Annotated in this window: 101 protein-coding genes and 1 pseudogene (1 of these 102 only partly in view); 50 read left to right on the top strand and 52 right to left on the bottom strand. The window is 71.0% G+C overall.

Translation table 11 applies throughout. The annotated features are described in order from the left end of the window. From AMA02S_RS14860 to mug, 4 genes are all read left to right on the top strand, one after another. Positions 1–828, top strand: partial view of an aconitate hydratase gene (locus AMA02S_RS14860; RefSeq protein WP_174550959.1) — the end only. The gene continues 2001 nt to the left of window position 1, outside the view; only the last 828 of its 2829 coding nucleotides appear in the window; its start codon lies off the left edge, out of view; its stop codon occupies positions 826–828. Between the two features lie 101 nt (positions 829–929). Next, positions 930–1871: an aldo/keto reductase gene (locus tag AMA02S_RS14855; RefSeq protein ID WP_067457996.1), complete on the top strand. Its 942-nt coding sequence runs from the start codon at positions 930–932 to the stop codon at positions 1869–1871. A 27-nt stretch (positions 1872–1898) separates the two neighbouring features. After that, positions 1899–2075 carry a hypothetical protein gene (locus tag AMA02S_RS42870; RefSeq protein WP_169806828.1) on the top strand — a complete coding sequence of 59 codons (177 nt, stop codon included), beginning with the start codon at positions 1899–1901 and terminating at the stop codon, positions 2073–2075. A gap of 9 nt (positions 2076–2084) precedes the next feature. After that, on the top strand, positions 2085–2651 hold the full coding sequence (gene mug, locus AMA02S_RS14850) for a G/U mismatch-specific DNA glycosylase (RefSeq protein WP_067457993.1): 567 nt from the start codon (positions 2085–2087) through the stop codon (positions 2649–2651). Between the two features lie 4 nt (positions 2652–2655). On the opposite strand, the gene AMA02S_RS14845 is transcribed toward mug, so the two are convergent. The 5 genes from AMA02S_RS14845 to idi all read right to left on the bottom strand — a co-directional run bounded on the left by AMA02S_RS14845 (position 2656) and on the right by idi (position 7056). Then, complete coding sequence (locus AMA02S_RS14845; protein WP_067457990.1) at positions 2656–3096, bottom strand: ASCH domain-containing protein; 441 nt, start codon at positions 3094–3096, stop codon at positions 2656–2658. 182 nt (positions 3097–3278) lie between these two features. Continuing rightward, positions 3279–4118, bottom strand: coding sequence for a carbohydrate ABC transporter permease (locus AMA02S_RS14840; RefSeq protein WP_067457987.1), 840 nt, complete (start codon positions 4116–4118; stop codon positions 3279–3281). After that, positions 4115–5005, bottom strand: a complete 891-nt coding sequence (locus AMA02S_RS14835; protein WP_067457985.1) for a carbohydrate ABC transporter permease — start codon at positions 5003–5005, stop codon at positions 4115–4117. Before AMA02S_RS14835 ends, AMA02S_RS14840 begins: the two co-directional genes overlap by 4 nt. Next, positions 5002–6306: an ABC transporter substrate-binding protein gene (locus AMA02S_RS14830; RefSeq protein ID WP_067457983.1), complete on the bottom strand. Its 1305-nt coding sequence runs from the start codon at positions 6304–6306 to the stop codon at positions 5002–5004. Before AMA02S_RS14830 ends, AMA02S_RS14835 begins: the two co-directional genes overlap by 4 nt. Positions 6307–6468: 162 nt before the next feature. Beyond that, complete coding sequence (idi, locus tag AMA02S_RS14825; RefSeq protein ID WP_067457975.1) at positions 6469–7056, bottom strand: isopentenyl-diphosphate Delta-isomerase; 588 nt, start codon at positions 7054–7056, stop codon at positions 6469–6471. Between the two features lie 165 nt (positions 7057–7221). Between idi and dxs the strand changes: the two genes are divergently transcribed. Continuing rightward, positions 7222–9138 (top strand): 1-deoxy-D-xylulose-5-phosphate synthase, encoded by a 1917-nt coding sequence (dxs, locus tag AMA02S_RS14820; protein ID WP_067458977.1) that lies wholly within the window; start codon positions 7222–7224, stop codon positions 9136–9138. A 38-nt stretch (positions 9139–9176) separates the two neighbouring features. On the opposite strand, the gene AMA02S_RS14815 is transcribed toward dxs, so the two are convergent. The 3 genes from AMA02S_RS14815 to AMA02S_RS14805 all read right to left on the bottom strand — a co-directional run bounded on the left by AMA02S_RS14815 (position 9177) and on the right by AMA02S_RS14805 (position 12536). After that, the gene (locus AMA02S_RS14815) at positions 9177–9542 is read right to left on the bottom strand and encodes a hypothetical protein (protein WP_067457974.1); all 366 of its coding nucleotides are present in this window, start codon (positions 9540–9542) and stop codon (positions 9177–9179) included. A 115-nt stretch (positions 9543–9657) separates the two neighbouring features. Beyond that, complete coding sequence (locus AMA02S_RS14810) at positions 9658–11001, bottom strand: FAD-dependent oxidoreductase (RefSeq protein ID WP_439951597.1); 1344 nt, start codon at positions 10999–11001, stop codon at positions 9658–9660. A 14-nt stretch (positions 11002–11015) separates the two neighbouring features. Then, positions 11016–12536: an amino acid permease gene (locus AMA02S_RS14805; RefSeq protein WP_067457970.1), complete on the bottom strand. Its 1521-nt coding sequence runs from the start codon at positions 12534–12536 to the stop codon at positions 11016–11018. A gap of 145 nt (positions 12537–12681) precedes the next feature. On the opposite strand from AMA02S_RS14805, the gene AMA02S_RS41725 reads away from it, so the two are divergent. Both AMA02S_RS41725 and AMA02S_RS14800 read left to right on the top strand, forming a co-directional pair. Then, positions 12682–12855, top strand: a complete 174-nt coding sequence (locus AMA02S_RS41725) for an ABC transporter permease (RefSeq protein WP_157430582.1) — start codon at positions 12682–12684, stop codon at positions 12853–12855. Positions 12856–12970: 115 nt separating this feature from the next. Further along, the gene (locus AMA02S_RS14800; protein ID WP_084265162.1) at positions 12971–14728 is read left to right on the top strand and encodes an AMP-binding protein; all 1758 of its coding nucleotides are present in this window, start codon (positions 12971–12973) and stop codon (positions 14726–14728) included. Here the strand turns inward: AMA02S_RS14800 and AMA02S_RS14795 are convergent. From AMA02S_RS14795 to AMA02S_RS14785, 3 genes are all read right to left on the bottom strand, one after another. Then, positions 14682–15896: a sensor histidine kinase gene (locus tag AMA02S_RS14795; protein WP_245667545.1), complete on the bottom strand. Its 1215-nt coding sequence runs from the start codon at positions 15894–15896 to the stop codon at positions 14682–14684. The genes AMA02S_RS14800 and AMA02S_RS14795 overlap by 47 nt on opposite strands. Beyond that, entirely contained in the window at positions 15893–16555 is a 663-nt protein-coding gene (locus AMA02S_RS14790; protein WP_067458970.1) for a response regulator transcription factor, read from the bottom strand. Before AMA02S_RS14790 ends, AMA02S_RS14795 begins: the two co-directional genes overlap by 4 nt. Positions 16556–16618: 63 nt before the next feature. Beyond that, a complete protein-coding gene (locus tag AMA02S_RS14785; RefSeq protein WP_084265161.1) occupies positions 16619–17542 on the bottom strand; it encodes an SMP-30/gluconolactonase/LRE family protein in 924 nt (307 codons plus the stop codon). Positions 17543–17974: 432 nt separating this feature from the next. On the opposite strand from AMA02S_RS14785, the gene AMA02S_RS43265 reads away from it, so the two are divergent. After that, positions 17975–18148: a glycosyltransferase family protein gene (locus AMA02S_RS43265; RefSeq protein ID WP_174550958.1), complete on the top strand. Its 174-nt coding sequence runs from the start codon at positions 17975–17977 to the stop codon at positions 18146–18148. Positions 18149–19505: 1357 nt separating this feature from the next. On the opposite strand, the gene AMA02S_RS41715 is transcribed toward AMA02S_RS43265, so the two are convergent. Further along, on the bottom strand, positions 19506–20105 hold the full coding sequence (locus tag AMA02S_RS41715; protein ID WP_157430581.1) for a hypothetical protein: 600 nt from the start codon (positions 20103–20105) through the stop codon (positions 19506–19508). 837 nt (positions 20106–20942) lie between these two features. Between AMA02S_RS41715 and AMA02S_RS14780 the strand changes: the two genes are divergently transcribed. From AMA02S_RS14780 to AMA02S_RS14760, 5 genes are all read left to right on the top strand, one after another. Then, complete coding sequence (locus AMA02S_RS14780) at positions 20943–21254, top strand: hypothetical protein (RefSeq protein WP_157430580.1); 312 nt, start codon at positions 20943–20945, stop codon at positions 21252–21254. After that, positions 21251–22282 (top strand): peptidoglycan-binding protein, encoded by a 1032-nt coding sequence (locus AMA02S_RS14775; protein WP_067458967.1) that lies wholly within the window; start codon positions 21251–21253, stop codon positions 22280–22282. The genes AMA02S_RS14780 and AMA02S_RS14775 overlap by 4 nt, the downstream gene beginning before the upstream one ends. Positions 22283–22287: 5 nt before the next feature. After that, positions 22288–22986, top strand: a complete 699-nt coding sequence (locus AMA02S_RS14770) for an ABC transporter ATP-binding protein (protein ID WP_439951598.1) — start codon at positions 22288–22290, stop codon at positions 22984–22986. Beyond that, a complete protein-coding gene (locus tag AMA02S_RS14765) occupies positions 22983–24170 on the top strand; it encodes an ABC transporter permease (RefSeq protein WP_067457962.1) in 1188 nt (395 codons plus the stop codon). Before AMA02S_RS14770 ends, AMA02S_RS14765 begins: the two co-directional genes overlap by 4 nt. A gap of 62 nt (positions 24171–24232) precedes the next feature. Continuing rightward, entirely contained in the window at positions 24233–24595 is a 363-nt protein-coding gene (locus tag AMA02S_RS14760; RefSeq protein ID WP_067457955.1) for a hypothetical protein, read from the top strand. Here the strand turns inward: AMA02S_RS14760 and efeU are convergent. The 4 genes from efeU to AMA02S_RS14740 all read right to left on the bottom strand — a co-directional run bounded on the left by efeU (position 24592) and on the right by AMA02S_RS14740 (position 27831). Next, positions 24592–25452 (bottom strand): iron uptake transporter permease EfeU, encoded by an 861-nt coding sequence (gene efeU / locus AMA02S_RS14755; RefSeq protein ID WP_084265159.1) that lies wholly within the window; start codon positions 25450–25452, stop codon positions 24592–24594. The genes AMA02S_RS14760 and efeU overlap by 4 nt on opposite strands. 112 nt (positions 25453–25564) lie before the next feature. Beyond that, positions 25565–26821, bottom strand: a complete 1257-nt coding sequence (locus AMA02S_RS14750; RefSeq protein ID WP_067458959.1) for a ribonuclease D — start codon at positions 26819–26821, stop codon at positions 25565–25567. A 133-nt stretch (positions 26822–26954) separates the two neighbouring features. Continuing rightward, a complete protein-coding gene (locus AMA02S_RS14745; protein ID WP_067457952.1) occupies positions 26955–27521 on the bottom strand; it encodes a DUF3000 domain-containing protein in 567 nt (188 codons plus the stop codon). Positions 27522–27654: 133 nt separating this feature from the next. Next, entirely contained in the window at positions 27655–27831 is a 177-nt protein-coding gene (locus tag AMA02S_RS14740; protein WP_169806820.1) for a hypothetical protein, read from the bottom strand. Between the two features lie 257 nt (positions 27832–28088). On the opposite strand from AMA02S_RS14740, the gene hemE reads away from it, so the two are divergent. After that, the gene (hemE, locus tag AMA02S_RS14735; protein WP_281181891.1) at positions 28089–29117 is read left to right on the top strand and encodes a uroporphyrinogen decarboxylase; all 1029 of its coding nucleotides are present in this window, start codon (positions 28089–28091) and stop codon (positions 29115–29117) included. A gap of 3 nt (positions 29118–29120) precedes the next feature. Here the strand turns inward: hemE and AMA02S_RS14730 are convergent, their stop codons facing one another. Continuing rightward, a complete protein-coding gene (locus AMA02S_RS14730; protein ID WP_067457945.1) occupies positions 29121–30161 on the bottom strand; it encodes a DUF4349 domain-containing protein in 1041 nt (346 codons plus the stop codon). Positions 30162–30289: 128 nt separating this feature from the next. On the opposite strand from AMA02S_RS14730, the gene hemG reads away from it, so the two are divergent. Genes hemG through AMA02S_RS14715 form a run of 3 tightly spaced genes read left to right on the top strand, consistent with a single transcriptional unit; the run spans position 30290 to position 33105 of the window. Next, complete coding sequence (gene hemG / locus AMA02S_RS14725; protein WP_067457943.1) at positions 30290–31789, top strand: protoporphyrinogen oxidase; 1500 nt, start codon at positions 30290–30292, stop codon at positions 31787–31789. Further along, positions 31740–32444 (top strand): hydrogen peroxide-dependent heme synthase, encoded by a 705-nt coding sequence (gene hemQ, locus AMA02S_RS14720; RefSeq protein WP_067457940.1) that lies wholly within the window; start codon positions 31740–31742, stop codon positions 32442–32444. Before hemG ends, hemQ begins: the two co-directional genes overlap by 50 nt. 31 nt (positions 32445–32475) lie before the next feature. Further along, a complete protein-coding gene (locus AMA02S_RS14715) occupies positions 32476–33105 on the top strand; it encodes a hypothetical protein (protein ID WP_067457938.1) in 630 nt (209 codons plus the stop codon). Here AMA02S_RS14715 and AMA02S_RS14710 read toward each other — a convergent pair. After that, positions 33102–33701 (bottom strand): TIGR04222 domain-containing membrane protein, encoded by a 600-nt coding sequence (locus AMA02S_RS14710; RefSeq protein WP_169806827.1) that lies wholly within the window; start codon positions 33699–33701, stop codon positions 33102–33104. The two genes, AMA02S_RS14715 and AMA02S_RS14710, sit on opposite strands and share 4 nt — an antisense overlap. 28 nt (positions 33702–33729) lie before the next feature. Beyond that, positions 33730–34131 carry a peptide-methionine (R)-S-oxide reductase MsrB gene (msrB, locus tag AMA02S_RS14705; protein WP_067457932.1) on the bottom strand — a complete coding sequence of 134 codons (402 nt, stop codon included), beginning with the start codon at positions 34129–34131 and terminating at the stop codon, positions 33730–33732. A gap of 53 nt (positions 34132–34184) precedes the next feature. On the opposite strand from msrB, the gene AMA02S_RS14700 reads away from it, so the two are divergent. Continuing rightward, positions 34185–35267 (top strand): DNA polymerase domain-containing protein, encoded by a 1083-nt coding sequence (locus AMA02S_RS14700; protein WP_067457929.1) that lies wholly within the window; start codon positions 34185–34187, stop codon positions 35265–35267. A gap of 79 nt (positions 35268–35346) precedes the next feature. Here AMA02S_RS14700 and AMA02S_RS14695 read toward each other — a convergent pair whose 3' ends face one another. Both AMA02S_RS14695 and leuA read right to left on the bottom strand, forming a co-directional pair. Further along, the gene (locus tag AMA02S_RS14695) at positions 35347–37269 is read right to left on the bottom strand and encodes a Xaa-Pro dipeptidyl-peptidase (RefSeq protein WP_067457926.1); all 1923 of its coding nucleotides are present in this window, start codon (positions 37267–37269) and stop codon (positions 35347–35349) included. Between the two features lie 205 nt (positions 37270–37474). Next, positions 37475–39157: a 2-isopropylmalate synthase gene (gene leuA, locus AMA02S_RS14690; protein WP_174550966.1), complete on the bottom strand. Its 1683-nt coding sequence runs from the start codon at positions 39155–39157 to the stop codon at positions 37475–37477. Positions 39158–39432: 275 nt separating this feature from the next. Here leuA and AMA02S_RS14685 point away from each other — a divergent pair, with 275 nt between their 5' ends. Together AMA02S_RS14685 and AMA02S_RS14680 are read left to right on the top strand one after the other, a co-directional pair. After that, the gene (locus AMA02S_RS14685) at positions 39433–40221 is read left to right on the top strand and encodes a FadR/GntR family transcriptional regulator (RefSeq protein ID WP_245667541.1); all 789 of its coding nucleotides are present in this window, start codon (positions 39433–39435) and stop codon (positions 40219–40221) included. A 118-nt stretch (positions 40222–40339) separates the two neighbouring features. Next, positions 40340–41779: a sulfatase family protein gene (locus AMA02S_RS14680; protein ID WP_084265156.1), complete on the top strand. Its 1440-nt coding sequence runs from the start codon at positions 40340–40342 to the stop codon at positions 41777–41779. A gap of 21 nt (positions 41780–41800) precedes the next feature. Here the strand turns inward: AMA02S_RS14680 and AMA02S_RS14675 are convergent, their stop codons facing one another. Continuing rightward, positions 41801–44131 carry a HelD family protein gene (locus tag AMA02S_RS14675; RefSeq protein WP_067458947.1) on the bottom strand — a complete coding sequence of 777 codons (2331 nt, stop codon included), beginning with the start codon at positions 44129–44131 and terminating at the stop codon, positions 41801–41803. A gap of 330 nt (positions 44132–44461) precedes the next feature. Here AMA02S_RS14675 and AMA02S_RS14670 point away from each other — a divergent pair, with 330 nt between their 5' ends. Further along, complete coding sequence (locus AMA02S_RS14670) at positions 44462–46162, top strand: alkaline phosphatase D family protein (RefSeq protein WP_084265154.1); 1701 nt, start codon at positions 44462–44464, stop codon at positions 46160–46162. Positions 46163–46263: 101 nt separating this feature from the next. Here the strand turns inward: AMA02S_RS14670 and AMA02S_RS14665 are convergent, their stop codons facing one another. Beyond that, positions 46264–47355: an ATP-dependent DNA ligase gene (locus AMA02S_RS14665; protein ID WP_067457915.1), complete on the bottom strand. Its 1092-nt coding sequence runs from the start codon at positions 47353–47355 to the stop codon at positions 46264–46266. A 77-nt stretch (positions 47356–47432) separates the two neighbouring features. On the opposite strand from AMA02S_RS14665, the gene AMA02S_RS14660 reads away from it, so the two are divergent. Next, positions 47433–48170 carry a dihydrofolate reductase family protein gene (locus AMA02S_RS14660; protein WP_067457912.1) on the top strand — a complete coding sequence of 246 codons (738 nt, stop codon included), beginning with the start codon at positions 47433–47435 and terminating at the stop codon, positions 48168–48170. On the opposite strand, the gene AMA02S_RS14655 is transcribed toward AMA02S_RS14660, so the two are convergent. Further along, positions 48131–48871, bottom strand: coding sequence for a pyrimidine reductase family protein (locus tag AMA02S_RS14655; RefSeq protein ID WP_067457910.1), 741 nt, complete (start codon positions 48869–48871; stop codon positions 48131–48133). The two genes, AMA02S_RS14660 and AMA02S_RS14655, sit on opposite strands and share 40 nt — an antisense overlap. A 139-nt stretch (positions 48872–49010) precedes the next feature. Here AMA02S_RS14655 and AMA02S_RS14650 point away from each other — a divergent pair, with 139 nt between their 5' ends. Further along, complete coding sequence (locus AMA02S_RS14650; RefSeq protein WP_067457907.1) at positions 49011–49406, top strand: hypothetical protein; 396 nt, start codon at positions 49011–49013, stop codon at positions 49404–49406. A gap of 60 nt (positions 49407–49466) precedes the next feature. On the opposite strand, the gene glgX is transcribed toward AMA02S_RS14650, so the two are convergent. The 6 genes from glgX to AMA02S_RS14620 all read right to left on the bottom strand — a co-directional run bounded on the left by glgX (position 49467) and on the right by AMA02S_RS14620 (position 55643). After that, positions 49467–51560 carry a glycogen debranching protein GlgX gene (glgX, locus tag AMA02S_RS14645; protein ID WP_067457905.1) on the bottom strand — a complete coding sequence of 698 codons (2094 nt, stop codon included), beginning with the start codon at positions 51558–51560 and terminating at the stop codon, positions 49467–49469. A gap of 89 nt (positions 51561–51649) precedes the next feature. Continuing rightward, positions 51650–52231 (bottom strand): GNAT family N-acetyltransferase, encoded by a 582-nt coding sequence (locus AMA02S_RS14640; RefSeq protein ID WP_067457902.1) that lies wholly within the window; start codon positions 52229–52231, stop codon positions 51650–51652. A 48-nt stretch (positions 52232–52279) separates the two neighbouring features. After that, a complete protein-coding gene (locus tag AMA02S_RS14635; RefSeq protein WP_067457899.1) occupies positions 52280–52843 on the bottom strand; it encodes a DUF4262 domain-containing protein in 564 nt (187 codons plus the stop codon). Positions 52844–53009: 166 nt separating this feature from the next. Continuing rightward, positions 53010–53933 carry a hypothetical protein gene (locus tag AMA02S_RS14630; protein ID WP_067457897.1) on the bottom strand — a complete coding sequence of 308 codons (924 nt, stop codon included), beginning with the start codon at positions 53931–53933 and terminating at the stop codon, positions 53010–53012. Positions 53934–54104: 171 nt separating this feature from the next. Continuing rightward, a complete protein-coding gene (locus AMA02S_RS14625) occupies positions 54105–55172 on the bottom strand; it encodes a PP2C family protein-serine/threonine phosphatase (RefSeq protein ID WP_067457896.1) in 1068 nt (355 codons plus the stop codon). Positions 55173–55340: 168 nt separating this feature from the next. Next, on the bottom strand, positions 55341–55643 hold the full coding sequence (locus tag AMA02S_RS14620) for a hypothetical protein (protein WP_067457894.1): 303 nt from the start codon (positions 55641–55643) through the stop codon (positions 55341–55343). 491 nt (positions 55644–56134) lie between these two features. Between AMA02S_RS14620 and AMA02S_RS14615 the strand changes: the two genes are divergently transcribed. After that, positions 56135–56461 carry a histone-like nucleoid-structuring protein Lsr2 gene (locus tag AMA02S_RS14615; RefSeq protein ID WP_067457890.1) on the top strand — a complete coding sequence of 109 codons (327 nt, stop codon included), beginning with the start codon at positions 56135–56137 and terminating at the stop codon, positions 56459–56461. A gap of 45 nt (positions 56462–56506) precedes the next feature. On the opposite strand, the pseudogene AMA02S_RS43490 reads toward AMA02S_RS14615, so the two are convergent. The 3 genes and pseudogenes from AMA02S_RS43490 to AMA02S_RS14605 form a co-directional block, all read right to left on the bottom strand. After that, a pseudogene (locus AMA02S_RS43490) lies at positions 56507–56659 on the bottom strand (response regulator transcription factor); the annotation flags it as partial. Positions 56660–56677: 18 nt separating this feature from the next. Further along, positions 56678–59371 carry an ATP-binding protein gene (locus AMA02S_RS14610; protein WP_218004967.1) on the bottom strand — a complete coding sequence of 898 codons (2694 nt, stop codon included), beginning with the start codon at positions 59369–59371 and terminating at the stop codon, positions 56678–56680. A gap of 261 nt (positions 59372–59632) precedes the next feature. Then, positions 59633–62290 carry a cation-translocating P-type ATPase gene (locus AMA02S_RS14605; RefSeq protein WP_067457888.1) on the bottom strand — a complete coding sequence of 886 codons (2658 nt, stop codon included), beginning with the start codon at positions 62288–62290 and terminating at the stop codon, positions 59633–59635. A gap of 167 nt (positions 62291–62457) precedes the next feature. Between AMA02S_RS14605 and AMA02S_RS14600 the strand changes: the two genes are divergently transcribed. The 5 genes from AMA02S_RS14600 (at position 62458) to AMA02S_RS14580 (ending at position 70214) form a co-directional block, all read left to right on the top strand. Continuing rightward, entirely contained in the window at positions 62458–66168 is a 3711-nt protein-coding gene (locus AMA02S_RS14600; protein WP_218004966.1) for a nitrate reductase subunit alpha, read from the top strand. A 1-nt stretch (position 66169) separates the two neighbouring features. After that, the gene (gene narH / locus AMA02S_RS14595; RefSeq protein WP_067457885.1) at positions 66170–67894 is read left to right on the top strand and encodes a nitrate reductase subunit beta; all 1725 of its coding nucleotides are present in this window, start codon (positions 66170–66172) and stop codon (positions 67892–67894) included. After that, entirely contained in the window at positions 67891–68592 is a 702-nt protein-coding gene (narJ, locus tag AMA02S_RS14590; RefSeq protein ID WP_067457882.1) for a nitrate reductase molybdenum cofactor assembly chaperone, read from the top strand. Before narH ends, narJ begins: the two co-directional genes overlap by 4 nt. Then, positions 68589–69311, top strand: a complete 723-nt coding sequence (narI, locus tag AMA02S_RS14585) for a respiratory nitrate reductase subunit gamma (RefSeq protein WP_067457878.1) — start codon at positions 68589–68591, stop codon at positions 69309–69311. Before narJ ends, narI begins: the two co-directional genes overlap by 4 nt. Positions 69312–69503: 192 nt before the next feature. After that, positions 69504–70214, top strand: coding sequence for a DUF1707 SHOCT-like domain-containing protein (locus tag AMA02S_RS14580; RefSeq protein WP_084265153.1), 711 nt, complete (start codon positions 69504–69506; stop codon positions 70212–70214). A gap of 37 nt (positions 70215–70251) precedes the next feature. Here the strand turns inward: AMA02S_RS14580 and AMA02S_RS14575 are convergent, their stop codons facing one another. Genes AMA02S_RS14575 through AMA02S_RS14565 form a run of 4 tightly spaced genes read right to left on the bottom strand, consistent with a single transcriptional unit; the run spans position 70252 to position 73555 of the window. Beyond that, a complete protein-coding gene (locus tag AMA02S_RS14575) occupies positions 70252–70986 on the bottom strand; it encodes a sirohydrochlorin chelatase (protein WP_067457875.1) in 735 nt (244 codons plus the stop codon). Between the two features lie 11 nt (positions 70987–70997). Then, positions 70998–71708 (bottom strand): phosphoadenylyl-sulfate reductase, encoded by a 711-nt coding sequence (locus AMA02S_RS14570; RefSeq protein ID WP_067457872.1) that lies wholly within the window; start codon positions 71706–71708, stop codon positions 70998–71000. Then, complete coding sequence (locus AMA02S_RS44140) at positions 71705–71869, bottom strand: Insertion element protein (RefSeq protein ID WP_084265152.1); 165 nt, start codon at positions 71867–71869, stop codon at positions 71705–71707. The genes AMA02S_RS14570 and AMA02S_RS44140 overlap by 4 nt, the downstream gene beginning before the upstream one ends. Before the next feature lie 15 nt (positions 71870–71884). Continuing rightward, positions 71885–73555, bottom strand: coding sequence for a nitrite/sulfite reductase (locus tag AMA02S_RS14565; protein WP_174550957.1), 1671 nt, complete (start codon positions 73553–73555; stop codon positions 71885–71887). 707 nt (positions 73556–74262) lie between these two features. Here AMA02S_RS14565 and AMA02S_RS14560 point away from each other — a divergent pair. The 3 genes from AMA02S_RS14560 (at position 74263) to AMA02S_RS14550 (ending at position 77193) form a co-directional block, all read left to right on the top strand. Continuing rightward, entirely contained in the window at positions 74263–75360 is a 1098-nt protein-coding gene (locus AMA02S_RS14560) for a YihY/virulence factor BrkB family protein (RefSeq protein ID WP_084265151.1), read from the top strand. A gap of 57 nt (positions 75361–75417) precedes the next feature. Then, positions 75418–76404, top strand: a complete 987-nt coding sequence (locus AMA02S_RS14555; protein ID WP_067457865.1) for a phosphotriesterase family protein — start codon at positions 75418–75420, stop codon at positions 76402–76404. 93 nt (positions 76405–76497) lie between these two features. After that, positions 76498–77193, top strand: a complete 696-nt coding sequence (locus tag AMA02S_RS14550) for a phosphoribosyltransferase (RefSeq protein ID WP_067457862.1) — start codon at positions 76498–76500, stop codon at positions 77191–77193. Positions 77194–77433: 240 nt separating this feature from the next. On the opposite strand, the gene AMA02S_RS40270 is transcribed toward AMA02S_RS14550, so the two are convergent. The 4 genes from AMA02S_RS40270 to AMA02S_RS14530 all read right to left on the bottom strand — a co-directional run bounded on the left by AMA02S_RS40270 (position 77434) and on the right by AMA02S_RS14530 (position 81097). Continuing rightward, entirely contained in the window at positions 77434–77730 is a 297-nt protein-coding gene (locus AMA02S_RS40270; RefSeq protein ID WP_021600082.1) for a WhiB family transcriptional regulator, read from the bottom strand. Positions 77731–77913: 183 nt separating this feature from the next. Next, positions 77914–78819 (bottom strand): ferredoxin family protein, encoded by a 906-nt coding sequence (locus tag AMA02S_RS14540; RefSeq protein ID WP_067457859.1) that lies wholly within the window; start codon positions 78817–78819, stop codon positions 77914–77916. 113 nt (positions 78820–78932) lie between these two features. After that, the gene (locus AMA02S_RS14535; RefSeq protein WP_067457857.1) at positions 78933–80504 is read right to left on the bottom strand and encodes a glycerol-3-phosphate dehydrogenase/oxidase; all 1572 of its coding nucleotides are present in this window, start codon (positions 80502–80504) and stop codon (positions 78933–78935) included. Beyond that, positions 80501–81097 carry a TetR/AcrR family transcriptional regulator gene (locus tag AMA02S_RS14530; protein ID WP_067457850.1) on the bottom strand — a complete coding sequence of 199 codons (597 nt, stop codon included), beginning with the start codon at positions 81095–81097 and terminating at the stop codon, positions 80501–80503. The genes AMA02S_RS14535 and AMA02S_RS14530 overlap by 4 nt, the downstream gene beginning before the upstream one ends. A 59-nt stretch (positions 81098–81156) precedes the next feature. On the opposite strand from AMA02S_RS14530, the gene AMA02S_RS14525 reads away from it, so the two are divergent. From AMA02S_RS14525 to AMA02S_RS14490, 8 genes are all read left to right on the top strand, one after another. Next, the gene (locus AMA02S_RS14525; protein ID WP_084265215.1) at positions 81157–82755 is read left to right on the top strand and encodes an FAD-binding oxidoreductase; all 1599 of its coding nucleotides are present in this window, start codon (positions 81157–81159) and stop codon (positions 82753–82755) included. Positions 82756–82757: 2 nt separating this feature from the next. After that, the gene (locus AMA02S_RS14520; protein ID WP_067457845.1) at positions 82758–83669 is read left to right on the top strand and encodes a diacylglycerol/lipid kinase family protein; all 912 of its coding nucleotides are present in this window, start codon (positions 82758–82760) and stop codon (positions 83667–83669) included. 154 nt (positions 83670–83823) lie between these two features. Continuing rightward, positions 83824–84057: a hypothetical protein gene (locus AMA02S_RS14515; protein WP_067457835.1), complete on the top strand. Its 234-nt coding sequence runs from the start codon at positions 83824–83826 to the stop codon at positions 84055–84057. Positions 84058–84310: 253 nt separating this feature from the next. Then, positions 84311–84727, top strand: a complete 417-nt coding sequence (locus AMA02S_RS45280) for a DUF485 domain-containing protein (RefSeq protein WP_439951596.1) — start codon at positions 84311–84313, stop codon at positions 84725–84727. Continuing rightward, positions 84724–86382, top strand: a complete 1659-nt coding sequence (locus AMA02S_RS14505; RefSeq protein ID WP_084265150.1) for a monocarboxylic acid transporter — start codon at positions 84724–84726, stop codon at positions 86380–86382. Before AMA02S_RS45280 ends, AMA02S_RS14505 begins: the two co-directional genes overlap by 4 nt. A gap of 89 nt (positions 86383–86471) precedes the next feature. Beyond that, positions 86472–87998 carry a metallophosphoesterase family protein gene (locus AMA02S_RS14500; RefSeq protein WP_067457832.1) on the top strand — a complete coding sequence of 509 codons (1527 nt, stop codon included), beginning with the start codon at positions 86472–86474 and terminating at the stop codon, positions 87996–87998. A 156-nt stretch (positions 87999–88154) separates the two neighbouring features. Further along, the gene (locus tag AMA02S_RS14495) at positions 88155–88661 is read left to right on the top strand and encodes a DUF4234 domain-containing protein (RefSeq protein ID WP_067457830.1); all 507 of its coding nucleotides are present in this window, start codon (positions 88155–88157) and stop codon (positions 88659–88661) included. Between the two features lie 391 nt (positions 88662–89052). Beyond that, positions 89053–90774, top strand: a complete 1722-nt coding sequence (locus tag AMA02S_RS14490) for a bifunctional 3'-5' exonuclease/DNA polymerase (protein ID WP_067457828.1) — start codon at positions 89053–89055, stop codon at positions 90772–90774. A 63-nt stretch (positions 90775–90837) separates the two neighbouring features. Here the strand turns inward: AMA02S_RS14490 and AMA02S_RS14485 are convergent, their stop codons facing one another. The 5 genes from AMA02S_RS14485 to AMA02S_RS14465 form a co-directional block, all read right to left on the bottom strand. After that, positions 90838–91596 (bottom strand): ABC transporter ATP-binding protein, encoded by a 759-nt coding sequence (locus AMA02S_RS14485; RefSeq protein ID WP_067457827.1) that lies wholly within the window; start codon positions 91594–91596, stop codon positions 90838–90840. A gap of 5 nt (positions 91597–91601) precedes the next feature. After that, on the bottom strand, positions 91602–93206 hold the full coding sequence (mdlC, locus tag AMA02S_RS14480) for a benzoylformate decarboxylase (RefSeq protein WP_067457825.1): 1605 nt from the start codon (positions 93204–93206) through the stop codon (positions 91602–91604). Beyond that, positions 93203–94054, bottom strand: coding sequence for an ABC transporter permease (locus AMA02S_RS14475; protein ID WP_245667537.1), 852 nt, complete (start codon positions 94052–94054; stop codon positions 93203–93205). The genes mdlC and AMA02S_RS14475 overlap by 4 nt, the downstream gene beginning before the upstream one ends. Beyond that, positions 94051–94791, bottom strand: coding sequence for an ABC transporter permease (locus AMA02S_RS14470; RefSeq protein WP_245667535.1), 741 nt, complete (start codon positions 94789–94791; stop codon positions 94051–94053). Before AMA02S_RS14470 ends, AMA02S_RS14475 begins: the two co-directional genes overlap by 4 nt. 90 nt (positions 94792–94881) lie before the next feature. Further along, a complete protein-coding gene (locus tag AMA02S_RS14465) occupies positions 94882–95862 on the bottom strand; it encodes an ABC transporter substrate-binding protein (RefSeq protein ID WP_067457821.1) in 981 nt (326 codons plus the stop codon). An 884-nt stretch (positions 95863–96746) separates the two neighbouring features. Here AMA02S_RS14465 and AMA02S_RS14460 point away from each other — a divergent pair. The 6 genes from AMA02S_RS14460 to AMA02S_RS44695 all read left to right on the top strand — a co-directional run bounded on the left by AMA02S_RS14460 (position 96747) and on the right by AMA02S_RS44695 (position 106482). Next, the gene (locus tag AMA02S_RS14460) at positions 96747–100091 is read left to right on the top strand and encodes a nitrate- and nitrite sensing domain-containing protein (RefSeq protein ID WP_169806826.1); all 3345 of its coding nucleotides are present in this window, start codon (positions 96747–96749) and stop codon (positions 100089–100091) included. Next, entirely contained in the window at positions 100088–100540 is a 453-nt protein-coding gene (locus tag AMA02S_RS14455; protein WP_067457820.1) for a roadblock/LC7 domain-containing protein, read from the top strand. Before AMA02S_RS14460 ends, AMA02S_RS14455 begins: the two co-directional genes overlap by 4 nt. Before the next feature lie 30 nt (positions 100541–100570). Continuing rightward, positions 100571–101023 carry a DUF742 domain-containing protein gene (locus AMA02S_RS14450; protein WP_157430576.1) on the top strand — a complete coding sequence of 151 codons (453 nt, stop codon included), beginning with the start codon at positions 100571–100573 and terminating at the stop codon, positions 101021–101023. A 40-nt stretch (positions 101024–101063) separates the two neighbouring features. Then, complete coding sequence (locus AMA02S_RS14445) at positions 101064–101678, top strand: GTP-binding protein (RefSeq protein WP_067458930.1); 615 nt, start codon at positions 101064–101066, stop codon at positions 101676–101678. Between the two features lie 121 nt (positions 101679–101799). Then, on the top strand, positions 101800–102573 hold the full coding sequence (locus AMA02S_RS14440; RefSeq protein ID WP_067457818.1) for an SGNH/GDSL hydrolase family protein: 774 nt from the start codon (positions 101800–101802) through the stop codon (positions 102571–102573). A 264-nt stretch (positions 102574–102837) separates the two neighbouring features. Further along, entirely contained in the window at positions 102838–106482 is a 3645-nt protein-coding gene (locus AMA02S_RS44695; protein WP_067457815.1) for an AAA family ATPase, read from the top strand. Here the strand turns inward: AMA02S_RS44695 and AMA02S_RS14430 are convergent. From AMA02S_RS14430 to AMA02S_RS14410, 6 genes are all read right to left on the bottom strand, one after another. Further along, positions 106473–107378, bottom strand: coding sequence for a JmjC domain-containing protein (locus tag AMA02S_RS14430; protein ID WP_067457811.1), 906 nt, complete (start codon positions 107376–107378; stop codon positions 106473–106475). The two genes, AMA02S_RS44695 and AMA02S_RS14430, sit on opposite strands and share 10 nt — an antisense overlap. After that, positions 107371–108612 (bottom strand): MFS transporter, encoded by a 1242-nt coding sequence (locus AMA02S_RS14425; RefSeq protein WP_067457807.1) that lies wholly within the window; start codon positions 108610–108612, stop codon positions 107371–107373. The genes AMA02S_RS14430 and AMA02S_RS14425 overlap by 8 nt, the downstream gene beginning before the upstream one ends. A 54-nt stretch (positions 108613–108666) precedes the next feature. After that, entirely contained in the window at positions 108667–110328 is a 1662-nt protein-coding gene (locus AMA02S_RS14420; protein ID WP_067457805.1) for a B12-binding domain-containing radical SAM protein, read from the bottom strand. After that, a complete protein-coding gene (locus tag AMA02S_RS14415) occupies positions 110328–110567 on the bottom strand; it encodes a hypothetical protein (protein WP_157430575.1) in 240 nt (79 codons plus the stop codon). The genes AMA02S_RS14420 and AMA02S_RS14415 overlap by 1 nt, the downstream gene beginning before the upstream one ends. A gap of 66 nt (positions 110568–110633) precedes the next feature. Beyond that, positions 110634–110768, bottom strand: coding sequence for a hypothetical protein (locus AMA02S_RS44690; protein WP_281181881.1), 135 nt, complete (start codon positions 110766–110768; stop codon positions 110634–110636). 210 nt (positions 110769–110978) lie between these two features. Then, on the bottom strand, positions 110979–112871 hold the full coding sequence (locus AMA02S_RS14410) for an ABC transporter ATP-binding protein (protein WP_245667534.1): 1893 nt from the start codon (positions 112869–112871) through the stop codon (positions 110979–110981). Positions 112872–113199: 328 nt separating this feature from the next. On the opposite strand from AMA02S_RS14410, the gene AMA02S_RS14405 reads away from it, so the two are divergent. The 4 genes from AMA02S_RS14405 to AMA02S_RS42855 all read left to right on the top strand — a co-directional run bounded on the left by AMA02S_RS14405 (position 113200) and on the right by AMA02S_RS42855 (position 115295). Continuing rightward, complete coding sequence (locus tag AMA02S_RS14405) at positions 113200–114327, top strand: LCP family protein (protein ID WP_084265147.1); 1128 nt, start codon at positions 113200–113202, stop codon at positions 114325–114327. Positions 114328–114355: 28 nt separating this feature from the next. Continuing rightward, positions 114356–114646, top strand: a complete 291-nt coding sequence (locus AMA02S_RS14400; RefSeq protein WP_067457802.1) for a hypothetical protein — start codon at positions 114356–114358, stop codon at positions 114644–114646. 165 nt (positions 114647–114811) lie between these two features. Continuing rightward, positions 114812–114970: a hypothetical protein gene (locus tag AMA02S_RS42860; RefSeq protein WP_169806825.1), complete on the top strand. Its 159-nt coding sequence runs from the start codon at positions 114812–114814 to the stop codon at positions 114968–114970. Positions 114971–115139: 169 nt separating this feature from the next. Continuing rightward, entirely contained in the window at positions 115140–115295 is a 156-nt protein-coding gene (locus AMA02S_RS42855; RefSeq protein WP_169806824.1) for a hypothetical protein, read from the top strand. Positions 115296–115343: the final 48 nt, after the last annotated feature.

The following is a 115343-nucleotide window of genomic DNA, read 5'->3' as shown; positions in this document are numbered from 1 at the left end:
ATCCCGACCGGTGACCTGTTCGAGTGGGACCCCTCGTCCACCTACGTGCGCAAGGCCCCCTACTTCGACGGGATGGGCGCCGAGCCGGAGCCGGTCACCGACATCCACGGCGCCCGCGTCCTGGCGAAGCTCGGCGACTCGGTCACCACCGACCACATCTCCCCGGCCGGGTCGATCAAGGTCGGCACGCCCGCCGCGCAGTACCTCCAGGACCACGGTGTCGCGGTCAAGGACTTCAACTCCTACGGCTCGCGGCGCGGCAACCACGAGGTGATGATCCGCGGGACGTTCGCCAACATCCGGCTCCGCAACCAGCTGCTGGACGACGTCGAGGGCGGCTTCACCCGCGACTTCACCCAGGACGGCGCGCCGCAGTCCTACATCTACGACGCCGCGCAGAACTACGCCGCGCAGGACACGCCGCTCGTGGTCATCGCGGGCAAGGAGTACGGCTCCGGCTCGTCCCGCGACTGGGCCGCCAAGGGCACCGCGCTGCTCGGCGTCCGCGCGGTCATCGCCGAGTCCTACGAGCGCATCCACCGCTCGAACCTCATCGGCATGGGCGTGCTGCCGCTGCAGTTCAAGGACGGCGAGTCCGCCGCGTCCCACGGCCTCACCGGCACCGAGACCTTCGACATCACCGGGGTCACGGCGCTGAACGAGGGCGGCATCCCGGAGGAGCTGACGGTGACGGCCACGGATCCCGCCGGGCACGGAGCCGGCAAGGAGTTCACCGCCGTCGTCCGCATCGACACCCCCGGCGAGGCGGACTACTACCGCAACGGCGGCATCATGCAGTACGTCCTGAGGAACCTCATCGGCAAGTAACGCGCGACGCCGAGCGGGCCGCCCTCCGATCGGGGGGCGGCCCGTGAATGTTCCGGTCCCGGTCGGGAATGGCCGCCGCGCCCCGGGGATTGCATCAGTACATGGCTGACATCACCAAGAAGATCGGCGACCTGGACGTCTTCCCGCTGGCGCTCGGCGGCAACGTCTTCGGCTGGACCGCGGACCGGGACGCCTCGTTCGCGATCCTGGACGCCTACACGGGGGGCGGTGGCAATCTGATCGACACCGCCGACGCGTACTCGTCCTGGGTGGAGGGCAACGGCGGCGGCGAGTCCGAGACGATCATCGGCGAGTGGACGGCGTCGCGGGGCAACCGCGGGGACATCGTCATCGCGACCAAGGGCGGCCGCCACCCCGAGCGCCAGGGACTGGCCGCTTCGACGATCAGAGCGGCCGTGGAGGATTCGCTCCGGCGGCTGCGCACCGACTACATCGACCTGTACTACACCCACTTCGACGACCCGTCGGTGCCCGTCGAGGAGATCCTCGGCGCGCTGGACGCGTTGGTCGCCGCGGGCAAGCTCCGGCAGATCGCCGTGTCGAACATCGGGCTCGACCGGTTGGAGGCGTCGTTGGCCTTCAGCGAACGCGAGGGGACGGCCCGCTATGTCGCGATCCAGCCGGAGTACAACCTGGTGGCCCGCGACGGCTACGAGGGAGCGCGGCGCGACCTCGCCGAAAGGTACGGCCTGGTCGCCTTGCCGTACTACGGTCTCGCCTCGGGTTTCCTGACCGGGAAGTACCGTCCGGGATCCACGGTGGACAGCGCGCGCGCCGGAAAGGCGGCCGCTTACCTGGAGACCGAGCGCGGGCCTAAGGTTCTCGCCGCTCTCGACGCAGTCGCCGACGAACAAGGTGTCCCGATCGCAACCGTGGCCCTGGCCTGGCTGGCCGCCCAGCCGACCGTGGTGGCCCCGATCGCCAGCGCCAGCACCCTCGATCAGATCCAGCCCCTTCTGCAAGTGCCCGGGACGGAACTGACCCGCGACCAGTTGAAGGCCCTCACCGACGCGTCCGTCTGACCTTGGGGGACGGTAAGGTCCGGCTTTGTGCCGGATATTGACTTCATCCTCGTCCGGGGTCTGGCCGCGCTGCTCGGCGCGATCGTGCAGGGCAGCGTCGGCCTCGGCTGGGCGTTCGGCGGCGTCTCGCCGGGACGCCGTTCGGCTGCGGGCGGCCCTGCTGGTGGTCGTGGGCATGTCGGCGGTCGTCCTGATCGTCCGTAGTCTGGTCTGATGCGACCCGCCGAGCGCCCCACCAAGGCCGACCTGGAGGCCGCCCGCGACCGCGTCATCCCGGACGTCCTGCCTCCCGACGGCGGAACGCTCCGTGTGCTGTTCTGCGGCATCAACCCCGGCCTCTACTCCGGCGCGACGGGCCATCATTTCGCGCGTCCCGGCAACCGGTTCTGGCCCGCGCTGCACCGTTCCGGCTTCACCGACCGCCTCCTGGACCCCTCCGAGCAGCATCTGCTGCCGGGTTACGGTCTTGGCATCACCAACCTGGCGCAGCGCACCACCGCCCGCGCGGACGAGCTGACCGGCGCCGAGCTCCGCGAGGGAGGCCGCCGCCTCACCGCGCTCGTCGAGCGCTGCCGTCCCGCCTACCTTGCCGTCGCCGGGGTCACCGCCTACCGCACCGCCTTCGGCCGTCCCCGCACCGCGATCGGCCCGCAGGAGGAGACGTTCGGTCCCGCGGGGCTCTGGGTGCTGCCCAACCCGAGCGGCCTGAACGCGAGCTGGACCCTCGACAGGATCGCCGCCGAGCTCACCCGCCTCCGCCACGCCGCGGACGGGGCGTGAACCCTCAGCGGGTGTGGTGCAGGGAGGTCGCGGCGGCGAACATCGCGTCCACCGCGGTGACGAGGGAGGGCTTCGGTTCCCAGAGTCCGGGCCGGCCCAGCGCGACGATGGGACGGGGCAGGGCGCGGACCGCCGTCAGGTGGTAGTGGTGGGCGCCGCGGTCCGCCCAGGGGCCGCACTCGCAGGCGGCCCCCGTGACGGCGGCCGAGCAGACGTGGGAGAGGTCGGCGACGGCGATGACGGCGCCGATGGTGGCGAGCGGGTCGCGCGGATCCCAGCCGGCGGCCTGGATCAGCGGGGAGTCGCACGCCTTCAGGTCGACACGCATCGAGGCGTGGACCAGGAGCGAGCCGCGGTAGGCGGTCGGCAGCGCCTGGTTCCAGACGGTCTTGCCACCTCGCGCGATGGCGAACGCCCAGGGCTGCTGAACACTGATCGCCTGCACGCGGTCACCTCCAGTGCTCGACCCTGCCTCCGCTGCGCGGGACGATGCCGTGAGAGTAGGCGCATCTTGGCCGATATGCCAACGGAGTGGGCGAGTATGTGTCGACATTGATCAGTTATGGGACGCGCGAAATTCTCACGTGGTTGTCGCGATCACTACGCGTACCAGGGTCCATGTGGCCGTCAGCCCTTCAGCGCGCCCGCCATGAGCCCGCGCATGAAGAAGCGGCCCAGGAGCAGGTAGACGAGGAGAGTCGGAAGCGAGGCGAGCAGCGCCGCGGCCATTTGCTGGTTGTACTGGACGGCGACCGCACCCGAGCCCGCGGTGTTGTTCAGCATGACGGTGACCGGCCAGCTGTCGGGCGCGCCGAGGAACACCGCGAACAGGAAGTCGTTCCACATCGAGGTGAACTGCCAGATAAGGGTCACCGCGAACGCCGGCGCCGATACGGGCAGGACGATCGACCAGTACGTCCGGAGCATCCCGGCACCGTCCACCCGGGCGGCCTCAATCAGTTCGTCCGGAATGGTCACGTAATAGTTGCGGAAGATGAGCGTGCAGATCGGGATGCCGTACACGACGTGGGCGAGGACGAGCCCGCGGATCGTCCCGACCAGCTCCATGTCGGTCAGCAGGCCCGCGAGGGGGATCATGACGGCCTGGTACGGGATGAACATCCCGAACAGGAACAGCGTGAACACGGCGTCCGCGCCGGGAAAGCGCCACTTGGCCAGGACGTAGCCGTTCAGCGAGCCGAGCACCGCCGAGATCAGCGACCCGGACACCGCGATCTTGACGCTGTTCTCCAGGCCGGGCCGCAGCGTCTCCCAGGCGGCGCTCCAGCCGGACGTGCTCCAGTGGCTCGGCAGGTTCCACGCGCTGCCCGGGTCGGCCTCCTGGAGCGGCTTGAAGCTGGTGACCAGCAGGACGTACACCGGCATCAGGAAGAGCAGGACGAACAGCAGCAGGATCGCGGGCCGCACGATCCGTACCGTCCTGCCGGAGGTGGTCGCCGCCGTCATCGCGTGCGCTCCGCCCGCACTGACCAGACCAGATAGGGGACCACCAGCAGCGCCACGGCGAGCAGCAGATAGGTGGCGATGGTGGCGCCGTTGGCCGGGTCGTGCCGGTCGAACACCTCGACGTACGTCGCGATGGCCGGGACGTAGGTGATGATCTGCTTGCCCGCGATGGCCATGATGAGGTCGAACACCTTCAGCGAGATATGGCCAAGGATGATCAGTGCGGACAGCGTCACCGGGCGGAGCTGCGGGAACACCACGTAGCGATAGACCTTCCACTCGGACGCGCCGTCCACCCGGGCGGCCTCGCGCAGTTCCTCGGGGACGCTCCGGAACCCGGCGAGATACAAAGCCATGACATAACCGGACATCTGCCAGATGGCCGGGAGTGCCATCGCCGCCATGCCCCAGTCCGGGTCCTGCCACCAGTCGTTGGCCAGCGCTCCGAGGTGCAACTCACCGAACAGCTGGTTGAGGCCGACGGCCCGCTCGGGCGGCGCCGGGTTCATCAGCCAGCGCCACACCACCCCGCTGGCGATGAACGAGATCGCCATCGGGAACAGGTAGACCACCCGGAACGACGCCTCGCCCCGGATGCCCTTGTCCATCAGGAACGCCAGGAACGCGCCGAGCAGCAGCGCGCCGAGCACGAACACGGCGGTGAACAGCAGCGCGTGCTTCACCGCGCCCGGCCAGCTCGGCTGGTCCCACAGATCGACGAAATTCTTCCCCTTGTCGAACTTGTAGGGGGAGACCTCGTCATGCCTGCCGCTCAGCGCGACCCGCGTGTTCCAGAAGATCAGCCCGTAGACGAACAGGCCGATCGCCACGATGGACGGGGAGACCAGGAGTAGACCGGGCAGCCAACTGCGGGCCCGGCGGGTCATTGACCGCTGTTCTTCGCCGCGCTCACCAGGGACGCCTGCAGCTTGCCCACGTCCTTGTTCTGCAGGAACAGGCCCACCGCCGTGTCGATGTCGGTGTGCTGCTTCTTGCTGGCGTTCACCCCGTGCCAGAACGAGCCGGCCAGCTTGACGCCGGGCCTGTTCCACTCGTTGAACGCATACTCCAGGTAGCCCTTGTAGAGCGTCTTGTCGGCGTCCTTACGGGCGGGGATGGAACCCTTCTTCGGGTTGAAGAGATCCTGCCCCTCCTTGCTGGACGCCTCCTTCAGCCACGCGAGCGCACCGCCGCGGTGGGGTGCGCCCTTGGGCAGGGTGAAGGAGTCCGACAGCCACATGTAGGTGCCGTCGGTGCCGGGGGACGGGGCGTACCCGAAGTCGGTATCGACCTTCTTGGCGAGGCCGTTGGGCGCGCTCCCGGTGAAGTACCCGTAGGCCCAGTCGCCCATGATGTTGAACGCGGCCTTGCCGTCCACGACTGCCTTCGCCGCGCCCTGCCAGTCGGTGGACGCCGCCTCCAGCGTCGTGTACTTCATGATCTCGGCGAAGTCGGCCAGGGCCTTGCCGACGGCCGGGGAGCCCCAGTCGGCGCCCGGCTTCCACAGCGCGTTGTAGGCGTCCGTGCCGAGGTCGCCGAGCAGGACGCTCTCCAGCAGGTGGTCGGCCGTCCACTGCGCGCCGAGCGACAGCGGGACCTTCTTCGTCTTCTCCTTGACGGCCTTCAGGCCGGTGATGAACTCGGCGATCGACTTGGGCGGCGCGGAGATCCCGGCGTCCTTGAGGATGCCCGGGTTGTACCAGAGCATGTTGGACCGGTGGATGTTCACCGGCACCGAGTAGATCTTGCCCTGGTAGGTGATCTGCTGGAGGAGCTGCTCGGGGTAGGCGGCCTTGAGGTTGTTGTCGTCATAGAAGGAGTCCAGCGGCTCGATCTGCCCGGCCTTGATGTAGTCCAGCAGTTCGGCGCCCGCGTGGCCCTGGAACGAATCCGGCGGCTTGCGGTTCTGTAGGCGGCTGGCCAGCACCGCTTGGGCCTGCGTGCCCGAGCCGCCCGCGATGGCGGCGTTGGTGAACTTGGTGCCGGGGTTCTTCTTCTCGAAGTCGGCCTTCATCGCCGCGAGACCGTCGGCCTCGCCGGGGCCGGTCCACCACGAGAAGACCTCGACCTCGGACGTGTCGTTGGACCCCTTGGAGTCGTTCCCGCCGCAACCCGACATGGCCAGCGCGCCGGTCATCGCCACGGCCGCGACGGCCGTCCAGCGCCGGCTGGGTGCCTGTCCTCGCATCGCCCGTCCTTTCGTTGCCCCGGAAAACAAAGCCTCCGATCGGTCGGGTCAGCGGGTCAACAGCGCACATCGAAAAGTGATCTCGCGGTTATCGAGCGTCGCCCCCGCCGGGCCGAGGGCACGACGGGGGCGACACGGGTCAGAGCGCGGGACGTTGGCGGGTCACCAGCCGAGGGCGGGCGGGAGCGGGGCGGTCCCCGCGTCGGGCCAGTCCCGCGGTTCTCCCAGCGGGGCCAACTCGGCCAGTTGCAGCCGGTACCAGGGCGAGGACTCGGGACGGTCGACCAGGTCGAGGCACTCCTTCCACGTCCACCACTCGGCGGCCTCGACCTCCGCGCGGTTGGCCCGGACGGACGTGCCGGCCGGCACCGTGGCGCGCACGACGGGGCAGCGTTCGTGCTCGACCGTCCCGTCGTCGGCGACGGCGCGGTAGTGGAAGCCCGGCAGGACGGGCGTCAGGGATTCGAGTGATTCATCCAGTAGGCCCAGTTCGTCACGCAATCGCCGGATCACCGCACCGCGCAGTCCCTCGCCGGGGCCCGGATGCCCGCAGCAGCTCCCCGTCCAGACGCCGGGGAAGGTCCGCTTCCCGAGCGCGCGTTGGGTGATCAGAACACGACCCTCCGTATCCACCACATAGCAGGAAAAAGCCAGGTGATACGGGGTGTCTCTATGGTGACTCTCTGCTTTCGGAGCGGTACCGACGGCTTCGTCTTCCGCGTTGAGCAGCACGATCTCTTCGACGCCCATGCTCTGTTCCTACCCCATCGCGGTCCCGTGGGTCAGTTGTTTCACACCCGTGGGGGAGGCGGGGTGCGGCGCGTCGTGGGCGAACCGGGATTAAACTCGGAACGGCCCGAGACCAGGGGAGCCCCGGGAGTGGGGGCGATGTCCCCGACGGAGGAGTTGACACGCGTGAGCCTGCTGGAGTCGATCACGGGTCCCGAGGACCTCAAGCGACTGGACGCCGGGCAGTTGCCTCGCCTCGCAGGGGAGATCCGCGAATTCCTCGTCGAGGCGGTGTCCAAGACCGGCGGGCACCTCGGCCCGAACCTCGGCGCGGTGGAGCTGACGATCGCCCTGCACCGGGTCTTCGACTCGCCGCACGACAAGATCCTCTTCGACACCGGGCACCAGGCGTACGTCCACAAGATGCTCACCGGACGGCAGGACTTCGACCTGCTGCGCCGCCGCGGCGGCCTGTCGGGCTACCCGAGCCGCGCCGAGTCCGAGCACGACATCATCGAGAACTCGCACGCCTCCACCGCCCTGTCGTACGCCGACGGGCTCGCCAAGGCGTTCCAGCTGCGCGGCGAGGACGACCGGGCCGTGGTCGCGGTCGTCGGCGACGGCGCGCTGACCGGCGGCATGTGCTGGGAGGCGCTGAACAACATCGCGGCGGGCGTCGACCGGCCGGTCATCATCGTCGTCAACGACAACGGCCGGTCCTACTCGCCGACGATCGGCGGGCTCGCGAGCCACCTCGCCGACCTGCGCGTCACCCAGGGCTACGAGCACGCGCTCGACCTCATCAAGAAGACCGTCCCCCGCGCACCGGTGGTCGGCAACGTCGCCTACGAGGCGCTGCACGGCATCAAGAAGGGCCTCAAGGACGTCCTACAGCCGCAGGCGATGTTCGAGGACCTCGGCATGAAGTACGTCGGCCCGATCGACGGCCACGACGAGGACGCCGTGGAACGTGCCCTGCGCCGCGCCCGCGGGTTCGGCCGCCCGGTGATCGTGCACTGCATCACCACCAAGGGACGCGGCTACGCGCCCGCCGAGAACGACACCGAGGACTGCATGCACGGCGGTGGCGCGTTCGACCCCGTCACCGGGAAGTTCCTGCCCAAGAAGGGCGGCACCCCCTGGACGAGCGTGTTCGGCGAGGAGATGGTCGCGATCGGCCGCGAGCGCCGCGACGTCGTCGGCATCACCGCCGCCATGCTCTACCCGGTCGGGCTCGCCCCGTTCGCCGAGGCGTTCCCGGACCGCAGCTATGACGTCGGCATCGCCGAGCAGCACGCCGTCACCTCCGCCACCGGCCTCGCCCTCGGCGGCCTGCACCCGGTCGTCGCGCTCTACGCGACGTTCCTCAACCGCGCGTTCGACCAGGTCCTCATGGACACCGCCCTGCACCGCCAGCCCGTGACGTTCGCGCTCGACCGCGCCGGTGTCACCGGTGACGACGGCGCCAGCCACAACGGCATGTGGGACCTGTCGATCCTGCAGCTCGTCCCGGGCCTGCGCGTCGCCGTCCCCCGCGACGGCGCCCGGCTCCGCGAACTGCTGCGCGAATGCGTCGCCGTCTCCGACGGGCCGACCGCGATCCGCTACCCCAAGGGTCCCGCGCCCGCCGACATCGAGGCGATCGGGCAGGTCGGCGGCATGGACGTCCTCGCCCGGCACGACGGCTCCAACGGCACCCGTGTCCTGCTCGTCGCGGCCGGCTCGATGGCGGGGCCCGCGGTGGAGGCCGCCGGGCTCATCGCCGCGCAGGGGATCGGCGTCACCGTCGTCGACCCCCGCTGGGTCAAGCCGCTCGACCCGGCGTTGCTCGACCTCGCCCGCGAGCACGCGCTCGTCGCCGTCGCCGAGGACAACGGCCGCACCGGCGCCGTCGGCGACGCCGTGGCCCGGCTGCTGCGCGACGCCGAGATCGACGTCCCGATCCGCACCTTCGGCATCCCCCAGGAGTTCCTCGACCACGCCGCGCGCGCCGAGATCCTCGCCGACATCGGCCTCACCCCCCAGGCCCTCGCCCGCGAGGTGACCGAATGCGTCGCCCGCGCCGGCGCGTCCGAGACCCACGAGCCCGCCACGTCCGACTAGCGCCGGAAGGCAGGCCCGGCTCCACCCGCGGGTCCCGGCTAGACCCCCTCGGCGGACACCAGGTGCCAGAAGTGGGTGATGGACGCCGCGGAGGTGCCGAGCTCGCGGCCGGAGTACGTCCACCGGCCGCGCAGCCGCCACGGCCGCCCGGTGCCGTCCTGGACGAAGACCTGAAGAGGGAAACAGGCGTCATGCGCGCGGATGACACCGCTCGGATCGACCGAGGGGCGCAGGTCGGGCTCGCCTTCACAGCGCACGCCCATGACGGACGTGCGGGGGTCCTGGCGCAGGAGCCCCTGCGTCAGGTCGTACACCAGTACGGAGACGTAGTCCGGACCCAGCCACCGCAGATCGGGCAGTGTCGCGGGCGGGGGAAACCCGTACAGTTCTGGACCGCCGGTCACATGCCGCACGGTAGCGTCCCCGTCACACTCCCGTCACTACCTGCGGGATGGTTTTTGCCTGGATGGCGACCTCTGGCAGTTTGGTCCTCACCCGGTAGGTCTCGACCCCGTCCCCCTAATCCCCTCTGCACGCCTTGGTCATGGCCTCCCAGCGGGCCAGCTTCACGCGCTCACCGCGATCGAGACTGCGGGCCAGAGCGATCTCGGCAGCGTCCAGATTGAGCCAGTCGGCATAGGTGACGACGGGAAGGTCGCGCGCTTCGAGAAGTTCCTCGATGGTGCCGCCGGGGGCCGTCCGGTCGCCCGAGAGATCGTCCAGGAGGTTGCGGACGGTCTCGGCGGCGTCGGACTTGTTGGTGCCGACGACGCCGGTCGGGCCGCGCTTGATCCAGCCGGCGACGTACTCGCGGGGGACCCGGGTGCCGTCCGGGGCGAGGATGCGGCCGCCGTCGTTCGGGACGACATAGGCGCGTTCGTCGAACGGGATGCCCTCCAGGGGGACGCTTTGATAGCCGACGGAGCGGAGCACCATGCCAACGGGGAGCGTCTCGTACTCCCCGGTGCCGGTGACGCGGCCGGTCTCGTCCAGGCGGGTCTTCTCCAGGCGCAGGCCCTCGACACGGTCGGTGCCGAGGATCTCGATAGGGGCGCGCCAGAAGCGGACGTCGATGTGCCGGGGCCGGTCGGCGGGCTCACCCGTCCAACCGCTGAGGACCTTGATGTTGCCGCGCACGTGCCGGTCGCTCTCGGCCAGCGCGGCGCTGGCGGGGTCGAGCTCCATGTCCTGCGGGCTCACGTGGATCGCCGCGTTCGGGAGCTCGCCCAGCTCGCGGGCCTCCTTGGTGGTGAACTTGGCCTGGGCGGGGCCGCGGCGACCGATCATGTGGACGCGGCGGACCCGGCTGCGCGCCAGCGCCTCGATCACCTGCTCGGGGACGTCGGTCTCGCGCAGCTCGTCCGCCGTCCTGGCGAGGATGCGGACGACGTCCACCGCGACGTTCCCGACGCCGATCACCGCGACCTCCTCGACCGACAGGTCGAAGACGTGGTCGGCGGCGTCGGGATGACCGCAGTACCAGTTGACGAAGTCGGTGGCGGCGATGCTGCCGGGCAGGTCCTCGCCGGGGATCGCCATGTGCCGGTCGACCATCGCGCCGGTCGCGTAGATCACGGCGTCGTAGCAGTCGAGCAGGTCGGCGCGGGTGAGGTCGCGGCCGAGCTCCAGGCAGCCGAAGAACCGCACTCCCTCGCCCTCCAGCACCTTCTGCAGGTACCGGGCGATCGCCTTGATCGACTTGTGGTCGGGCGCGACGCCGTAGCGGACGAGGCCGTACGGCGTGGGCAGCCGGTCCAGGACGTCCACCCGCACGTTTCCGCCGGTCTGCTTGACGAGCGCCTCGGCGGCGTAGAGTCCCGCCGGGCCTGAACCGATCACGGCGACGCGCACAGGTTCTGCCATGCCGGCCATTCTGCCTACGCGGAGGTCGAATTGACAGGTGGGTCAGGCTGCGACGGGCAGTGTTGCGACTGCCGTTCACGCAGGCGGCTGCGGCGGTGCCCGTAGGTGAAGTAGATGACGGCGCCGACCGCGAGCCAGGCCAGGAACCGCAGCCAGGTGTCCACCGGCAGGTTGATCATCACGAACAGGCAGGCCAGCACGGACAGGACGGGGACCAGCGGCACCAGCGGCGTGCGGAACGCGCGGGGCAGTTCCGGCCGCGTCCGGCGCAGGATCAGCACGCCGACCGAGACGACGAGGAACGCGAAGAGGGTGCCGATGTTGACGAGTTCGGCGAGCTTGGCCAGCGGGATGAGCCCGGCGATCGTCGCGACGATCACGCCCATGATCACCGTGGAGCGGTAGGGGGTACCGAAACGCGGGTGGACGGCCGACAGCCACGCCGGAAGCAGCCCGTCCCGGCTCATCGCGAAGAACACGCGGCTCTGGCCGAGCAGCAGGATCAGCACGACGGTGGTGAGCCCGGCGACGGCACCGATGCTGATCACCGTGGAGAACCCCGGATGCCCGGCGGCCTTGAACGCCTCCGCGAGCGGCGCGTCGACGCTCAGCTGCTTGTAGTTCTGCATTCCGGCGACGACCACCGACACGGCCGCGTACAGGACGGCGGTGATGACGAGGGAGCCGATGAGCCCGATCGGCAGGTCCCGCTGGGGCCGGCGGGCCTCCTCCGCGGCGGTGGCGACGATGTCGAAGCCGATGAACGCGAAGAAGACCACCGCGACGGCCGCGAAGATGCCGAGCCAGCCGTAGCTCACCGGCGTGACCCCGAACAGCACCTGCATCAGCGGCGCCGCCCCGCCCTCGACGGACGGCGTCGACTCCGACGGCGGGATGAACGGGTGGTAGTTCGCGCCCTTGACGAAGAACAGCCCGGCGACGATCACCAGCAGGACCACGAACACCTTGACGGCCACGATCACCGCGTTGACCCGCGATGACACCTTCACCCCGAGGACGAGCAGCCCCGTCACGGCCAGCACGAGAAGGATCGCCGGAACGTTGACCACGCCGCCGGACTCGCCCGGCGGATGGATGATGGAGGCGGGCAGGGTGACGCCCGCGTCGTCCAGCAGCGACACCGCGTACCCGGACCAGCCGACGGAGACGACCGCGGCGGCGAGAGCGAACTCCAGCACGAGGTCCCAACCGATGATCCACGCGGGGAACTCGCCGAGGGTGGCGTAGGAGTAGGTGTAGGCCGACCCCGCGACCGGGATGGTGGAGGAGAACTCGGCGTAGCACAGTGCGGCGAGACCGCAGACGATCGCCGCGAGAACGAACGAGATCGCGACCGCCGGACCGGCCTTGTCCCGGGCGACCTGGCCGGTCAGCACGAAGATCCCGGTACCGATGATCACGCCGACCCCGAACACGACGAGATCCAGCGCGGACAGGTCCCGGCGCAACTGGTGCCCCGGCTCCTCGGTGTCGCGGATCGACTGCTCGACCGACTTGGTGCGCAGCAGGTTCATGGCTCGGAGCTCCTCCTGGCCGGTCTTCGGGGCCGACACGCCTATGCCCGTATGTGCGCGCTTTATGATCAGGCGAAACACAGGTTTCCCGTGGCCTGCGTGGACGCCGGGAACACTCTGTCCTCGCCGGTGTCTCGGCACCTGCGTGGCGGTCGTGGTGGTGGCGGCGGTATCGGCGTCGCGGAACTGGACGCCGGTCATGGACCCGGTCCTCGTCGTGACCGCACCGTTGATCGGCACGGTCACCGGGCTCGTCGCGGGGCTCTATCCCGCGCTGAAGGCCGCGCGCATCGAGCCCGTCCAGGCCCTCAACCGCTGACGGATGGCCCGTGTCCACCTCGGGACACCGGATGACGGAGGTCGGCGTGACCACGCTCTTGTACGCACCGGTGACCATGGCTAACGTGGTGTGAAATCGCTGGAGGAGGGGCGCGGTGGTCCACGCGAGGCCCGTCTACCGGCCGGGATTGCGGCGACGCATCGGGCACAGCCGCGATCTCTCCGCTCTGCTGGTGCGCACTGGTCTGCTGTTCTCCGGCGGCCTCGGCCCGAGTGGCACGCTCCGCCAGCTCGGTGCGCTGCACCGCTGGGGGACCACGCTCGCCGGCATCGTCATCGGCGCCGCCGCGCGTTCCCCGGGCAAGACCGCCCTGATCGACGACGAGGGCGCCCTCACCTTCGCCGAGCTGGACGAGCAGGCCGCTCGCCTCGCCGCCGGACTGCCCCTGCAAGGCCCCCGCAAGCGCGTCGGCGTGCTGTGCCGCAACCACCGCGGCATGGCCGTGACGCTCGTCGCGTGCAGCAGGCGCGGCGCCGAGGTCGTCCTGCTCAACACCGGATTCGGAACGAGCCAGATCAGCGCTGTCCTCAGCGAGCTGCGCCCCGACCTCCTCATCGTGGACGCCGAGTTCGCGCCGCTGCTCGGGGGCGTCCCTCTCGCGCTGCGCAAGAACGTCCTGTGGGCCGACCGCCATCCGGGCCCCAGCATCAGCAAGATCATTGCCTCCGTCCCGCGAAGCAAGACGACGGCCGAGCCCCCGCAGATCCAGGGCCGGACGATCATGCTCAGCTCGGGCACCACCGGGCGTCCCAAGGGCGCCCGCCGCCCACCCCGTCCCGGACTGTGGCCGCTGGCCTCGATGACGTCCCGGATCCCGCTGCGCGCCCGCCAGACGATGATCATCGAAGCGCCGCTGTTCCACACCTGGGGCTATGCCGCGCTGCAGATGGCCTGGGCGCTGCGTGCACCGGCCGTCCTGCACCGCCGGTTCGACCCCGAGCAGACCCTCCACTCGATCGCCGCGCACCGCGACGTCACCGTGTTCGCCGTCCCGGTCATGCTGCAACGCATCCTGGAACTGGCGCCGGAGGTCCGCGCCGCCCACGACATGTCCTCGCTGCGGATCGCGGCGGTCAGCGGCGCCGTGCTTCCCGGCGACCTCGCCACCCGGTTCATGGACGAGTTCGGCGACCGGCTCTATAACGTCTACGGCTCCACCGAGGCGTCCTGGGTGTCCATCGCCACCCCGCGTGACCTGCGGCTTGACCCGCGCACCGCCGGCCGTCCGCCCCGCAACACCTCGCTGGCGATCATCGACGCGCAGGGCACCCGGGTGGGCCGCTCCACCATTGGCCAGATCTTCGCCGCGAACGAGCTGCTCTTCGAGGGCTACACCGGCGGCGAGCCGATGGAGGTCCGCGACGGCCTGCTCGCCATCGGCGACCTCGGCCACATCGACCACCGCGGGCTGCTGTTCGTGGACGGCCGCCGGGACGGCCTGGTCGTGTCCGGCGGCGAGAACGTCGTCCCCCGCGACGTCGAGGACGCGCTGCTGCGCCTCCCGGAAGTCCATGAGGTCGCCGTCGTCGGTGTCCCGGACGACGACTGGGGGCAGCGGCTCGCCGCCTTCGTCGTCCTGCGCCCCGGCGCCCGGCTCGCCGCGGACACCGTCCGCGACCACGTGCACGCCCAGGTCGCCCGGTACGCCGCGCCGCGTGACGTGCACTTCATCCCCGAACTGCCCCGCAACGCCACCGGCAAGGTCGTCCACCGCTGGCTGACCGCCCGCCCCGGACCGGAGCCGGAGGGCCGGGTCGCCTGGCCGGCGACCCGCCCCGAGCCGACCGGCCGCGCCGGCCGGGCGGTCACCCCGTCAGGGCCGCTTTCCGCGCCGCCGGCAACAGCACCGTGATCGACAGGCCGCCCTCCGTCCGCGGGACGGTCTCGATCGTCCCGCCGTGCGCGGCGACCACCGCCCGCACGATTGACAGGCCGAGACCCGCACCGTCCGCCGACCCGACTCGGTCCCTGACGCCCGCCCGATCCGCGCGCAGCCGCCGGAACGGCTCGAAGATCGTCCCGACCTCGTAGGACGGGACGGGCCGGCCCGTGTTGACCACCTGTAGGAACACCATGCCGTCGCGCTCCCCGGTGCGCACCCACACCCGCCCTTCCGGAACGTTGTACTTCAGGGCGTTCTCCAGCAGATTGACCGCGCAGCGCTCCAGCAGCACGGGATCGCCGGTCGCCATGGCCGGCTCCAGCCGCGCCTCCACGTCCACGTCGCCGGCACGCCCGTCCAGCTGGCCGAGGGCACTGCGGACCACGTCGGGCAGCGGCGTGCCCGTCCGGGTGCCGAGTTCCCGCTCCGACCGCGCCAGCAGCAGCAGCCCCTCGATCAGCCGCTCGTGCCGCGCGGTGTTGCCCAGCAGCACGTCCGCCAGCGCCTTGGTCTCCGGCGGGCTCTTCCCGCTCGCCAGCGCGACCTCCAGCACCGTCCGGTTGATGGTCAGCGGCGTCCGCAGCTCGTGCGAGGCGTTCGCGACGAACCGCCGCTGTGTGTCGAACGCCCGGTGCAGCCGGTCCAGCATCCGGTCGAACGTGTCGGCCAGGTCCTTGATCTCGTCCTGCGGCCCCTCCAGCGCGATCCGCTCGTACAGGTTGCTCTCCGACAGCCGCCGCGCCGCCGCGGTGACCGTGTGCAGGGGCCGCAGCATCCGTCCCGCCACCACGTACCCGATCACCACCGCCAGCACCCCGAGCACCAGCATCGTGATCAGCGAGCTCTGCAGCAGTTGCGCCAGCATCTCGCGCTTCTGCTGCGCCGCCTGCCGGTCCGACTCGGCCTTCAGCGCCATCAGCCGCTTCACCGCGTCCGCCGCCATGACGTTCCGCAGCTCCGCGACGGTCGTGGACGATCCCGCGTTCCCCCTCGGGAACCGCTGCTCCATCGACCGGACGGTCAGCAGGTACGTCACCGTCACCAATACCGCCGACATCACCAGGAACAGCGACCCGTAGACCAGCGTCAGCCGCGTCCGGACGCTCAGCCGGGGCCGCAGGCTCGGCCGGGGCCTCACGACGCCTCCAGCCGGTAGCCCGCGCCGGTGACCGTTTCGATCACCGGCGGTTCCCCGAGCTTGCGCCGCAGTGTCGCCATGGTCACCCGGACGATGTTGCTGAACGGGTCGATGTTCTCGTCCCACGCCCGCTCCAGCAGCCGCTCGGCGCTCACCACCCCGCCCTCCGCCCGCAGCAGCTCCTCCAGCACGGCGAACTCCTTCTTCGTCAGCCGCAGTTCCCGCCCGTCGCGGACGACCCTGCGGCGATACGGGTCGAGCCGGATGCCCCTGCGCTCCAGCACCGGCGGCACCGGCGGACCCGCCCGCCGCGACAGCGCGCGCACCCGCGCGACCAGCTCGTCGAACACGAACGGCTTCGGAAGGTAGTCATCGGCGCCCAGCGACAGGCCGTCCACCCGATCATCGACGTCCCCGGCCGCCGTCAGCATCAGGATGCGCCCCGCGTGCCGCCGCGTGACCAACTCCCGGCACACGTCGTCCCCGTGCACCGTCGGCAGGTCACGGTCGAGGACCACGACGTCGTACTCGTTGTACGAGGTACGTTCCAGCGCGTCGTCGCCGTCGTAAACGACATCGACCGCCATGGCCTCCTCCCGGAGGCCCATGGCGATCGTGTCCGCCAGCACCCGCTCGTCCTCGACGACCAATACCCGCATGCGCCCGAGCATGACCGACGGCGGGTTAAACCCTGATAAGTCAGCGACCGAGGAGACCCTCGCTCACGGCTGGACCGCGATGACGTCGTACGGGGTGTCGGGCGCGGGCGTCGTGTTGAAGCGGGCGTTGGGCAGATAGATGCGCTTGTCGAAGTGCGCGACGGTCGTGGGCACATCGAACCGGGGGTCGGTCAGCTTCTTGACGAGCTTCCCCTCGCCGCCGTCCTCGCTCAGCTCGATGACGGCCACGGTGTTGAGCCGGTTCTGCACCGCGTACAGGGTGCGGCCGTCCCGCAGGATCCCGTCGCCGGCGGTCAGCGTCTCACCATGGAGGTCCACCGTCTTCGTCACCCCCGTGGCGGGGTCGACCCTGAACAGCTTTCCGGTGTTCGACTGGATGAGAATCAGGGACTTGCGGTCCGGGCTCGTGGTGATGCCGTTCGCGTTGAACCCCGTCTGGTAGACGATGTCCCCGGTCAGCGGCAGCTTCGTCGCCTCACCGTCCCCGCTGAGGGGCACCTTGTAGAGCGTGGGATTGGTCGAGTCGGTCATGAACGCGGAGTCGTCCGTCAGGGTGACGTCATTGATGAACGACGGAATCGTGTTGAGCGTGTAGGTCTTGAGCAGGGCGCCGTTGTGCGTGTCATAGACACGACCCGTCCCGCTGTTGCCCCCGGCCACGTACAGCCGGTCCTTGCCGATCTTCATTCCGAGCGACGGCTTGCCCACCGCCGGACTGATCACCTCGCCCTTTCCGGTGCGCAGGTCCACACGGTAGATGGCGCCGGTGGCCCGCGAGCCGAGGAACGCCTCGCCGTTGGGACCCGCGGCGATGCCCTCCGGCTGGAATCCGGCGGGAAGCGGGATGCGGTCGGGTGGAGGCTCCGTGGCGCCGAGGGCCGAACCCCCGAGCGGAAGGACGAGGCCTGTTGTCAGCGCGGTGATAAGAAGTCGGTACCACATGCCCGTCAAGATTCCCGGATTCATCCGTCGGCGCTAGTCACACCCGTATACACGGGTCCGAATCGCCCCTGGCGTTCCAGTCCCCAGGTCTTGAGCTTCCAGGTCGGGCCCCGCACCACCACAAAGGGTCCTGAAAAACAGAGTTTGTGGGCTCGTCCGAAACTACAAGAACCAGGGCGTCACTTGGTGGCCGGCGGCGCGGCGTCGAGGACGAGGTAAGAAGGCTGAGGATGGTCAGAGCTATGATGCCCGCCACGACGGCGGTCGCGATCGGCGATACGGGCACCCCTGGTAGATCTCGGCCAGTCGCGAACGGCACGGCTCTGGCAGCAACCCGGCGGAGGCGGCTCGGACGCGCAAACCGGCCCGGGCCGAACAGCCAACCGGATCCTGACGATCCTGGCCAACCGCCTCTATCGCCAGCGCTGGTCGGACCTGTGCTACGGCTACGTCGCCATGCGCCGCGACGCCGTGGACCGGCTGCAACTGGAGTCGACCGGCTTCGAGATCGAGACAGAGATGTGCGTCAACGCCGTCCACGCCGGCCTCCGCATCGCCGAATTCCCCAGCCACGAGACCCACCGCCGCTTCGGTGAATCGAACCTCCGCAAACTCCGTGACGGCCGCTGAATCCTCTGGCCCCTCATCCGCTTCCGCTTCCAAGGCCCTCTCGGCCAGGACACTTCGACTGCCCTCACTCTCTCGTCCCCCGCCTTCGGTCACACAGGCACGGAATGAAGACGGTATAGCCGTCCGAGTCGACTCCGATCAGGCAGAAGCTCCCGGGCGGTTCGCTCCGAGCTGGACGGAGATGGTGCCCCGCACTGTGCAGGTGTAAGTCGCGGCCCGACTGTCGTCGTGTCGGGCTCCCGCCGCCTCGACGTCGTACCGCTCATTTCGCCGTTGGCCAGCGGGGAGTCACTACTACGACGACCCCAATACTTCAGGCTTACGGGGGGAATCCCTCGCATGGGCCGCTCCACAGTCAGCAAATCGTGTCTGAGCGCAGAGTCCAGGGAAGTGCTGGGGCCATCAAGATCAGCTTCTGGGGAGAAACAAGGACGGGCGATACGGCTACGCAAAGGTCACTACATGGTTCGGTCTGCAGCTCCGATCGCCAGCCGAGGACGCCTCACCTGTGGAGCGAGATCTTGGTCTCAGAGGTAGTGTTGCGAAGTCTGACTTAGTCCGGCCAACTTCTTTACAAGACGGGTTGATGCTCTTAGTGTTCCCTGGAAGGGATGCACGGGGGGACAGGGATGGGAAGTCGGCCGACTCGGTACGAAAGAAGACGCAACAGGCAGCTCGGGTGGTGGGCATTTGTGGTGGCGCTTTGCGTCCTCGCCCTGCAGAGCCGAGAGTTGCAGCTGTGGCTCTTGCCTTTGCTTGCGTGGATCACCTACGAGCTATGCTACGTCCCCACCACGTGCGGTGTGCAGACGACTCGTAATGAGCCCTGTCGCAACGCCGCAGATGGGCGCCTGTACGCCTGCAAGGAGCAACCATCACATGCTCCGCTCAAAAGAGACGCACTCTATCGGCTGTTAGGCTTGCGACATGGACCGGCCCTGGCTTCACGGCAGCCCCGGACCGCCTCAGGGACGTCGAACGCAGAGCCTCCACCGGAGCAAGCGACTATCGATCCCCATCAGAAGATCATGCTATATCTGACAATTGTCGCGACTATTGCGGGAATGGTTCAGACATTTTGGGCCGTCAAGGACTCATTCGGCTAGCCAGATGCGGCTGCTGCGCTCGATCAAATCGTCAGATTGAGCTGGAGGCAAGGTTGGGCCGTGACTCTCATAGCGGACGGTCAGTCGCCCAACGGCCAGGCCAGAGTTCGTTCGATCGACAAGCGGTGAAGCCCAGCCGTTACTCATTGGTCACGCCGACACCAAGCACGCGCTCGCCGCACTACCAACAACAATGACGCCTCATCGATCATGCTTTGTGACTCAAGCTCCGCGTACGTGGTGGAAGCGAATCAATCAAATAGTGAGGCGCGTGTCGCGGGCAGCCAATCTAACGGAAGTGCCTGAACGAGACGCTCCTTCGTGGTCTTGGCGATAGCGGCTTTGACGAGTTTGTCGGTGCCCGCTGCGATCGGATCGAGACAGCATCTCGACACAGCTTCATGGCGCTCTGGCGCCTTGCACATGAGGATGGCGAGTGTTCGGGTGGGCCAGAGTAGATCTTCGACCTTGCCGGTAACTGGTAGTGGGACGGCCATCGGTATCGCCGTTAGAACTGCGCGAACGGCGAACTTTACGGTTTCATCGGCGATGTGATTCCTGCAATCAGACGCCACCATCACGAGCGAGAGATGTTCGGCTATGCGGTCGTTCCAGCTTCGGAAAGTGTCGAGCGTGCACGCTAGCGATGCAAGGAGCTCGCACCAGAAATGGTTGACGGAAGTCTTCTTAAAGGTGTCGAGTCCGACAGTTCCGAGTTCACCCTGCAGAGCCTCCATTACATCTTGGGTTAGTGCATTTCCGATGGCCTGCACGAGGTCGGTGATTCGGGTGGTGTCGGCCAACCAGTCGATCAAGTCGGCTATCGAAGTATCGACTGCTGCTTCTTTCATAGGAAAAGTAGGTCTCTTTCCCTCTCGTCCGTTGCTCTTGGCGGCCCACTTCCTCTCCGCTTGCTTGCGAACGACCTCCCGTTCCTCTCTCGTCGGTGCATAGGCAAGTCGTATCCTGTAGGGCCAGCCATGTTCCAGCCCTCCACAGTTGCTGCAGAGGCATTTGTGTTGCTGGGCCTTTTCGCAATTGACTGGATGTGTCGCCATAACCTCGCCTCGAAGTATCGGTCGCCGTGGTCGGTTGTTTAAAACATGTCCGTATCTACTCTGTTGTTGATGTGGAGTTTCCCTACTTATCGCTTCTTTCATTCGACTTGTAACCTTGCTTGCAGGCGGGGGCATATATTCATGACCGAAAAGTAAGACCACTCTGGCAATTAGGAAACTCCTATCCGGGATCTGAGTAACAGCGGGTATCTTGGGTCCCGTGTTACTGTGATTGATTTGTGTTATTGGTGATCCGTTCCATGTTCTCTTTGCTGGGCGACGAGTTCGTGTGCATGGTGAATGAGATGACGGCGGCCACTGCGGTGACTTCCTCAGACTTGATCCGATCCGTCCAGAGGCAGTGCGGCTAACACGGGTTTAACCCTCTGGGGGGTCTAGTTGGGCTTCGTTGGGGCGTGTGGCCTTGGCGGAGAGGGAGACATGGGGTTGCGAGCTTGGGGGCTTGGGCTTGTGGTCGTGGGGCTCTTTGGGGTCTCGGGGTGCGGGGGCGGCGATGGTGGGGGTGGGGTGGCGAGTGTGGGTGGGGTGACGGCCTCGTCCTCGGCTGGTCGGTCGTTGTCGCCGGAGGACGCGCAGGTGAGATTCGCGCAGTGCATGCGGGAGCACGGGGTGGACGTTCCGGACCCCGGGAGCGGGAAGACCATGCGGCTGGGGAAAGGCGGGGATCGGACGAAGGTGCGGGGGGCGCTGAAGAAGTGCCAGTCGTGGTTGCAGGTGGGCGGGAAGATGCCCGATCTCAAGGACCCGAAAATCCATGACCAGTACGTGAAGTTCGCGCAGTGCATGCGGGAGCACGGGGTCGACATGAAGGATCCGTCGCCGGACGGGGAGCTTCAGCTTCCGTCCGGGGATCTGGATTCGGGGAAGGTCCAGAAGGCGCGTGAGGCGTGTCGGGGGAGCCTGCCGGGGGGCGGGAGATGAGGTGGGGGCTGGTCGCCGGTGGTGTCGCGGTCGTGGTGGCCGGGGGTGGGGCGGTCGCCTTCGGCCTGGACGGGGGTGGGGCGAAGGTGGGGAATGGGGCCCGGCTCGGGACGGCGGTGGTGAGCCGGGGTGATCTCGTGGACACCGAGAAGGTGGACGGGAAGCTCACCTATGACGGGGCACGGGACGTCTGGACGGGAGCGTCCGGGGTGGTCACGTGGGCGCCGGAGCGGGGGGCGACGGTCAGGCGGGGCGGGACGCTGCTGCGGGTGGCGGGGAGGCCGGTCACCTTGATGTACGGGGGGAGCCCCATGTACCGGACGCTCAGGGAGGGGGACTCGGGTGCGGACGTGCGGCAGCTTGAGACCAATCTGGTGGCCCTGGGATATGGGGATCTCACTGTGGACGGCGAGTTCACCGGCGTGACGGAGGCGGCGGTCAAGGAGTGGCAGGACGACCGGGGGCTTGAGGAGACGGGCGTCGTCGATTCGGGTCAGGTCGTGTTCCAGGAGGGGGCTGCGCGGGTGCGGGAGGTGAAGGCGCCGGAGGGGAGGCAGGTGGTGAAGGGGCAGCCCGTGCTGGAGGTGGCGGGGACACGGCGGGTCGTCCATGTCGATTTGGATGCCGACAAGCAGGACCTCGCGCGTGAGGGGGCAAAGGTTGCGGTGGAGTTGCCTGGCGGCAAGGTCGTCCGGGGGACGATCAGTGAGGTCAGCAGTGTCGCGGAGAGTTCCGGGACGGGGCAGGACAAGAAGAGCACGGTGGGCGTCGACATCGCGCTCGGCAACGGCGGGACGGGGCGGCTGGACGAGGCGCCCGTGACGGTGGAGTTGGAGAGCGAGCGGCGGGTGGGGGTGCTGTCGGTGCCGGTCGAGGCGCTGCTGGCGTTGCGGGAGGGGGGATTCGCGGTCGAGGTCGTGGACGGGGGGAGACGTCTCGTTCCGGTGAAGGTCGGGGCGTTCGGGGGCGGGCGGGTGGAGGTCGGCGGGGTGCGCGAGGGCATGAAGGTCGGGGTGCCGGTCGGGTGAACGGGATCGGGTGGGACGTTCCCGCGTCCGCGATCGTCGAGCTGGCCGGGGTGACGAAGGAGTACGCGGGCGGGGTCGCGGCGTTGCGGGGCGTGGACCTGGCGATCGGGGCGGGGGAACTGGCCGCGATCGTCGGGCCGTCCGGGTCGGGGAAATCGACGCTGCTGCACATGGTCGGGACGCTGGACCGGCCGACGGCGGGCAGCGTGCGGGTCGCCGGGCACGAGGTCGGGGGGCTCTCCGACCGGGAGCTGTCGGCGCTTCGGGCGCGCCATGTCGGGTTCGTGTTCCAGCAGTTCCATCTCGCGGCGGGGGTGACCGCCCTCGACAATGTGGCCGACGGGCTCCTCTACGGGGGCGCGCGGCTGGGGGAGAGGCGGGAGCGGGCGAAGGCGGCGCTGGAGCGGGTCGGGCTCGGGCGGCGGGCGGGGCACCGGCCGCATCAGCTGTCGGGTGGCGAGCAGCAGCGGGTCGCGGTGGCGCGGGCCGTGGTCGGCGAGCCGGATCTGCTGCTGGCGGACGAGCCGACCGGCAATCTCGATTCCGCCGCGGGCGCGGAGGTGCTGGCCTTGCTGGGCGACCTGCACGCGGCCGGCACCACCGTTGCGATCATCACGCACGACCGGGAGGTGGCGGCGGCTGTGCCGCGGCGGGTCCGGATGCGGGACGGGCTGATCGTCGCGGACGAGGCGGGGGTTCGATGAGGGCGGCGCTCGTGCCGGCGCGATTGGACGTGGCGGACGTGCTGCGGGTGGGGGTCGGTGGGCTGCGGGCCCGTCCGACCCGGGTGGTGCTGTCGGCGCTCGGCATCGCCATCGGGATCGCCACGATGGTCGCGGTCATCGGGATCTCCTCGTCGAGCAAGGAGGACCTGCTGCGGCGGCTCGACCGGCTCGGCACCAACCTGCTGACGGCCAAACCCGGTGACACGCTGTTCGGCGAGAAGGCGGCGCTGCCGGAGGCGGCGCCGGCGATGGTCGGCCGGATCGGGACGGTCACGGCGGTCGGCGCGACCGGTGTCGTGGACGCGACCGCGCGCCGTACCGATCGCATTCCCGAGGAGGTCACGCACGGCATCGCGGTGCAGGCCGCGACTCCGGAGCTGCTGCGCACCCTGGACGTCCGGACGGCGAGCGGGGGCTGGTTGGTCGCCGGACGCTATCCCGAGGTCGTCCTCGGTTCGGAGGCGGCCCGGCGGCTCGGGTTGGACCGGCCCGGCGAGCGGGCGTGGATCGGCGGACGCTGGTTCACCGTTCTCGGCGTGCTGGAACCCGCCGGGCTGGCGCCGGAGATCGACCGGTCGGCGCTCGTCGGATGGGACGCGGCGGAGCACTACCTCGGTTTCGACGGGCATCCGACGACGATCTACGAGCGGTCGGCGGACGCGTCGGTGGCGGACGTCCGCGCGGTGCTGGCCCGGACGGTCGATCCGGAGAATCCGGAGCAGGTCCAGGTCAGCCGTCCCTCGGACGCGCTGGAGGCCAAGGCGGCGGCGGACGGCGCGTTCACCGGGCTGCTGCTCGGTCTCGGGGCGGTCGCGCTGCTGGTCGGCGGCGTCGGGGTCGCCAACACGATGGTGATCTCGGTGCTGGAACGGCGCCGCGAGATCGGCCTGCGCCGATCCCTCGGCGCGACGCGGGGGCAGGTGCGCGTGCAGTTCCTCGCCGAGTCGCTGCTGTTGTCGGCGCTCGGTGGCGCGGTGGGGGCCGTCCTCGGCACCGTGGTCACGGTCGGGTTCGCGCTCGTGCGGGGCTGGCCGGTGGTCGTTCCGGTGTGGGCACTCGGTGGCGCGCTCGCGGCGACTCTGGCGATCGGGACGGTGGCCGGGCTGTATCCGGCGATGCGAGCGGCGCGGCTGTCGCCGACAATGGCCCTGGCCACGGTCTGAGGAACCGGGGCATGATTGGGACGGCCGACGATGTCCCACCCTGGGGGAGGTGCCTCCGCATCATGCCCGTGCCACGCCCGCTCCGCGAGCGCTGCCGCGAGTTCCTCGGGATCGACGGAGAGATCCGCTACCTGTTCCCTGCGATGGCCTACGGTGGCGGGGCGGGTTTCATCTTCGTCGTCACCGACGATCAGGTCGCCGTGATCTCCACCGGCTCGCTGAGCCGCAGTACTCCCAAGAGCGTCTGGGGCAGCTATCCGCGCGGTACCCGGATCGGGCCGGTGGAGACGGGGGCCGGTGCGTCCTTCGAGTTCGCGGGCGCGGTGTTCGAGGTGGACGACGAGTACATCCCGGTCCTCAACGCCGCCGACACCGAGGTCTTCGCACGCGACAGCCTGCCCCGGGATCCGCTGCCGGACCTCTAGGACGCGGCGGGCTCGGTGGTCTTGGACGGCGTCGGCCTGGACGGTGCGGAGGGGCGCAGGAACAGCGCCATCACCGGCACCAGGTAGAGCGCCCACATGGTCAGCTGGAGCCAGGTGATCTGCGGCGTAACGTTCAGGACGCCCTGGAAGATCGTCTGCATCCAGTCGCCCGTGGTCCCGAACTTGGCGAAGAACAGGTGCGGCTCCAGCGCGATCGAGCCGATGCCGGGGAAGACCTCGGCCTCCTGCAGGTCGTGGAAGCCGTAACCGAACACGCCTGCGGCGACCACGATGAGCGCGGCGCCCGTCCAGGCGAAGAAGCGCTTGAGGTTGATCTTCAGCCCGCCCCGGTACAGCAGGTAGCCGAGCGCGACGGCGACGGCCAGCCCGAGCAGCGCGCCGGTGATCGGCTGTGCGGAGCCGTCGGAGGAGTTGCTGATGTTCGTCCACAGGAACAGGGCGGTCTCCAGCCCCTCCCGCCCGACCGCCAGGAAGGCCACGGTCGCCAGCGCGAGGGGGCCGACGTCCAGGGCGCCCTCCAGCCTGCCCTCAAGCTCCGCCTTCATGAACCGCGCCGTCCTGCGCATCCAGAAGACCATCCAGGTGACGAGCCCCACCGCGATGATCGACAGGATGCCGCCGAACAGCTCCTGCGTCTTGAACTGCATCTCCGAGGACACGGCGCTCAGCGCGATGCCGAACCCGACGCTGAGCGCGATGGCGACGCCGATGCCCGTCCACACGGGCAGGAGTGCCCGCCGGTTGCCGGTCTTCACCAGGTACGCGATCAGGATGCTCACCACCAGAGCGGCCTCAAGCCCCTCGCGCAGCCCGATGAGGAAGTTACCGAGCAACATCGTGACACCCCTCCACAAACCACCACTCGTTTAGGCAAAGCTAACCTAAATAAGTCTGCGCCCGGGCACCCGGCCCCTGCAAGAGCGCGCCTCACGCCGGCGGATCGTGTCGCTACAACTCCTTGACTTCCAGCCTCAGGAACGCTCGGGCCAAGGGGTGTGCTGTGAGTTCCACCTGCCAGTGGCGGGCGCCGAGGGCACGGAGTGCGGCGCCTATGGCGGAGGCGGACGACTCCTCGGGTGGAGTCCAGGCCAGGCGGCGAACGGAGTCGGGCTGCATCAGGTTCTCCGACGGCATGGTGTGCTCGTCGGCCAGCGCGGCGACGACCGCGCGGGCCGCGGTGAGGCGCTTGGCGGCCTCGGGGTCGCGGTCGGCCCAGCGGTGGGCGGGCGGCGGACCGTCGCCGGGGACGTTGGACTCGGGCAGGTCCTTGTCGGACAGGCCGCGGGCGCGCGACACGGCGCGCAGCCATGCGGACTGGTGGCGGCGGGCGCCCCGACCGCGCATCGTGGGCAGCGCCTGGAGTTCGGCGGGGGTCTTCGGCGCCTTCAGCGCCAGTTCGACGATCGCCGCGTCCTGCAGGACCCGGCCGGGGGACAGGTCCCGCTCGCGGGCGATCTTGTCGCGGGCCTCCCAGACCTCGCGGACGGCGGCGAGCGCGCGCCGGTTGCGGACGCGGTGGATGCCGGACGTACGTCGCCAGGGGTCGGCGCGCGGCGGCTTGGGCGGGGTGTCGAGGATCGCGGCGAACTCCTCCAGCGCCCAGGCGAGCTTGCCGGCGGCCTCCAGCTCCTCCTGGAGGGCGTCGCGCAGTTCGACCAGCAGTTCGACGTCCAGGGCGGCGTAGCGCAGCCAGTCGTCGGGGAGGGGGCGGGTGGACCAGTCGGCCGCCGAGTGGCCCTTCTCCAGCAGGTAGCCGAGGACGTTCTCGACCATCGAGCCGAGGCCGACGCGCGGGTAGCCGAGCAGCCGGCCGGCCAGTTCGGTGTCGAACAGCCGGCGGGGGACGAGCCCGACCTCGGCGAGGCAGGGCAGGTCCTGGTTGGCGGCGTGCAGGACCATCTCGGCGCCCGCGAGCGCGGCGTCCAGACCGGACAGGTCGGGGCATCCGACGGGGTCGATCAGCGCGGTGCCCGCGCCGGCGCGGCGCAGCTGGATCAGGTACGCGCGCTGCCCGTACCGGTAGCCGGAGGCCCGTTCGGCATCGACAGCGACGGGGCCGGTGCCGGCGGCGAACGCGGCGATGACACGTTCCAGTCCGGCGGCGTCGTGGACCACGTCCGGGACGCCCTCGCGCGGTTCCAGCAGCGGAACGGCCGGGGGCCCGGTGTCTTCCGCCGTCGTTGGCACGGTCCCCGCCGCGGTCATCGCGGCCGACTTCTCCGCACCGGCGTCCCGCTCGGGGCCGGTGGCGCGCGTTTCGGACACTCCCACTGTTCCTGTGTTCTCCCCCGCCGCCTCGGTTCTGGACGCATCTGCCACGCCCCCTACCGTACGTCTCTCAGCGGCCTGTGCCGCCTGGACGGTCGGGTAGGGCGGCGACTCCGGCGGGCGGAAGGCCCGCCGTCGTGCACATGACCTCACACCAGGCGGTCACATGGCCGGCGAGGTCATCGCCGATGGGGGACCAGGAGGCGCGCAGCTCCAGCTCGGTGGTGGACGGTTCGTCGCTCTTGTCGCCGAAGCTCTCGGAGACCGCGCGGGTGATCGTCCCGGACTCGCCGGTGTAGCCCGCGGGTTCCAGGGCCTCCAGCAGCCAGCTCCACGCCACCGAGCCGATCAGTTCGTCGGCGGCGATCTCGGGCTCCAGGTCGGCGCGGATGTAGGCGACGATCCGGAAACCGTGCGCCCACCCCTTGGCGCCGTCGGGGTCGTACAGGACGATCAGCCGCCCCATCGCGACCTCGGTGTCGTCGTCGCGGTAGACGCTGCCGGACAGGGCGGCGGCGTAGGGGGCGAGGTTCCGCGGGGCGGGCATGTCCTCCAGGTCGAGTTCCGGGCGGACGCCGGGTCCGTCGAGGAACTCGCGCAGGGTGTCGAGGGCCCGCTGGAAGGCAGGTGGGTTCATGGTCGGACCGGCCTGGGGGCGGGGGTGAGGCTCGGATCGGTGGTGCCGGGACGGAGCACCGCCGCGGGCGACGGGCGGATGTGGGGGAGAGACAGGCACAGCACAGGTGGTTTCGTTTCGGGGGCCGGGCCGGTCAGGCGACGGCCCGCACGGAGCCGGTGCGGGATGGGGAGGTGTCGCGCTCCTCGACTGGAGTCGGGACGGGCACCGCGGGGAGTAGGCCGACCAGGACGGCCGTTCCGCACTCGACGCAGGCCCGTTCCGGGCACTCCCCGCCATGCCCGTCGGGACACGGCGGCTGCTCGAACATACGTTCATCACCGCAGCTGGAGCAGTACAAGGGGGAACCTCCCTCGGCTATGACACGCATCACGTTCGCATGAGCCGGTGACAGAATGCGGGACTTCGCTCGGCGTGTCCGGAACTTCGTTCGCTTGTCCCGGGTTCCGGTGCCCCTGGCGCACGACCCGGTGCGCCTGAGCCGGGGATTCGTGGGACCATCGCAGCGTGGCACTCGACGTTGCTGGTTCCGACGACTCCCCCCTGAACGCGCACGGCGGCTCCGATCTGAGCCGGAGCCCGTTCCTGCTGGCCTGCCGCCGCAGACCGGTCCCGCACACGCCGGTGTGGTTCATGCGCCAGGCCGGGCGGTCGCTGCCGGAGTACCTGCGGCTGCGCGAGGGCGTCCCCATGCTGGAGTCGTGCGCCCGCCCGGACATGATCGTGGAGATCACGCTGCAGCCGGTGCGCCGGTACGCGGTGGACGCGGCGATCTTCTTCAGCGACATCATGGTGCCGCTCAAGGCCATCGGCGTGGACCTGGACATCAAGCCCGGCGTCGGCCCGGTGATCGCCGACCCGATCCGGGACGCGGCGGCCCTCGGGGCGTTGCGCCCGCTCGAACCGGACGACGTCCCCTACGTCACCGAGGCCGTGCGCGGGCTCGTCGGAGAGCTGGGGTCCACGCCGCTGATCGGCTTCGCGGGCGGCCCGTTCACGCTGGCCTCGTACCTGATCGAGGGCGGCCCGTCCAAGAATCATGACCACACCAAGGCCATGATGTACGGCGAGCCCGAGCTGTGGGCCGCGCTGATGGAGCGGCTCGCCGACCTCACGATCGCCTTCCTGAAGGTGCAGGTCGCGGCAGGAGCCAGCGCCGTGCAGGTGTTCGACTCCTGGGTCGGCGCGGTCTCCCCGCAGGACTACCGCGAGTCCGTGCTGCCGCACACCAGCCGGATCTTCGCCGAGATCGAGCCGCTCGGCGTCCCGCGCATCCACTTCGGTGTCGGGACGGGCGAGCTGCTCGGGCTGATGGGCGAGGCGGGCGCCGACGTGGTCGGCGTCGACTGGCGGGTGCCGCTGGACGAGGCGGTCCGCCGTGTCGAGCCCGGCAAGGCGCTGCAGGGAAACCTCGACCCGGCGGTCCTGTTCGCGCCGTGGGAGACGGTGGAGCGGCGGGCACGGGACGTGCTCGACCGCGGCCGTACCGCCGAGGGGCACGTCTTCAACCTGGGCCACGGCGTGCTGCCGTCCACGAACCCTGACATGCTGGCCCGCCTCGCGGACCTCGTCCACGAGGCGAGCGCCGAACACTAGCGATCAGCGGGGCGGCGGCGGGCCGTGCGGGGGCAGTTCCTCCGAGGCTGACGGCGTCGCCGAGCCCACCGAGCCCACCGCGGCCATCTCCCGCTCCTCCCGCTCGGCACCGTCCGCCTCTCCGGACGGGGACGGGCCGGGCCGGGGACCGCGCATCCGCCGCCGGACGGCGGCGAGGGGCAGGCCGATCACCGTGGCGGCCACGAGGAACGGCAGCAGCCAGCCGAGAACGGTCGCGATGCCGCCGATGAACGCGGTGAAGGCGTCCCAGCCGTCCTTGAGGCCGCCCATGAACCCGCCGCCGTCGTCGTTCTTCTCCTCGGTGGGCTGGGACCGCGCCTCCAGCTCCACGGTCAGGGTCGCGTACCGGGTGCTCTCCTGCAGGGACTTCTGGCGCGCCTGGAGGGACTCCAGGTCCGCCTCCCGGCTGGCGATCTCCTGCTCGACGTTGATGACCTCGCCGACGGTCTTGGCCTTGTCGAGCAGCTTGCGGAACGAGGCGAGCGCGGCCTGCGCCGACCGCACCCGGCTGTCGACGTCGGCGACCTCGCCGGTGACGTCCTCGGCCTGCTGGCTCAGCGACCGCTTCGTCCCGAGATCGGTCGAGAGCCGGGCGAGCACGCCGGCGTACCGGTCGGCGGGGATCTTCAGCCGCAGCGTCGAGGACGGCGGGCTGCTCGATCCCGTCTCCTGCTCGACGTAGCCGCCCGCCGCCGCCACCTGCTGTTTCGCCTTGGTGGCGGAGGCGTCGACGTCGTCGGCCCGAACCCGCAGCGTGGCCGTGTACACCACGGAGCGCGCCGCGGGGAGCGGCACCTTCGCCTCCGCCGGCCCGCCGCCGTCCTTGGGGGAGCGGTAGGCGGGGGCCTGGGGCGCCGCCGCCCCGTTGCGGGAGGCGGAGGCGGTGTCGCCGCTGCCGCCGGTGGACTCCTTGGTGGACGACGACTCGTTCGACGACCCGCTGGAGCACGCCGCCAGCCCCCCGGCGAGCAGGAGGACGATCAACGCGCAGGCCACGTACCTGATGCTTCCGACGATCCGCATGGGGCTTGGACGGGTGTGTCCCAGGTCACCGTTCCGCCGGGCGAATCGCGATCCGGCCACGATGCGGGCACGCACCGGTCACGGCACCCGGTGCGCGGTCCGCCGGAACGTCTGGGAGGCTTGAGGACATGACGAGGCTTGCGGACCTGAGCACGTCCCACGCCGTCGTCGTCGGGGGCGGTATCGCGGGCCTCGCCGCCGCGCGGACGCTGGCCCGCGACGGCGTGCGGGTGACCGTCCTGGAGGGCTCGCCGCGGATCGGCGGCAAGCTGCGGGTGAGCGAGATCGCCGGGCTCGCGGTGGACGAGGGCGCCGAGTCGATGCTCGCCCGCCGTCCCGAGGGCCTGGACCTGGTGGGCGACCTGGGCCGCTCCGACGACCTGGTGAATCCCGGCACCACATCCTCGGCCATCCTGAGCCGCGGGGCGCTCCGGAGGATCCCGTCCGGGCAGGTCATGGGCGTGCCGTCCGACCTGCGCGCGCTGGCCGCCTCGCGGGTGCTGTCGCCGGCGGGACTGGCCCGCGTCCCGCTGGACCTCGTGCTGCCGGAGACACCGCGCGACGCGGATGTGTCGGTGGCGGACTTCATCGGCGCCCGCGTCGGCCGCGAGGTCGTCGACCGCCTGGTCGAGCCGCTGCTCGGCGGCGTGTACGCCGGGCGCGCGGAGCTGCTGTCGTTCGACTCGACGCTGCCCGCCGTCGCCGCCGCCGCGCGCGGCCACCGGTCGCTGATCTCCGCCGTCCAGGGGGTCAGGGACGCGGCGCCGCGTGATCCGGGCCCGGTGTTCGCCACCCTCCCGGGCGGTCTCGGCGCGCTCCCGCCCCTGGTCGCCGCCGACATCACCGCCGCGGGAGGGACGATCAGGACCGACACGATGGTCCGCGGGCTGAGCCGCCGCCCAGGCGGATGGCGGCTCACCCTCGGCGCCGCCCGCGCCCCCGAGTCCCTCGACGCCGATGCCGTGCTGATCGCCGTCCCCGCGGCCCCCGCGTCCCGGCTGCTGAAGCAGGACGTGCCCGCCGCCGCGCATGAGCTGGCGGGGATCGAGTACGCGAGCATGGCGATCGTCACGCTGGTGTACCGGGCCGGTGCGTTCCCTCGGCTGCCGAAGGGCAGCGGCTACCTCGTCCCGGCCGTGGAAGCCGGCCACGGCGTCAAGGCCGTCACGTTCAGTTCGGTGAAGTGGCCGCACCTGCGTGATCGCGAACCCGGGCTCATCGCGGTGCGCTGTTCGCTCGGGCGGTTCGGCGAGGAACATACCCTGCAAAGGTCGGACGAGGAGCTGGCGGCGGCGGCGATGGCGGAGCTGGCCGCGACCTGCGGCGTCGCCGAGCCGCCCGCCGAGACGCGGGTGACCCGCTGGGGCGGCGGGCTCCCGCAGTACAACGTGGGTCACGCCGACCGCGTGGCCAGGGTCAGAGCCGCCGTCGCGGCGGAGCCGGGGCTGGCGGTGGCGGGCGCCGCCTACGACGGGCTGGGCATCCCCGCGTGCATCGCGTCCGCGCGTGCCGCGGCGGCCCGGCTGCTGGAGCATCTGCGCGGGCCAGAGCGTCCGCGCGGTCGAGAAGGAGCAGAGGATGTCAGTGACGGAGCCGGCGGGCAAGCCGAAGGCACGCGAACTCAATAACACCATCCGCTACACGATGTGGTCGGTCTTCAAGGTCACGGACCCGGGTGCGATCGGCGAGCAGCACGCCCCCGAGGTTCAGGACCTGCTCGACCAGGCGGCCGAGAAGGACGTCACCACCCGCGGCGCCTACGATGTCGCCGGGCTGCGCGCGGACGCCGACTACATGTTCTGGTGGCACGCCCCGTCCGCGGAGGACCTCCAGGAGATCTACACCCGTTTCCGCCGGACGGCGGTGGGCCGCGCGAGCGAACCGGTGTGGTCGCAGATGGCGCTGCACCGCCCGGCGGAGTTCAACAAGAGCCACATCCCCGCGTTCCTGGCCGAGGAGGAGCCGCTCGGGTTCGTGTGCGTCTACCCGTTCGTCCGGTCCTACGAGTGGTACCTGCTGCCCGACGAGGAGCGCCGCGCGATGCTCGCCGAGCACGGCAGGATGGCGCGCGGCTATCCGGACGTACGCGCGAACACCGTCTCCTCGTTCGCGCTCGGCGACTACGAGTGGATGCTGGCGTTCGAGGCGGACGAATTGCACCGGATCGTCGACCTGATGCGCCATCTGCGGGGGGCACGCGCACGGCTGCACACCCGCGAGGAAGTGCCGTTCTACACGGGACGACGCAAGCCCGTCGCGGAACTCGTCGCCAACCTGCCCTGAAGGGCGGCAAAGTCTGGGTAAAGTGCGCCCCGTGACCGAGTCTCTGGACGAGCAGTCCCCCGACGAGCAGCCCTCCGGCAGGCGGTCCTCCGCACCGCAGTCCCGCGGCCGTCACGCCAGACCACCGTCCGAGCTGTCGGTCCGCTGGAACCGGCTGGTCGGACGGTCGGTGAGCGGACCGTGGCGCCGCGCCGCCGTCGCCGTGACGGGTACCGCGTCCGCCGCGGCGATCGCCGCCGTGGTCGTGCTGTGCCTGCCCGGCGGCGGCTCCGACGGCGAGCCGCGCGCCGAGGTCGCCGCGCACACCGCACGTCCGTCGGCGAGCCCCAGCGCCGAGACCGAGGCACTCGCGGACCCGGACGAGGTCCCCGAGGCGATGCCCTACTTCGAGACCAAGGACCCGGACCGGAAGATCGTCGGGCATGTCACCGAGGTGCGGCGCAGCGGACAGTTCATCCGCGTTTACACCGACCTGGGGGAGAGCGACGAGAACTCCAAGCCCGCGCTCTCGCTCTGCGAGTGGACGACCCAGTTCCTCAAGGACGGCGGCGAGGACGAGCCGCGCGTCTTCGTCCACGGCAAGAGCAGCGACAACGGAAGCGTCGTCCTGGCGAACAAGCAGAGCGACAAGGACGACTGCGAGGTCGCCGAGACCCGCTAGCCGCCGGTGCCGTACTGCGTGTCGGACAGGCTGCTGGAATCGAGGTCGCGGTAGCCGCCTCCCGCCTCCTTGGGCAACCTGAGCGGTTTCGGGTCGTCCGTCGAGAGGACCTCGCGCATCTTGGCGTCCTGGACGCCCTCGGGGCCGAGCGCGGCGAGCCGGGCGACATCGCCCGTCCCCGGACCCTGCGCGAACCCCCGCCGCAGCGCCTTGCCCTCCTTGGTCGGACGGAGCGCTCCGCGGAACCCCGTGTGCAGCAGGTCGTCCGCGATCAGGTCGTCCGCCACGGCCCGCACCTCAGGTGACCCGGCCACCGCCTCCAGGAGGGGGCCCAGCAGCATCCCGGTGCCGGGAACCTGCTCCAGCACCGCGGCCTGTAGCGGGTCGTCCGGCTCTCGCCGGACGACATTCACGCGGTGTGTCCCTCGTGAGACGCGGACGCGACGCTGCTCGTACAGGGCGAGGAGCGCGGTCTGGGCGACACGCGCCGGCCCGCCGCACAGGAACGCGATCTCGTAGGGACTGAACTCGCTCATAGAACCCCCTGCGCCGTGCCGCCCCCTACTGGGACGCGCACGGCGGACCGGCGGTTGCACCTAAGGCGGCCAGGGACCGCGCCCAGCCCTACTCGGCGGGCTCCAAGGTGAGGCTGATGCTGTTGATGCAGTAGCGGTCGTCGGTCGGGGTGTCGTAGCCCTCGCCGTGGAAGACGTGGCCCAGATGGGAGTCGCACGTCGCGCACTGCACCTCGGTGCGGACCATGCCGAGCGAGCGGTCGTCGATCAGCACGACCGCGTCGGACTCGGAGGGCTCGAAGAACGACGGCCAGCCGCAGTGGCTCTCGAACTTGGTCTCCGAACGGAACAGCTCGGTCCCGCAGGCGCGGCACCGGTACACGCCGACGGTCTTGGTGTCGGTGTACTCACCGGTGAAGGGCCGCTCGGTGCCCCCCTCGCGGAGCACGTGGAACTCCTCGGGCTTCAACTGCGCCCGCCACTCTTCCTCGCTCTTCTGGATCTTCTCCATGCCTTCGAAGGTACCCGCCAGGGACTGTCATGCCCCTGGGTTAACCTGCACCTATGGCCTCGCCCTACATCGAGATCCCGGTCGGGGATCGGCTCGTCAAGGTGACCAACCCCGACAAGGTCTACTTTCCTCAGCCCGGCTACACCAAGCGGCAGCTCGTGGAGTACTACATCGCCGTCGGCGAGGGCATCCTGCGCGCCACCCGTGACCGTCCGACGACCCTGGAGCGCTGGCCCGCCGGCGTTTTCGAGGGCGCCAAGATGGCCACCCGGGAGGACTACGCTCGCGGCCAGATGGGCATGGGCGCGGGCAAGTCCGACGCTTTCTACCAGAAGCGCATCCCCAAGGGCGCCCCCGACTGGGTGCGGACGTCCCGGATCGAGTTCCCGAGCGGCCGTTCCGCGGACGAGGTCCGCCCGACCGAGGTCGCCGTGATCGCCTGGGCCGCCAACCTCGGCACCTTGACCTTCCACCCCTGGCCCGTGCGGGACGGCGACGTCGACCATCCCGACGAGCTGCGCATCGACCTCGATCCGCAGCCGGGCACCGACTTCTCCGACGCCGTCCGCGTCGCGCTCGGCCCGGCCCGCGACCTGCTCGGCGAGCTGGGTCTGACCGGCTTCGTGAAGACCTCCGGCAAGGGCGGCGTGCACATCTACGTCCGGATCGAGCCGCGCTGGACGTTCACCGAGGTCCGCCGCGCCGCCCTGGCGTTCGGCCGCGAGGTGGAGCGCCGCGCCCCCGACCAGGTCACGACCCGCTGGTGGAAGGAGGAGCGCGGCGAGCAGGTGTTCATCGACTTCAACCAGAACGCCCGCGACCGCACGATCGCCTCCGCCTACAGCGTACGACCGGCCTCGCACGCGCCCGTCTCCGCGCCGGTCACCTGGGACGAGCTGGCCGACGTCGACCCCCATGACTTCACCATCGCCACCATGCCCGAGCGCTTCGCCAAGATCGGCGACCTGCACGCCGCCATCGACGACCAGGCGTTCTCGCTGGAGGGCCTGCTCGACCTCGCCGACCGCGACGAGCGCGAGCACGGCCTCGGCGACATGCCGTATCCCCCCAACTACCCCAAGATGCCCGGCGAGCCCAAGCGCGTCCAGCCCAGCAAGGACACCGACCGCGGGTAAGGCGGCCGCCGCCTCCCGTGGCGGGCGGTCGTACGACCCGGCTCAGGGGCGAGCCCCTGAGCCGGGCTGGGGTTGCGAACTAGGAGAGCTTGCGCTCCTGGACGGGCAGGGTCACCTGGGACGGGCCGCGCCAGGGGGTGGCGGGCCGCGGGGTGAGGAGGGCGGCGGGGTCCTGCCCGGTGATGATGGGAACGCTGATCGAAGCGCCGCTCAGGTCGACGGTGACCTTGGCGCCGGTGGCCTTCTCGGTGTTGTAGTCGGCGTCGGTCCCGGCGAGGACGAGCCCCAACCGGTGGCCCTTCTTCAGCAGGTACTCCTGGCTGAGCGTGTCCCAGCGGACGTCGTAGTAGCTGCCGGGCTTCAGCGGGGACGGGTCGCTCAGCGACTCGCGGTTCTGGGCGTCCAGCCAGCCGCGCGCGACGACGTTCACCGCCGAGGAGATCGTCTTGATCCGGGTCTGCTTGTAGCAGCCGTCGTCGGACGCGGTGCCCTCGCCGTTGCAGTCCTCGGTGGTGAGCGTCTCGATGCCCGAGCCCGTGCCGAGGTAGTCGACGCGGGTGTCGTCGCCGTAGTCGACCAGCAGCGCCGTCACGTTCGAGGTGGGCTTGTTCAGCATGATCCGCAGGCCGGCGGTGGGGGTGCCGGACAGGCGGGTGGTCTCCGGCAGCGGTCCGGAGACGTAGGCGACGCGGAACGGCTTGGCGGTCGTCGGGCTCGCGACCATCTCCGCCTCGGTGGTCCCCTTCCCGGCGCCGGGCACGTCGGTGAACGTTCCGGTGGAGCCCTTCGCGGCGGGCTCGGGGCCGAGGGAGCCGTCGGCACCGGGGTGAAGCGTCACCGCCTTCGCCTCCTGGGCCGGCCAGTCCGACTGGGTCACCCACTGGTCGGGGCCGAGCTGGATGTCGGCGCGCGGCAGCCGGAGCACGTCGTTGTCGATCTTCTGAAGCTCGTGGTCGAACCACTTGTGCAGGACCTCGACCCAGGCGGCACGGCGGATGTCGAACGGGTCGACGTGCCCGGTCTGCGACAGCCACACCTTCCGCTGGACACCGCGCTTGGCCAGGGCGTTCCACCACTTGGCGAAGTGGTCGTCCTTGACGTTCAGGTCGTTGACGCCGTGGTAGGCGAAGATGCTCGCGCGGACGTTCTCGACGCGGCCGATGGTGCCGTCCAGGTAGTCGGTGGTCTTCCAGTAGGCGTTGTAGTTACCGGTGGCGTCGTCCTCGCCCTTGTCGAGGTCGGCCCGGACGGCGGCGCACTTGGCGGCCGGGTCGGTGTCGACGTAGTCCGACAGCCAGGGCTGCTCGTCATCGGTGTACTTCACGCCGTTCATCCGGCTGTAGGCGTACCAGTTGCTGATCGCCGCGATCGGGACGATCGTCTCCAGCCCCTGCACGCCGGTCGCGGCGACACCGTTGGCGAGCGTGCCGTCATAGGACTTGCCGATCATGCCGGTGCGACCGGTGGTCCAGGTGGCCGTGGCGGCGCTGCCGTCGGGCTTGTAGGCCTTGGCGCGGCCGTTGAGCCAGTCGATGACCGCCTTGCCGCCCAGCACGTCGGACGGGCCGCCGCTGACGGGGCAGCCGTCCGAGCGGGTCGTGCCGACCATGTCCACGGCGAGGAACGCGTATCCGCGCGGCACGAAGTAGTTGTCGTAGTACAGGGGGAACTTCTGCGGATCCCCCTTCGCGTCGTAGGTCTTGCGCTCGCTCTCGTTGCCCCGTCCCGCGTTGTCGTAGTAGGGGCTCTCATCCATGATCACCGGCACCTTGAGACCCTGTTCGGTCTCCTTGGGCCGGATGATGTCCACGTTGACCCGGTCTGTCTTGCCGTCACGGTCGCTGTCGACGCCCGTCTCGACGTACACGTGCTCGCGGATCGCGTCCTTGTAGGAGAAGACCGGCTGGGTCACGCCGTGCTTCACCACGATCTTGGGGACCGGTCGCGCGGCGGCGGTCGCGCCGCCCGCGACAACGAGCGCCGCGCCGGTCAGCACGGCCACGGTCGTCGTGCGTCGGGTCCGTCTCAGGGGTCGCCTGGCCAACCCGCACCTCCGGAAAATGGGAGCATTCATTCCGGGCACAGGTTCCTCGTCCGCGCGCTCGCGGTAAAGGTCGGCGCTCGACTAACTCCGTCTGGTTTTGGTCACATCCTGCCCTTGCGCCGCCCCCGGCCCGCCGTGGATCGTGCAGGCCGGGGACGGGGTGTCAGGCGCCCTTCCTCGCCCTGTTCACGGCGGACAGCACGGCCTGGACGGACGCCGCGAGCAGCGAGGTGTCGCGTCCGGCGCCCCAGCGGGTAACTCCGTCGACGCGGCATTCGGCGTAGGCCATCGCCGGGGAACTCTGCCCGGGCCGGGTCGAGTGCTCGACGTACTGCAGGACGTCCACCTTGATCCCGGCGGAGGCCAGGGCACAGGCCAGGGCGTCGAGCGGGCCGTTGCCGGAGCCGGTGTGCTCGCCCTCGTCCCCGTCGACGCGCAGGACGCCGGTGAAGTCGTGCCGCCCGGGGCCGGTGTGGGACGTCCGCCATCCGGTGAGGGCCATGGGCCCGGAATGGTCCAGATACTCGGCGCGGAACAGCTCCCAGAGGTCATCGGCGGTGACCTCCTCCCCGCTGCCGTCCGTCGCATGCTGCACGACCTGGGAGAACTCGATCTGCAGGCGGCGCGGCAGGTCCACCCCGTGGCCCGTCCGCAGCAGGTAGGAGACGCCGCCCTTGCCGGACTGGCTGTTGACGCGGATGACCGCCTCGTACCCGCGTCCGACGTCGGCGGGATCGATCGGCAGGTACGGGACGTCCCAGGGCGCCGCTTCCGGCGGCACGCCCAGCTCCGCGGCGCGCCGGGCGTGGTGCGCCATGCCCTTGCCGATGGCGTCCTGGTGCGTCCCGGAGAAGGCCGTGTACACGAGGTCGCCGCCGTAGGGATGCCGTTCGTGGACCGGCAGCCGGTTGCAGTGCTCGACGGTGCGGCGGATCTCGTCGATGTCGGAGAGGTCGATCCGCGGGTCCACGCCCTGCGCGTGCAGGTTGAGGGCCAGCGTGACCAGGTCGACGTTCCCGGTGCGCTCGCCGTTGCCGAACAGGCAGCCCTCCACCCGCTGCGCCCCGGCCAGCATCGCCAGCTCGGCGCAGGCCACACCGGTGCCCCGGTCGTTGTGCGGGTGGACCGACAAGATCACCGAGTCTCGCCTGGCCAGCTCGCGGTGCATGAACTCGATCTGGTCGGCGTAGAGGTTCGGGGTGGCGATCTCGACCGTGGCGGGCAGGTTGAGCACGACGGGGCGGTCGGGTGCGGCGTCCCACAGCAGCGTCACCGCGTCGCACACCTCCAGCGCGAAGTCGGGCTCGGTGAAGTTGAACGTCTCGGGCGAGAACTGGAACCGCACGCCGGGCCCGGCGAGCCGCGCCACGTCCGCAGCCCCGTCCAGGATCAGCCTCTTCAGCCCCTCGCGGCCGAGGCCGAGGACGACCTCGCGCCAGGCCGGGCCCGTCGCGGTGTACAGGTGGACGACCGCGGCGGGCATCCCCTCGATCGAGGCGATGGTGCGCTCGATCAGGTCGCGGCGCGCCGGGGTGAAGACGACGGGCGTCACGTCCGCCGGCACGGCGCCGGGCTCGGCGAGCTGCCGGACGAAGTCGAAGTCGGTCTGGCTCGCCGAGGGGTAGCCGACCTCGATCTCCTTGTAGCCCATGGTGGTGAGCAGGTCGAACATGCGGCGCTTGCGGACGGGGTCCATGGGCTCGGCGAGCGCCTGGTTGCCGTCTCGCAGGTCCACGGGCACCCAGAGCGGCGCCTCCTCCAGCCGCCGGGACGGCCAGGTCCGCGCGACCTCCGGGACGGGCGACGGCACCCGTTCGTGGACGGACCGGTAGCGGTGGGACGGCATGGAGCCGCCGCGCTGCGGGTTCCAGAAGGGCGCGCCCTCGGGCACGGGGCCGGACGGGGTTCGCAGGGTCGGAAACAGGGTGGGGGAACGGTCGTTCACGTGGCTGTCCTCAGATGCCGGTGGGGGACCGGCAGCATCGGGCCCCGCGGCGGGGTGCCGGTCGGTTCAGGCCCCGCCGCGGCGGCCGAGAAGCAGCACCCACCACGTCATGGCGCTACCCTATCCACACCTCAGCTCCTCAGACAACCTGCGGAGGCGATACCCTGGTGCTACCGGTGCCCGTCCAGGAAGGGATCGCGATGCCGCTCGGGCCGCTCCGACCCAGCCCGCTCGTCGAGCAGGCCGCCGACCGGCTGCGCCACCAGATCGCCGACGGGTCGTGGCCGGTCGGCACGAAGCTGCCCGGTGAGACGACTCTCGCCCGGGACCTCGGCGTGGGCCGCTCCACCGTCCGGGAGGCGCTGCGGGCGCTGGCCGGGGCGGGGCTCGTCCGGGCGCGCCAGGGTTCGGGCGTCTTCGTCATCGCGGTCGAGCCGGACGAGGACTGGACGGCCAGGCTCCGCCGCGCCTCCGTCGCCGACGTCTACGAGATCCGCATGATGCTGGAGGTCCGCGCGTCAGAACTGGCCGCGGAACGCCGTACGGACGCCGACCTCGACGCCCTCGACGCCGCACTGGCCGCCCGCGACGCCGCGTTCGCCGCGCTCACGGCAGGGGCGCCGGCCGAACCATCTCCGGAAACCTCGCTCCAGGCATCGAGCGGGACATCGAGCGGGACATCGACGGAGGTGTTCATCGACGCGGACATCGCGCTGCACGCGGCCGTCGTGGGCGCCGCGCACAATCCGGTCCTCGCCGACCTGTTCGCCGGGTTCGTGCCCGTGCTGCGCGAGGGCCTGCTCGACCTCGCGCGGCTGGTCGATGTCCGCAGGGCCGATGCCGCGCACGGGCGGGCCGCGCATGCCGCGCTGGTGGAGGCGGTCCGCGACCGCGACCCGGCGGCCGCGCGCCGCGTCATCGAGGCCGAGTTGCGCCGGACGCTGAGCGGGCTCACGTCTCGATGAGACACGCCTTCCCGCGGGTGTAGGCGCCGTCGAGGGCGATGGTGCCCGTTGCACGAATGATCTCCTTTCTCTACTATTTCGATTTGTTTACTAAAACAGTAGGGAAAGTGGGTTGCTCATGACCGAGACGGAACGCATCCCGGACGAGACGTCCGGATCGGGGGTGAGCAGGCGGGGCGCCACCGCGGCGATGAGCGCGATGGCCGCCGCCGCTGCGGCCGGTCCCCTTGTCGCCGGGACGGGCACCGCGCAGGCGGCCGAGCGGCCCTTCCGCGCCGATCCGCGGCAGGGCGGGGGCGGGCGGCCCAACGTCCTGATCATCCTTGGCGACGACCTCGGCTGGGCGGACCTCGGCTGCTACGGCTCGCCCGCGATCCGCACCCCCCACCTGGACGGGCTCGCCCGGCAGGGCGTCCGCTTCACCGACGCCTACTCCGCCGCCGCCGTCTGCTCGCCCACCCGCTTCGGCCTCTACACCGGCCGTTACCCGGGACGGCTGCGCGGCGGCCTGGAGGAGCCGATCGCCCGCCCCGACGAACTGCACGGCATCCCGCCGGGGCACCCGACGCTCGCGTCCCTGCTCAAGGGCGCCGGGTACGCCACCGCGATGTTCGGCAAGTGGCACTGCGGCTTCCTGCCCTGGTACAGCCCGCTCAAGTCCGGCTGGGACACCTTCTTCGGCAACCTGTCCGGCGCCGTCGACTACTACTCCAAGATCACCTCAGAGGGGCGCGACCTGTACGAGGGCGAGGTCCCGACCGAGTCCCTCGGCTACTACACCGACACCATCGCCGACCGCGCCGCGGCGTACGTCCGCAAGGCGCGCGGCGGGCGGCCCTGGCTGCTCAACCTCAACTTCACCGCCCCGCACTGGCCGTGGGAGGCACCCGGCGACCGCGCGGTGAGCGAGGAGATCACCGCCCGGGTCAAGGCCGGCGACGCGCGGGCGCTCTGGCACGACGACGGCGGTTCGCTCGACACCTACCGCCGCATGGTCGAGGCGATGGACGCCGGCGTCGGGCGCGTCCTGCGGGCCCTACGCGAGACCGGACAGGAACGTGACACCCTCGTCCTGTTCTCCAGCGACAACGGTGGCGAGCGCTGGTCGCACCAGTGGCCGCTCACCGGCGCCAAGGCCGGGCTGAACGAGGGCGGCATCCGGGTGCCCAACATCCTGCGCTGGCCCGCGCGGATCCGGTCCCGGCAGGTCAGCGACGTGCCCGTCATCACCCAGGACTGGACGGCGACGATCCTGGACGCCACCGGCGTCCGGCCCGCCGCGTCCCACCCGCTGGACGGCCACAGCCTCGCCGGGCACCTGCTGCACGGCGAGCGCCCACCCGCCCACGACCTGTTCTGGCGGACCCGGACGTCCCGGGCGCTGCGCCGCGGCCGGTGGAAGTACCTGCGGGTGAGCGCGTCCTCCCCGGGCGCCCTCTACGACCTGGCGGCCGACCCGCGCGAGCAGGCCAACCTGGCACGCCGGCGCCCCGAGATCCTCGCGTCGCTGAGCACACGCTGGGAGGAGATCGACAAGGAGCTCCTGCCCTACTCCTGAATCGCTCTCCCCCTGCTTGCCCTACTCCCTGTCCGCGAGGCGCTCCAGCATGTCCGGCAGAACGCCGTCGTGGACGACCGTCAGCCGGCGGGTGGCGCGAGTGAGGGCCACGTAGAGGTCCTGGCCGCCCATCGGCGACTCGGCGAGGATGCCGGCCGGGTCCATGACGACGACGGAGTCGAACTCCAGGCCCTTGGCCTCCTCGGCGGTCAGGACGACGACGGGGGAGTCGAGGGCCTCCGGGGTGGCGCCCACGGCGGCGTCCGGGAGGACCTCCCGGACGCCGGGATGCCACCCGGCCGAGGAGATCACGGCCAGCCGTCCCTCCGCCAGGCCGCCGCCGGCGGACGGGCCGGGCGTGACCTCCCCGAGCTCGGCGTCGACGAGGGCCGGCAGGTCGCGGACCGGGAGCGCCAGGGCACGGGGCGGGGCGCCGTCGTCGCGGACGGGCACGGGCGGGAGCTGGTCGGGCGCGACGGCGGCCAGCACGTCCTCCGCCACCTTCATGATCGCGGCCGGGGTGCGGTAGTTGACCATGAGGCGCTGCTCGCGCCAGCGCCCCGGGACGTAGCGGTCGAGCATCTGTCCCCAGGACGCGGCGCCCGCCGCGCTACCGGTCTGCGCGATGTCGCCGACGACGGTCAGGGAGCGGGTCGGGACGCGGCGCATCACCGCGCGCCAGGCCATCTCCGACAGCTCCTGCGCCTCGTCCACGATCACGTGCCCGTAGGCCCACTCGCGGTCGGCGGCGGCGCGCTGCGCGGTGGTGAGCGGCGGTCCGTCGTCGTGGTGGCGTTCGGCCAGGGTGGCGGCGTCGACGGTCTCGGCACCGGTCGACTCGATCACCTCACGGGCGTAGCGCTCATCGTCCTCGCGCCGCGCGGCGGCGGCGCGACGCCGGGCCTTCTCGGCGGAGTCGTCGGAGCCCAGCCATTCGGCGGCCTCGTCCAGGACGGGCACGTCGGCGGTCGTCCAGGGCGAGCCGGGCGGGCGGTGCAGAAGCGCGGCGCCGGGCAGGCCGGCGGCCTCCCCGAGCCGGGCGAGGGCCTCCGGGTCGGCGTAGAGCTCGGACAGGAGCCGCTCGGGTGTCAGCTCCGGCCACAGCGCGTCGATCGCCTCCCGGACGGGCAGCTCGTGCCAGAGGGACTCCTTGGCGAGCCGCAGGTCGGTCTCGTCCAGGAGCGGCATGTCCTCGGCCTCGTCGAGGAGTTCCTGAAGCCACTCGGGGACCTGGCCCGAGCGGGTGATCTCCTCCAGTGGCTCGTCGATCATCCGGTCGAACTGTTCGGCCCGGTCCACGGCGAGGGCCTCCAGCAGGTCGTGGACGAAACGCCGCCGCTGGACGTTGTGGGGCGCCCGCAGCGCGCGGGCCCGGTCGCGGGCCAGCTCGCAGGCGGCGGCCTCCACGCGCAGGGTCATGCCCTCCGATACCACGCGCAGGCCGCCGGCCGGGACGCGCTGCCGGTCGCGGACCGCGGCCTCGACCAGGTCGGCCATGCGCAGGCCGCCCTTCACGACCGCGACGGCGGGGGAGTCCGTCGCGGTCGCCTTCAGGCCCGGGTACAGCTCGCCGACCGTGGCCAGCGCGACGTCGGTCTCGCCCAGGCCCGGGAGCACCTGCTCGATGTAGCGCAGGAACGTCGCGTTCGGGCCGACGACGAGGACGCCGCGCCGCTCCAGCACGTCGCGGTGCGTGTAGAGCAGGTACGCGGCCCGGTGCAGCGCCGCGACCGTCTTGCCGGTGCCCGGCCCGCCCTGGACGACCAGCACCCCTTGCAGCGCCGAGCGGATGACCTGGTCCTGCTCCTCCTGGATGGTGGCGACCACGTCGCTCATCCGGCCCGTCCGGCCGCGGCGGAGCGTGGCCAGCAGGGCCGCCTCGCCGACGATCCCACCGCGCTCGGCCTCGTCCAGCCCCTCCAGGTCGAAGACCTCGTCGTCGAGCCGGACGACCTCGCGGTGGCGCAGGTGCAGGTGGCGGCGGCGAGCGAGGGTGCCGGGAGCGCCGGGCGTGGCCGTGTAGAACGGCCGGGCCGCCTCGGCGCGCCAGTCGATCAGCATCGGCTCGAGGTCCTCGTCGCGCAACCCGATCCGGCCGATGTAGAACAGGTCGCCGGGGCCGTCCGCGTCGGAGCGGTGGTCGATGCGGCCGAAGCACAGGCCGTGCTCGACGCCGCTGAGCCTGGCCAGCCGCCGGGCGGCCTCGTCGGTGGCGACGGCGCTCTCCAGCCGTGCCTGGAACGCGCTTCCGCCGCCCGCGGCCGGGCCGTGCCGCAGCGCCGTCTCGGCCTTGGCGCGCTCGGTGTCGAGGCGCTCGTACACGCGGGACACGTACTCCTGCTCAGCGCGCATGGCCGCACCGCGCGCCCCGTCCTGGATCTCGGGGTTCTGAATTTCCGCGCCCTCGGGCTTGACAGCATCCGCTTGACGGAGTCCCATACCTCGGGTACGCTCCTGTTCGTAGGGTGGAGATTTGTGTGTCCGACAGTACACAAGTGCCCAGCCTATCAGCCGGCTCCCCTCATGTGCGCCTTTCTTGTTACCGCGCCCACGTGACCGCCATGTGATCCTTAAAAGATCGTCTTTGTTGCGGCGCATGTCACTCGCGCGGTATCTCCCGGCCATCGGCCTTCACGAGGCTGTCCGGCGTTCCATGTCGGACATCCGAAAGGTCGCGCACCCATGGCCGACTCTATGCCTCCGCTCAACCGGAGATCCTTCCTCGTCGCCGGCGGCCTCGCCGTCGGCGCCGCCTATGCCGTGGCCGGCGCTCCCGGTGCCCCGGGCATTCCCGGCACCGCCCACGCCGCGCTCCGCTCCCGAGCGCTCGCCGGCGACCCGTTCACCCTCGGTGTCGCCTCCGGAGACCCCGACCCGGGTGGTTTCGTCCTGTGGACGAGGCTCGCCGTCAAACCGCTCGCCGAGGATGGCCTGGGCGGCATGCCCGCCCGCTCGGTCCCCGTCGAATGGGAGGTCGCGTCCGACGAGCGGTTCCGCCGTATCGATCGGCGGGGCACCGCCACCGCCCGCCCGGGCGCCGCGCACTCCGTCCACGTGGAACTGGACGGCCTGCGCCCCGGCCGCGACTACTGGTACCGCTTCCGGGTCGACGACCACGTCTCCCCGGTCGGACGGACCCGTACCGCGCCCCGCGCCGACACCTTCGGCCCCGCCCTCGCCATGGGATTCGTGTCGTGCTCGCAGTTCGAGCACGGCTACTTCACCGCCTACCGGCGGCTCGCCGAAGAGAACCCCGACCTGATCCTGCACCTCGGCGACTACCAGTACGAATACAAGAAGAGCGTCTACAACATTCCGGGCGGCAACGTCCGTGACCACGAGGGCCCCGAGACGGTCACGCTGGCCAACTACCGGCTCCGGCACGCCCAGTACAAGACCGACACCGACCTCCAGGCCGCGCACGAGGCCGCTCCCTGGCTCGTCGTCTTCGACGACCACGAGGTCGAGAACAACTGGGCCGACGAGGTCCCCGAGGCCGGCTCCGACACGCCGAAGACCGCGGACTTCCTCAAGCGCCGGGCCGCCGCGTTCCAGGCGTACTACGAGAACATGCCGCTGCGCCGCCGCTCCATCCCCGACGGGCCGGACATCCAGATCTACCGGCGGCTCCAGTGGGGCAAGCTCGCCAACTTCCACATGCTCGACACACGCCAGTTCCGCGACGACCAGGCGTGCGGCGACGGCAACAAGGTGTGCGACGACTCCGACGACCCGAAGCGCACCATCACCGGCGCCCGGCAGGAGCGGTGGCTGATCGACGGTTTCCGCGCCTCCAACGCCCGCTGGGACATCATCGGCCAGCAGGTCTTCTTCGCCCAGCGCGACAGCGACGCCGGGCCGCTGAAGAAGACCTCGCAGGACGCCTGGGACGGCTACGTCGCCTCCCGCGACCGCATCACCCAGGGCTGGGTGGACGCCGAGGTCCGCAACGCCGTCGTGCTCACCGGCGACGTCCACGCACACTGGGCGAGCGACCTCAAGGAGGACTACGACGACCCGGACTCCGAGACCGTCGGCTCCGAGCTGGTGTGCACCTCCATCACCAGCACCGGTGACGGCAAGGACTCCAACCCCGCCGACCACCCCTACCTCAAGATCAATCCGCATCTGCGCTTCTTTAACAACCAGCGCGGCTATGTGCTGACGACGATCGGCAAGGACGAGATGAAGGCCGACTTCAAGACCCTGCCGACCGTCCGGACGCGCGGCGCCAAGGCGTCCATCAAGGCCACGTTCGTCATCGAGGACGGTGTGCCCGGCCCGCAGCAGACCTACCTGCGCCCCTACGCCTCGGCGAAGATGTCGGCGAAGGCGGAGCAGGATCTGATCGAGCAGACCATCCGCAACGAGACCCAGCCCTGACCCTCACCGGCCGGTGGCCGGGCCGCGCCCCCCTCGGCAGGGCGCGGCCCGGCCGCCTCGTCTCAGCCGCCTCGTAGCCGGCTCATCTCAGCCGAGCCGGCTCAGCGGTCGGCGCGCGGGCTCGTGGCCGAGCCGCCGAGGATGTCGTCCAGGTCGTAGGCGACCGGCTGTTCGAGCTGCTCGTAGGTGCACGACTCCGGCGTCCGGTCGGGCCGCCAGTTCCGGAACCGCGCGGTGTGCCGGATCCGGTCGCCCTCCATCGCCTCGTACGCCACCTCGACGACCAGTTCCGGGCGCAGCGCCACCCACGCCAGGTCCTTCTTGCCCGTCCAGCGGGAGATCGCGCCCGGCATCCGGTCGGCGGTCGCGTCCGTCTGCCGCGCCCACTCCGCCCACGGATGATCGTCGAGGTCCTCCAGCAGGTACGGCTTCAGCTCCTCGACCAGCTCGGCGCGGCGCTTCATCGTGAACGAGGCCGCGACGCCCACGTGCTGGAGATGCCCTTCGGAGTTGTAGAGGCCGAGCAGCAGCGAGCCGACGATCGGCCCCGACTTGTGCCAGCGGAAGCCCGCCACCACGCAGTCGGCGGTCCGCTCGTGCTTGACCTTGAACAGGACGCGCTTGTCGGGCTGGTACGGCAGGTCGCGCGGCTTGGCGATCACCCCGTCCAGCCCCGCCCCCTCGAACTCCTCGAACCAGCGCAGCGCAAGCTCGTAGGAGTCGGACGCGGGCGTGACGAACACCGGCGCCCGCACCCCGGCCAGAGCCTCGACGAGCCGCCGCCGGCGCTCGCCGAGCGGCACCTCCATCAGCGACTCGTCGCCGATCGCCAGCAGGTCGAACGCCACGAACGAGGCGGGCGTCTCCTCCGAGAGCAGTGTGACGCGCGATGCCGCCGGGTGGATGCGCTGCTGGAGGCCGTCGAAGTCCAGGCGCGTCCCCTTGCGCAGCACGATCTCGCCGTCCACGACGCATCGCTCGGGCAGCTCCCGCCGCACCGCCTCGACCAGCTCGGGGAAGTAGCGCGTGAGCGGCTTCTCGCCGCGGCTGGACAGCTCCACCTCGTCGCCGTCGCGGAAGACGATGCAGCGGAACCCGTCCCACTTGGGCTCGTACAGCAGATCGCCCTTGGGCATGGCCTTGACCGCCTTGGCCAGCATCGGCGACAGCGGAAGACTGATCGGCAAGTCCATTCCCCCATCTTGCGCCCTGCCCCCGACAAAGGGACACGGCGGGGGACCCGAAACGGCCGTTGGATAGCCTGCCGACCATGCTCCGCCTGCTTCCCGGACCCGCCACGGCCGATGTGGATCCCTATGAGGCGTACGGGGACGCACCCGGCCTGCGGATCGGCATGGTGATGAGCGCGGACGGCTCCGTCACCGACGCCGAGGGCTGGACGGACGGCCTCGGCGGCGCCGCCGACTTCCGCGTCTTCCGGACGCTGCGGGCCCTCGCTGACGTGATCCTCGTCGGCGCCGGAACCGTCCGGACGGGACGGCTCGGCCCCGCCCGCCTCCGCTCGGACCTGCGCGCGCGCCGGGGGCGCCCGCCCGCGCCCATCGCCGTGGTGAGCCGCTCCCTCGACCTGGACTGGACGCTCCCGCTGTTCACCGAGGCCGAGACACCGACGATCATCGTCACCTCGGAGCACGCGCGGGCCCGGGTCCCGTCCGGGATACCGGTGGTCGCCGCCGGTGGGCAGGACATCGACCTTCCGTCCGCGATCCGCCGGCTGGGCGAAGAGCATCCACACGGTGGCCAAGGCCGTGGGCGCCTGCTCTGCGAGGGCGGGCCCGCCCTCGCCACCGCGCTGATCCGCGCCTCCCTCGTCGACGAGCTGTGCCTGAACATCGCCCCGGCCCTGGTCGCAGGTGCCCGCCACACCCGGCTCCTCGGCGATCTGGACGCCGAGGTCCCGCTGGAGCCCTCCGCCCTCTACCTGGACGAAGGGGTGCTGTTCGTCCGCTACCGGCTGGGCGCGGCCGCCCCGCCACGCAAGGCGTAGCGCAGGAAGAGGAAATCGTCGTCCTGGAGAGCGTGCACCAAGGCCATGTCGGGCGGGACGGGAAGCGGTGGCCCGTTCAGGATGCGCGTCGGCCGGCCCCCGAGGATCTGCGGGCTCAGCGTGAGGCACAACTCGTCCAGCAGGCCGGCCTCGACCAGCCCCGCGAGGATCGCCGGGCCGCCCTCGCACAGCATCCGCGCGAAGCCGCGCGCCTCCAGTTCGCCGACCGCGGCGCTGAAATCCAGCGAGACGTCTCCGGCGACGATCACCTCCGCCCGCTCCCGCGCCATCCGCAGCCGCGCCGGGTCCGCGACGGCGGGCGTCAGGACGATCGTTCTGGCGGCGGCCTCGGTGAACACCGGTGCGTCGAAGTCCAGGTCGAGGGTGCGCGAGACGATCGCCAGGGGCGGCGCGGGCGGGCGCCCGCCCCGCAGCCCGTCCCATCCCTCGCCCGGCCGGACCGGCCCGTAGCCCTCGGCCCGTACCGTCCCGGCGCCGACGATCACCACGTCCGCCAGCGCGCGCAGTAGCAAGAACAGCGACCGGTCGGAGGCGTTGCCGAGGCCGCCGCTGCGCCCGTCGCGCTGCGCCGCGCCGTCCAGGCTCGCGATCATGTTCGCCCGCAGGTAGGAGCCCTGCGCGGGATAGGCGTACCGCTCGGCGAGATCCACCGGAAGGTCGGTGGGAGCAAGATTCCGCATAGGACTCACAAGCTACTGCACCGCCATTTTGACCAGCGGGGTAACGGTCTGTGCGGCAATCTGTGGGAACCCGCCATGAAAGCGGATCCGGCGCGCGACACTTGTCCCGGGGACGGGAACTACAGCGAAGGGAGCGGAGGTGGCGTTCGCCGCGCTGGCCGCATGGGTTCTCGCCGCGGTCGCGGGGGGATACCTACTGGTCGTCTGGACGGCACGCGAAGGCCGGGCGACGAAGGTGACGCGATTCCCGATCCTGGTCATCGTGGGCCATCCCCTCGCCGCCCTGCTCGGGCTCGCCGTCTGGATCACCTACCTCGCCACCGGGGTCGCCGGCTACGCCTGGGGCGCGTTCGCCGCCCTGCTCGTGGTCGCCTTCCAGGGCTTCATGCTGTTCACGCGCTGGCTCGTCGGACGCGGCGGACGGCACGCCCGCGGCGCCGAGCAGGCGTTCCCGGCCACCGCGGTCGCCGTCCACGGGCTCGTGGCCCTCACCACGGTCATCCTGGTCTTTCTGACCGCCATCCAGGTCGGCTAGGGCCGCCGCCCACGCTCATCGCGGCTCACGCTCAGCGCGCCCACGCTCAGCCCGCCACGCTCATGCCAGCCGGCGGAGCACGATCAGGGAGCGTGCGGGGGCGCGGACGTCGTCGCGCGCCTTGACGCGGGGACGCTCGTCCGCCGTGTCCGGCTCGGCGGTGTCGAGCACGAACTCCCAGCGCTCGCCGTACTCCCCGCCCGGAAGGGTGAACCCGACGGCCTCCGAGCCCGCGTTCACCAGCAGGAGGAACGAGTCGTCCCGGACGCGGCGGCCACGCGGGTCGGGCTCGGTGATCGCGTCGCCGTTGAGGAACACCCCGAGCGACTTGGCGAATCCCACGTTCCAGTCGTGGTCGGTCATGACCTCTCCCGCGGGGGTCAGCCAGGAGATGTCGGCGGCGGCGCCGGTGCCCGTCCCGGTGAAGAAGCGGCGCCGCCGGAACACCGGGTGGTCGTGCCGCAGCCGGGCCAGCCGTCCGACGAACTCCATGTCGCCCGGATCGTCCCAGCGCACCCAGGCGATCTCGTCGTCCTGGCAGTAGGCGTTGTTGTTGCCCTTCTGCGTGCGGCCCATCTCGTCCCCGTGGGACAGCATCGGCACGCCCTGCGACAGGAAGAGGGTCGCGAGGAAGTTGCGGCGCTGGCGAGCCCGCAGGTCGAGGACGTCGGGGTCGCGAGTCGGGCCCTCGTGGCCGCAGTTCCACGACCGGTTGTCGTCGGTGCCGTCCCGGTTGTCCTCGCCGTTGGCCTCGTTGTGCTTGTGGTCGTAGGAGACCAGATCCGTCAGCGTGAACCCGTCATGGCAGGTCACGAAGTTGATGGAGGCGAACGGCCGCCGCGCGCTGTGCTCGTACAGGTCGGACGAGCCGGTGAGCCGGGACGCGAACTCCGGCATCGTCGCGTACGAGCCGCGCCAGAAGTCGCGGACGGTGTCGCGGTACTTGCCGTTCCACTCCGTCCACAGCGGCGGGAAGTTGCCGACCTGGTAGCCGCCCTCGCCCACGTCCCACGGCTCGGCGATCAGCTTGACCTGCGAGACCACCGGGTCCTGCTGGACGAGGTCGAAGAACGCGGCCAGCCGGTCGACGTCGTGCAACTCGCGGGCCAGGGCCGAGGCCAGGTCGAACCGGAACCCGTCCACGTGCATGTCCAGGATCCAGTAGCGCAGCGAATCCATGATCAGCTGGAGGGCGTGCGGGTTGCGGACGTTCAGCGAGTTGCCGCAGCCGGTGTAGTCCAGGTGGTAGCGCTTGTCGTCATCGCGCAGCCGGTAGTACGAGGCGTTGTCGATGCCGCGGAATGACAGCGTCGGCCCGAGGTGGTCGCCCTCGGCGGTGTGGTTGTAGACGACGTCCAGGATGACCTCGATGCCCGCCTCGTGCAGGGCGCGGACCATCGCCTTGAACTCCAGCACCTGCTCCCCGGCCTGCCCGGACGAACTGTAGGAGTTGTGCGGCGCGAAGAACCCGATCGTGTTGTAGCCCCAGTAGTTGTCCAGACCCCGCGCCACCAGCGCGTGTTCGGGAATCGACTGGTGTACCGGCATCAGCTCGACGGCGGTGACGCCGAGGTCGAGCAGGTGGTCGATCATCACCGGGTGCGCGAGCCCCGCGTAGGTGCCGCGCTGCTCCTCCGGGATACCCGGGTGCAACCGGGTGAGGCCCTTGACGTGCGCCTCGTAGATGACGCTCTCGTGGTAGGGGACGCGCGGCGGCCGGTCGTCGGCCCAGTCGAAGAACGGGTTGACGACCACGTTCTTCGGCATGGACGGGGCGCTGTCGTCCTCGTTCAGCGCGCTCGGGTCGGCGAACCGGTAGGAGAACAGCGACTCGTGCCAGCGCACCCCGCCCTCCACGGCCTTGCCGTAGGGGTCGAGCAGGAGCTTCGCCGGGTTGCAGCGGTGCCCGTCCCGCGGGCTGAACGGGCCGTGCACCCGGTACCCGTACCGCTGCCCGGGCCCGACGCCCGGCAGGTAGCCGTGCCAGACGAACCCGTCCACCTCGGGCAGATCGCGTCGCGCCTCGTTCCCCTCGGAGTCGAACAGGCACAGCTCGACCCGCCGCGCCACCTCTGAGAACAGCGCGAAGTTCGTGCCGGTGCCGTCCCAGGTGGCGCCCAGCGGGTACGGATCCCCGGGCCAGACCTCCCGCATGCGCTCCACTCCTCGACCGGTCGACGACAGACCCCGTCGATTCTGGCCTACCCGCTCGCTCACCGCCTGCCGCGCCCGACATCAGAGTGTCACCGCGGCGCGTCGCGGGGGAGCCGCCAAACGGTCTCACCGTCGGCGGTCTCGGCCGTGGGGCGCAGGCCGACCCGCGCCGCCACCGCGCCGGAGGCCGCGTTCTCGGGATGGATGGCGGCGACGATCTCGCCGGCGCCGTGCGCGAGGAGCCAGCCGACCAGCGCGTGGGCCGCCTCCCCGGCGAAGCCGAACCCCTGGAACGGCATGCCGATGACCCAGGCGACCGAGGCGACGTTGCGCGCGGGCGACGGGGTGACGGTGGAGCCGGCGGCCCGCGGCGTCACCGTGAAGCCCGGCTGCGCCGGTTTCACGGTCGCCTGGACGTATCCGACCGCCTGCCCGTCCCGGGCGCGGCGCACCACCCAGTTCAGCCAGCACTCCTGGTGAAAGGGCGCCGGACCCGCCACCAGATGCTCGTACCGGGCGCGCAACTCCTCCCTGGTGAGGGGCTCGCCGCCGATGAAATGGTGCAGGCGCGGGTCGTCCAGCACCACGGCCATCTCGTCGGCGTGGTGGACGGCCAGCGGCTCAAGGACGAGGCGCGGCGTGGCGATGGTCTCGGCGATCGGCCCGTACACCCGCCGATCCTATGCGCCGGGTCCGCGGACCCGGCAGACGCGCGGCGGTCAGGTTTCCAGCGCCTGGACGCGACGCGTCCAGGCGCCGGGGGAGTGCTGGGACGGGGCCAGCCACAGCCACGGCTGGGAGTGCCGGAACGTCAGGTCGGTGCCCGGCTGCCAGGGGAACAGACCCTCCGGGTTCGGCCAGACCACCTGCAGGATCGGCAGCGGAGGCCGCCGGTAGAAGGCGACGGCGCCGGAGAACAGCGCGTCGTACCAGCGGACGTCGGCCATCCGGAACGCGGCCTGCTGCCCTCGCAGGATGTCGTCGCGACGCTCGCCCTCGGCGGGGCCGTCGCCGTCGGCGGTCTGCCGGCCGAGCGCGTTCAGCGTCTCCTCCATCTCGTACACGTCGCCGCCGAACAGCGCCAGCTCGGCCGACCGGTGGCTGTGCCACAGCCCGATCGTGTACGCCCAGCCGGGGAGTTCCCCGTCCGGATGTACGAGGACGACGCTCCAGCCGTACTGGCTGATGTGCACGATCGTGCGGAGCTGGAAGTTGTCCAGGCGTTCGCGGTCGCCGTAGTCGTGACAGATCACGCAGGGGCAGGAGGGACGGCCGTCGGGCATGGCCTTCAGCTTACGATCAAATGATGACATCGGGTTCCGCCGGAGGACCCCGGCGTAGCCGCTCCTTCACCCCGCGCACACGTATCCGCCGGTCAGCGCGTCCTGCTAACAAAACGTGAACAACCCGCCGGACCTGGCCACAGGGGCTTTTCAGCGGCCGGGCCGCCTACTGGCGGACGATCCAGTGGTCGTTCGCGCCCGCGCGGACGAACTTCAGCGCCGGGCACAGGTAGTCGTTCGGATTCGGCTCGGCGGTCGGCTGCCACGGCGATTCCGATGGGCTCGCCGCCTTCCACGTGCCGCCCTTCCGGAGCTGGATGGAGCTGCTCTCGAACACCACGTTCTTGGCGTCGGTGCAGTAGTAGCCGGTGTTGGTGGCGGAGTTGCGGCTGGCGTAGATCTCGAAGATGTCCCAGCCGTACTTCAGCGCGCTGGTGTCGGTTCCCGACTTGCTGTAGAACAGGCTCCAGCTGCTGGTCTTGTAGTTGTAGAGGTACGCCGACCACGCGTTCTGGCCCGCGTCGGTCTGGACGAGCTGGACGCTGTAGGCGGGCTGGCCGTTCACGGGCTTAGTGTAGGTCTGGACGAAATCGGCGTCCATCTTGATTTCCTTCTTCGGCCCGTCGCCGCCGCACCAGTCCCACGCCCATATCTCGTTACCGACGAGCTGGGAGTAGACGGTGGTGATCTCCATACAGGATCCGGCGGCCTTGATGGTCGGCGTGTAAGTGAAGTCGTCCTTGAAGGACACCTTGTAACTCGTGTCTACGCTATGTGTGGCCTGGAATCCGTCGTGGGAACCGGCGGCCGGCTCGACTCCCCAGAAATGGTGGACCTTCTCGCGTGCGATACGGTCGCGATGCAACTCGCGGAAGGCGGTGACGGCCTTGGCGCTGCCCGCGTTCTGGACGAAAGGACGGGCGGTGGCGACGGTTCCGCGTTTGGGTGCGGCCGGGTCGGGGGTCGCGGGGGCGGCCTTCTCGCCGGGAGGCATGCGCCCGGCGGATGCCGGGGCGGCCGCCGGGACGGCGGCGGGAACCGCTGTGAGGACGGCGATGGCGGCGACGGCGAGCAGGGTTCGACGCGGCATGGCGCAACTCCTTGCGGGGCGGGAGCGATTCGGCATGCGCGCGCTGGCCGGAGCACGGGGAGTGGACCGTGCCGGTCCCAAGGATCATGACGTGACCGGCCTATTGTCAATGACAGGTTTTTCAGTGCCCATTCGAAACAGGTCGAAGGGCTCCGGGACGCGGCGGTCGGGTCAGGCCTGCGCCGTTGGTTCCGTCGTCAGCAACAGCATCGCCGCGTCGTCGTCGAGTGGCGCGCCCACATAGCGGAGAAGGTCCGCCTGAAGGGCGTCCAAGGCCATTTCGGGATCGGTGTCCAGGAGGGCGTCCACCCGCTGGGTCAGCGGATAGAAGTCGCCTTTTCCATTTCGCGCCTCCACAACGCCGTCGGTGTAGAGCAACAGTTGATCACCGGGGCGGAACTCGACGGAGAAGGTGCGCGCGGATTCGTCGACGAGCCCGGACAGGCCCAGCGGCGGCGCCGCCGCCGGTGGGTCGAGCGACTCGGCCGCCTTGCCCGCGTGGACGAGGAGCGGCGGGGGATGACCCCGGTTGAGCAGCGTGACCCGATGGTCGGGATGCAGTTCGGCGAGCACCGCGGTCACGAACTGCTCGCTGGTGAGATGGCGCGCCAGCGCCCGCTCGATCCGGTCGGCGACACCGGGCAGCCCGGGCTCGTCATAGGCCGCCTCGCGGAAGGCGCCGAGCACGACCGCCGCCGTCTCCACCGCGTCGAGGCCCTTCCCCTGCACGTCTCCGACGATCACCCGCACGCCCTGCGACGTCATCACCACCTCGTACAGGTCACCGCCGATCCTCGCCCCGGCCGCGGCCGAGATGTACCGGACGGCGGCGCGGTTGGTCCCGACCCGGCGTGGCACGGGCCTCAGCAGCACCCGTTGCGCCACTTCGGCGATGCTGCGCATGCCCGCGAGCTCCCGCTCGTTGCGCTCCCGGTAGACGCTGGCGAGCATTCCCGCCGCCGTGACGCCGATGAGCGAGGCGAAGGTGAGCGCGCTGTTGCGGGAACCGAGAATGTGGTTGAAACGCGCCAAAGCCAGGCACAGCGCGAGAGCGAGCACGCCGACCGCCGCGGTGCGCAGCACTCCGCCGGACAGGCTGGCGAAGGCCGGCCCGAGGGCCAGCAGCGGCAGATACCCCGTGCCCGGCCCCGCGAGGACGTCGCCGGCCGCGACGAGGGCCATCATGGCGAACGGCAGGATCGTCAGGGGAGACCAGTTGTCGCGCCTGTCGTACCCCATCCGCCCACCCCCGGTCTGCGACCAGCCCCTTCTCCGGTGCAGCCTAATGTCACCGCCCACGGCCGGAAGGGCACCGGGGCCACCAACTCGTCGTTCTCGACTCGGATGGAGCCCCGGCGCCGGTCGACAGTTCGCATTCGCCGAACAGGCCGTCGCACTACAGGCTTCTCACCCCGTGGATCCATGGATTCGTGAACCGTGGGGCAGTTCTATACGAACCTGTACCGAGACGTCCTTAACGAAGCCGAGGCCGATCATGTTGCTGCGCCGCTTGGGCGTTTGGACGAGCAGTCTTCCGCCGGTGTACTCGACGCTCGTCTGTTCTGTGGTCCGTACGCCGGGCGCCTTCGACTGGTCGCCGGGACGCGCCTCGACGACGGTTTCGTCTAGGCCGTCGGCGGTGGTGTAGGCATCGCCGACGAAAAGCGGGAGCAAGGTGGAAATCGGCTCGGAGGTGCTGAACGTTGGCATGGGGATGCCTCCCGCTTGTGTGGGGACGGACCTTAGCGGTCCTGGCCGGTGAAGGGCGGGCCAGGCGCGGGCACTCGGCGGATGGGGCGCGGCCCGCGGCCGATCTGCTTCCTGGCCTCAGCCACCGGCGCCGTCGGCTCGCTTGCCGTAGTGGTTGGTTCCCGTGGCCCGCAGGGTGTTCTTCTGCAGCCGATGAGGAATTGGCCTTCGTCGGCCTGGCGGTGGGCGCGGACGCTCTTCTCGCAGCGCCGTCCGGGGGTAGGCCTCAGGGAAAGGACGGACTGCGCCTAAGGTGCCCCGGCGGCCGACCCCGCGCGACCTGCGGGCGAAAGCTCCGAGTGGGCGATCCGCGACCCGAGGTTACCGCGCGAAGGGCATTGGCGGAAAGGATCCGGTGTTCGCATCGGAGCGCGGGTCGTTGCGAAATTACATCGTCCGCCTATCATCGGCTACTCTTCGAACTGAGAAACCGAGCGAGAGGAAGTTTACTGATGGCACAGAAGGTCCAGGTTCTCCTGGTTGATGACCTCGACGGCGGGACGGCGGAGGAAACCGTGTCCTTCTCCCTCGACGGCCGAGCGTATGAAATTGATCTGAACAAGAAAAACGCGGCCAAACTACGCAAGGCCATCGCACCGTACAAGGACAATGCCCGCAAGGCTCGTGCCACGGCCGGGCGCAGGGGTGCCGCCCGCGTGGCGGGCAACCGCGAGCGCAGCGCCGAGATCCGCGAGTGGGCCCGGTCGGCGGGGATCAAGGTCAACGACCGCGGTCGCATCCCCGCGAACGTGATCGAGCAGTACGAGGCCGCCCACTGAGCGAGCGCGCGGCGCCGGGCGTCGGGCCGGCGAGGGGCGCCCGGGTCAGAGGCGCACCTCGCGGCGGGAGGTGACGTTCAGCTTGCGCAGGACGCTGGCGACATGGTCCTCGACCGTCCGGCGTGACAGGAACAGCGCTTGGGCGATCTCGCGGTTGGTGCGGCCGCCGGCCAGCAGGCGGGCGACGTCCCGTTCGCGGGGTGAGAGCTCGTTGCCCTACCCGCGGCGGCCACCGGACGGGGCGGCGGCGTCGCGGACGAGGTGGCGGCAGCGAGCGGCGTCCAGCGGGGCGCCGAGCCGTTCGTAGGAGCGTGCCAGTTCGCCGAGTGCGCGGGCGTCGGCCGGGCGCCCGCGGGCGGCCTGTTCGGTGAGGCGCGCCGTCCGGTAGGGAAGGTCGAGGCGCTCGTAGCGGCGGATCGCGGTCTCGAAGAGGCGGGCGGCCCCGGCGGGGTCGCCGTCCGCGAGGGCGAGCTGGGCCCTGCAGGCGGTCAGGGCGGCGCGGGCGAGCGGTGCGTCCAGGCCGGCGAGCCCGACGCGCATGTCCTCGACGAGGGCGTGTGCGTCCTCGCCGCGGCCGGCGCCCAGGTACGCCTCGACGGCCTGTGGGGCCAGGTCGCCCGCCCACGCCCACAGGCCCTTGCGGCGCAGCAGGGCGGTCCCGCGACCGGCGTGGGCACAGGCCGCGGCGACGTCGCCGCGGTCCAGCAGCATGGTGATCATCCCGCCGGTGGCGGCGTTCGCGACGGGGATGAGCGCGGAGTCGGGCTGGGACATGCGGGTGGCCCGGTAGCAGGATTCGGCCTGGTCCCAGTCGCCGCGGGCGGTGGCCAGCCAGCCCAGGACGAGTTGCAACTCGCTGGTGACGGGCAGCAGATGCGTGTACGTCTGGGCCATCCGCTCGGCCCGCTCCTCCAGCCCCTCCCAGTCGCCGGCGAGCCAGTCCAGCCGGATCCGGGTGGTCTCGGCGGTGCCGACGGCAGCGGACGCGCCCGCCTGGGCGGCGAGGTTCAGGCCGGTGTGCAGGTGCTCCCAGGCGCGTGCGTAGTGCCCGATCCACGAACACGCGTCGGCCAGGCTGAAGTGCACCCGGGCCAGTTCCCGCGTCTGCTCGGCGCCGCCGGGATCCGAGGGCGCGGGCAGCAAGGCGATGCGGTGCCAGGCGCGGGGGTCACCGGAGATCAGCTGGGCACCCACGACGTCGGCGAGCAGCGAGGTGCGAGGCGCGCCCGCGGGCAGCTCGCCGAGGCCGTCGTCGACCTGGTCGAGCCATGCGCGGCTCTCGGCGATCGGAGCGGTACCGAGGTAGGGCAGGGCGAGGACGGCCATCCCGCGCAGCCTCCGGTCGGGACGGTCGCGCAGCGCGTCGACGGCGACCTCGATGTGGGCGCGGCCCCGGTCCATCTCGCCGGTCTTGCGGACCAGGAGCAGGCCGAGCCACAGCCGTACCTCACCCCGGACGCCGCCGGACAGCCGGGAGTCCGACGACAGCCGCTCGATCTGGGCGATCACCCCGTCGTGGTGCAGGCCGCTCAGCGCGTACCGGCACAGCTTGGTGGCCATCCGGTCCACGTCCTCGGCCGCGAGGGACGGCTCGGCGACCGCGGCGCACAGCAGGTCGATCGCGGTCGAGGCGTCACCGGCCTCCAGGGCCGCGTCGGCGGCGCCCTCGCTGTGGCGGAGCCAGTCGTCCAGGAGCCCGGCGTGCCTGGCGTGCGCGGCGAGCCGTACCAGCGGGGGCCGGTCGAGTCGCGCCAGCGCCGCCAGCGCGCGCAGGTGCAGCGCCCGCCGGTCCGGGCCGGGCAGCGCGTCGGACACCGCGCGCTGGGCCAGCGCGTGCCGGTAGCCGAACTCGTTCTCGGCGATCTCGACCAGGACCGCGTTGTCGACCAGCCGGGTGACCTCCTCGCATCCCCCGACCTGTGCCACGGCGCCGAGCAGCCCCGCCGTCGCGGGTACGGCGAGGACCGCCGCGGCCTCCGCGAGGGAGCGCGCGGCGCCGGGCAGCGCGCGCATGCGCGCGGCCATGGCCTCGTGCAGCAGTGCGGGCACCTCGGCGTTGTCGAGCAGCCGCCGGGCGGCGCCGTCGAAGCGGACGCCGCGGTCGAGGTCGCACAGCGAGTACGTCGTCTCCTCGACGAGGAACGGGATGCCCGCGGTGCGCTGTCGCATGGTCTCCGCGAACCCGGCGGGCACCGTCCGGCCGCCGAGGATGGCCTCGACCAGCCCGCGGACTCCCTCGGTGTCGAGCGGACCGAGGACCAGGTGCGCGGCGGTGGTGCCGGGCGGGGGTCGGAACGCCCGGCCGAGCGGGGCGTCCGCGGGCAGGTCCTCGCGGCGGAACGTCACCAGCAGCGAGAGCCCCGGCGGCGGGTTCGTCATGATGAAACGCAGCAGCTGGCGGGTGCCGTGGTCGGCCCAGTGGACGTCCTCGATCACCAGCACCGCGGGCCCCACCGCGGCCAGCAGGTCGCGGACGGCGCGGAACAACCGGTACCGCTCGGCCGCCGGGTCGCCCAGCGGTTCGGGCCGGACGGGCAGCCGGTCGGCCAGTTCGGGCAGGTGGGGGCGCAGCGCGCCGGTCACCGCGGTCGGCTCACCGAGCCGGTCGCCGCAGGCGCGCAGGCACTCGAAGATGACGCCGTACGGGAACGGGTCGCACAGCGGCCGGCAGTACCCGGTCGTCACCCACGCCGGACCCGTGCGCAGAGCGGACACCAACTCGGCGACCAGCCGGGTCTTCCCCACACCCGCCTCGCCCTCGACGAAGGCGACGGACGGGGACGCGGCGATGGCGGTCGCGAGGGTGCTCAGCTCGGCGTCGCGCCCGATCAGCACGGGAGAGCCGGTGCGGACGGAGGAGGGGGACGGCCCTGACCGTCCGCGCTGGATCCGGCGCGCGCCGTCGGTCATCGTTCGCTCCCCGCCGGAGTGCCACGCCCTAGGTATGTCGGCCCCGAGCACCAGCGTGGGTTCCCTGAGAATAGGCGTCACCGTACGTTTCCGGAAGCCCCGCGAATCGTTGTCGTCGATCCCCTATCCCTCGCGGGTAATGCCATGGTTGTTCGGCGAGCGTCAGCGGGCTGCGGGTACCGACAGCCACGCTTCGGCGTGCGTCTCCTTGACGTTCACGGCGCGGCCGGCGCGGCGACGGTACGTATGGAGGTAAACGCTCTATCGAGCCTCGACCCGAGGGGACCGGGACCGCTGAAAGTACTTCGCGATCTCGACGAGGACGTAGGACATGACGGCGACGGCGGCGATGCGGAGCCAGGCGGCGGCGTCGAGGGCCGCGGAGTCGAACACCTCGTTCATCGCCGGGGTGTAGGTGTACAGGATCTGAAGCCCGATGAGCGCGAGGGCGCTGACCGCGACCCAGGGGTTGCGCCGGACACCGCGCAACAGCAGCGGGCGGTCCAGGGACAGGCAGTTGAACAGGTAGGTCAGCAGGGTGAGCGCGAAGACGTTCACGACGATGGTCTGCGCGGTCTCGGGTGAGGCGCCACGGGCCCGCTCGAAGTGCTGGAGGCCGAAGGCGCCGGCGAGCAGGACAGCCGAGACCAGCAGGACGCGCAGGGTCATCGCGCGGGTGAGCAGCGGCAGGGCCGGGTCGCGCGGCGGACGGTCCATGATGTGGGCGTCCTTGGGCTCGACGGCGAACGGCAGGCCGAGGGCCAGGACGGCGGTCATGTTCAGCCACAGGACCTGGAGCGGCAGGATCGGCAGCGCGGTGCCCGCGACGATCGCGGCGACCAGGACCAGGCCGAGGCCGATGTTGGAGGGCAGCGCCCAGACGATGAACTTCACCAGGTTGTCGAAGACGCCGCGGCCCTCCTCGACGGCCTGCTCGATGGAGGCGAAGTCGTCGTCGGTGAGGACCATGTCGGCCGATTCGGTGGCGACGTCGGTGCCGGTGCGGCCCATGGCGACGCCGATGTCGGCCTGTTTCAGGGCCGGGGCGTCGTTGACTCCGTCGCCGGTCATCGCGATGACGTGCCCGGCGGCCTGGAGGGCTTGGACGAGGCGGAGTTTCTGCTCGGGCGAGACGCGGGCGAACACGGCGGTGGCGGCGATCCGCTCGGGTGTGACGTCGGCGCCGGACAGTTCGGTGCCGGTCATGACGGGGCCGTCCAGTCCGATGTGGGCGGCGATGGCGCGGGCGGTGGCGGCATGGTCGCCGGTGATCATTTTGACCTGGATGCCGGCGTCGTGGCATCTGCGGACGGCCGAGGCGGCCTCCGGGCGGGGTGGGTCGATCATGGCCTGGAGGCCGAGGAATCGCAGCGGGGGCAACGCGTCCAGCGTGGTGGCGGGTGTGTGCCCGCGGGCGAAGGCGAGCACCCGCAGGGCCTGGGCGCCGTAGGACTCGGCGCGTGCGATGACGGCGGCGGCGTCCAGCGGGCGCGGCTCGCCGTCGGGCCCGGCGGCGTGGTCGCACAGCTGGAGGATCCGCTCGACCGGGCCTTTGACGTAGACGGCGCCGTCGGCGTGCAGGGTGGCCATGTAGCGGCGCTCGGCGGTGAAGGGCTGTGCGTCGACGCGGGGCGGTGCGTGGTCGAGCCCGGCCTTGGCGGCGCTGGTGAGCAGGGCCCCTTCGGTCGGGTCGCCGGCGATCTGCCAGCCGCCGTCGCCGTCCCGGGTGAGCTGGGCGTCGTTGCAGCCCAGACCCACCAGCAGCGTCTCGCGCAGCACCGGATGGTCGGCCAGGTCGAGTTGCCTGCCGTCCTCCTGGAGTGTCCCATCGGGAGCGTAGCCGGTGCCGGTGAGGGTGTAATCGCGGCCTCCCGCGGTGATGGCGGTGACGGTCATCTGGTTCTGGGTGAGGGTCCCGGTCTTGTCGGTGCAGATGACGGTGGTGCCGCCGAGCGTCTCGACGGCGGGCAGGTGCCGGACGATCGCGCCGCGGCCGGCCATCCGCGCGACACCGAGCGCGAGAGTGATCGTCACCACGGCGGGCAGCCCCTCGGGGATCGCGCCGACCGCCAGCGCGACCGCGGCGGTCAGCATCTCGGTCGCGTCGCGCCCGCGCAGGACGCCGATCAGGAAGGTCAGAACCGCCAGCGCCAGGACGGCGACCGTGATGATCTTCCCGAACTGCGCGATCTTGCGGGTGAGTGGTGTCTGGACGGTACCGGTGCCGCGCACGAGCCGGTGGATGTCGCCCAGTTCGGTGCCGGTGCCGGTGGCCGTCACCACGCCCGTGGCCCGCCCGCCGGCGACGAGGGTGCCGGAGAAGGCCATCGCGGTGCGGTCGGCCAGGGCGGCGGGTGCGGGCAGCGGCGCGGGGGCCTTGGCGACCGGCATCGACTCCCCGGTCAGCGCCGACTCATCGACCGCCAGCTCCTCGGCGCGCAGCAGCCGCACGTCGGCCGGGACCTTGTCGCCGGCCTCCAGTTCGACCAGGTCGCCGCGGACCAGGTCCGACGCCGGGACCCGGCCCGGCGTCCCGTCCCGGACCACCGCCGCGGTGGTCTGCGACAGTGCGGCCAGGGCGTTGAGAGCCTTCTCCGCGCGGGCCTCCTGAACATAGCCGACCACCGCGTTCACGATCACCACGCCGCCGATCACCAGCGCGTCCACGTGTTCGCCGAGCAGTGCCGTCACCGCCGCCGACACCAGCAGGACATAGATCAGCGGGCTGTTGAACTGGAGCAGGAAGCGCACCAGCGGGCCACGACCTCGCGCGGCGGGCAGCGTGTTGGGCCCCTCCCGCGTCAGCCGCGCCCGCGCCTCATCCGACTTCAGCCCCGCCACGGGATCGGTCCCCAGATCGCGTGCCACCGCATGTGCGGGCCTCAGATACGGCGGCGGGACGGGCGTTCCGGCGGTCATCCCGGACCGGTCTGGCGGATCTTCATGGCCGCACCTCCTCACGGATCCACCTGAAGATCCCCCGAATCCCCACAAGCCACACCGCGCCGGCCGAGGTGTCGCGGGCCCGCCGGCCGGGCACTGTCCACGGTGAAGATCGATCACGGAGCACAGAACGGTGCGAGCAGGTGGGCGAGTCGCGGGCGGGGTTGGACGGCGCGGTGGCCGATGCGCTGGTGGGGACGCGCAGGTTCTTCACCCGGGCCGAGGTGTCGCCGGATCTGCGGACGATGACCAAGACCGGCGGGCGGCAGGCGGATGCGTTCTACCGGGAGCGTTGGGCGCATGACAAGGTGGTCCGGTCCACGCACGGGGTGAACTGCACCGGCTCGTGCTCGTGGAAGGTGTACGTCAAGGACGGCATCATCACCTGGGAGGCGCAGCAGACCGACTATCCGTCGGTGGGCCCGGACCGCCCGGAGTACGAGCCGCGCGGGTGCCCGAGGGGTGCGGCGTTCTCCTGGTACACCTACTCGCCGACGCGCGTGCGCTATCCGTACGTGCGCGGTGTGCTGCTGGAGATGTACCGCGAGGCCAGGGCGCGGACGGGCGACCCGGTGGCGGCGTGGCGGGAGATCGTGTCCGATCCGGAGCGGGCGCGGGCGTACAAGTCGGCGCGCGGCCGCGGCGGGCTGGTGCGCGCGAGCTGGGACGAGGCGGCGGAGATGATCGCCGCGGCGCACGTCCACACGATCGCAGAGTTCGGCCCGGACCGCATCGCGGGGTTCTCGCCGATCCCGGCGATGTCGATGGTGTCGCACGCCTCCGGCGCCCGTTTCCTGTCGTTGATCGGCGGGACGATGCTGTCGTTCTACGACTGGTACGCCGATCTGCCGGTGGCCTCCCCCCAGGTGTTCGGCGACCAGACCGACGTGCCGGAGTCCGGGGACTGGTGGGACGCCGGCTACCTGATCATGTGGGGGTCCAACCTGCCGGTGACCCGCACGCCCGACGCGCACTGGATGGCCGAGGCGCGGTACCGGGGGCAGAAGGTCGTGGCGGTGTCGCCCGACTATGCCGACAACGTCAAGTTCGCGGACGAATGGCTGCCCGCCCAGCCCGGCACGGACGGCGCCCTGGCGATGGCCATGGGGCATGTGGTGCTGAGGGAGTTCTTCGTCGACCGGCGCGTGCCCTATTTCACCGACTATGTAAAGAGATACACCGACCTGCCATTCTTGGTGCGGCTGGAGTCGCGCGGCGGCGTCCACGTGCCGGGCAAGTTCCTCACGGCTGCCGATGTGACCGGCGCGGACCTGCCGGACGGCGAGGCCAGGTCGGAGCATGCCGCGTTCAAAACGGTGATGCTGGACGCGGGCACCGGGCGTCCGTTCGTCCCGAACGGCTCGGTGGGGTTCCGGTACGGCGACGCGGGGCAGGGCAGATGGAACCTGGACCTCGGGGCCGCCGACCCGCTGCTGTCGGTCGAGGGCGGAGAGTCGGTCGAGGTGGAACTGGCGCGTTTCGACGCCCCGGACGGCGCCCCGGGGACGCTGCGGCGCGGTGTGCCGGTCCGGGATGTGGGCGGTCATCTGGTCACGACCGTCTATGACCTGCTGCTGGCCCAGTACGGGGTGGCACGGGATGGCCTGCCCGGTTCGTGGCCGTCCGGTTATGACGACGCGTCGCAGCCGTGCACCCCGGCATGGCAGGAGGGCATCACGGGCGTGCCCGCGCAGGCGGCCGAACGGATCGGACGGGAGTTCGCCGCCAACGCCGAGGAGTCCCGCGGGCGTTCGATGATCGTGATGGGGGCGGGCACCAACCACTGGTTCCACTCCGACACCATCTACCGGGCGTTCCTGACGTTGACGACGCTGACCGGCTGCCAGGGCGTGAACGGCGGCGGGTGGGCGCACTACGTCGGTCAGGAGAAATGCCGTCCGGTGACCGGTTGGGCGCAGCTCGCGGGCGCGCTGGACTGGTCGCGCCCGCCCCGGCAGATGATCGGGACCGCGTACTGGTACCTGCACACCGACCAGTTCCGCTACGACCTGTTCGGCGCCGACACCCTGTCGGCGGCGCGCCCGTCCGGCGGGGGCGGGCGGCTGGCCGGACGGTCCACCGCTGACACCATCGCGCAGTCGGCGCGGCTGGGCTGGATGCCGTCCTACCCGACGTTCGACCGCAACCCCCTCGACCTGGCCGACGAGGCACGGGCCGCGGGCAGGCCCGCCGCCGCGCACGTGGTGGACGAGCTGAAGGCCGGCCGCCTGGCCTTCGCCTGCCAGGACCCCGACGCGCCCGAGAACTTCCCCCGGATCCTGACGGTCTGGCGCGCGAACCTGCTGGGTTCGTCGGCCAAGGGCAACGAGTACTTCCTCAAGCACCTGCTCGGCGCCGACTCCTCCGTCCGCGCGCGGGAGGCGCCGCCGGAGGTGCGGCCCAAGGAGGTCGTCTGGCGTGCGGAGGCGCCGACCGGGAAGCTGGACCTGCTGCTGTCGCTGGACTTCCGCATGACTAGCACCACGATCTACTCCGACATCGTCCTCCCGGCGGCGACCTGGTACGAGAAGCACGACCTCAACACCACCGACATGCACCCGTTCGTGCACTCGTTCAACCCGGCCATCGCGCCGCCCTGGCAGACCCGCACCGACTGGGACGCCTTCCAGACGATCGCCGCCGCGTTCAGCCGGCTCGCCGAGGGCCGTCTCGGTGTCCGCGAGGACGTGGTGGCGGTGCCGCTGCTGCACGACACCCCCGACGAGCTGGCCACCCCGCACGGGCGGGTCGCCGACTGGGCGGCGGGGGAGTGCGAACCCGTACCCGGCGTGACGATGCCCAAGCTCGTGACGGTGGAGCGCGACTACCCGGCGGTGGCAGCGCGGATGGGTGCGCTCGGCCCGCTCACCGAACGCCTCGGCGCCGCCACCAAGGGCGTCGCGTTCGAGCTGGGACGCGAGGTGGACTACCTGCGGCACAAGAACGGCGTGATCCGGGGCGGCCCCGCGGACGGGCGGCCCTCGCTGTTGCGCGACGTCCACGCCTGCGAGGCGATCCTCGCCCTGTCGGGGACGACGAACGGACGGCTGGCCGCCCAGGGATTCCGGACCCTGGAGCGGCGGACCGGGACCCGGCTGGCGGACCTGGCCGCCGAGCGCGAGGGCGAGCAGGTGACCTTCGCCGACACCCAGGCGCGGCCGGTGCCGGTGATGACCTCCCCCGAGTGGTCGGGGTCGGAGAGCGGGGGCCGCCGGTACTCGCCGTTCACCGTCAACGTCGAGCGGCTCAAGCCATGGCACACCCTCACCGGACGCCAGCATTTCTATCTCGACCACGACTGGATGGCCGAGCTCGGCGAGCAGCTCCCGACGTTCCGGCCGCCGCTGAACATGCACGCCCTGTTCGGAGAGCCCGAGGTGGGGGAGACCGGCGAGCTGGGGCTGACCGTCCGGTACCTCACCCCGCACAACAAGTGGTCGATCCACTCCGAGTACCAGGACAACCTGTTCATGCTGTCGCTGTCGCGCGGCGGCCCGACCATCTGGATCAGCGGGACGGACGCGGCGCGGATCGGCGTCCACGACAACGACTGGGTCGAGGCCGTCAACCGCAACGGCGTCGTGGTCGCCCGCGCGGTCGTCTCGCACCGGATGCCCGCGGGCACCGTCTACATGCACCATGCCCAGGACCGGCTCATCGACGTCCCGCGCGCCGAGACCACCGGGCGGCGCGGCGGCATCCACAACTCGCTGACCCGGCTGCTGATCAAGCCCAGCCATCTCATCGGCGGGTACGCGCAGCTGTCGTTCGCCTTCAACTACCTCGGCCCTACCGGCAACCAGCGCGACGAGGTCACCGTGATCCGCCGTCGCTCGCAGGAGGTGGAGTACTGAGATGCGTGTGATGGCGCAGATGTCGATGGTGATGAACCTGGACAAGTGCATCGGCTGCCACACCTGTTCGGTCACCTGCAAGCAGGCGTGGACCAACCGGAGCGGCGTCGAGTACGTCTGGTTCAACAACGTCGAGACCCGCCCGGGGCAGGGCTACCCGCGCCGGTACGAGGACCAGGAGCGCTGGCGCGGCGGCTGGACGCTCAACAGGCGCGGCCGGCTCGCGCTCAAGGGCGGCGGACGGTTCCGCAAGCTGCTGACGATCTTCGCCAATCCCAAGCTGCCGGGCATCGGCGACTACTACGAGCCCTGGACCTACGACTACGAGACCCTCACCAACGCGCCGCTTCAGGAGCACACACCGGTCGCACGGCCCAAGTCGCTGCTGTCCGGCAAGGACATGGCGATCTCCTGGTCGGCGAACTGGGACGACGACCTCGGCGGGTCCCTCGACCACGGCGACCAGGACGTCCTGCTGAAAGAGATCTCCGACAAGGTGACGATGGAGTTCGACAAGACCTTCATGTTCTACCTGCCGCGGATCTGCGAGCACTGCCTCAACCCGTCCTGTGCGGCGTCGTGCCCGTCCGGCGCGATCTACAAGCGGACCGAGGACGGCATCGTGCTCGTCGACCAGGACCGCTGCCGCGGCTGGCGGATGTGCGTGTCGGGCTGCCCGTACAAGAAGATCTATTTCAACCACCGCACCGGCAAGGCCGAGAAGTGCACGTTCTGCTTCCCGCGCGTCGAGGTCGGCATCCCCACGGTCTGCTCGGAGACGTGCGTCGGGCGGCTGCGCTACATCGGGCTGGTCCTCTACGACGCCGACAAGGTGCTGGAGGCCGCGTCCACGCCCGATGACACCGGGCTGTACCGCGCGCAGCGCGAGGTGTTCCTCGACCCGCACGACCCCGGCGTCATCGCCGCCGCCGAGCGGGACGGGATCCCGCGCGACTGGATCGAGGCCGCGCAGCGGTCCCCGGTGTACGCGCTGATCAGCACCTACGAGGTGGCGCTGCCGTTGCATCCGGAGTACCGCACGATGCCGATGGTCTGGTACATCCCGCCGCTGTCGCCGGTCGTGGACGTCGTCCGCGACACCGGGCACGACGCCGAGGGGGCCGGCAACCTGTTCGCCGCGATCGACGCGCTGCGCATCCCCGTCGACTACCTCGCGCGGCTGTTCACCGCCGGGGACACCGCGCCGGTGGACGCCGTCCTGCGGAGGCTGGCGGCGATGCGCTCCTACATGCGCGACATCAACCTCGGTCGCGAACCCGACGAGGCCATCCCCGCAGGTGTCGGGATGTCCGGTGAAGCGATGTACGACATGTACCGGCTGCTGGCTCTCGCCAAGTACGACGAGCGCTATGTCATCCCCACCGCGCACGCCGAGCAGGCGCACAAGCTGGAGGAACTGGCCACTGACTGCAGCCTGGACTACGAGGGCGGGCCCGGCATGGGCGGCTGGGGCCCGTTCGGGGAGACCTCCGGCGGCGCACCGCCGATCGCCGTGGAGAACTTCCACATGCTCAGGCAGCGGCAGACCGCCGACGCCCCCGCCGACCCGGCCGCCGGGCGCACCCGCGTCAACCTGCTCAACTGGGACGGCAAGGGCACCCCCGCCGGGATGTTCCCCGCCCCCGACCGCGAACCGGGACCGGGACCGGGAGGGACCAACCCGCCCGCCGACTCCGGTGACGCCGAGACCGGGCGCCGGCCATGAGGCGCCGCCGCGGACCCACCGGCACCGACCCGATCCTGGCCTGGCAGGCGGCGTCGCTGCTGCTCGGCTACCCCGACGAGGAACTCCTGGACCGACGCCCGCTGCTGCGCCGTGCCACCGCCGGGCTTCCCCCCGGCACCGGGGCGCCGCTGGGCCGCTTCCTCGACCACCTGGACGCCACGCCCCTGTCCGACCTGGCCGCCGACTACGTCGCCACGTTCGACCACCGCAAGCGCTGCTGCCTCTACCTGACCTACTACGCCCACGGAGACACGCGCAATCGCGGCATGGCGCTGCTGCGCTTCAAGCGGGCCTACACCGCCGCCGGTCTTGTCCTGGACGACGGCGAGCTGCCCGACCACCTCGCCGTCGTGCTGGAGTTCGCCGCCACCGGCGATCCGCGCGAGGGACGGCGGCTGCTGCTCGAACACCGCGCGGGCCTGGAACTGCTGCGCCTCGCGCTCGCCGCCGACGCCTCGCCGTGGACGTCCGTCCTGGACGCGGTGTCGGCGACCCTGCCACCGCTCACCGGCCGGACCGAGGAGGCCGTCGCCCGCCTGATCGCCGAAGGCCCGCCCGAGGAGGAGGTCGGCCTGGCCCCCTATGGCCTGGCCCCCTATGGCGGGCGGGCCACCGGGCCGGTCCCGCTGCCCGATCCGGTCCTCCCGTCCGGGACGGCGCTGGGGGCACGCCGGTGACCGCCGTCCTGCTGTGGGTCGCGCTGCCCTACGTCACCGTCGCGGTCTTCGTCCTCGGGCATTACTGGCGCTACCGCTACGACAAGTTCGGCTGGACGACCCGCTCGTCCCAGCTCTATGAGAGCCGCCTGCTGCGGATCGGTAGCCCGCTGTTCCACGTCGGCATCCTGATCGTGCTGCTCGGCCACGTCGGCGGGCTCATCATCCCCGACAGCTGGACGGAGGCCGTCGGCATCGGCGAGACCGCCTACCACGTGGTGGCCGTCATCCTCGGCACTGTGGCCGGGGCGTGCACCCTGGCCGGGCTCGCGATCCTGATCTACCGCCGCCGCACCGTCGGGCCGGTCTTCTCCGCCACCACCCGCAACGACAAGATGATGTACGCGGTGCTCACGCTCGTGATCGTCCTCGGGCTGTCGGCCACCGTCGCCGCGAACCTGGTGGGCGGCGGCTACGACTACCGCGAGACGGTCTCGCCGTGGTTCCGATCGGTGTTCTCCCTGCGGCCCAAGGCCGACCTGATGGAGGACGTGCCGATCCTGTTCAAGCTCCACGCCCTCAGCGCGCTGCTGCTGTTCTGCATCTGGCCCTTCACCCGGCTGGTGCACATGCTCACCGCGCCGGTCGGCTACCTCACCCGCCCCTACATCGGCTACCGCAGCCGGGATGAGCGGCTCGGGACGACACCGCCCCGGCGTGGCTGGGAGCGCGTTCCCTGAGGCCCGCCGCGCCGGCTCCGCCGGGCTTCGGGACGGCCTGGCGAGGAGGGGCCGTGCAGGGTGGTGGCCGCGATTTGGGGGGAAGAAGAGCATGTCAAGGGCGGGCCCGCCGGTGCATCCTCCTGAAGTGGTGAGGCGATCTCGTTCGCGCGGCGGATTGCCCGTGGGCCGCGGGGGCATACTTTCGGAACCATGAGTCAGTCCAGTCCGCAGCCGGGACGGCCGTCCCAGAGCCGTCCCACGGACCGGCGCCCGGAGCCCCGTCCCGATGTCGTACCGGAGCAGGCGGCGGGCCCCGGCGGGTACCGGGCCTCCGACGCCGAGCGGGAGGCCGTGGTCGAGCGTCTGCGGGTCGCCTCGGTCGAGGGGCGGCTGACCTTCGAGGAGCTGACCGAGCGGACGGAGGCGGCCTACGTGGCCGTCACCCACAGCGACCTGGAGCGCATCACCCGCGACCTGCCCGGCATGGGCGCGCCCGGCGCGAACCCTGCCCCGCTGCAGGTCAAGCGCAAGTTCAGCGCCATCATGGGCGACTGCAAGGAGCGCATCGTCGGACGCATCGACGAGCGCCTGGAAGTGGTGTCGGTGATGGGCGACGTCGAGCTCGACCTGCGCGGCGCCCAGGTGCCCACCGGCGAGGTCACCGTGCACGCCACCGCCGTGATGGGCGACATCAAGATCATCGTCCCGGACGGGGTCTGTGTGCAGCTGTCCGGCCGGGCGGTGATGGGCGATCGGCGGATCACCGTCCGCGAACCCCGCCCCGGCACGCCCGTTCCCGTCGTGCACGTGATCGCCCACGCCATCATGGGCGACATCAAGATCGTGGACGACGCGCACCATGCGCCCCTCCGCAGCGCCATCGCCTCCTGGTGGAAGGACCGGGGCTCCGGCACCGCCTGACGGCGCTCCGGCGGCCACGGGCCGCCGGTCGGGCGGGTCAGACGGCGGCGACCTCGCGGGAGGCGGCCAGGGCCTCCTCGTAGCGGTGCACGGCCAGCTCCGCGATCTCCGGAGCCGCGCCGAGGACGGGGGAGACGGCCACGGCGCCCGCCGCGAGCGACTCGGCCCGCACCCGGTCGGCGAAGTGGCCCGGCGCCAGGATGTAGGACGCGATGGCGACCCGCGGGGCGCCCGCGTCGCGCAGCGCGGCCACCGCCTCGGCCGGGCCCGGCCGGGACGCGACCGCGAACGCCGGGACGACGCCCCGCCACCCCCGCGACCGCCACCCCCGCGCCAGCCGCCCGATGGTGGCGTTCGCCGAGGCGTCGGACGATCCCGCCGCGACCAGCACGACGGCCGTGTCCGGGTCGCCGGGGGCGACGTCCACCTCGGCCAGACGCCGCTCCAGGGCGTCCATGAGGAGCCCGTGCGGGCCCAGCGTCGCGGCCGTGCGCAGGTCCAGCCGCGGATGCCGGTGCCGGACGCGCCGCAGGACACCCGGGATGTCGGTCTTGCTGTGGTACGCCGCGGTGAGCAGGAGGGGGAGGACCACCGCCTCGTCCGCTCCGCCGCGCGCCAGCCCGTCCAGAACCCGGTCGGGAGCGGGCGGCGCGTGGTCCAGGAACGAGGCGTGGACGGGCACGTCCGGGCGGCGCGCCCGGACGGCGCCGAGCAGGTCCATGACCGTCGCGGCGGCGCGCGGATCCTTGCTGCCGTGCGCCACCGCGACCATGGGCGGCGTCCTCACAGGTGGATACCGCACTCGGTCTTGCCCATCCCGGCCCACCGCCCGCTGCGCGGGTCCTCGCCCGGCGCGACCGGCGAGGTGCACGGCGCGCAGCCGATCGAGGGGTAGCCGTCGTAGTGCAGCGGGTTGACCAGCACCCCGTTGTCCTCGATGTAGTTGTCCATCTCGTCCTGGGTCCAGTCCAGGATCGGGTTCACCTTGACCATGCCGCGCTTGCGGTCCCACTCGACGACGCGGCGGTCGCGGCGGCTCACGGTCTCGTCCCGGCGGATGCCGCTGAACCAGGCCATGTAGCCCTCCAGCGCCCGGCCGAGCGGCTCCACCTTCCGCAGGTGGCAGCACAGGTCGGGGTTGCGGCCGAACAGCCGGGGGCCGAGCGCGGCCTCCTGCTCCTTGACCGTCCTGGACGGTGTCACGTTGATGACGTTCACCGGGTAGACGGCCTCCACGGCATCCCGCGTCCCCACCGTCTCGGCGAAGTGGTAGCCGGTGTCGACGAACAGCACGTCGATGCCGGGCTTCACCTTCGACACCAGGTGGATCAGTGCGGCGTCCGACATGGACGAGGTCAGGCAGATCCGGTCACCGAACGTGGCCGCGGCCCAGCGGATGACCTCCAGCGTGGGCGCGCCCTCCAGGGCGGTCGCGGCGGACTCGACGATGTCCTCAAGATCGAGTGTGGGTCTGTCGGTCTCCAAAAGAGTCACCGAAAGTCCTCCTTGTGTGTTCGGGGCGCTCCAACACCGAGGAACTTCAACGTGAAAGAACGGACGCAGTCATGGCAGAACCACGCCCCCTCTTCTTCTCGCGGCTCAAGGTTCTCCTCGCCGCAGTACGGGCAGTAGAACGGCGCGGCACGTTCGCTCATTTCCGCTGCCCTGGATTACTTCAGGTCTGCTTCGTCGGCACGGCGCACCCACTCGGCGAACGTCTCGCCGTCGGTGCGCTGCGCGTCGAAGTTCCGCACGACCCGCTCGACGTAGTCGGTCAGCCCGGTCGAGGTCGTCTTCAGACCGCGGACCTTCTTGCCGAACGAGGCGCCGAGCTGCCCGCCCAGATGGATCTGGAAGCCTTCGACCTGGTCGCCGTTCTCATCCACGACGAGCTGGCCCTTGAGGCCGATGTCGGCGACCTGGATGCGGGCGCAGGCGTTCGGGCAGCCGTTGACGTTGATGGTCAGCGGTTGATCGAAGTCCGGGAGCCGCTTCTCCAGCTCGTCCATCAGGTCCATCGAACGCTGCTTGGTCTCGACGATCGCGAGCTTGCAGTACTCGATGCCCGTGCACGCCATCGTCTGGCGGCGGAAGGTGGACGGGCGGACCTGCAGGTCGTGCTCGGCCAGCGCGTCCGCGAGCGCCTCGGTGTTCTTCTCCGGCACGTCCAGGATGACCAGCTTCTGCTCGATCGTCGTGCGGACGCGGCCCGAGCCGTAGCGGGTCGCGAGGTCGGCGATGACGCCGAGCAGCTCGCCGTTCACCCGCCCCACCCGCGGCGCGAACCCGACGTAGAAGTTCCCGTCCTGCTGGGGGCGGATGCCGACGTGGTCGCGGCGGGCGAGCGGGGCGGCCGGCTCCGGGCCGTCCGGCAGCGCGTACCCGAGGTACTCCTTCTCCAGCAACTCGCGGAACTTCTCCGGGCCCCAGTCGTTCATCAGGAACTTCAGCCGGGCGCGGCTGCGCAGCCGCCGGTAGCCGTAGTCGCGGAAGATGGACGTGACGCCGTGCCACACCTCGTGCGCCTGCTCCGGCTTGACGAACACGCCGAGGCTCTTGGCGAACATCGGGTTCGTGGACAGCCCGCCGCCGACGTACACCTGGTAGCCGGTCTCGCCCGCCTCGTTCACGACGCCGGTGAAGGCGATGTCGTTGATCTCGTGGACGGTGCAGTGCGAGGTGCAACCCGACAGCGCCGTCTTGAACTTGCGCGGCAGGTTGGAGAACTCGGCCGAGCCGATGTAGCGGTCGTGGATGTCGCGCAGCTGCGGCGTCGCGTCGATGACCTCGTCCGCCGCGATCCCGGCCAGCGGGCAGCCGATGATCGTCCGCGGGGTGTCGCCGCACGCCTCCATGGTGTGCAGCCCGACAGCCTCCAGCGCTTCCCAGATCGCCGGGACGTCCTCGATCCGCACCCAGTGCAGCTGGACGTTCTGCCGGTCGGTGATGTCGGCTGTCCCGCGGGCGTAGCGGGTGGAGATGTCGGCGATGGTGCTCAGCTGGGCGCCGCTGAGCTGCCCGCCGTCGATGCGGATCCGCATCATGAAGTAGCGGTCGTCGAGCTCCTCGTCCTCCAGCGCGCCGGTCTTACCGCCGTCGATCCCGGGCTTGCGCTGGGTGTAGAGCCCGTACCAGCGGAACCGGCCGCGCAGGTCGGCGGGATCGATGGAGTCGAAACCGGCCTTGGAGTAGACGTCGATGATCCGGCGGCGGACGTTGAGCCCGTCGTCGTTCTTCTTGTTCTCCTCGTTCTTGTTCAGCGGTTCGCGATAGCCGAGGGCCCACTGGCCCTCGCCTTTCTTCTTGCGCTTGATCGCGGGTGGCACGGCGCGCGTCCTCATCTTGTGGTCGTGAGGGACACGTAGCGCACCGGCAGTCTCGAACAGCCGGCTCGGCACTGAGCAGGATGGGGCGAAAGGCGACGCCGATGCACCACGCGCCCGGGGCTGAGCAGGGCGTGGTCGGGGCGTCAGCGACAGATCGCGCTGCGGACGCGCAGGAAGTCGACGTGCCGGCGCTTCGCCAGCAACGGATCCGCAGCAGTCATGCCTAGACTCTGACACGACGTCTTGCGGACTGTCCAGTTACGTCCGGCATACGGACGCGTGAGAAGAGTCATCCCTGCCGCCTCCAGTTCACCTGTGGCTCCGCGGGAGGGACGGTGTCCGTCTCCGGCCGCGCGGCGTCCAGGCGCCCCTCACCGGGCGTAACGGGCCTTCGGCGGGTATCCGAGACGGGCTGGTGCTGGCAGTCGCACCACGAACCACCACGGCACTCCCCGTGGTGGCGCTCCCGGCATGACTGGCAGATCACACCTCCCATTGTCACCGATCGGCGGCGATGCTCGCACCTCCCCGTAACGATCATGGGCCGGACGACGTTCCGGGTCGTCAAAGCGGGTATGGGCGCGAGAATGTACGACCGGGGGATGGCACGCCCCCCGCAGTGACGGAGCCGAGGGGGCGGCCGGCACGCGACGCGCGGAGTGGATCACTGAAATGGGCGATGGGGAAAGTTTCGGGCACGTAACGCTCTACCGTGGGGCGGTGTGACCACCGTCTCCGGCGCCGCGGGCGTCACCCCGGCCGGGGAGCCCGGCCCCGGGGCGGGCGCGGGAACCGGCTCCGAGGGGCCGGGTACCGGGCTGCCCGAACGGGCCCGCGCGGGGGCGCGGACGGCCGCCCGGACGACGTGGACGCTCGTGCGGGGCACGGCCGTGGCGGCGTTCCGCTACCGCGTGACCGGACTGGCCGCCGAGGCGGCGTTCTTCGCCCTGCTGTCGCTTCCACCGCTGGTCATCGGGCTGATCGGCACGATGGGCCACTTTCGCGGCGCGCTCGGGGCCGAGACGGTCACCGACATCCGCACCTGGCTGATCGAGCACGCCCAGACCGTTCTGACCGGCCCGGCGGTGGACTCGGTCGTCGTGCCGCTGATCGACGACGTGATCAAGGGCGGCAGCCCCGACATCGTCTCGGTCAGCTTCCTGATCTCGCTCTGGGCCGGGTCGCGGGCCACCAACGTCTATGTCGACACGATCACCATCGCCTACGGCCTGTCGGGCATCCGCGGTGTGGTCCGCACCCGGCTGCGCGCGTTCTTCCTGTACCTCGTGGGTCTGCTGGTCATGCTGATCCTCATCCCGCTGCTGGTGGCGGGGCCCGCGCTGGTACGGCGCGCGCTGCCGGAGGGCGCGGGGTTCGTCCTGTTGTTCTACTGGCCGTTCGTCGTGTCGCTGTCGATCGCGTTCCTGGCGACCCTGTACCACATGAGCGTCCCGGTGCGGACGGCGTGGTGGCGCGAGGTGCCCGGCGCGGTCGTCGCGCTGCTGATGTGGATCCTCGGCAGCGTCACCCTCCGGCTCTACCTGACCGGTTCACTGAGCGGGGTGTCGGTGTACGGCTCGCTTGCCGCCGCCATCGCGGTGCTCGCCTGGCTATACGTGGCGGCGCTCGCGGTGTTGATCGGGGCGGCGCTGAACGCCGAGATCGACCGGCTATGGCCGAGCGTGGGGACCGCGCGGGCGCGCGCCGTCCGGGATGCGCAGCTGGAGCCGGCCGACGAACAGCCCGCGGAGCCGGGCGGGAACCCGGGCGCGGAGCCGGGTGGGGAGCCGTCCCGGAAGGGCGCCGACGATGGGGCGTAGGTAAAACTGCCGCGACTGACGTCCCGAAATGGCAAATATGTCGTAGCCTCGCCTGACATGACCCCCCGTGAGGAGACTGGCCGGCTCCGGACCGTGACCGGCACGATCGCGACGTCCGACATCACCGGTCCCGTGCTCTCCCACGAGCACCTGCAGATGGACCTGCGCTGGCCGGCCCGTCCCCAGCGGGCCGAGTCCGACCCCTACCGCTGGCTGGACGAGGAGAAGGCCGTCACGCGGGAACTGGCGGCGCTGCGCGGCGAGCACGGTCTCGGCCTCGTCGTCGACCTGACCTGCACGGGCATGGGACGCAACGCCGCCGCGCTCGCCCGGATCAGCGCCGGGGCGCGGGTCGCGGTGGTCGCCGGGACCGGCGTGTTCACCGAGCCGTTCCACCCCGGCTTCGTCCGGGAGGCGCTCGCCGCAGGCGCCACCGGGAGCGGTCCGTCGGGGGTCGACCGGCTGGCCGAGCGGCTGCTCGCCGAGATCGGCTTCGGTCTGGACGGCACCAACTCCCTGCCCGGCGTGATCGGGGAGATCGGCACGTGGGGCGAGGCGCCCACGGAGGCGGAGGAGGCGTGCTTGCGCGCCGCCGCCCAGGCCGCCCGCTACTCCGGACTGTCGGTGGCCACCTACGGTCGCGCGGGCGTCGCCCAGCTGGAGATCCTCACCGCGGCCGGGCTGTCCCCCGGGCGGGTCGCGGTCGGGCAGCAGGACCGCGTGGACGACCCGGGGCAGCACCGCAAGATCGCCGAGACCGGAGCGTACGTCTCGTTCGGCACGCTCGGGCTGGCGGGGGAGGAGCACGCGGCCATCGGCGCCCGCGTCCGCGGCGTCATGGACCTGCTGGAGGCCGGCCACGCCGACCGGGTGCTGCTGAGCACCGGCGTCTCCCGGATGTCCCACGTCGCCCGTAACGGGGGCGGCGGCTACGGCTACCTGTTCGAGATCTTCCTGCCCGCCCTCCGCGCCGCCGGCGCCGACGACGCGACCCTCGACGCCGTCCTGAAGGACAACCCCCTGCGCTGGCTGACCGGCGCCTGAACGTGCGTTCGAGGCAGGCGGGGCATGTAATCCGCCTCCAGCGTGGGTAGGGCTGACTAGAGGCTCTTAGCGACCCCGGGAGGGGGTGCGCCGATGCCCTGGAACAGAACCGCGCGCGACGACCCGCGGAAGGGCAGGCCCGTCCGGCTGCCCTACGCGGATCGAGCAGAGGCGGGGCGGGTGCTCGCCGGGAGGCTGGCTCCGCTGGGTCTGGAGGGCGCTGTGGTGCTCGCACTGCCACGCGGGGGTGTCCCCGTGGGGTACGAGGTCGCCCGGCGGCTCGGCGGCCCGCTGGACGTCCTGGTGACCCGCAAGATCGGATATCCGCCGCAGCCCGAGCTCGGCGTCGGGGCCATCGCGGAGGGCGGCTCACCGGTGTTCGACCGGGAGCTGCTCGGACGGCTCGGCCTGGCCGAGGACGACCTCGCGCCGATCGTGGACGCCGAGCGCGCCGAGTTGGACCGCCGCGTCCAGGTCTACCGGGGTGGCAGACCGCTGCCGGTGATGTACGGGCGGCCGGTGGTCATCGTGGACGACGGGTTCGCCACCGGCGGCACCGCCCGCGCGGCGCTGCGCGCGGTCCGCGGGCGCGGGCCGTCCCGGCTGGTGCTGGCGGTGCCGGTGGGCGCCGCGGAGACCGTCCGGTCGCTGGAGGCCGAGGCGGACGACGTGGTGGTCCCCGTGGCGCCCTGGGAGTTCCGGGCGGTCGGGCAGTGGTACCGCGACTTCGGTCAGCTCGCCGACGACGACGTGATCGCCTGGCTGGCGCGCTCGGGGACGGGCGCCTGAGAATGGATCGGTTGAATTTCCGGGAATAAGTCGCGCGGTGCGTCCTGGTGCGCTAAACGCACCAGAAATCCGGACGCCGTTGTAACGCACATGTGACACACATGTGACCGGGTGATCCACGGAGGTCCGGAGGTGTCCGGTTCCGGGCAACGCAAACGGCCCCGCAGTGCGGGGCCGTGACGTTTCTCGGTGGCGTGCCGGGGTGCGCGATGGGAGCGTTCGGGCGGACGGGTCGGTCCGCTAGGCGGCGTTGGCGCGACGCATGCGGCGACGGCGCTCGGATGCACGCTCGTCTTCGTTGAGGCCGCCCCACGTGCCGTACTTCTCGGGCCGGGACACCGCATAGTCCAGGCACTCCGTGCGGACCGGACAACCCATGCAGATCTGCTTCGCCTTGCGCTCGCGGATCTCACGTTCGGGCTGGCGCTCGCCGTCGGGACCGAAGAAGAGGACGAGGTCTTCCCCCCGGCACGCCGCGGCGTCCTGCCAGCCCCAGCTGGGACGAGGGAGGTTTGCCTGCCGACGTACCTGAGCCATGGAACACCCACCTTGATTGGTTTCGAACAATTTCGGGACGTGGACGCTCGACATGCTTCAGGAGACATGCGTCAGAAGCGCCGAATGGTCCAACGTCTGGAGTTGCCGCTCTGTTCCCCGTCCGGTTACTCCGGAAACCTGGGGTCGTGCGACAGGGAGCCCTCGAATGGGGCCTCCGCGAGATTACACGAGGGCCGCCTCGTTGAGAAGGGTGAGTTCCCTAACAACGTAGGTTCTCTGGTTCTCGCCGCACTCCGGGCCGCACGCGTGGGACTGCTGGACGGCCTCCACGACGACCCGGTAACGGCTCTCCCTGCTGGTGACGACCGCCTCGTAGCGCGAGGCCCCGGTGATGGACTCGATGGTGATCGCGTCCAGCCCCAGCAGCCCCGTCAGTGCTCTGACGTGGTGCTCCGCGGCCTGCGCGGGTTCCGGCAGTCCCGCCCGCCCGCGCAGCCGGTCGAGCACGACCTCGCCGCGCAGGTAGGCGTCCACCGCCGTCATGGCCTCGGTCTCGCCGAGGTCGCCGTAGTAGAGCCCGTGGGGAAGACATACCAAATTCGCTGCAAAACGGTCACCGCCGACATGTGTGGTTTCCCAGACAAGGCGCTCGAAACGTCCGGAGAGGGTGCGGGCCAGCGGGGCGCCCGTCCGCGCGCAGCAGGCGTTGCGCCGCCCATGCGTGCAGACCAGCAGGACGGGCTCGCGGACCGGTTCGCCGAAACCCGGGGGAGTGCCCGCCGCGAGGGCGTCGAGGTCGAGCCCGGCCAGTTCGGCCGGATCGGCGAGCTCGCGACCCTCGATCCAGACCTCGGTTCCGAGTGAGTACGCGGCGTACACCTGGAGGGGCGTCGTGCGCCGCCGGCGCCCCGGCCGGCGAATGAGCTGCGGGCGGATGCCCTTCGCCTGTGCCGCCCGGACGACCCGGGCGATCGCCTCGGGCTGGGCCAGTCGCTCGACGCGCTCGGGCCAGGGCCCGGGGTGCTCGATGAGCAACCAGGCCCCCGCCTTGGTTGTCGCACTGGCCAGGCACGGGCGCTCACCTGTGTGGCTGCCCGGACAGTGAGCACAGCCCTTCCCGCGCGTCAAAGAATCCCCCCGCGTTCATTGATCGCAATTAGGTAAGGGTAACCTAACACCTCCCGATTACGCCAGGCAGTGACAGAGTCCATACGGTCTGTTGACGACTTGTCACCCTTGAGTCACCTTGAGTCATTGCGCCCGTTGAGGCCGGTGTCGTCCTGGACGGGCAGGAGCGCCTCGGCGGCGGGCAGGGCGGCGGCGCGATCGGCCGCGACGAGTCCGATCCGCGTCCGCCGGTCGAGGAGATCGCCCGCGTCGAGGGCACCTTCGTGCCGGACGGCCCAGGCCAGTTCCACGCCCAGCACCGGCAGCCCCGGGACGACCGGCTGGAGCAAGGCCGGCTCGTCCTCCGCCATCGCGGCCAGAAGCGGCGCCTCCGCTCCGTACCGCTGGACCAGGCGTCTCGGGGCGTCCAGGGCGGCGAGCCGGTTGGGTGCGGCCGCGCCGACGAGCGGGATGCGCGCCGTGCGGCCCGGGCCCGCGTCCAGGCCGCGCGCCGCCACCGCCGCGTCCACCGCGTCCTGCGCCATCCGGCGGTAGGTGGTGAGCTTGCCGCCGACGATCGTGACGACGCCCTCCCGCGAGGTCAAGACGGCATGACGGCGCGAGATGTCGGCCGTGTCGCCGTCCCGCCCGGTGTCCAGCAGGGGCCGCAGACCGGCGAACGCCCCGATCACGTCGTCATGCCGCACCGGCACGTCCAACACCGAGCCGAGGACGTCGAGCAGGAACCCGATCTCGCCCTGTGTCGGCTCTGGCACGTCCGGGATGGGCCCGTCCGCCGGCTCATCGGTGAGACCGACGTACACCCGGCCGTCGCCCTGCGGGAGCACCAGAAGGAACCGTCCGCTCCCGCCCGGGACCGGGATCTGGAGCCCCGCCGACGTCCCGCGCAGCGCCTCCGCCCGCACGACCAGGTGGGTCCCCCGCGACGGGCGCAGCCGCACCCCCTCGACCAGGCCGCCCGCCCACACCCCGGCCGCGTTCACCACCGCGCGGGCCCGGACGGTGATCTCACGGCCGGTCAGCTCGTCCCGGACGAGCGCGCCGTCGCCCGCCAGCGCCACCGCCCGGCACCGGGTCAGGACGCGGGCACCGTGCGCGGCGGCGGTCCGCGCGACCGCGATGACCAGGCGCGCGTCATCGGCGAGCTGCCCGTCCCACGACAGCAGCCCGGCGCGCAGCCCGTGCGAGCGCAGCGCCGGCGCGAGGCGCAGCGTCTCGACCGCCGACAGCCGGCGCGGGCCGGGCAGCACCGAGCGCGGGGTGCCGGCGGCCAGCCGCAGCGCGTCCCCGGCACGCAGCCCGGCGTGGGCGAGCGCCGCGTGTGCGCGCGGCACCAGCGGCGTCAGCGGGAGGACGAACGGGAGCGCGCGGACCAGGTGTGGCGCCGTCCGGCACATCAGCACGCCGCGCTCGACGGCGCTCTCGTGCGCCACGTCCACCTGCCCGGAGGCCAGGTAGCGCAGCCCGCCGTGGATGAGCTTCGAGCTCCACCGGGACGTGCCGAACGCCAGGTCGTGGGCGTCGACGGCGGCCACCGACAGGTCGCGGGACGCGGCGTCCAGGGCCACGCCGGCGCCGGTCGCGCCGAGGCCGACGACCAGCACGTCCACGACCTCGTCCGGCAGCGCCGCGAGCTCACGCGCGCGGCGCGCGGCGTTGAGCGAGGACCGCTGGGGTGCGTTCACGGGGCGAGCATCCTCTCCAGGGTGTGCCGGAGCTCGTCGTCGAGGGCGTCGGCGGTGAGCTCCGGGTCGTCGTCGCCGGTCATCGTCGGTCCCGAGAGCGCGAACGACTGGACGACGAGCAGCACCGCGCGCGCCTGCCGGGCGGGATGGCCGGGGCGGATCGTCCCGTCCCGCTGCCCGGCCCGCAGCGCCTCCTCGAACAGCTCCAGGAACGCGTACTGGCTGGCGCCGAGCCGGTCCAGGACGTAGGGGAGCAGCAGCTCGGGGTCCACCTCGACGATCTTGCGTAGCAGTGGGTGGCCGCGGAACACGCGGACGCCGGAGACCAGCTCGTCCACCATCCGGGGCCGGACCGGCCGCCCGTCGTCGGGCGGCCGCACCGCGGCGCCGATCCCGACCCACTCGCGGGTCATCAGGTCCGCGACGATCGTGCGGACGTCCGGCCAGCGCCGGTACAGCGTCATGCGGGAGACACCGGCGCGGCGGGCGATGTCGGTGAGGGTCGTCCGGCGCACGCCGACCGCCAGCACGCAGTCACGCGCGGCGTCCAGCACGGCGTCGTCGGCCGTCTTGTTGTGACGATTCGACGTCATATGTCACAGTGTAAGCACACGGTGGGCGGGACATGGGAGGCGCGGTGGAGACGCGGGACATGCTGTGGAGCGGCTGGGGGGACCCCGCCAGGGCCACGCCGCTGCCGGAGCCGACGGTCGCGCTCCTGCGCGACCTGCTCGGCGTGCGGCCCGCGGGAGCCGCGCCGGTCGCCCTCCGGGACGTCGGGGTCCCGGCGAACCGGCTCTCCCAGGACGACCTGGACGCGCTGGCCGCGACGGTCGGCGCCGCCCATGTCCGCACCGGCGCCGAGTCGCGCGTCCGGCACACACGCGGCAGGTCCACCTCCGACCTGCTGCGCATCCGCACCGGCGAGACCTCCGACGCCCCCGACGCCGTCGTCCTGCCCGCCACCCACGACGAGGTCCTCGCCCTGCTCCGCACCTGTACGGCCCGGCGGATCGCCGTCGTCCCGTACGGCGGCGGCACCTCGGTCGTGGGTGCTCTCACCCCACGGGGCGCGAGCCTTCGCGGCGTGGGATCCGGCGGGTTCATCGCTCTTGACCTGCGACGGATGAACGCCCTGGTCGCGCTGGACGAGACGTCGCGGACGGCCGTCCTGGAACCCGGGCTGCGCGGCCCCGCGGTCGAGGCTCTGCTCGCCGGACGCGGCTACACGCTCGGGCACTTCCCGCAGTCGTTCGAGTGGGCGTCGGTCGGCGGGTTCGCGGCGGCACGGTCCAGCGGGCAGGCGTCCGCAGGATACGGGCGGTTCGACGACATGGTCGTCGGGCTCACCGTCGCCACCCCCGAGGGGACCCTGGACCTCGGACGCGCGCCGAAATCCGGCGCCGGGCCCGATCTGCGGCAGCTCGTCCTCGGCTCCGAGGGCGCGTTCGGGGTGATCACGTCAGTGACCGTCCGCGTCCACCCGGTGCCGGAAGCGAGGGCCTACGAGGGCTGGCGCTTCGTGTCCTTCGACCGGGGCGCCGCCGCACTGCGCGGGCTCGCCCAGGACGGGCCGCTCCCGGCCGTGCTGCGCCTCTCCGACGAGGCCGAGACCATGGCCGGACTCGCCGACCCCGAGGCGATCGGCTCCTCGGCGGACGCCGGGTGCCTGGCCGTCCTCGGGTTCGAGGGGACCGCGGCGGAGGTCGCCGGACGCCGCGCCGCGGTCGCGGAGACGCTCGCCGGAGCGGGCGGCGAACCGCTCGGCAGCGGCCCCGGGGACAGGTGGGAGCATGGCCGCTTCGACGCCCCCTACCTGCGCGACGCGCTGCTGGACGCCGGCGCGTTCGTGGAGACGCTGGAGACGGCCACGTTCTGGTCGGACGTCCCGAGGTTGTACGAGGCCGTCAGGTGCGCGCTGATCGGCGCGCTGGCCGGCGCGGGGACTCCGCCGCTGGTCATGTGCCACATCTCGCACGTGTATCCGTCCGGTGCGTCGCTCTACTTCACCGTGGTCTCCGCCCAGGGCACCGACCCGGTCGAGCACTGGGCGAAGGCCAAGCACGCCGCCTGCGACGCGATCATCGAGGCGGCCGGGACGATCAGCCACCACCACGGCGTGGGCACCGACCACCGCGACTGGTACGGCCAGGAGATCGGGCCGCTCGGCGGCGCGGTGCTGCGCGCCGTCAAGGACCGGCTGGACCCGGCCGGGATTCTCAATCCCGGCGTCCTCGTCCCGGGGGAGTAGCGATGGCATCGCCCCGCGCGTTCACCGCGGTCGTCAACCCGGCCGCGGGCGGTTCCGCGTCCGCCACCGGACCGGCGGGCAGGCTGATCCCGCTCGCCCGGCTGCTGCGCGAGGCGGGTGCCGACGTCACCGTCGAGTACAGCCGCGGCCTGGAGCACGCCGGAGCCCTCGCGCGCCGGGCGGCCGGGACCGGCCGCGTGGTCCTCGCGGTGGGCGGCGACGGCATGGTCGGCCGCGTCGGCGGCGCCCTCGCCGGGACGGACGCCGTCCTCGGCATCATGCCCGCCGGGCGCGGCAACGACTTCGCCCGCCAGCTGGGCGTCCCGTCCGGCGCGGGGGAGCTGGCGCGGCTGCTGCTGGAGGGGGAGCCACGGTCGGTGGACGCCATCGAGGCCAACGGCACACCCGTCCTCGGCAGCGTGTACGCGGGAGTGGACGCCGTCGCCAACGACAACGCCAACAGGACGCGGCTGCTGCGAGGCTCGGCGGCGTACTACGTCGGGGCGCTCCGTGCCATCGCGTCGTGGCGCCCGGCCGACTACCGGGTGACCGTGGACGGCGAGAAGCACCGGCGGCAGGGCTACACGGTCATCGCCGCCAATTCCGGCTACTACGGATCTGGCAAGCACATCGCGCCGAGCGCCCGCGTGGACGACGGACTGCTCGACGTCGTCCTGATCCGGTACGCGTCCAGAACGCTGTTCTTCGCCGTGATGCGGGAACTGGCGGACGGGTCGCACGTCCGGCGCCCCGAGGTGGAGGTGCTGCGCGGCCGGGAGGTACGGATCGAGCTCGAGGGGCCGTCCGCCGCGTCCGGTCGGACACTGCCGTACGGCGCGGACGGCGAGCTGCCCGGCGTGCTGCCCGTGACCGCCCGGGTGATGCCGGGAGCGCTCGGGGTGCTGGCCCCCTGACCTGGGGTTCCGGGGAGCCGGCGCCGCGGCGGAGACCGATGCGGTCCGAGATTTGGATCTCGCGTTTGGGTCGATTTACATCAACATTACGGCTCCCCGGATAGCGTCGTGTACGTCCCGCTTTCGGGACCTTGGGGCTGTCTGTGGAGGCATCATGGGAAGGCGACTCTTCGCCGTTCTGGGGGGACTCATGATGACCACGGGCGCCCTCATCGTGGTGGCGCCGGCGTCCCTGGGGGTGGCGTCGGCGCCCACCACGCTTCGCCTCAGGTGGGAGAGCCTTCTGCGGGAGGGCCTGCTCCGGGAGGCCACGACGCGCCCCGTTCCGATCAGGAGCCTGACCGCTCCGGCCGCCGGTGCGCCGCTCCGCCCGATCACCATGGCGTGACCCGCCCATACCGCACGGTTCATGTGAGGAAGATCACGGTCTAGCATCGGGGTCGCATCAGGCGGGTCTCCGTTCTCGCATGCCCGTCGAGTTCTTGGTCATTTGGCCTGCATCGGCCATCTCTGTGGTGCATCGTTGCCGCGGTTCTCGGTGAGATTCGCAGTGTGATCGTTCGGCGGAGGTGGTCGTGACAACCGAGTCATCAGGGCCGGGGCCCGCGTCAGGCGGGCTGGATAACGCGGCATATGCGCAATTGAGGCAATCGCCGGAGTTCGAGCGGCTGCGCCTCGCCTTCCGCCGTTTCGTCTTCCCCATGACGGCGGCCTTCCTCGTCTGGTACCTGCTCTACGTCGTGCTATCGGCCTACGCACGCGGCTTCATGGGGCACAAGCTGGTCGGCGAGATCAACGTCGCACTGGTCTTCGGCCTCCTCCAGTTCGTCTCGACCTTCCTCATCGCCTGGACGTACGAGCGGTACGCCCGCGGCAAGCTCGAACCACTCGCCGAGAACGTGCGCGGCGCCGCCGCGTCCGCGGGCGGCGGCGCGACGGCCGCCGGTTCCGTCCTCCAGAAGGAGAAGCCCGAGGCCACGCCCAAGGGCGAGGCCGCCGAGCCGCAGGCGTCCAAGGAGACCGGCGAGTCCAAGGCGTCCAAGGAGGACGGCGAGTGAGCCCCCAGCATTTCGCCGCCCCCGTGCTGGCGGCCTCCGACAGCGAGCACCGCACATTCTCGCTCGTCCTGTTCGCCGCCTTCGTGGCGATCACCCTATGGATCACCCTCTGGGCGTCGCGGCAGAACAAGACCGCCGCCGACTACTACGCGGGCGGTCGGCAGTTCACCCCGATCCAGAACGGGCTCGCCATCAGCGGCGACTACATGTCGGCCGCGTCGTTCCTCGGCATCGCGGGGCTGTTCGCGCTGTCGGGCTACGACGGCTTCCTGTACTCCATCGGCTTCCTGGTCGCCTGGCTGGTGGCCCTGCTGCTGGTCGCCGAGCTGCTGCGCAACTCCGGCCGGTTCACGATGGCCGACGTCCTGGCCTTCCGGATGCAGCAACGGCCGGTGCGCGCGGCCGCCGGCATCTCCACCATCGTGGTGTCGATCTTCTACCTGCTGGCCCAGATGGTCGGCGCGGGCGCGCTGGTCGGCCTGCTGCTGGACGTCGACGGCGAGAGCGCCAAGATCTGGACGATCGTCGTGGTCGGCGCGCTGATGATCTTCTACGTGACGGTCGGCGGCATGAAGGGCACCACGTGGGTGCAGGTCGTCAAGGCCGTCATGCTGATGACCGGCGCGGTCGTCATGACGGTGTGGGTGCTGTCGAAGTACAGCTTCAACCTGTCCGACCTGCTCGGCGCCGCCGCCGACAAGAGCGGCAAGGGGGACGCGTTCCTCAAGCCGGGCCTGAAGTACGGCGCCACCGATGTGTGGTCCAAGCTCGACCTGCTGTCGCTCGGCCTCGCGCTCGTCCTCGGGACGGCCGGGCTGCCGCACATCCTGATCCGCTTCTACACCGTCCCGACGTCCCGCGCGGCCCGCACGTCGGTCAACTGGGCCATCGGGATCATCGGCGTGTTCTACCTGATGACGCTGGTCATCGGCTTCGGCGCCGCGGCGCTCGTCGGTGGCAAGGCCATCGCGGCGCAGGACAAGGGCGGCAACACGGCCGCGCCGCAGCTCGCCCAGGAGCTCGGGGGCGGGGCGGGGTCGACGGGAGGTGCGATCTTCCTGGCGATCATCGCGGCGGTCGCGTTCGCGACGATCCTCGCCGTGGTCGCGGGGCTCACGCTCGCCTCGTCGTCCTCCTTCGCGCACGACCTGTTCGCCAACGTGTTCAAGCGCGGCAAGGCCACCGAGCGGGACGAGGTGCTGGTGGCGCGGTACGCGGCCGTCGTCATCGGCGCTGTCGCGATCTTGTTGTCGATCTTCGCGCGCGGGCTGAACGTGGCGTTCCTGGTCGCGCTGGCGTTCGCGATCGCCGCGTCCGCCAACCTGCCCACGTTGCTGTTCTCGCTGTTCTGGAAGCGGTTCAACACCGTGGGCGCGGTCGCGGGCATCTACGGCGGGCTCGTCTCCGCGGTCGGGCTCGTGCTGCTCAGCCCGATCTGCTGGGGCGGCAAGTCCGACACCATCCCCAAGGGCAACCTGGACGCGTTGTTCAGCGAGACCACGGTGGCGCCGATCCCGTTGCAGAACCCCGGGCTCATCTCGATCCCGATCGGGTTCCTATGCGCCTACCTCGGCACCGTCCTGTCGAAGGAGCGCACGGACGAGAAGTTCGCGGAACTGGAGGTCCGGTCGCTGACCGGAACCGGCGCCCACTGAGACCAGTCGGCGTCGGCCACGTCGCTTGACTGGCGGAACACCTCCGGGACAGGCTGTGAGCATCCCCTCACTCCCCCCGGAGGTGTTCTGTGCGTGCCGAGGAAACCCCCGGGCCCGCGCCGGTAGCCGACAACTCGCGGACCTCCGAGTCCGGCGCGGGCTGGACGTGCCAGAAACCCGGCACGTTTCAGGAACTGCTCCCCGAGCGCGTACCGGACTTCTCCTGGCGACGTCCCAGGGTGCTGTGGCGCTCTCGCAACGACGTGCTCGCCCGTCTCTTCGGCGACCCGACCGACGCGATCCGCAGCCGCTGCGTCGCCGCGCTCCGCGAGCGCGGGACGCCCGCGACGTTCACCGTGCACCGCCCCGCGTCCGAGTTCTCGTTCGTGCTGCTCGGCGACACCGGCGAGGGCGACAAGTCGCAGTACGCGGTGGTCCCGCCGCTCCTGCACGCCGCCGCCGACACCGACTTCATGATCATCGCCAGCGATGTCATCTACCCCACCGGGGACGCGAAGGAGTACCCCGACAAGTTCTTTCGCCCGTACAAGGACTACCCCGGCCCCATCTACGCGATCCCGGGAAACCATGACTGGTACGACGGGCTGCGCGGCTTCCTGCACATCTTCTGTGACCTGGACGAGGACTGCTCGCCCCCGCGCTGGGGCGGGGCCCTCGGGTTCCTGCCCCGCCTGCTCTGGCGGCAGCCCGGAGCGGTCGACGCGGGCGTCCTCGCCGAGGCGCGGCGCACCTACCGGGGCGCACCCGGCCAGCAGGCCGCGCAGCCGGGACCGTACTGGGCGATCGACACACCGTCCCTGCGCATCATCGGCATCGACAGTGGAATCACCGGCCGCGTCGACCGTGAGCAGGGCGAGTGGCTGCGCGAGGTGTCGGCGGGCCCCAAACCCAAGATGCTGATCACCGGCAAACCCATCTACGTGGACGACGACCACCGTCCGGGCGCGATCGAGGGCGGCGGAACGGTCGACGCGATCGTCCGCGACCCGGCGCACCACTACGTGGCGGCGATCGGCGGCGACATCCACAACTACCAGCACTACCCGGTGCCGCTGGACGACGGCCGCACCATCCACTACCTGGTGTCGGGCGGTGGCGGCGCGTTCATGCACGGCACCCACATCATCCCGCGGACCCGCGTGGTGGAGGAGTCCGAGTTCCGCTGCTACCCCCTTCGGGGCGACTCCCTGTCCCGCTACAGCAGGCTGTACGGACACTGGCTCCGCCTACCGAAGCTCTTCGAGCTCACCCCCCAGGAGGCGACCGCGGCCATCGAACACCGACTCGGCATCGAACCGGGCCGCGGTTACCTGAATCCCTCACCGTCCCGCCGCGCCCGCTTCGTCGCCGGCGTGCTCGGCGTGCCGCGCGGCCGCCGCGTCCGTCCGCGCTTCGCGCGCCTGCCCGTCCGCAAGCTCCCGCAGCGGTTCCGTTCCGAGCTGGCCGACTGGGACACCCCGCCGTTCTTCAAGAACTTCCTGCGTGTGGACGTGACGGAGAGCGAACTCCGCATCCGTTGTTACGCCGCGACAGGCTGCGGGGATCACGAAACGTCACCACCGTGCGAGGACGACGTGCCGATCTCGCTGCGCTAGATCACAAATCAGACAAACTTGCAGGATATGCCAACGAATCTGTGCGATCCTTCCCCGTCTGCGACCGCAACCCCGTTACAGTCTTGGCTCACCAATCGGGTGAACGGTAACGGACGGTCGGCCGGAAAACGACCGCGTCCTCAGGAGAGCGACTCAATGAGTTACCCCCAGCAGGGTCAGGGCCAGCCTTACCAGCAGCAGCAGGCATACCAGGGCGGCTACGCCCCTGCTCAGCAGCAGCCACAGGCGCCCGTCGCCCACGGCGCCGGAGCCAACATGAAGCGCCGCAACCCCGTCGGCGCCTGGCTCGGCCTGCCGATCATCACCTTCGGCATCTACGGCATGGTGTGGTTCTACAAGGTCCACGTCGAACTGCACGAGTACGACCGCCGCATCGACAACGCCGCCACCAACGCGCTCCTGTCGATCCTGTTCGGCAGCATCACGCTGGGCATCTGGCCCCTCGTCATGTGGTGCAAGCTCGGCGGCCGCATCGCCCAGGCCCAACGCGCCGCCGGCCTGCCCGCCAGCTGCAGCGGCGGCATGGGCTTCCTGCTCGGCATCCTCGGCTTCGGCGTCCTGTACTACCAGCTCCAGCTCAACAAGGTCACCGACCGCTACGGCGAGACCCAGCCAGGACAGCAGGTCTCGCTGGTGGCGTAGTTTTCCTGGGGGAGCGACCCCCATACCCCCCGGCTGCGCGGCTCGTCACCTCCTCACTCGCTAGCGCTCGCTGCGGGGGCACGGCGCGCCGGGCATGCCCGCTGCGCTCGCAGAGCTCGCTCCGCGTGCCTGTCCCGTAACCGCCGGCTGAGGTTCAACCCTGCCGGGGTGCGGTTCAGACCCTTGGCTGAGGTTCAAGCTTGCCGAGTTGGGGTGGGCTGTTGGGGTGAGGTACGGGGGTGGCGGGACATTGGTTCAGAACAGCGTTTACACGTAGAGGCCGCGGCCCTGGTCTCCTGAAGAAGCGTCGGCCCCTTCGCGCTCAGCGGCGCGGAGGGGTCTTCGTGTGCCTGCGCGTGGTTCTGTCGGTGGGCGGGACGACAATAGGGGTGTGAGGATCGCGGTGGCCGTCTTGCCTGGTGGCGGGGGAGAGCTGCGGGTCCTGGGGGAGGACGGGACGCCCGGCGGAGCGGTGTGGGGGGTGCCGGATCTCGTCGCCGAGATCGCTGGGCGGGAGAGAACGGACGCGCCGCGCTGGGTGTGGGCGTCCACCGGGCGGTTGTACCCGAGGCTGCTTCAGGCGGGGGTACGGGTGGGGCGCTGCCATGACCTGGAACTGGTGGAGAGCCTCCTCCTTGGCCATGCCGGACGGTACGGGGAGCCGCGCTCGGTGCGGGCCGCGTCGGCGCGCCTGCGGGGGGAGCCCGTTCCGCCCGATCCGCCACCGCCGCAGGAGGCATCGGCGCAGGCGTCGCTGTTCGACGATGACGCGCATGAGGCCGAGCAGGCCGGCGACGACCTGGAGCAGATCGTCGCGGTGCATGCCGCGCAGCAGCGGGCCATCGCCGGGCTCGACGGGTTCGCGTTGCTCGCCGCGGCCGAGTCCGCGGGGTCGCTGGTGGCCGCCGAGATGGGCCATGACGGGCTGCCCTGGTCGGCGGACGAGCACGACGCGCTGCTCACCGAGATGTTGGGGCCGCGCCCGTCCGGCGGGCTGCGGCCGCGCAGGCTGCAGGGGCTCGCCGACCGGATCAACGCCGCGTTCGGCGGCCGCGCGCATGTCAATCCCGACTCCCCGGCGCAGATCGTCAAGGCGTTCGCGGCGGCCGGGCTGCCGGTCCCCTCGACGCGGGCGCACGTGCTGAAGCGGCTCGACCATCCGGCGGTGCCGCTGCTGCTGGAGTACAAGGAACTCTCCCGGCTGCACACCGCGCATGGCTGGGCGTGGCTCGACACGTGGGTGAGCGGCGGGCGGTTCCGTCCGGAGTACGTCGTCGGCGGCGTGGTGTCGGGACGCTGGGCCACGAACGGCGGCGGGGCGTTGCAGATCCCGCGCGTCCTGCGCAAGGCGGTGGTCGCCGACCCAGGGTGGCGCCTTGTCGTCGCGGACGCGGCGCAGCTCGAACCGCGCGTCCTCGCCGCCCTCGCGGGCGACCGGGCGTTCGCGGACGCCGCCGCCCACGGTGACCTGTACGCCGCGCTCTCGCACGCCTTCCGCGGCGCGGGCGAGGAGGGCTCGGGGTCCCGGCGCGACCCGGAGACGCTCAGCGCCCGCGACAAGGCCAAACTCGCGCTGCTCTCGGCCATGTACGGTGGCGGGACGGGGGAGGCGGTGCAACTGCTCGGGGTGCTCAAGAGCCGGTTCCCCGACGCGTTCGAGTACGTGGAGTCCGCCGCGCGCGCGGGGGAGCGCGGACGGCTCGTCCGGTCCCGGCTCGGGCGGACCTGCCCGCCGCCGTCGGCCGGCTGGCGTGAGCTGACCTCCGCGGGCGACGACGCGGAGGATGCGGGCGGGCGGCAGTCGGGCGCCGCGCAGGCCTTGCGCAGCCGGGGGCGTTTCACCCGCAACTTCGTCGTCCAGGCGACGGCCGCGGACTGGGCGCTGGCGCTGCTCGGCTCGCTGCGCCGCCGCCTCACCGCCCTCGGCCCGCCCCGGCTGGTCTTCTTCCAGCACGACGAGGTGATCGTGCACACCCCCGCCGAACTCGCCGACGAGGTGACCGAGGCGATCCACGCCGCCGCCGGGGAGGCACGGCGGCTGCTGTTCGGCGACACCCCCGTCGTGTTCCCGATGGAGATCGCCGCCGTCTCCCGCTACTCCGACGCGAAGTGACCCGGCCCGGTGGCCCCGGTGAGCCGGCGGCCGTCGGGGCGCCGGCTCACCGCGGGCCGGGGGTCAGGAGGGGGCGGTCACTCCGCGGACCAGGCGGCCCACCTCCGCGCGGAGCCGGACGAACTCCGGTTCGGCGCGGGTCCCGATCTGGTCCCGGGACGCCGGCAGCGTGACGGTCAGCTCGCTCCGGATGCGGCCCGGGTTGCGGGCCAGCACCACGACGCGGTCGCCGAGATAGACGCTCTCGTCGATGTCGTGGGTGACCAGCAGGATCGTCATCCCCTCCGCCCGGTGCACCTGCAGGACGAGGTCCTCCAGGTCCTCGCGGGTCTGCGCGTCCACCGAGCCGAACGGCTCGTCCATCAGCAGGAACGAGGGACGGTAGGCCAGGGCGCGGGCGATCGACACGCGCTGCTGCATGCCGCCCGACAACTCCCACGGGTACTTGCCGCCCGCGTCCGCGAGGCCGACCGACTCCAGTGCCTTCAGCGCCTGCGCGCGGCGCGCGGCCCGCCCGGCGCCGCGGCGCCGCAGCGGCAGCGCCACATTGTCGCGGACGGTCAGCCACGGCAGCAGCGAGCGGCTGTAGTCCTGGAACACCACCGCGAGCTCGTCGGGGACGCCGTGGATGGGGGTGCCGTTCAGCACGACCTTGCCCTCGGTCGGCGCGATCAGCCCGGCGATGCAGCGCAGCAGCGTCGACTTCCCGCACCCCGACGGTCCGACGATGGTGACGAGCTCGCCCTCGGCGACCTTGAGGTCCATTCCCTGCAGCACGCGGCTGGCACCGTACGCGTGGCCCAGTCCGGAGATCTCCAGCATCCCGGTCACCTCGCCCTTGTCTCGTAGAGGGGGGAGTCGTCGGCCTCGACCTGGACTTCCACGAGGAACGGCCCGTCGTGCCCGAGGCCCTCCTCCAGCGCCGCGCCGAGTTCGGCGGCGGAGACGACCGTCCGGCCGGGGCAGCCGAAGCCCTCGGCGACCGTCACATAGTCGATGCCGGCGATGTCGCTGCCGGGGACGGACTCCATGTCGATCCGGCGGCCGAGCGCCCTGATGGCCCCGTACCCGCCGTTGTTGAGCACGACGACGGTCAACGGCACGCGCCGTTGGACGGCCGTCCAGAGCGCCTGTACCGAGTACATGACCGAGCCGTCGCCGATGACGCAGACGACGCGCTCGCCCGTTCCGGCCAGGGCCCGGCCCACCGCGACGGGCAGCGCCCAGCCGAGCGCGCCGCTGCCGGAGGCGAGGAAGCCGCCCGACCGGGTGATCGGCATCCGCGCGTGGAATTCGTCCCGGTGGCTCGGCGCCTCCTCGACGATCACGACGTCCTCGGGCAACCGGTCGCGGAGCGCCTCGATCGCCAGCGCGGGGTCGATGGGGTCGCCGGCCCGCGGTGGCGCGGGTCTCGGCCGTGGCTCGGGCGCGGGCCGGTCCGCTTTCTCGACGAGGTCGAGGAGCCCGGCGACGCCCGCCTGGATGGTCGTGAGCACGCTGGTGCCGACCGGCGCCCAGGCCGTCTGCGCGGGATCGCAGTCGAAATGGAACAGCCGCGCCCCGGCCGGTACGGCCGGCCCGTCGCTTTCAACGTGGTAGGTGAACACCTGGGTGCCGAGGACGAGGATGACGTCGTGGCCTTCGAGGCGCGCGGCGAGCTGGTCCTTGACCGGCGGCAGGAACCCGCGGAACAGCGCGTGGTCCTCAGGGAACCCGGATCGCCCCGACAGCGGGCTGATCCATGCCGGCGCGCCGATGCGTTCGGCGAGCTCGACGACGGCGGGCAGCGCCCCCTCGTCGTCCACGCCCGAGCCGACCACGATCACGGGGCTGCGGGCCGCGTCGAGCGCCTCCGCCACCTCGCGGAGCGCGGCGGGATCGGCAGTGAACCCGGCGCGGACCTCCCGGTGGGGAATGGGATCGGCGGGACGGTCCCAGTCGTCCGCGGGCACCGAGAGGAAGACCGGCCCGCGCGGCGGTGTCATCGCGACGCGGTAGGCCTCGGCGAGCGCGGCGGGCACGTCCTCGGCGCGCTCGGGCTGCCGGCTCCACTTGACGTAGGGACGCGGGAACAGCGCGGGCTCGTCGGCGCCGAGGAACGGGCGCAACGGCAGCATGTCCCGGGACTGCTGGCCGGCGAAGATGACGAGCGGCACCCGATCGCGGTAGGCGTTGAAGACCGCCCCGAGCGCGTGCCCGACGCCGCCCGCCGAGTGCAGGCTGACGAGGCCGGCCCGTCCGGTGCCGATCGCATGTCCCGCCGCGGTGGCGACGGCGACCGTCTCCTGGAGCGCGAGAACGTACTCGAAGTCCTCGGGGAAGTCGCGGAACATCCGCAGCTCGGTGGAGCCCGGGTTGCCGAAGACGGTGGTCATCCCGGTTCTGCGACAGAAGTCGAACACCGCGTCCCGGACGGTGTGCCCGGTCCTCATGAAGCCGCCTTTCGCGCCGCGCGGTGCCAGGTGAGGACCCGACGCTCCACCGCGAGCAAGATCGTGTTGAACAGATAGCCCAGGACACCGAGCAGCACGATCACGCACCAGATGGTGGGCATGTCGGACTGGCTCTGGGCGTTGGTCAGCTCGAAGCCCAGCCCGTTGGTGGTCCCGGGCAGCAGCTCGGAGAAGACCATCAGGATCAGCGACAGCGACAGCGCGAGCCGCAGCCCGGCGAAGATCTTGGGCAGTGCCGAGGGGATGATGATGAAGCGGATCCGGTCGGCGCCCGACAGCCGGAACGTCTCGGCCGTGGCCATCTGCACCTGATCGACCGACCGGGCGCCGTCGGCGGTGTTCAGCAGGATCGGCCAGATCGCGCTGAAGATGATGGACGCGACCTGCATCTGGGTGCCGAGCTCGAACAGCACGATGAAGACCGGCACGAGGGTCGGCGGGGGGATCACCCGCGCGAACTGCATCAGGGGGTTGAGGAAGGCCAGGACCTGCTCGGAGCGGCCGAGGGCGATACCGAGCACGATGCCGACGACCGCCGACAGGAACAGCCCGAGCACCATCCGGCCGAGGCTCGGCAGGATGTTGCCGGTCGCCTCGCCGTTGAGGAACAGGTGGCTCGCGGGCCCGGTGAACCACAGCTCCCTCATGCGCTGGACGATCTCCCACGGCGGCGGGAAGAAGGGGCTGTCGGAGATCCGCGTCGCCACCTCCCAGCCGACGACCAGGATCGCGAGTGGGAGCCAGCGGTGCAGGACGCCCCGCACCAGCGCCCCGGCGAACCCGCCGCGGGAGCGCGGCACGGACACGGTCGCGGTCGCGGCGGTCACGAGGCACCACTCCTCAGCGCGAAGTGCCAGCGGAACATGCGGTTCTCGGCTTGGACGAGCACGGTGTCGATGATCAGACCGAGGCAGCCGGCCCACACCGTCCCGGCGAGGACGTCGCGGGTGCCGTCGGGCACGTTGCTCGCGGAGGCGATGAAGATGCCGAGCCCTTCCCCGAAGCCGGAGAGGATCTCGGTGCCGACCGCGAGGATCAGCGCGATCGACGCGGCGAGCCGCACGCCGGTGGCGATGAACGGGGCGGCGCTGCGCAGCGAGACCCGGAGTAGCACCTGTGTCCGGCTGAAACCGAAGGTGCGCAGCGTCTCCTTGGCCGTCGGGTCGACGTCGTCCAGCCCGTACATGGTGTTGAAGAGGATCGGCCAGCTCGCGGCGTACACGATGAGGGGCACTTCCATGCCCAGCCCGGACCCGAGCAGGAGCCCGGCCAGCGGGATGAGCGCGACCGACGGGATCGGCCGCAGGAACTCCACGATCGCGCGGGCACCGGTGTTGACGGCCGGGACGCTGCCGAACAGGAGCCCCAGCGGTACGGCGATGGCGATGGCGATGGCGAGCCCGAGCGCCCAGGCGGTGAGCGTGACGCGCACGTTGTGCAGGAAGTCGGGGTCGCCGAACAGCTCGAACGCGCGGGCTATCACGGTGGAGGCGGGGGGCAGGTAGGAACGATCCACTATCTCGGCCCTGCCCAGGGCCTCGCTCGCCAGGAACAGAACCGCCACCCCGGCGGCCCCCCGCGCCCACTTTCCTGGACGCGAGAGACCGCGGGATGGCGCCGACTGGTGTGTCATGGGTGAACCGGTGTCCCGCCGTCAGGAGGTCGGCTGGAAGAGGACGGTCTTCAGGTCGGGCTTCTGCTTGAGCAGCCCGGCGGTGGTCATCAGGTCGATGACCCGCTGCATGCGCGTGGTGTTCAAGGAGGTTGGGTACCCCGGCAGCGTGATCACCGAGGCCACCTGCTTGTCAATCTTGGTGTAGGTGGGCAGGACCTCCTCGACCCGCTTGCGGTCGCCGCTGGCGAGCCCCTGCGCCTTGAAGATGGCCCGCTGGAACGCCGCGGCCGTCTTCGGATACTTGCTGGTGAACTCCTGGGTGGAGACGAAGCCGGCGATCGGCAGGCCGGTCACCGGCTCGCTGCCACCGTCGACCGCAACCCGGGCGCCCTGCTTCTTCTGCGTGTCCGACAGGAACGGCTCCACGATGTGGACGGCGTCAACCTGCCCCTTCTCCAGCGCCGCGGCCATCTGCGGGAAGGGGATCGCGACGTAGGTGACCTTCGAGGGGTCCACGTTGTTGGCCTTGAGGATGGCGTTCAGTGTCAGCGACTGGATGTTGTTGAGGATGTTGACCGCGACCTTCTTGCCCTCAAGGTCCTTCGCGGTCTTGATGCTGGAGTTGGACTTGACCAGCACGTTCATCATGTTGGAAGTGAGGGAGGCGCCCTCGGCGACGATGCTCAGCTTGAGCGTGCCCTTCTCGTTCGCCTGCAGGAAGGACACGTAGTTGGCGCCCGCGATCACGTCCACGTCGCCCTTGGCGAGGGCGGGCAGGGCCTGGATGCTCTGCTGGACGGGCTTGATCTGTACCTTCAAGCCCTCGGCCTCGAACAGCTTCTGCTTCTGCGCGACGTGCAGGGCCGCGGCGTCCACAAGGGGGAGCGAGGCGACCGTCAGTGTCTTCTTTTCGAGTCCCTTGCCACCGTCGGAGGACTCGGAGTCTCCGCAGCCCGTGGCGAGGGAAGCGACTAGGAGAAGAGCACCGAGGAGAACAGAGCGACGTCCGGATTGCCTCATGGCACTCCTAAATCTCATCAGGGGGGAAGATGCTCGGCGTGGCTGGGCGACCAGGGCGAGAGAGCCAGGGGGAACGACTGCGGCCACTGTTCCCGCCGCGCCTGATGATCACGTTCGGGGAGAGTATCGCGGGTTGGGCGTCTTGGGTGGATTGGTTCTAGCTTGCGTGACTGTCTTGTGTCCTGTGGTGCTTGTGGGACGCATGGTACGTCGGTCGGTGCCCCGGACCGCATCCCGGGTGTTCCACTGATTGGTATCAGGGGGTTTATTCGATGATTCATCCAACAAGATGGGATTCTCAGAGGCTGGAGCGTCCGGCCGCGGTCGGGGGCCGCATCTGGTCGGCACCTCGGAGCCGTCGTCGGCTCCCTGCCTCCGTCCTCCTCTCCAACTGTGTGACGGTCCAGCGCCGACCGACTCCGGAGAGTGATCTTTTGATCGGACTGCGCGACGGCCCCGTCTTTTGTGATCATGAAGTACGCCCAGACTACCGGGAGCCGTCACCCACTGCCATTTTTCGACCACTGAATGAACATGTGCGGACAGTGACCAAACGTACCCGCGAAAACGGACAGACAGTAACGAAATCACGATTGTCGCATTAGTCCATATCGACTCGCCTAGGGTCCTTTGCGGCCCATCCCTGGATGTGCTGCAATGTCGAGCGCCGGAGGCGGAACGATGTTGCATTTGGACCCTTCGTGGTGGTTCGACCACAGAGGATGCGGCACATCGTGATGGAGAGGTGTTAAGGCCGGATGCAACCAAGCGACGCAGGTCGCGACCTTCCTCGGCACGGGGACGTCGAGGCACGGTCCGATCCATCACCACGGACGGGCGGCAGGCTCAGCCTGAGGAACTGGCGTGTACCACAGCGCCTCATCGTGCTGATCCTTGTCCCGACGGTCGCGGCCGTCGCGCTCGCCGGGCTGCGCATCTCCGGCTCCGCGAGCCGGGCTGCGGAGTACGGCCGCGTCGAGAAGATGGCCGAACTCGGTGAAGACGTCACCCGGTTCGTCCAGGAGTTCATCGCCGAGCGCGACACCGCCATCGAGTACATCGCCTCTGAGCGCGACCCCACCCTCCTGGAGGCGTTGCAGGCCCGGCAGCGCAAGACCGACGAGCAGCTCGACCCGGTGCGCACGGCGGCGCTCCGCATCAACTCCACCTTCGGCGACCAGGCCGTCCGCGACGCCACGACGGTGCTCAGTCGGCTGGACGGTGTCAAGGCCGTCCGCGCCCTCGCGACCGGTACCAAGGTGCCCGCCTTCACCGTGCTGCAGAAGTACACCGAGTCCGCCGGAGAACTGGTCGGCATCCTCGACGGCCTCTCGCAGAACGTCGCCGACGACCGGCTCGCCGCGGCCAGCCGGGCCCTGGGCTCCCTTGCCCGTGCGAAGGAAGCGGTCTCCCGGGAGCGCGCCCTGCTGCTCATCGGAGCGCACAGCCGCCGGCTGGCCACCGACGAACTGAACGCGCTCACCGCCGCCCGGGCGGAGGAGGACAGCGAGATCGGCGCCTTCCGCGGCGCCAGCTCCGTGCAGCAGCGCCAGAAGTTCGAGGACACCGTCGTCGGCCCCAAGATCGACCAGGCGCGGGACCTGCGGCAGCGGGCCATCGCCTCGGCCAGCACGGCCAACGGCCGGCTCCCGCTGTCCCTCGGCACCGGTACCGCGGCGCTCGTCATCCGCTCCGCGATGACCGAGATGGTCGACAAGATGCGCGTGGTCGAGCAGTCCCTGGCCGCCGACATCCGCGCCATCAGCGACCGGCAGGGCGCCGACGCGCGGCAGTCGACGATCACCGACGGGATCGTCGCGACCGTGCTCCTGCTGCTCGTCCTGCTCATCACCGCGTTCATGGCGCGGTCGCTGGTGCGGCCGCTGCGCCGGCTCCAGCAGGGCGCGCTGGAGATCGCCGGCACCCGGCTGCCCGGCCTGGTCGACCGGCTGCGCGATCCGGAGGCCGCCGCCGGCGGCATCGAGGTGCAGCCGATCGACATCGCCACCACCGACGAGATCGGCCAGGTGGCCCGCGCGTTCGACGAGGTCCACCGCGAGGCGGTGCGGCTCGCGGCCGACGAGGCCGTCCTGCGCGGCAACATCAACGCGATGTTCGTCAACCTCTCCCGCCGCAGCCAGTCGCTCATCGAGCGGCAGCTCCGCCTCATCGAGGAGCTGGAGCAGAGCGAGCGGGACGAGGAGCAGCTCGGCAACCTGTTCCGCCTGGACCACCTGGCCACCCGTATGCGTCGCAACTGTGAGAACCTCCTCGTCCTTGGCGGACAGGAGCAGGCGCGCCGGTGGAACCGGCCGGTCCCGCTCATCGACGTCGTCCGCGCCTCCCTGTCCGAGGTGGAGCAGTACGAGCGGGTGGCGCTGCGCGTTCAGGGCGACATGACGGTCGTCGGGCCCGTCGTCAACGACCTCGTCCACCTGCTGGCCGAGCTGATCGAGAACGCGACGGTGTTCTCCGCCGAGCACACCAAGGTCACGGTCTCGGGGCAGTTGCTCAGCGGTGGCGGCTCGATGCTGCAGATCACCGACAACGGCGTCGGCATGTCGCCCGAGGAACTGGAGCAGGCCAACTGGCGGCTCGCCAACCCGCCCGTCATCGACTTCTCCGCCGCCCGCCGCATGGGTCTGTTCGTGGTCGGCCGCCTCGCGGTCCGGCACGGGATCCGGGTCGAGTTGCGCGCCGCGCAGGGCGGCGGTCTCACCGCGTTCGTCGTGCTGCCGGACGCGGTCGTCAGCCCCGGCGAGACGACCGGCATCGGGGCGCGCGGTCTCGGCGCCCCCCGCGAGGCGACCGGTACCGGCCATCTCGCCCTCACCCCGATGACCGACCCGTCGGCCCTCGGCACCGGCGCGTTCGAGCAGGTCGGCGGTGCGTTCCAGCAGGACGATCTCAGTTCGGGCCCGCAACCGCCGCTCGGCACCGGCCCGCAGCCCCGGATGGGCGGCACCGGCGCGCAGCCCATGATCGGAGGCGCCGGCGGGCACCGCACCGGCCCGCAGCGGCCCGTGCCCGGGGACGGGCGCCCGCAGCCCACCGGCCCACTGCCCGCGCTCGGCGGCAGCGGGTCGCACACCGTCCCGCCCGGCGCCAGCGGCCCGATCCCGATCGTCCCGCCCGTGGAGCAGCGCCCGCCGCTCGGCCAGCGGCCGCCCGGCGAGGGCTACCCCGTCGAGCCGTTCGGTTCCGGCGCCTACCCGATCGACCCACACGCGTCCGGCGCCTACACCTCCGACCCGTACGCGCAGTCGGACAACCGCCCTCCGCCCCGCCAGCCGGGGGAACTGCCCGTCCGTGAGCCCGGAGCGAATCTGCCGGGACGTCCCGGCGGCGCCGCGCCCGACGACGGCCGCCCGAACGGCCTGTTCCAGCCGCGCAGCGAACGCTCGCAGGAGGGCGGCGTCAGGAACGGGCTCTACCGCCCGGGCCGGCACACCGGCCCCCAGTCCGTCGTCCCGGAGGCCCAGCCGGTGGTGCCGGAGTCCGGCTCCCAGCGCCGGATCCCCTGGGAGACGGGCCCGCTCCAGCAGGTCGGCGGCGACACAGGTCCGCTGCCGACCGACGCCCACGCCGACGGCTCCCCAAGCGGCGCGCATCCCCAGTTCCCCGGTGGCGGGGCTCCGTGGGGGGAGATCGGCGACCCGGCACCGCCCAGCCGAGGGCGTCCGGGACCGACCACTCCCACCCCGCCGGAGGACGCCATCCCGGAGACACCCGTAGCCGACCCGTCCGGATACGAGCACCCCGTGCAAAGGGCCGCGGCCGGGCCGAAGCGCGTCCCCGAACGCTCGCCGATCTTCGACGCGATGCAGTCCGAGTGGTTCCAGCACCGGACGGGCGCGTCGTCGGGCGAGGACCCGCCCAAGGACTGGGAGTCCCCGGCGGATGCGGGCTTCCGCGCCGCCGAGGCCCTTCGCGAGCCGGTCGCGGGCGCCCGCACCTCGGTCGGGCTCCCCAAGCGGGTGCCCGGCAAGAACCGCGTGCCCGGCGCGGTGGGCCGGCAGCAGGCCCCGGCCGGGCAGGCACCGGCGGCCCCGCCCACGGAGCGTCCGGCACAGGAGCCGCAGGCACAGGCCCCGTCGGCCGAAGTAGTGCGCAACCGCTTCGCTAGTCTGCAGCGCGGCGTCCATCGGGGCCGCACCGAGACTCGCGGCGGAGGCACGTCAGGTGAGGTGTCGTCGCAGGGCGACGACGAGACAGGAGGCACCCGGTGAGCGGGCAGGATCTCAACTGGTTGGTGACGAACTTCGCGGACCGTGTCCCGAAGGTCGCGCACGCCGTCGTGGTCTCCTCCGACGGTCTGCCGATGGCCTACTCCTCGGGCTTCCCGCCCGAGCGCGCCGACCAGCTCTCGGCCATCGCGTCGGGGCTGATGAGCCTGACGCAGGGCGCGGCCAAGATTTTCGATGCGGGCGGGGTGAACCAGACCGTGGTCGAGATGGACCGCGGGCTGCTGTTCGTCATGTCCATCACGAACGGGTCGGTGTTCGCGGTGCTCGCCGCGCCCGACTGTGATCTAGGACTGGTGGCGTACGAGATGACGCTGCTGGTCGAGCGCGTGGGTCGGGCTCTGACCCCCGCGCTGCGCTCCCCGGACCAGCAGCAGCCGCCTTACTCGGGACCGTCGGTGACCGAGATGGGCGCCGGGCCCGCCCGGTACTGACCGGACTGATGCTGACGGAGGTCGGGCGACATGGATCGAGGGAGTTCCTACGGAGGCGGGCCGGGCGGCCCCGGGCGCTGGCCGGGAGACCAACCGCGGATGCCGGGGCAGGGACGTCCACCCGCGCGTGAGGAGGAGGACGCCAGCTCGCTGGTGCGCCCGTACGCCGTCACCGGGGGACGCACGAAGCCGCGGTACGACCTGGCCATCGAGGCCCTGGTCACCGCGGCCCCCTATCCGCCGCGGGACGTGGCCATGCTGACCCCGGAGTACCGGGCGATCATGGACCTGTGCCGGTCGGCCCGGTCGGTGGCGGAGGTCTCGGCGCTGCTGCGCCTCCCGCTCGGCGTGGCCCGGGTGCTCGTCGCCGACATGGCCGTCGAAGGGCTGCTGCGCCTGCACCAGTCGCGTCCCACCACAGCCGGCGGCCAGCCGGACCTCCGCTTGCTAGAAAGGGTGCTCAGTGGCCTTCGGAAGCTCTGACCAGGTTCCACCTTCGGGGCCGCCCGGCGCAGAGGCCGAGCTGACCTCAGTCAAGATCGTCGTCGGCGGCGGTTTCGGCGTCGGCAAGACCACCTTCGTCGGGTCCGTCTCGGAGATCATGCCGCTCACCACCGAGGCGGTGATGACCGCGGCCAGCGCCGACGTGGACGACCTGTCGGCCGTCCCGGACAAGACGACCACCACGGTCGCGATGGACTTCGGCCGTGTGTCGCTCGACAGCGAGCTGATCCTCTACCTGTTCGGCACGCCCGGACAGCACCGCTTCTGGTTCATGTGGGACGACCTCGTCCGCGGCGCGATCGGCGCGGTGGTCCTGGTCGACACCCGCCGGCTGGAGGACTGCTTCGCGGCGGTCGACTACTTCGAGGAGCTCGGCCTGCCGTTCGTCGTGGGCGTGAACGGGTTCCACGGCGAGTTCCAGTACGCCGTCGAGGACATCCGCGAGGCCCTGTCGATCAGCGCGCACGTGCCGATCGTCCAGTGCGACGCGCGGAGCCGCGAATCGACCAAGCAGGTGCTGATCACACTCGTCCAGCACGCGATGTCGGTGCACGCCACCGCCGCGCCCGGCGCCTCCGCACCCCCCGCCGCTCCCGGCGGCCCGCTCGGCAGCGCGTCCCCCAGCTGGACATAGCCTCGTAGGCAGAGGCCGGTGTCGCGTCTCCCAGACTGAAGCGGGCTACGGTCGCGTAGGTTATGTGCACGGTGCATCATTAACCTACGTGATCGAGAACGAAGCGGTACTAGGGGATGCGATGAGCGAAGTGGAGCAGATCCGGACGTACGTAGCCATCGGCGACAGCTTCACCGAGGGCCTCAACGACCCCTATCCCGGCGAGAGGGACCGCTTCCGCGGCTGGGCCGACCGGCTCGCCGAGCATCTCGCCGAGCACAGCCCCGGCCTGCGCTACGCCAACCTCGCGGTCCGCGGCAAGCTTGTCCGGCAGATCGTGGACGACCAGGTGCCGCGGGCCGTGGACCTCGCCCCCGACCTGGTGACCTTCTGCGCCGGCGGCAACGACATGCTCCGCCCCGGCGCCGACCCCGACGCCCTCGCCGTGGTCTTCGACGACGCCGTCCGCCGGCTGCGCGCGGCCGGCTCCCGGGTGGTCGTCTTCACCGGCTTCGACACCCGCGGCCTGCGCACCGGCGGCCGCATCCGCGGCCGCGCCGCCACCTACAACATGCACCTGCGCGCCATCGCCGACCGCCGCGACTGCACGATCGTCGACCTGTGGCCGCTGCGCGTCTTCAACGACCCCCGCGCCTGGTACGAAGACCGCCTCCACCTCTCACCCGAGGGCCACCGGCGCATGGCCCTGCGCGTCGCCGAGGTCCTGGGCGTACCGATCAAGGACGACTGGCGTGAGCCCTGGCCCCCCATCGACCCCACCGACTGGCTCACCATGCGCCGCGAAGACGTCCGCTGGGCCCGCACCTACCTGCTTCCCTGGATAGGCCGCCGAGCCACCGGCCGCTCCACCGGCGACGGCCGCTCACCCAAACGCCCAGAGGCGAGTCCTCTGTAGCTTGTAGTGCCCCCGCCGAGCGGATGCGACATGCGAGGTTCTGACATTTGGTGGCGACAACCGAAACGTTGCGATCGCGTGCGAAGCCAGGTCCGAGCTTGCGAGGAACTGATCGCGAAGCGAGCCCTCCAGGGCGAGTCGAAAGCGATGCAGCGATCGCCGCGGTGCCCGTTGAAGGAGGGCGCTCTGCGCCCGACGCCGAGGGCACCGCAATAAGTAGGGTGGGTTCCCCTGCTGACACGCTGCTTAGGAGAAGGACCCCAGGTGAGTTCCCCCCGGCTGCCGGACCATCTCGAAGTGCTGCTCACGGACGAGCCTGTCCTGGACGTGTACGCGTTCGGGCCGTGGCGGGTGCCGGACGGCTTGTATGAGGAGATGCGCGAGCGCGCGGTCGCCTATAACGCGGATCCGCGGGCGGTGGTGCTGACCAGGCAGCTCAGTGACTTCTATGGGCAGGACACGAGCGCGGCGGGGGCGGAGCAGTGGTCGCTGCTGACGTTCCTGTTGGGGGCCTCGGCGGTGCGCGGGGGGTTGCGCGGCGACGTGGACTACGAGCTGTTGTCGGATTTTCTGGCGACGCCGGAGTCGGCGGTCCGGGATCCGGCGGCATGGTTCACGCAGGGTGGGCGGTGGCGGCCGCCGGGGTTGTGGCTGCCGGAGCCCGCGGGCAATGACCGGGAGCGGCGCGCCATCATGTTCGAGCTGGCGCGGGCGGGGTTGGACGTTTTCGACGGGTTGGAGCCGTTGGAGCGTCGGCGCCGGACGCTGATGGATCTGTTCGATCGGCGGGCGGCCGACCCGGCGCTGCGGGAGGAGGACATGACCGTCCCGCAGAAGGCGCTGGAGGATGTGTGGGTTGCGGGCCTCACCGAGGAAGAGCTCGCGGTGCTGCCCGAGCTGGCCGGTCCGGTGGCCTACCTGGGGTGGGCGTGCGCCGGTCTGGACGCGGCGCAGGAGCGGCTCGCAGGTGCCGTCGCGGACGGGGACGACGCGGACGTCGCGCTGGCCCGTCTGCTGCTGGCGGCCGAGGCGCAGGTGGTTCCGGCGGAGTTGGCGGTGGTGCTGGGCACGACCCGCTACGAGAACGTGGAGGAGCGGTTCCGCGCCACGCGCGAGGGTTTCTCGTCGGAGGCGTGGCAGCACGAGGTGCGGGCCTGGCTGGCGCGGGGGCTGGTCGCGGGTGAGGCGGACGCGTCCCGGGCCTGGCTGGACATGGCCGTCCGGGTCACCGGCGCCGTGCAGGGGTTGCCGGACGCGCCGATCAGCCCGCGCTGCCGGGTGCCGGTGCGGCAGTTCCAGGCCGATCTGCGCCGGTTGTTCGTGGCGCGCCGGGTCTTCAACCCGCTGGGCTCGGCGCTGTTCCCCGAGCATCTGCGGGATGCCGGTACGGATGAGCTGGACCGCGCCGTCGCGGGCGGCTGGTCCGGTGGCGACGACGGTGTCGAGAAGGCACTCGTCGGGCAGCCGGAGCTGACCCGTGCGGTGCAGGACGCGCTGGCGGCGCGGCTGGCGGGGGAGCGGCCCGTCCGGATGCTGATCGCGGGGCCGGAGGGGACGGGGAAGGGGACCGCGGCCGAGGTGCTGGAGCGGCGGCTCGCCGAGTGCGGGGTGGTCCGCGAGGCGCTGTGGATCTCCGACCAGGTGTTCGCGTCGCTCGGTGTGAGCGATGCGGTGCTGTGGCTGCAGGCCCGCGTCCGCGAGTGCATGGACGCGCGGATGCTGCTGGTGGTGGACGATCTGGAGCGGCTGGTCACCTATGAGCGGTGCGGTGCGGCGACGGTGGAGGAGTTGCGCCGGTTGATGGCGCGTTCGCCCTCCCTGGACGTTGTCGCGCTGTGCCGTCCCGGCGGAGATCGGCGGCTGTTCGACGCCAATCCGGCGCTGGTCCGTGCGTTCGAGGTGGCCCGCACGCGCGATTTCGCCGAGGACGGGTTCGCCGAGCTGTTCACCCGGGCCGTCGCGCGGCGTGGGGCGGGCGTCGCCGCCGACGTCGCCGGTACCGCCGGGGTGCTGCTGACTCGTACGCCGCCGCTGCTGAACCTGCGCGGCGCCCGGTTGGTCGAGCACATGGCGGCGCAGTGCACCGCGGCCGCGCGGTCCCGGCTGGCCGCCGCCCGTCGCGCCGAGGCGGGTGAGGTGGGCGCGGACGCGGCGGAGCCGCCCGGTGAGCTGGAGGTCACCGCGGCGGACCTGCCGCAGCGGCTCATCCCGGGCCGCCGCGCCGAGGGCGACCCGCTCGCCGAGCTGGCCGCCTGCGCCGGCATCGAGCCGGTGAAGCGGGAGGTGGACGCGCTGGTCGCCGAGGCGAAGGCGGCGAGCCTGCGGCGTGAGGCGGGCATGGCGGTCGCGACGCGGCCCCGGCATCTGGTCTTCGCCGGGAATCCCGGAACCGGCAAGAGCCTCGTCGCGCGGATCCTCGGCCGCATCTACGCGGGGCTCGGCGTCCTGTCGTCGGGGCACATGATCGAGGTGGACCGCGCGGACCTGCTCGGCGAGTACGCGAGCGAGAGCGTGCTGCGCGTCCGCCGGGCGGTGGAGCAGGCGATCGGCGGGGTGCTGGTCGTCCGCGACGCGCACGCCTTCGCGACGGCCGCCGCGGCGGAGGCGACGCGCGGGCGGGAGGTGCTGGACGTGCTGGTCACCGCCGTCCAGGCGCACATCGACGACCTGGTCGTGGTGCTGGCCGGTCCCGAGGCGGAGCTGAACGGGCTGCTGAAGTCCACGCCGGATCTCGCCGTGTTCTTCCCCCGGACCGTCCGGTTCCCCGACCTGTCCGAGGACGAGCTGGTGGAGGTGTTCGCGGGCAAGGCGGCCGACGCCGGGTTCGCGCTGGCCCCCGGCGTGCTGGAGAAGGTGCGGGGCCTCGCGCAGGCGGCACCCCGCGACCGCGGCTTCGGCAACGCCCGCATCATGATCAACCTGCTGGACCGGGCGGTCGCGATGCAGGGCCGCCGCGTCCTCGCCGACGGCGTCGTCGACGAGACCGAGTCGCTGGACGAGCTGCTGCTGGAGGACGTCCCCGACACCCTCGTCCGGGGCCGGGACGGGGTGCCCGGCGACCCGCTCGCCGACGTCGCCCGGCTCATCGGCCTCGACGCGATCAAGGCGGAGGTGGCCTCGCTGGTCGCCGAGGCGCGCGCCGAGCAGATCCGGCGCGACGCGGGCGTGCCGCTGGCGTCCCCGACGCGGCACATGGTGTTCATGGGCAACCCGGGCACGGCCAAGACGACGATCGCCCGGCTGATCGCCGCCGTGTACGCCCAGCTCGGGCTGTTGTCGTCGGGTCATCTGGTGGAGGTCACCCGCGCCGATCTCGTCGGCGAGTTCATCGGCCAGACCGCGCCGCGGGTGCGGGCCGCGGTCGACCGCGCCCTCGGCGGTGTGCTGTTCGTGGACGAGGCGTACGCGCTGTCGGCGGCGGGCGGCGACCAGCGCGACTTCGGTCACGAGGCGGTCGCCGAGCTGCTGCGGCTCATGGAGGAGCACCGCAACGATCTGGTGGTCATCGTCGCCGGCTACGACGCCGAGATGGAGCGTTTCCTGAAGTTCAACCCGGGGCTCGACTCCCGCTTCCCGAAGGTGCTGCGCTTCCCCGACTACTCCGACGACGAGCTGGTCACGATCTTTGAGTTCATGGCCTCGGAGAGCGGGTTCGCGATCGCGGCGGGGTTGCTGGAGGCGCTGCACGGTCTCGTCTCCGCACAGCCGCGGGGTTCGTCCTTCGGCAACGCCCGGCTGGTCCGCAACCTGCTGGAGGCGGCGATGTCCCGGCAGGCGCAGCGGATCACCGCCGCCCACGACGAGGGCGCCGGCGAGATCGAGGCGAGCGAGGTGCGGTTGCTGCGTCCCGTAGACCTTCCGGAGGCCCCGCCCCGCGAGAACGCGAGCGGCTTCGGCCCCTACATCTGACGGGAGCGGCGCACGGCGATGTCGCCGAGCCGCAGCTCACCGGTGCGGTACGGGGCGCTGACGTACTCCCGGACCAGGTCGCCGACGTCACATCGCTCGAACTCGTCGACGAGTGCGCGGTAGGCGGTCTCGGTCTCCTCCAACGTCGCGGACTCCCGCATCTGTCGCAACCTGCCGATGAGCGCGGTCCGGAGCATGTGCGCGGGGGACACGTAGTTGATGCCGAACGACAGATGGGTGGACAGCGCAGCGGGACCGGTGCAGGCCGCGTGTCCCCAGCCTCGCGGGATGACGAGTGTGTCACCGACGTCGAGGTTCACCTCCGCGGACAGCGACTCCGGTTCCGGACGGGTCGGATCATCTTCGGTCCACCCGTCGGGGGCCGCGTCGTAGAGCCGCCATGTCTTGGAGCCCTCGGTCTGGACCACCACGACATGGTCGTCGGGGTCTCGGTGCTGGTGGAACCCGCTGCTTCCGGGCGGGGTGAGGAAGATCATCGTGTTGAGCGAGGCGACCATCGCCCCGACGACGTCCAGTGCGGACCTGCGCAGGGCCTCGTCCCAGATCTCGGGCCCACTGATGACCATGGTGTAGCCGTCGTTGACGAGCCGCCGGACCTTGTCCGATGACAGTAGGAACGGCCATGTCCGTCCCTGCACCTCGAAGTCGGACGAGATCAGGGACAGCGGAGCCGCCGCGTTGTCCCGTGAGAAGGCCACCGACGCGCTGGTGATCTGGCCGCGGTCCAGCCAGGCGTCCACACGTTCGGACGTGACGTCGTAGTCGTCCGACACGACGACACGGGCGGCGACGGGCTGCCCCGGGCGTTCGCTCGCGGTCGCGACGAGGAGTTCGGTGACGGACACGTGCTCCTTGGCGGCTCGCAGGTCATGCATGTCGAGATTCCTTAGGTGCGTCATCGCGAATGAAGCGTTCTGCCCGATGGGCGACACGCGGTGTGCGGCGGACTGCCACCGCGACGCCGACGACCGCCACGGTGGACGCGAGAGTCCCCGAGATCACCATGGTGGTGGCCGGTCCCATGGTGGCCACGGCGGGAGCGCCGGCGATGGCCCCACCGATGGAGGCGGTCTGGATGAGCGCGCCGCTCGCGGCGAAGGCCCGGCCCCGGAGGGCCTCGGGAGTGCAGAGCCTGATCACCGCGCCCTCCCCGGCGTTGCTCATGCCGTTGCCGATGCCGCCGATGACCGCGGCGGCCAGCGCCAGCAGATAGTTCCCCGCCAGGCCGATTCCCAGCACGCCCAGGCCCAGCAGGAGGTTCCCGATCCCGAGCAGCCGTTCCTCGTGCCTCTTGCTGGCCTCGAAGGTGAACGCCTGGATGCCGATCAGCTCGCAGACCGAGTACAGGGCCTCGTACACGCCGAATCCGATCGCCCCCGCCCCGAGATCGTCGGTGAAGCGGTAGGGGGCGGCGACGTTGTCGGCCAGGGCGATCCCCGCGGCCAGGGCGGTGAGCGGGATCGCGAGGCGCAGGACGGGGTGACGAAGGATCAGCCCGAATCCGGTCCTGGCGGACCCGTGCTCGCCCTTGTCGTGGCCGGGCTCGCTCACCGGGCGGCGGCGGGCGCTGATGCTCGTCATGGCGAGCGCCAGGATCAGGAAGCTGACCGCGTTGAGGAGCAGTGCCGTGCCGGTGTTGCCGGACACGCTGGCGAACCCGCCGACGGCCGGCCCGACGATCGCGCCCAGCGCGCGTCCGGTGCCCAGTCGCGCATAGCCGCGGGTGGCGTTCTCCTCACCGGTGAGGTGGGGGACCAACGCCGCGGCCGCCGGCCGTTCGATCGCCGCCTGGGCGCCGAGCAGCGCGACCAGCGCGGTGATGGCCGCCGGGCCGTCCACCAGACTGAGCGCGAGGCTCACCACCGCCTGGCCGATGCTCACCCAGATGAGGACGCCCCGCGCCTCAAACCGATCCACGATCGCCCCGGCGACCGGTCCCATCAGGATGAAGGGGGACAGCTCCGCCAGCAGCAGTGCCGTCACCCAGCCGGCGCCCGCCTCTCTCAGATGGAGGACCATGGCGAGGAACGCCGCGGTGGTGCCGAGCGTGGAGAAGCCGGAGGCCGTGGCGACCAGCGCCAGGTCTCTACGGGGGTGAGCACTCCGCATGCGCACCCCCGATCATGCCGCGAGCCGTGGAGACGGCCGCCGGTCCGCGGCCGGTCACTGGTACGCGGCTCCGGAGATCTGCAGCGCGCGGTCGAGTTCGTTCCGTGCCAGGCCGAGTTGATCGCTCAGCAGGTCCACGCCCGCCGCGGCTGACGTGAGCACGTCATCGAGGTCTGTTCCGCGGCGTCCGAAACCCCGCAGGCCGACCTCTTCCAGCGTGTCCGGTTTGGTGCCGGCGGCGAGCCGGTCGACCAGCCGGCGGAAGAACATCACCGGAGCGTGGCGCAGCGTGACGCTGTCGAGCTGGAGGCGGGACAGTTCCTCCCAGGGCCCGGCGCGTTCACCCAGGCATTCCACGGCGAGCGGATGCTTCAGCAGCGTCTCTGTTTTCGCGAGCAGATTGTCGATCCTGCCCTGGTACCGCTCACCGAAGTCCTGGACGAGCCTCCACCAAACCTGTAGTTCCGCTCGCTCGAACAGGTCCGCGGTGTCGGGAAGAGTGCCGCTGACGAACGGCTTTCCCCAGCGCTCCTCGTAGAACTCCCGTATGGGCGTGCCCTCGTACAACGCGAGACTGGTATAGAAATGCTCGTGGGGATAATGGTCGAGGAAGTGGCGCTCGATGAAATCCATGTTCATCTGGAGATCCTCGACGGTGCTCGCCGGATCGACCATGATGAAGTCCAGGGCTATCTCCACGCCGACGCGCGTTAGGAAGCTCACGGCCGCGTCGTTGACCTCGGGCCCTACCCCCTTGGCGAGGCGTTCCAACACGGTCGGTGATGCGCTCTCCACGCCGACCTCGATGAATCTCAGTCCCACGGTGAGCATTTCCCGGATCACGTCCTGGGCTTTCAGGATCTGATTGACCCTGGTTCCGAAACTGAACGTGATGCGGTCGTCCGCCGCGTGCAGTGCGCGGACTATGCCCAGCGCGCGTTGGGCCTGCACGAAGAAGTTGGCGTCGCTGAAGTAGACGTGGCGGTAGTCGATGCCGTCCCGGTCTCGAAAGAACGCGAGTTCCTCGACGACGTTCTCCGGGCTGCGGGAACGGTATCGCCGGCCGATCGTGAGGACGCCGCAGAAGCTGCAGTTGTACGGGCAGCTGCGGGATGTATTGATCGTCAGGGCGGGACGGAGTTCGTCTCGGAGCGCATCGTAGAAGTGCAACTTCCCGTATTCGCGGTCCGTGACGAACTCCGCGGCGGGGAAAGGCAGTGCGTCCAGGTCGTCAGGGGCGGGCATCTCGGGATTCACCCGGACGGCGTCGCGGTCGCGCCAGGTGAGGTTCGGCACCGCGTCGAGCCCGTCCCGGGCGTCGAGACGCCGGACCAGTTCCAACGTGGGGTGCTCGCCTTCCTTGCGCACGACCCCGTCGATCTCGCGATGGCCGCGGATGATCGCCTCATGGGTCGCGGTGGCCTGCGGACCCCCCATGACGATGAAACAGGAGGGGTTGCGTCGCTTGATCTCACGGGCCATATCCAGGGCCACATGGAACGACTCGTTGTAAACCGACATGCCGAGCAGATCGTAGTTCCACAACTGGTACTGCTCGACCAGCTCGCCCGCGCTTGTCGTCGAATCCCCGAAATCGAAGCCGGTGGACGGGTGCCCTGCGGACTCCAAGAAGGCCATGATATAGGCAAGGCCGATGGGGATGGACTTGCGGCGATCGGAGAACCCGACCGAAGGATTGAGGAGTGCGATCCGCATCAAACGTCATCCCCGTCCCCAGTAGAAATGATCACACGCCGGGCCAGCAATGTTTCGATGAACGCCCGGTCGTCCTCGGGCATGGTGCCGGGATCACAGGTCCCGGTGGCGGCGAGCCGGCGCCACAGCGCGCTGGCCCGATCATTCAGCCGGATCACCGCCCCCTTGTCGCCGGCGCCCGAGACATATACAGCGCCGCACTCGTCGAGATAGGGCGTCAGGATGGTGTAATGCGCCACAGCCAAGGACCTCCCCCGTGCGCGGTCGCTGCGGGAGGACGCCCCCTCCCGCAGCGACATCACGCCTCAGGTGCGCTTGCCGAGCATCTTGGTGTAGGTCGCGCTGCCCATCGCCACGTTCGCGAACGCCGGGGCGTCCTTCTTGGTCTGGCGAAGTTCGTCCCGGACCAGGTCGCGCAGGGACTTACGGTCCGCACTCATACTGTTTCCCCCTCTCAGGATGATCGCCGCCCGACAATGTCGTGATCCATTATCAGGCGATCTCGGCGGATGGGTAACAGTAGATATATTCGTTATCAACCCGCTGTTTAGCAATGGCCTTGACCAAGCTTTGACTCAATTGTCTGCACGCTTGTTCGATTGCATTGCGGGTGTTATTGCCCGATCGGGCGGCGGTTCCGGGTGGTGCGCCTAGGCGGCCGGGGGGTCGGCGGCGCCGTACGCGGCTGCCTGGAGGGAGTACAGCTCGGCGTAGAGGCCGCCGTGCGCCATCAGGGTGTCGTGGTCGCCTTCCTCGATCACCCGTCCGTGCTTGAGCACGTGGATCCGGTCGGCGTAGCGGACGCTGGCCAGCCGGTGCGTGATGAGCAGGACCGTCCGCCCGTCGGCGTGGGTACGGATCCGCTCGAACAGCAGGTGCTCGGCCCGCGCGTCCAGGGCGGCGGTCGGTTCGTCGCAGATCAGCAGTGGGGCGTCCCGGTAGAAGCCGCGGGCGACCGCGAGCCGCTGCCACTGCCCGCCCGACAGCTCGGCGCCGCCCTGGAAGCGGCGGTCCAGCAGCGTGTCGTAGCCGCGTGCCAAGTCGGCGACCACCTCGTCGGCTCCCGAGGCGCGGGCGGCGGCGAGGACGGCCGGGTCCTCATCCCCGGAACCCGCACCGGTGGCGGTGTGCGCCCCGCCGCCGACGCCCGTTCCGGGCCCGCGGCCCATGGTGATGTTCTGCCGCGCGGTCATGGGCCAGTGCGTGTACTCCTGCGCGATGACGGCGACGCGCTGCCACACGTCCTGCGGGGGGACCCCGGTCAGCGGGACCCCGTCCCACCGCACCTCGCCCTCGTCGGGGTCGTACAGCCCCGCCATGACCCGCGAGAGGGTCGTCTTGCCGGAGCCGTTCTCGCCGACCAGCGCGACGACCTCGCCCTTGCGCAGCTCCAGCGAGACGCCGTGCAAGGACGGGGAGTCGGCGCCCGGATAGGTGAACGTGACGTCCTTCACCTGGATGCGGGCGAAGTCGTCCGGGAGCCGCCGGCGGTCCTCGCACTCGGACGCGTCGGCCTCGCCCGGCAGGGCGCGGCGCGGGATCCTGGCCTCGGCGGCGTCGCAGAAGGCCAGGTAGTCGCCGAAGTACAGGCCCTCCTCGTAGCACTGGTTGACCGCGAACACCAGGTTGGCCAGGGACGTCTGGCCCGCCTTGATCGCCAGGACGGCCGTGCCCGCCACCGCCAGCGGCACCGCTCCCTGCCACAGCATGAGCCCCAGGGCGACATACACCGCCGCCGTCGCGACGCCTTGCAACATGTCGCCGGTGACCCGGGCGAGGGTCTGGCGGCGCGCCAGGTCCAGCTCCACGGCGCGCTGGTACGCGGCGAACCGGTCGTACTCCTCCAGCAGGAACGGTCGCATCGTGAACGAGCGGATCTCGGCCGCGTGCCGGCGCTCGACCATCAGGTCCGCGAGGATCCACTTGCGGCGGACGACCTCGACCAGCGCCAGCTCGGTCAGGTAGCCCATGCGGGCGCTGCGGACCGAGGCCCAGCCCTCGGGCAGCGCCGTCAGCAGGAGCAGCGGCAGCAGCAGCGGGTGCAGGACCCCGAGCGTCCCGGCGGCCGCCGTCATCCCGACGGCGCCGGTAAGCACGTCCACCGCGTGCCGGACGACCCTCGGCGCCGCCAGCATGCCCCGGCTCCGCGCGCGCTTCAGCTCGTCCAGGAAGTCGGAGTCGTCGAGCGCGGGCAGGTGCACCGCGGTGGTCGCCTCGTACAGCCGCAGTTCCACGAGCCGTTCCACCTGCGGCTCCAGCCGCGCCTGGGCCCAGCCCGCGCCCGCCTGGAGTCCGGCCCGCAGCGCCGCCGCGCCCGCGACCAGCGCAAGCGAGGGCAGCGCTTCGCGGACCCGTCCCGGCGTGGGGCCGCCGCTGAACAGCGCCGTGAGCACGCCGGTGGTCGCCAGCAGTCCGAAAGCGGTGAAGATGCCGGCGAGGAGATTGAGGGAGATGGTCACGATCGTGTCGGTACGGCTGGCCCGCCAGGCCAGTCCTGCCGCCTGTGCGATGACCGACGGTAGGCGCCGGGCCATGGTGCTCATCCCGGTCTCGGCCAGTTCACCGGTCCGCGCGTGCCAGTTGTGGGTGGACAGTTCAGGGAGAGCGGACGCCGCCGTACGCGTGTCCCGCCTGCCCCTCTTTCTCCCTAAGCCTCTGCTTCCTCGCCGTTCGCCCCTGTCCTTGTCGCGTCTTTCTCGCCGCGGGCCCATCCGTCGTCCCTCGCTCACACGTACCACTCCCCGCAGGCAGTGTGCTCCGCGAGGAGGAGGCTGTCCGCTACTTATGTCACATAGCGTGGTGATTTGGAGCTGTGGACAATCATGCGCCGGAAGGACGCGCCCGACGTCCCGGTTGTCTAGGGTCTACGACATGAGCGACGGCTGGCCGGACGGCTGGACACGCAAGGAGGGCGAGCGCGTGGCGCGCAGCAGGCACGAGTCCGTTTCCGCGGAGCACCCGCACGAGCGGGACCCGTACGCGGACCGGTACGCCGGCGACCAACTCGCCGGAGGCCGGATCTGGCAGGACGGCTCGCGGGCCGGGCGGCGCCGGCGGCGTTGGCCCTACGTCCTCGGCGTCCTGTTCACCGTCCTGGCGTTGGTGCTCGTCGGCGGGTACTTCTACCTCGACTCCCGGCTCAAGCGGGAGTCCGTCCTCGTCGACTATCCCGGACGGGTCGCCGACACCCCCGGGACCAACTGGCTGATCGTGGGCTCCGACAGCCGCGAAGGACTGTCCAAGGCCGAGCAGAGGAAGCTGCGCACCGGTTTCGCGTCCGGCCGCCGCACCGACTCGATGATGCTCCTGCACTACGGCTCGGGAGGCAGCTCGCTCATCAGCCTCCCACGTGACTCCTACGTTCCGATCCCGGGCCGTGGGTCGAACAAGCTGAACGCCGCCTTCGCCTTCGGTGGGCCCAAGCTGCTCGTCCAGACGGTGGAGCGGAGCACCGGCATCCATATCGACCACTACGCCGAGATCGGCTTCAACGGCTTCGTGGGCGTCGTGGACGCGGTCGGCGGCGTGGACATCTGCGTCAAGGACAAGATCAACGACCCGAAGGCCGGGCTCAAACTCAGCCCCGGCTGCCAGACGTTGAACGGCGGCGAGGCGCTCGGGTATGTGCGGACCCGTGCGTTCGCCCGCGCCGACCTGGAGCGCGTCGAGCACCAGCGGCAGTTCTTCGGGGCGCTGATGAAGAAGTCGACGAGCCCGGGTGTGCTGCTCAACCCGTTCCGTGGCGTCCCGCTCGCGATGAACGCCACCAGCAACTTCCTGGTCGACGACAACGACCACCTCTACGACCTCGTCCGGATGATGTGGGCGATGAAGGGCGTCAGCGGCGGGAACGGCGTGACGACCACGGTCCCCATCGGGGGCACCGGCAACGCGGCCGGTGTCGGCGCCTACATCACCTGGGACAGGGCGAAGGCGGCCACGCTCTTCGACGCGCTCAAGTCCGACAAGTCAATCCCCGACAGCGTCGTCACGAAGTGATATCTGCCCCGTTGGTTAGAGTCGGGGCATGGCCGATGTGACACCAGACCGGGCGGAGTTGGACGACCTGCCGTCCAAGGAGCTGTACGACCGCGCGATGAAGCTGGCCAGGGAGCGGCGCGACGTCGGCTTTCTGTGGGAGCTCTTGCGCGCCATCCCCGCCGCCGCGGCGGCCACGGGGGAGGTGGACCGAGCGGAGTTCGACCTCCTGCATGGAGTGTCGCTGTTGGAGGAGTTCACGCACGCGGGGGAGGGTGAGCTCGCCGACGCCCTCCGTCCGTTCTACATCGACTACCTCGCCACGCACGGCGCGTCCTGATTTCGGCGGTCTTCCGCGCCTGATTTCTCGCCCGGCCCCGGCCTTCTGACCAGGGGTGCCAGAAGATCAACCGGAGATGGCGCCGTCTTTACCGCCGGTTGCTCTCCGTTCGCCCCCCACGGGGCACTACTCTCTGTAGGCAATTGACCGCAGAGGGTGGTTGAAGTGAACAAGAAACATCTGAAGGTGGCCAGCCTCGCCTTCGTGGTGTGGTACGTCATCAGCAGGCCCGAAGGGGCGGCGAGTCTGGTCAATAACGCCCTGGGCGGCCTCGGGAACGCGGCAGAGTCGTTGTCCCAGTTCATGAGCGCGATCCCGAGCTGACGCGGCTCCTCCAGCCCCGTGCCCGCCGTGGGCGCGGGGCTTTTTCACGTCCGGGCACCGCGCGCCGGCGCCGCTGTCACAGTAAAATCTCGCTTTGCGGTCAGACGTGGCTGGGCACAATCAGATCGGGTCATTGTGTCGCTGCGCTACTACAGGGACGGCGTTACGGATGAAGAAGAACCTCCGCTATGTGGCGATCGCCTTCGTCATCTTCTACCTGCTGAGCTCGCCGCAGGACGCGGCAGGCGTGGTGAACAACGCGTTCAGCCAGCTCGGCACGGCGGGCGACCAGCTCGCCTCGTTCGTGAACGCGTTGGGGAGGTGAGGCCGCGCCGGCGTTTGGCGGAGACGCCGGCCGCGGCCGCACCACGGG

Origin of the sequence: Actinomadura macra NBRC 14102 (genome assembly GCF_001552215.1) — a bacterium.
Classification (GTDB): domain Bacteria; phylum Actinomycetota; class Actinomycetes; order Streptosporangiales; family Streptosporangiaceae; genus Spirillospora; species Spirillospora macra.
This window is presented reverse-complemented; position numbering and strand designations above follow the sequence as displayed.

Coding starts and splice junctions, on each gene's coding strand:
- AMA02S_RS14635 (WP_067457899.1), bottom strand. CDS start 52,843: ATGCCCGACGGCCGTCCCTCCTGCCCCTGCGTGATCTGTCACGACTAC.
- AMA02S_RS14425 (WP_067457807.1), bottom strand. CDS start 108,612: ATGCGGAGTGCTCACCCCCGTAGAGACCTGGCGCTGGTCGCCACGGCC.
- AMA02S_RS14745 (WP_067457952.1), bottom strand. CDS start 27,521: ATGAACCCACCTGCCTTCCAGCGGGCCCTCGACACCCTGCGCGAGTTC.
- AMA02S_RS14830 (WP_067457983.1), bottom strand. CDS start 6,306: ATGCGAGGACAGGCACCCAGCCGGCGCTGGACGGCCGTCGCGGCCGTG.
- AMA02S_RS14430 (WP_067457811.1), bottom strand. CDS start 107,378: ATGCATGACCTGCGAGCCGCCAAGGAGCACGTGTCCGTCACCGAACTC.
- glgX (WP_067457905.1), bottom strand. CDS start 51,560: ATGCGGGAGGTCTGGCCCGGGGATCCGTACCCGCTGGGCGCCACCTGG.
- AMA02S_RS14440 (WP_067457818.1), top strand. CDS start 101,800: ATGAGCGAAGTGGAGCAGATCCGGACGTACGTAGCCATCGGCGACAGC.
- AMA02S_RS14495 (WP_067457830.1), top strand. CDS start 88,155: ATGAGTTACCCCCAGCAGGGTCAGGGCCAGCCTTACCAGCAGCAGCAG.
- AMA02S_RS14515 (WP_067457835.1), top strand. CDS start 83,824: ATGGGAAGGCGACTCTTCGCCGTTCTGGGGGGACTCATGATGACCACG.
- AMA02S_RS14485 (WP_067457827.1), bottom strand. CDS start 91,596: ATGCTGGAGATCTCCGGACTGGGCCACGCGTACGGTGCCAGCCGCGTG.
- AMA02S_RS14855 (WP_067457996.1), top strand. CDS start 930: ATGGCTGACATCACCAAGAAGATCGGCGACCTGGACGTCTTCCCGCTG.
- AMA02S_RS44140 (WP_084265152.1), bottom strand. CDS start 71,869: ATGAGCGAACGTGCCGCGCCGTTCTACTGCCCGTACTGCGGCGAGGAG.
- AMA02S_RS14675 (WP_067458947.1), bottom strand. CDS start 44,131: ATGCGCGCTGAGCAGGAGTACGTGTCCCGCGTGTACGAGCGCCTCGAC.
- AMA02S_RS14575 (WP_067457875.1), bottom strand. CDS start 70,986: ATGGTCGCGGTGGCGCACGGCAGCAAGGATCCGCGCGCCGCCGCGACG.
- AMA02S_RS41715 (WP_157430581.1), bottom strand. CDS start 20,105: ATGAAAGAAGCAGCAGTCGATACTTCGATAGCCGACTTGATCGACTGG.
- AMA02S_RS14740 (WP_169806820.1), bottom strand. CDS start 27,831: ATGTTCGAGCAGCCGCCGTGTCCCGACGGGCATGGCGGGGAGTGCCCG.
- AMA02S_RS14410 (WP_245667534.1), bottom strand. CDS start 112,871: ATGAGCACCATGGCCCGGCGCCTACCGTCGGTCATCGCACAGGCGGCA.
- narJ (WP_067457882.1), top strand. CDS start 67,891: ATGAGGCGCCGCCGCGGACCCACCGGCACCGACCCGATCCTGGCCTGG.
- AMA02S_RS14660 (WP_067457912.1), top strand. CDS start 47,433: ATGCTCCGCCTGCTTCCCGGACCCGCCACGGCCGATGTGGATCCCTAT.
- AMA02S_RS14760 (WP_067457955.1), top strand. CDS start 24,233: ATGCCCGTGCCACGCCCGCTCCGCGAGCGCTGCCGCGAGTTCCTCGGG.
- AMA02S_RS14530 (WP_067457850.1), bottom strand. CDS start 81,097: ATGACGTCGAATCGTCACAACAAGACGGCCGACGACGCCGTGCTGGAC.
- AMA02S_RS14420 (WP_067457805.1), bottom strand. CDS start 110,328: ATGCGGATCGCACTCCTCAATCCTTCGGTCGGGTTCTCCGATCGCCGC.
- mdlC (WP_067457825.1), bottom strand. CDS start 93,206: ATGAGGACCGGGCACACCGTCCGGGACGCGGTGTTCGACTTCTGTCGC.
- AMA02S_RS14775 (WP_067458967.1), top strand. CDS start 21,251: ATGAGGTGGGGGCTGGTCGCCGGTGGTGTCGCGGTCGTGGTGGCCGGG.
- AMA02S_RS14610 (WP_218004967.1), bottom strand. CDS start 59,371: ATGACCGACGGCGCGCGCCGGATCCAGCGCGGACGGTCAGGGCCGTCC.
- AMA02S_RS14730 (WP_067457945.1), bottom strand. CDS start 30,161: ATGCGGATCGTCGGAAGCATCAGGTACGTGGCCTGCGCGTTGATCGTC.
- hemG (WP_067457943.1), top strand. CDS start 30,290: ATGACGAGGCTTGCGGACCTGAGCACGTCCCACGCCGTCGTCGTCGGG.
- AMA02S_RS14665 (WP_067457915.1), bottom strand. CDS start 47,355: ATGGACTTGCCGATCAGTCTTCCGCTGTCGCCGATGCTGGCCAAGGCG.
- AMA02S_RS14615 (WP_067457890.1), top strand. CDS start 56,135: ATGGCACAGAAGGTCCAGGTTCTCCTGGTTGATGACCTCGACGGCGGG.
- AMA02S_RS14625 (WP_067457896.1), bottom strand. CDS start 55,172: ATGGGGTACGACAGGCGCGACAACTGGTCTCCCCTGACGATCCTGCCG.
- AMA02S_RS14400 (WP_067457802.1), top strand. CDS start 114,356: ATGGCCGATGTGACACCAGACCGGGCGGAGTTGGACGACCTGCCGTCC.
- AMA02S_RS14630 (WP_067457897.1), bottom strand. CDS start 53,933: ATGCCGCGTCGAACCCTGCTCGCCGTCGCCGCCATCGCCGTCCTCACA.
- efeU (WP_084265159.1), bottom strand. CDS start 25,452: ATGTTGCTCGGTAACTTCCTCATCGGGCTGCGCGAGGGGCTTGAGGCC.
- AMA02S_RS14450 (WP_157430576.1), top strand. CDS start 100,571: ATGGATCGAGGGAGTTCCTACGGAGGCGGGCCGGGCGGCCCCGGGCGC.
- AMA02S_RS14805 (WP_067457970.1), bottom strand. CDS start 12,536: ATGAACCTGCTGCGCACCAAGTCGGTCGAGCAGTCGATCCGCGACACC.
- AMA02S_RS14550 (WP_067457862.1), top strand. CDS start 76,498: ATGCCCTGGAACAGAACCGCGCGCGACGACCCGCGGAAGGGCAGGCCC.
- AMA02S_RS43265 (WP_174550958.1), top strand. CDS start 17,975: ATGCGCCGCGACGCCGTGGACCGGCTGCAACTGGAGTCGACCGGCTTC.
- AMA02S_RS14700 (WP_067457929.1), top strand. CDS start 34,185: ATGGCCTCGCCCTACATCGAGATCCCGGTCGGGGATCGGCTCGTCAAG.
- AMA02S_RS14765 (WP_067457962.1), top strand. CDS start 22,983: ATGAGGGCGGCGCTCGTGCCGGCGCGATTGGACGTGGCGGACGTGCTG.
- AMA02S_RS14520 (WP_067457845.1), top strand. CDS start 82,758: ATGGCATCGCCCCGCGCGTTCACCGCGGTCGTCAACCCGGCCGCGGGC.
- AMA02S_RS14565 (WP_174550957.1), bottom strand. CDS start 73,555: ATGAGGACGCGCGCCGTGCCACCCGCGATCAAGCGCAAGAAGAAAGGC.
- AMA02S_RS14405 (WP_084265147.1), top strand. CDS start 113,200: ATGAGCGACGGCTGGCCGGACGGCTGGACACGCAAGGAGGGCGAGCGC.
- AMA02S_RS14655 (WP_067457910.1), bottom strand. CDS start 48,871: ATGCGGAATCTTGCTCCCACCGACCTTCCGGTGGATCTCGCCGAGCGG.
- AMA02S_RS40270 (WP_021600082.1), bottom strand. CDS start 77,730: ATGGCTCAGGTACGTCGGCAGGCAAACCTCCCTCGTCCCAGCTGGGGC.
- AMA02S_RS14620 (WP_067457894.1), bottom strand. CDS start 55,643: ATGCCAACGTTCAGCACCTCCGAGCCGATTTCCACCTTGCTCCCGCTT.
- AMA02S_RS42855 (WP_169806824.1), top strand. CDS start 115,140: ATGAAGAAGAACCTCCGCTATGTGGCGATCGCCTTCGTCATCTTCTAC.
- AMA02S_RS44690 (WP_281181881.1), bottom strand. CDS start 110,768: ATGAGTGCGGACCGTAAGTCCCTGCGCGACCTGGTCCGGGACGAACTT.
- mug (WP_067457993.1), top strand. CDS start 2,085: ATGCGACCCGCCGAGCGCCCCACCAAGGCCGACCTGGAGGCCGCCCGC.
- AMA02S_RS14465 (WP_067457821.1), bottom strand. CDS start 95,862: ATGAGGCAATCCGGACGTCGCTCTGTTCTCCTCGGTGCTCTTCTCCTA.
- AMA02S_RS14810 (WP_439951597.1), bottom strand. CDS start 11,001: ATGGCAGAACCTGTGCGCGTCGCCGTGATCGGTTCAGGCCCGGCGGGA.
- AMA02S_RS14750 (WP_067458959.1), bottom strand. CDS start 26,821: ATGACCGCGGCGGGGACCGTGCCAACGACGGCGGAAGACACCGGGCCC.
- AMA02S_RS14525 (WP_084265215.1), top strand. CDS start 81,157: ATGCTGTGGAGCGGCTGGGGGGACCCCGCCAGGGCCACGCCGCTGCCG.
- hemQ (WP_067457940.1), top strand. CDS start 31,740: ATGTCAGTGACGGAGCCGGCGGGCAAGCCGAAGGCACGCGAACTCAAT.
- AMA02S_RS14580 (WP_084265153.1), top strand. CDS start 69,504: ATGAGTCAGTCCAGTCCGCAGCCGGGACGGCCGTCCCAGAGCCGTCCC.
- AMA02S_RS14790 (WP_067458970.1), bottom strand. CDS start 16,555: ATGCGGGTATTGGTCGTCGAGGACGAGCGGGTGCTGGCGGACACGATC.
- AMA02S_RS14670 (WP_084265154.1), top strand. CDS start 44,462: ATGGCCGACTCTATGCCTCCGCTCAACCGGAGATCCTTCCTCGTCGCC.
- AMA02S_RS14680 (WP_084265156.1), top strand. CDS start 40,340: ATGACCGAGACGGAACGCATCCCGGACGAGACGTCCGGATCGGGGGTG.
- AMA02S_RS14835 (WP_067457985.1), bottom strand. CDS start 5,005: ATGACCCGCCGGGCCCGCAGTTGGCTGCCCGGTCTACTCCTGGTCTCC.
- AMA02S_RS14605 (WP_067457888.1), bottom strand. CDS start 62,290: ATGACCGCCGGAACGCCCGTCCCGCCGCCGTATCTGAGGCCCGCACAT.
- AMA02S_RS14785 (WP_084265161.1), bottom strand. CDS start 17,542: ATGAATCCGGGAATCTTGACGGGCATGTGGTACCGACTTCTTATCACC.
- narH (WP_067457885.1), top strand. CDS start 66,170: ATGCGTGTGATGGCGCAGATGTCGATGGTGATGAACCTGGACAAGTGC.
- AMA02S_RS14555 (WP_067457865.1), top strand. CDS start 75,418: ATGACCCCCCGTGAGGAGACTGGCCGGCTCCGGACCGTGACCGGCACG.
- idi (WP_067457975.1), bottom strand. CDS start 7,056: ATGGGCGTCGAAGAGATCGTGCTGCTCAACGCGGAAGACGAAGCCGTC.
- leuA (WP_174550966.1), bottom strand. CDS start 39,157: ATGCCGTCCCACCGCTACCGGTCCGTCCACGAACGGGTGCCGTCGCCC.
- msrB (WP_067457932.1), bottom strand. CDS start 34,131: ATGGAGAAGATCCAGAAGAGCGAGGAAGAGTGGCGGGCGCAGTTGAAG.
- AMA02S_RS14840 (WP_067457987.1), bottom strand. CDS start 4,118: ATGACGGCGGCGACCACCTCCGGCAGGACGGTACGGATCGTGCGGCCC.